94 protein-coding genes, 1 tRNA gene, 1 other RNA gene, 1 pseudogene and 1 riboswitch (1 of these 98 only partly in view) are annotated in these 98414 nt (G+C 59.3%); of the genes and pseudogenes, 48 read left to right on the forward strand and 49 right to left on the reverse strand.

Going from position 1 to position 98414, the window contains the following annotated elements; genetic code table 11:
• Together IP76_RS10855 and IP76_RS10860 are read left to right on the forward strand one after the other, a co-directional pair.
• On the forward strand, positions 1-280 hold the 3' portion of the coding sequence (locus IP76_RS10855) for a molybdopterin-synthase adenylyltransferase MoeB (protein ID WP_054158236.1). 482 nt of this gene lie to the left of the window's left edge; the window shows 280 of its 762 coding nt (coding positions 483-762); its start codon lies beyond the left edge, outside the window; it ends in the stop codon at positions 278-280.
• Positions 277-756 (forward strand): GNAT family N-acetyltransferase, encoded by a 480-nt coding sequence (locus IP76_RS10860; protein WP_054158237.1) that lies wholly within the window; start codon positions 277-279, stop codon positions 754-756. The genes IP76_RS10855 and IP76_RS10860 overlap by 4 nt, the downstream gene beginning before the upstream one ends.
• 12 nt (positions 757-768) lie before the next feature.
• Here the strand turns inward: IP76_RS10860 and IP76_RS10865 are convergent, their stop codons facing one another.
• The gene (locus tag IP76_RS10865; RefSeq protein ID WP_054158238.1) at positions 769-1773 is read right to left on the reverse strand and encodes a D-glycerate dehydrogenase; all 1005 of its coding nucleotides are present in this window, start codon (positions 1771-1773) and stop codon (positions 769-771) included.
• A 248-nt stretch (positions 1774-2021) separates the two neighbouring features.
• Between IP76_RS10865 and IP76_RS10870 the strand changes: the two genes are divergently transcribed.
• The gene (locus tag IP76_RS10870) at positions 2022-2510 is read left to right on the forward strand and encodes an SH3 domain-containing protein (RefSeq protein WP_054158325.1); all 489 of its coding nucleotides are present in this window, start codon (positions 2022-2024) and stop codon (positions 2508-2510) included.
• Here IP76_RS10870 and IP76_RS10875 read toward each other — a convergent pair.
• Entirely contained in the window at positions 2503-3495 is a 993-nt protein-coding gene (locus IP76_RS10875) for an adenosine kinase (protein WP_054158239.1), read from the reverse strand. The two genes, IP76_RS10870 and IP76_RS10875, sit on opposite strands and share 8 nt — an antisense overlap.
• A 329-nt stretch (positions 3496-3824) precedes the next feature.
• Between IP76_RS10875 and IP76_RS10880 the strand changes: the two genes are divergently transcribed.
• A complete protein-coding gene (locus IP76_RS10880) occupies positions 3825-4769 on the forward strand; it encodes an AEC family transporter (RefSeq protein ID WP_054158240.1) in 945 nt (314 codons plus the stop codon).
• A gap of 67 nt (positions 4770-4836) precedes the next feature.
• On the opposite strand, the gene IP76_RS10885 is transcribed toward IP76_RS10880, so the two are convergent.
• Entirely contained in the window at positions 4837-5532 is a 696-nt protein-coding gene (locus IP76_RS10885; RefSeq protein WP_054158241.1) for a cytochrome c family protein, read from the reverse strand.
• Between the two features lie 155 nt (positions 5533-5687).
• Between IP76_RS10885 and IP76_RS10890 the strand changes: the two genes are divergently transcribed.
• Together IP76_RS10890 and IP76_RS10895 are read left to right on the forward strand one after the other, a co-directional pair.
• A complete protein-coding gene (locus IP76_RS10890) occupies positions 5688-6443 on the forward strand; it encodes a 3-deoxy-manno-octulosonate cytidylyltransferase (protein ID WP_054158242.1) in 756 nt (251 codons plus the stop codon).
• Positions 6444-6456: 13 nt separating this feature from the next.
• The gene (locus IP76_RS10895; protein WP_082352497.1) at positions 6457-7308 is read left to right on the forward strand and encodes a prephenate dehydratase; all 852 of its coding nucleotides are present in this window, start codon (positions 6457-6459) and stop codon (positions 7306-7308) included.
• Between the two features lie 21 nt (positions 7309-7329).
• On the opposite strand, the gene nudC is transcribed toward IP76_RS10895, so the two are convergent.
• Together nudC and IP76_RS10905 are read right to left on the reverse strand one after the other, a co-directional pair.
• Positions 7330-8289: an NAD(+) diphosphatase gene (nudC, locus tag IP76_RS10900; protein ID WP_054158243.1), complete on the reverse strand. Its 960-nt coding sequence runs from the start codon at positions 8287-8289 to the stop codon at positions 7330-7332.
• Positions 8286-8693: an HIT family protein gene (locus tag IP76_RS10905; RefSeq protein ID WP_054158244.1), complete on the reverse strand. Its 408-nt coding sequence runs from the start codon at positions 8691-8693 to the stop codon at positions 8286-8288. Before IP76_RS10905 ends, nudC begins: the two co-directional genes overlap by 4 nt.
• Before the next feature lie 93 nt (positions 8694-8786).
• Between IP76_RS10905 and ffs the strand changes: the two genes are divergently transcribed.
• The 3 genes from ffs to IP76_RS10915 all read left to right on the forward strand — a co-directional run bounded on the left by ffs (position 8787) and on the right by IP76_RS10915 (position 11211).
• Positions 8787-8883, forward strand: an RNA gene (ffs, locus tag IP76_RS22790) — signal recognition particle sRNA small type.
• A gap of 80 nt (positions 8884-8963) precedes the next feature.
• Positions 8964-10841 (forward strand): DNA polymerase III subunit gamma/tau, encoded by a 1878-nt coding sequence (locus IP76_RS10910; RefSeq protein ID WP_054158245.1) that lies wholly within the window; start codon positions 8964-8966, stop codon positions 10839-10841.
• Positions 10842-10887: 46 nt separating this feature from the next.
• Entirely contained in the window at positions 10888-11211 is a 324-nt protein-coding gene (locus tag IP76_RS10915) for a YbaB/EbfC family nucleoid-associated protein (protein WP_054158246.1), read from the forward strand.
• A gap of 24 nt (positions 11212-11235) precedes the next feature.
• Here IP76_RS10915 and IP76_RS10920 read toward each other — a convergent pair whose 3' ends face one another.
• Entirely contained in the window at positions 11236-12126 is an 891-nt protein-coding gene (locus IP76_RS10920) for an alpha/beta fold hydrolase (protein ID WP_054158247.1), read from the reverse strand.
• Positions 12127-12205: 79 nt separating this feature from the next.
• Positions 12206-12826, reverse strand: coding sequence for an MOSC domain-containing protein (locus IP76_RS10925; RefSeq protein WP_054158248.1), 621 nt, complete (start codon positions 12824-12826; stop codon positions 12206-12208).
• A gap of 56 nt (positions 12827-12882) precedes the next feature.
• On the opposite strand from IP76_RS10925, the gene recR reads away from it, so the two are divergent.
• Together recR and IP76_RS10935 are read left to right on the forward strand one after the other, a co-directional pair.
• Positions 12883-13488 carry a recombination mediator RecR gene (gene recR / locus IP76_RS10930; RefSeq protein ID WP_054158249.1) on the forward strand — a complete coding sequence of 202 codons (606 nt, stop codon included), beginning with the start codon at positions 12883-12885 and terminating at the stop codon, positions 13486-13488.
• A 22-nt stretch (positions 13489-13510) separates the two neighbouring features.
• Positions 13511-14770 carry a lytic murein transglycosylase gene (locus tag IP76_RS10935; protein ID WP_082352498.1) on the forward strand — a complete coding sequence of 420 codons (1260 nt, stop codon included), beginning with the start codon at positions 13511-13513 and terminating at the stop codon, positions 14768-14770.
• Between the two features lie 9 nt (positions 14771-14779).
• Here IP76_RS10935 and IP76_RS10940 read toward each other — a convergent pair whose 3' ends face one another.
• Positions 14780-16408, reverse strand: a complete 1629-nt coding sequence (locus IP76_RS10940; protein WP_054158250.1) for an MFS transporter — start codon at positions 16406-16408, stop codon at positions 14780-14782.
• A 248-nt stretch (positions 16409-16656) separates the two neighbouring features.
• Here IP76_RS10940 and rimP point away from each other — a divergent pair, with 248 nt between their 5' ends.
• The 12 genes from rimP to IP76_RS23690 all read left to right on the forward strand — a co-directional run bounded on the left by rimP (position 16657) and on the right by IP76_RS23690 (position 29673).
• On the forward strand, positions 16657-17259 hold the full coding sequence (rimP, locus tag IP76_RS10945; RefSeq protein ID WP_156318546.1) for a ribosome maturation factor RimP: 603 nt from the start codon (positions 16657-16659) through the stop codon (positions 17257-17259).
• 57 nt (positions 17260-17316) lie between these two features.
• Positions 17317-18927: a transcription termination factor NusA gene (nusA, locus tag IP76_RS10950; protein ID WP_054158251.1), complete on the forward strand. Its 1611-nt coding sequence runs from the start codon at positions 17317-17319 to the stop codon at positions 18925-18927.
• Positions 18927-19610 carry an RNA-binding protein gene (locus IP76_RS10955; protein WP_054158252.1) on the forward strand — a complete coding sequence of 228 codons (684 nt, stop codon included), beginning with the start codon at positions 18927-18929 and terminating at the stop codon, positions 19608-19610. The genes nusA and IP76_RS10955 overlap by 1 nt, the downstream gene beginning before the upstream one ends.
• A 101-nt stretch (positions 19611-19711) precedes the next feature.
• Positions 19712-22378, forward strand: coding sequence for a translation initiation factor IF-2 (gene infB / locus IP76_RS10960; RefSeq protein WP_054158253.1), 2667 nt, complete (start codon positions 19712-19714; stop codon positions 22376-22378).
• The gene (locus IP76_RS10965; protein WP_197278331.1) at positions 22342-22812 is read left to right on the forward strand and encodes a hypothetical protein; all 471 of its coding nucleotides are present in this window, start codon (positions 22342-22344) and stop codon (positions 22810-22812) included. Before infB ends, IP76_RS10965 begins: the two co-directional genes overlap by 37 nt.
• Positions 22809-23213, forward strand: a complete 405-nt coding sequence (gene rbfA / locus IP76_RS10970) for a 30S ribosome-binding factor RbfA (protein ID WP_054158255.1) — start codon at positions 22809-22811, stop codon at positions 23211-23213. Before IP76_RS10965 ends, rbfA begins: the two co-directional genes overlap by 4 nt.
• Positions 23214-23225: 12 nt before the next feature.
• Complete coding sequence (gene truB / locus IP76_RS10975) at positions 23226-24155, forward strand: tRNA pseudouridine(55) synthase TruB (protein ID WP_054158256.1); 930 nt, start codon at positions 23226-23228, stop codon at positions 24153-24155.
• 151 nt (positions 24156-24306) lie between these two features.
• A complete protein-coding gene (gene rpsO, locus IP76_RS10980; RefSeq protein WP_054158257.1) occupies positions 24307-24576 on the forward strand; it encodes a 30S ribosomal protein S15 in 270 nt (89 codons plus the stop codon).
• Positions 24577-24891: 315 nt separating this feature from the next.
• Positions 24892-27027 carry a polyribonucleotide nucleotidyltransferase gene (gene pnp, locus IP76_RS10985; RefSeq protein WP_054158258.1) on the forward strand — a complete coding sequence of 712 codons (2136 nt, stop codon included), beginning with the start codon at positions 24892-24894 and terminating at the stop codon, positions 27025-27027.
• A gap of 75 nt (positions 27028-27102) precedes the next feature.
• Entirely contained in the window at positions 27103-28119 is a 1017-nt protein-coding gene (locus IP76_RS10990; RefSeq protein WP_054158259.1) for a class I SAM-dependent methyltransferase, read from the forward strand.
• A 108-nt stretch (positions 28120-28227) separates the two neighbouring features.
• Positions 28228-29256: an AraC family transcriptional regulator gene (locus IP76_RS10995; RefSeq protein ID WP_054158260.1), complete on the forward strand. Its 1029-nt coding sequence runs from the start codon at positions 28228-28230 to the stop codon at positions 29254-29256.
• A 156-nt stretch (positions 29257-29412) separates the two neighbouring features.
• On the forward strand, positions 29413-29673 hold the full coding sequence (locus IP76_RS23690) for a LuxR C-terminal-related transcriptional regulator (protein WP_082352499.1): 261 nt from the start codon (positions 29413-29415) through the stop codon (positions 29671-29673).
• A gap of 175 nt (positions 29674-29848) precedes the next feature.
• Here the strand turns inward: IP76_RS23690 and fabB are convergent, their stop codons facing one another.
• Positions 29849-31072, reverse strand: a complete 1224-nt coding sequence (fabB, locus tag IP76_RS11000; RefSeq protein WP_054158261.1) for a beta-ketoacyl-ACP synthase I — start codon at positions 31070-31072, stop codon at positions 29849-29851.
• A gap of 43 nt (positions 31073-31115) precedes the next feature.
• Positions 31116-31631 (reverse strand): 3-hydroxyacyl-[acyl-carrier-protein] dehydratase FabA, encoded by a 516-nt coding sequence (gene fabA, locus IP76_RS11005; RefSeq protein WP_054158262.1) that lies wholly within the window; start codon positions 31629-31631, stop codon positions 31116-31118.
• 305 nt (positions 31632-31936) lie between these two features.
• Between fabA and irrA the strand changes: the two genes are divergently transcribed.
• On the forward strand, positions 31937-32353 hold the full coding sequence (gene irrA / locus IP76_RS11010) for an iron response transcriptional regulator IrrA (RefSeq protein WP_054158263.1): 417 nt from the start codon (positions 31937-31939) through the stop codon (positions 32351-32353).
• A gap of 5 nt (positions 32354-32358) precedes the next feature.
• Here the strand turns inward: irrA and IP76_RS11015 are convergent, their stop codons facing one another.
• The gene (locus IP76_RS11015) at positions 32359-32994 is read right to left on the reverse strand and encodes a trimeric intracellular cation channel family protein (protein WP_054158264.1); all 636 of its coding nucleotides are present in this window, start codon (positions 32992-32994) and stop codon (positions 32359-32361) included.
• A 139-nt stretch (positions 32995-33133) separates the two neighbouring features.
• Between IP76_RS11015 and IP76_RS11020 the strand changes: the two genes are divergently transcribed.
• The gene (locus IP76_RS11020) at positions 33134-33571 is read left to right on the forward strand and encodes a hypothetical protein (protein WP_054158265.1); all 438 of its coding nucleotides are present in this window, start codon (positions 33134-33136) and stop codon (positions 33569-33571) included.
• Positions 33572-33574: 3 nt separating this feature from the next.
• Here IP76_RS11020 and IP76_RS11025 read toward each other — a convergent pair whose 3' ends face one another.
• The gene (locus tag IP76_RS11025; RefSeq protein WP_054158266.1) at positions 33575-34366 is read right to left on the reverse strand and encodes a YdcF family protein; all 792 of its coding nucleotides are present in this window, start codon (positions 34364-34366) and stop codon (positions 33575-33577) included.
• A 126-nt stretch (positions 34367-34492) separates the two neighbouring features.
• On the opposite strand from IP76_RS11025, the gene IP76_RS11030 reads away from it, so the two are divergent.
• Positions 34493-34699 carry a hypothetical protein gene (locus IP76_RS11030; protein ID WP_054158267.1) on the forward strand — a complete coding sequence of 69 codons (207 nt, stop codon included), beginning with the start codon at positions 34493-34495 and terminating at the stop codon, positions 34697-34699.
• A 71-nt stretch (positions 34700-34770) separates the two neighbouring features.
• On the opposite strand, the gene IP76_RS11035 is transcribed toward IP76_RS11030, so the two are convergent.
• Positions 34771-34846: transfer RNA gene (locus IP76_RS11035), tRNA-Ala, on the reverse strand.
• Positions 34847-35002: 156 nt separating this feature from the next.
• A complete protein-coding gene (locus IP76_RS11040) occupies positions 35003-35389 on the reverse strand; it encodes a TIGR02300 family protein (protein ID WP_054158268.1) in 387 nt (128 codons plus the stop codon).
• Between the two features lie 301 nt (positions 35390-35690).
• Here IP76_RS11040 and cmk point away from each other — a divergent pair, with 301 nt between their 5' ends.
• Positions 35691-36317, forward strand: a complete 627-nt coding sequence (cmk, locus tag IP76_RS11045) for a (d)CMP kinase (RefSeq protein WP_054158269.1) — start codon at positions 35691-35693, stop codon at positions 36315-36317.
• 148 nt (positions 36318-36465) lie between these two features.
• The gene (gene rpsA, locus IP76_RS11050) at positions 36466-38169 is read left to right on the forward strand and encodes a 30S ribosomal protein S1 (RefSeq protein WP_054158270.1); all 1704 of its coding nucleotides are present in this window, start codon (positions 36466-36468) and stop codon (positions 38167-38169) included.
• Between the two features lie 75 nt (positions 38170-38244).
• Here the strand turns inward: rpsA and IP76_RS11055 are convergent, their stop codons facing one another.
• Positions 38245-39753, reverse strand: a complete 1509-nt coding sequence (locus tag IP76_RS11055) for a hypothetical protein (protein WP_156318544.1) — start codon at positions 39751-39753, stop codon at positions 38245-38247.
• 438 nt (positions 39754-40191) lie between these two features.
• On the opposite strand from IP76_RS11055, the gene IP76_RS11060 reads away from it, so the two are divergent.
• A complete protein-coding gene (locus IP76_RS11060) occupies positions 40192-41589 on the forward strand; it encodes a nicotinate phosphoribosyltransferase (protein WP_054158272.1) in 1398 nt (465 codons plus the stop codon).
• Positions 41590-41591: 2 nt separating this feature from the next.
• On the opposite strand, the gene IP76_RS11065 is transcribed toward IP76_RS11060, so the two are convergent.
• The 3 genes from IP76_RS11065 to IP76_RS11075 form a co-directional block, all read right to left on the reverse strand.
• Complete coding sequence (locus tag IP76_RS11065; RefSeq protein ID WP_054158273.1) at positions 41592-41849, reverse strand: hypothetical protein; 258 nt, start codon at positions 41847-41849, stop codon at positions 41592-41594.
• Between the two features lie 182 nt (positions 41850-42031).
• Complete coding sequence (locus IP76_RS11070; protein WP_054158274.1) at positions 42032-43006, reverse strand: hypothetical protein; 975 nt, start codon at positions 43004-43006, stop codon at positions 42032-42034.
• Between the two features lie 74 nt (positions 43007-43080).
• Positions 43081-43707, reverse strand: coding sequence for a ribonuclease D (locus IP76_RS11075; protein WP_054158275.1), 627 nt, complete (start codon positions 43705-43707; stop codon positions 43081-43083).
• A gap of 578 nt (positions 43708-44285) precedes the next feature.
• Here IP76_RS11075 and IP76_RS11080 point away from each other — a divergent pair.
• Positions 44286-45707 carry a phosphomannomutase gene (locus tag IP76_RS11080; protein ID WP_054158276.1) on the forward strand — a complete coding sequence of 474 codons (1422 nt, stop codon included), beginning with the start codon at positions 44286-44288 and terminating at the stop codon, positions 45705-45707.
• Positions 45708-45759: 52 nt separating this feature from the next.
• On the forward strand, positions 45760-46503 hold the full coding sequence (locus IP76_RS11085; RefSeq protein ID WP_054158277.1) for an SDR family oxidoreductase: 744 nt from the start codon (positions 45760-45762) through the stop codon (positions 46501-46503).
• A gap of 12 nt (positions 46504-46515) precedes the next feature.
• Here the strand turns inward: IP76_RS11085 and IP76_RS11090 are convergent, their stop codons facing one another.
• The 3 genes from IP76_RS11090 to IP76_RS11100 are packed head-to-tail and all read right to left on the reverse strand — an operon-like array spanning position 46516 to position 49876.
• The gene (locus IP76_RS11090) at positions 46516-47733 is read right to left on the reverse strand and encodes a cyclopropane-fatty-acyl-phospholipid synthase family protein (protein ID WP_054158278.1); all 1218 of its coding nucleotides are present in this window, start codon (positions 47731-47733) and stop codon (positions 46516-46518) included.
• Positions 47730-48521 carry a DUF1365 domain-containing protein gene (locus IP76_RS11095; RefSeq protein WP_054158279.1) on the reverse strand — a complete coding sequence of 264 codons (792 nt, stop codon included), beginning with the start codon at positions 48519-48521 and terminating at the stop codon, positions 47730-47732. The genes IP76_RS11090 and IP76_RS11095 overlap by 4 nt, the downstream gene beginning before the upstream one ends.
• Positions 48518-49876, reverse strand: a complete 1359-nt coding sequence (locus tag IP76_RS11100; RefSeq protein ID WP_054158280.1) for an NAD(P)/FAD-dependent oxidoreductase — start codon at positions 49874-49876, stop codon at positions 48518-48520. The genes IP76_RS11095 and IP76_RS11100 overlap by 4 nt, the downstream gene beginning before the upstream one ends.
• Before the next feature lie 238 nt (positions 49877-50114).
• Between IP76_RS11100 and IP76_RS11105 the strand changes: the two genes are divergently transcribed.
• The 5 genes from IP76_RS11105 to IP76_RS11125 are packed head-to-tail and all read left to right on the forward strand — an operon-like array spanning position 50115 to position 54477.
• Positions 50115-50687, forward strand: coding sequence for a sigma-70 family RNA polymerase sigma factor (locus IP76_RS11105; protein ID WP_245281440.1), 573 nt, complete (start codon positions 50115-50117; stop codon positions 50685-50687).
• A 2-nt stretch (positions 50688-50689) separates the two neighbouring features.
• A complete protein-coding gene (locus IP76_RS11110) occupies positions 50690-51364 on the forward strand; it encodes a ChrR family anti-sigma-E factor (RefSeq protein ID WP_054158330.1) in 675 nt (224 codons plus the stop codon).
• A gap of 37 nt (positions 51365-51401) precedes the next feature.
• The gene (locus IP76_RS11115) at positions 51402-51803 is read left to right on the forward strand and encodes a DUF2177 family protein (protein WP_054158281.1); all 402 of its coding nucleotides are present in this window, start codon (positions 51402-51404) and stop codon (positions 51801-51803) included.
• 39 nt (positions 51804-51842) lie between these two features.
• Positions 51843-52856 (forward strand): ligase-associated DNA damage response exonuclease, encoded by a 1014-nt coding sequence (locus IP76_RS11120; RefSeq protein WP_156318545.1) that lies wholly within the window; start codon positions 51843-51845, stop codon positions 52854-52856.
• Between the two features lies 1 nt (position 52857).
• Complete coding sequence (locus tag IP76_RS11125; RefSeq protein WP_054158282.1) at positions 52858-54477, forward strand: cisplatin damage response ATP-dependent DNA ligase; 1620 nt, start codon at positions 52858-52860, stop codon at positions 54475-54477.
• A gap of 2 nt (positions 54478-54479) precedes the next feature.
• On the opposite strand, the gene glpK is transcribed toward IP76_RS11125, so the two are convergent.
• From glpK to IP76_RS11210, 17 genes are all read right to left on the reverse strand, one after another.
• Positions 54480-55973: a glycerol kinase GlpK gene (gene glpK / locus IP76_RS11130; RefSeq protein WP_054158283.1), complete on the reverse strand. Its 1494-nt coding sequence runs from the start codon at positions 55971-55973 to the stop codon at positions 54480-54482.
• A gap of 79 nt (positions 55974-56052) precedes the next feature.
• The gene (locus tag IP76_RS11135) at positions 56053-57774 is read right to left on the reverse strand and encodes an ABC transporter substrate-binding protein (RefSeq protein ID WP_054158284.1); all 1722 of its coding nucleotides are present in this window, start codon (positions 57772-57774) and stop codon (positions 56053-56055) included.
• 82 nt (positions 57775-57856) lie between these two features.
• A complete protein-coding gene (locus tag IP76_RS11140) occupies positions 57857-58138 on the reverse strand; it encodes a DUF2160 domain-containing protein (RefSeq protein ID WP_054158285.1) in 282 nt (93 codons plus the stop codon).
• Between the two features lie 10 nt (positions 58139-58148).
• On the reverse strand, positions 58149-58967 hold the full coding sequence (locus tag IP76_RS11145; RefSeq protein ID WP_054158286.1) for a carbohydrate ABC transporter permease: 819 nt from the start codon (positions 58965-58967) through the stop codon (positions 58149-58151).
• 13 nt (positions 58968-58980) lie between these two features.
• Complete coding sequence (locus tag IP76_RS11150) at positions 58981-59850, reverse strand: carbohydrate ABC transporter permease (protein WP_054158287.1); 870 nt, start codon at positions 59848-59850, stop codon at positions 58981-58983.
• A gap of 2 nt (positions 59851-59852) precedes the next feature.
• The gene (locus IP76_RS11155) at positions 59853-60923 is read right to left on the reverse strand and encodes an ABC transporter ATP-binding protein (protein WP_054158288.1); all 1071 of its coding nucleotides are present in this window, start codon (positions 60921-60923) and stop codon (positions 59853-59855) included.
• A gap of 12 nt (positions 60924-60935) precedes the next feature.
• On the reverse strand, positions 60936-62015 hold the full coding sequence (locus IP76_RS11160) for an ABC transporter ATP-binding protein (protein ID WP_054158289.1): 1080 nt from the start codon (positions 62013-62015) through the stop codon (positions 60936-60938).
• Between the two features lie 44 nt (positions 62016-62059).
• Positions 62060-63571, reverse strand: a complete 1512-nt coding sequence (gene glpD, locus IP76_RS11165) for a glycerol-3-phosphate dehydrogenase (protein ID WP_054158290.1) — start codon at positions 63569-63571, stop codon at positions 62060-62062.
• Positions 63572-63662: 91 nt separating this feature from the next.
• A complete protein-coding gene (locus IP76_RS11170; RefSeq protein ID WP_054158291.1) occupies positions 63663-64451 on the reverse strand; it encodes a DeoR/GlpR family DNA-binding transcription regulator in 789 nt (262 codons plus the stop codon).
• Between the two features lie 71 nt (positions 64452-64522).
• Positions 64523-65533: an iron ABC transporter permease gene (locus tag IP76_RS11175; protein WP_054158292.1), complete on the reverse strand. Its 1011-nt coding sequence runs from the start codon at positions 65531-65533 to the stop codon at positions 64523-64525.
• A gap of 54 nt (positions 65534-65587) precedes the next feature.
• Positions 65588-66547 (reverse strand): ABC transporter substrate-binding protein, encoded by a 960-nt coding sequence (locus IP76_RS11180; protein WP_054158293.1) that lies wholly within the window; start codon positions 66545-66547, stop codon positions 65588-65590.
• Between the two features lie 17 nt (positions 66548-66564).
• On the reverse strand, positions 66565-67359 hold the full coding sequence (locus IP76_RS11185) for an ABC transporter ATP-binding protein (RefSeq protein ID WP_054158294.1): 795 nt from the start codon (positions 67357-67359) through the stop codon (positions 66565-66567).
• A 234-nt stretch (positions 67360-67593) separates the two neighbouring features.
• Positions 67594-67827, reverse strand: a riboswitch (cobalamin riboswitch).
• A 287-nt stretch (positions 67828-68114) separates the two neighbouring features.
• Complete coding sequence (locus IP76_RS11190; protein ID WP_054158295.1) at positions 68115-68906, reverse strand: ABC transporter permease; 792 nt, start codon at positions 68904-68906, stop codon at positions 68115-68117.
• Between the two features lie 7 nt (positions 68907-68913).
• The gene (locus tag IP76_RS11195; protein WP_054158296.1) at positions 68914-69798 is read right to left on the reverse strand and encodes an ABC transporter permease; all 885 of its coding nucleotides are present in this window, start codon (positions 69796-69798) and stop codon (positions 68914-68916) included.
• Positions 69795-70889 carry an ABC transporter ATP-binding protein gene (locus tag IP76_RS11200; RefSeq protein WP_054158297.1) on the reverse strand — a complete coding sequence of 365 codons (1095 nt, stop codon included), beginning with the start codon at positions 70887-70889 and terminating at the stop codon, positions 69795-69797. The genes IP76_RS11195 and IP76_RS11200 overlap by 4 nt, the downstream gene beginning before the upstream one ends.
• Before the next feature lie 90 nt (positions 70890-70979).
• Positions 70980-72113 carry an extracellular solute-binding protein gene (locus IP76_RS11205; RefSeq protein ID WP_054158298.1) on the reverse strand — a complete coding sequence of 378 codons (1134 nt, stop codon included), beginning with the start codon at positions 72111-72113 and terminating at the stop codon, positions 70980-70982.
• Between the two features lie 76 nt (positions 72114-72189).
• Complete coding sequence (locus IP76_RS11210) at positions 72190-73164, reverse strand: agmatinase (protein ID WP_054158299.1); 975 nt, start codon at positions 73162-73164, stop codon at positions 72190-72192.
• A gap of 421 nt (positions 73165-73585) precedes the next feature.
• Here IP76_RS11210 and IP76_RS11215 point away from each other — a divergent pair, with 421 nt between their 5' ends.
• Positions 73586-74326: a sulfite exporter TauE/SafE family protein gene (locus IP76_RS11215; protein WP_054158300.1), complete on the forward strand. Its 741-nt coding sequence runs from the start codon at positions 73586-73588 to the stop codon at positions 74324-74326.
• Between the two features lie 29 nt (positions 74327-74355).
• Positions 74356-75108, forward strand: a complete 753-nt coding sequence (locus IP76_RS11220; protein WP_054158301.1) for an SDR family NAD(P)-dependent oxidoreductase — start codon at positions 74356-74358, stop codon at positions 75106-75108.
• A 54-nt stretch (positions 75109-75162) separates the two neighbouring features.
• Here the strand turns inward: IP76_RS11220 and IP76_RS11225 are convergent, their stop codons facing one another.
• From IP76_RS11225 to IP76_RS23605, 3 genes and pseudogenes are all read right to left on the reverse strand, one after another.
• Positions 75163-76545 carry an aspartate aminotransferase family protein gene (locus IP76_RS11225; RefSeq protein ID WP_054158302.1) on the reverse strand — a complete coding sequence of 461 codons (1383 nt, stop codon included), beginning with the start codon at positions 76543-76545 and terminating at the stop codon, positions 75163-75165.
• A gap of 172 nt (positions 76546-76717) precedes the next feature.
• Positions 76718-77695: a PLP-dependent aminotransferase family protein gene (locus tag IP76_RS11230; protein WP_245281444.1), complete on the reverse strand. Its 978-nt coding sequence runs from the start codon at positions 77693-77695 to the stop codon at positions 76718-76720.
• Positions 77696-77947: 252 nt separating this feature from the next.
• Positions 77948-78208 (reverse strand): annotated as a pseudogene (locus tag IP76_RS23605) (GntR family transcriptional regulator); the annotation flags it as partial.
• Positions 78209-78520: 312 nt separating this feature from the next.
• On the opposite strand from IP76_RS23605, the gene IP76_RS11235 reads away from it, so the two are divergent.
• Positions 78521-79717, forward strand: a complete 1197-nt coding sequence (locus IP76_RS11235; RefSeq protein WP_054158304.1) for an ROK family transcriptional regulator — start codon at positions 78521-78523, stop codon at positions 79715-79717.
• A 77-nt stretch (positions 79718-79794) separates the two neighbouring features.
• Here IP76_RS11235 and IP76_RS11240 read toward each other — a convergent pair whose 3' ends face one another.
• From IP76_RS11240 to IP76_RS11250, 3 genes are read right to left on the reverse strand one after another with little or no spacing between them, the layout of a single operon-like run.
• Complete coding sequence (locus tag IP76_RS11240; RefSeq protein ID WP_054158305.1) at positions 79795-80613, reverse strand: carbohydrate ABC transporter permease; 819 nt, start codon at positions 80611-80613, stop codon at positions 79795-79797.
• Positions 80610-81560 (reverse strand): carbohydrate ABC transporter permease, encoded by a 951-nt coding sequence (locus tag IP76_RS11245; protein WP_245281441.1) that lies wholly within the window; start codon positions 81558-81560, stop codon positions 80610-80612. Before IP76_RS11245 ends, IP76_RS11240 begins: the two co-directional genes overlap by 4 nt.
• The gene (locus tag IP76_RS11250; protein WP_054158306.1) at positions 81557-82798 is read right to left on the reverse strand and encodes an ABC transporter substrate-binding protein; all 1242 of its coding nucleotides are present in this window, start codon (positions 82796-82798) and stop codon (positions 81557-81559) included. Before IP76_RS11250 ends, IP76_RS11245 begins: the two co-directional genes overlap by 4 nt.
• Positions 82799-83118: 320 nt before the next feature.
• Between IP76_RS11250 and IP76_RS11255 the strand changes: the two genes are divergently transcribed.
• Together IP76_RS11255 and nagB are read left to right on the forward strand one after the other, a co-directional pair.
• Positions 83119-84258 (forward strand): ABC transporter ATP-binding protein, encoded by a 1140-nt coding sequence (locus IP76_RS11255; protein WP_054158307.1) that lies wholly within the window; start codon positions 83119-83121, stop codon positions 84256-84258.
• 14 nt (positions 84259-84272) lie between these two features.
• Positions 84273-85019 (forward strand): glucosamine-6-phosphate deaminase, encoded by a 747-nt coding sequence (gene nagB, locus IP76_RS11260; RefSeq protein ID WP_054158308.1) that lies wholly within the window; start codon positions 84273-84275, stop codon positions 85017-85019.
• A gap of 69 nt (positions 85020-85088) precedes the next feature.
• Here the strand turns inward: nagB and IP76_RS11265 are convergent, their stop codons facing one another.
• The 3 genes from IP76_RS11265 to IP76_RS11275 form a co-directional block, all read right to left on the reverse strand.
• Complete coding sequence (locus IP76_RS11265) at positions 85089-86840, reverse strand: amylo-alpha-1,6-glucosidase (protein ID WP_054158309.1); 1752 nt, start codon at positions 86838-86840, stop codon at positions 85089-85091.
• A gap of 66 nt (positions 86841-86906) precedes the next feature.
• On the reverse strand, positions 86907-87833 hold the full coding sequence (locus IP76_RS11270) for an ROK family protein (protein WP_054158310.1): 927 nt from the start codon (positions 87831-87833) through the stop codon (positions 86907-86909).
• Between the two features lie 134 nt (positions 87834-87967).
• Positions 87968-88939 carry a DMT family transporter gene (locus IP76_RS11275; RefSeq protein ID WP_054158311.1) on the reverse strand — a complete coding sequence of 324 codons (972 nt, stop codon included), beginning with the start codon at positions 88937-88939 and terminating at the stop codon, positions 87968-87970.
• 352 nt (positions 88940-89291) lie between these two features.
• Between IP76_RS11275 and IP76_RS11280 the strand changes: the two genes are divergently transcribed.
• The gene (locus tag IP76_RS11280; RefSeq protein ID WP_054158312.1) at positions 89292-90092 is read left to right on the forward strand and encodes a creatininase family protein; all 801 of its coding nucleotides are present in this window, start codon (positions 89292-89294) and stop codon (positions 90090-90092) included.
• A gap of 12 nt (positions 90093-90104) precedes the next feature.
• Here the strand turns inward: IP76_RS11280 and IP76_RS11285 are convergent, their stop codons facing one another.
• Positions 90105-91058, reverse strand: a complete 954-nt coding sequence (locus IP76_RS11285) for a LysR family transcriptional regulator (RefSeq protein WP_054158333.1) — start codon at positions 91056-91058, stop codon at positions 90105-90107.
• 179 nt (positions 91059-91237) lie between these two features.
• Between IP76_RS11285 and IP76_RS11290 the strand changes: the two genes are divergently transcribed.
• From IP76_RS11290 to IP76_RS11315, 6 genes are all read left to right on the forward strand, one after another.
• On the forward strand, positions 91238-92254 hold the full coding sequence (locus tag IP76_RS11290) for an ABC transporter substrate-binding protein (RefSeq protein WP_054158313.1): 1017 nt from the start codon (positions 91238-91240) through the stop codon (positions 92252-92254).
• A gap of 174 nt (positions 92255-92428) precedes the next feature.
• A complete protein-coding gene (locus IP76_RS11295; RefSeq protein WP_054158314.1) occupies positions 92429-93247 on the forward strand; it encodes an ABC transporter ATP-binding protein in 819 nt (272 codons plus the stop codon).
• The gene (locus IP76_RS11300) at positions 93247-94041 is read left to right on the forward strand and encodes an ABC transporter permease (protein ID WP_054158315.1); all 795 of its coding nucleotides are present in this window, start codon (positions 93247-93249) and stop codon (positions 94039-94041) included. Before IP76_RS11295 ends, IP76_RS11300 begins: the two co-directional genes overlap by 1 nt.
• Positions 94041-95354 (forward strand): cytosine deaminase, encoded by a 1314-nt coding sequence (locus IP76_RS11305; protein ID WP_054158316.1) that lies wholly within the window; start codon positions 94041-94043, stop codon positions 95352-95354. Before IP76_RS11300 ends, IP76_RS11305 begins: the two co-directional genes overlap by 1 nt.
• A 2-nt stretch (positions 95355-95356) precedes the next feature.
• Complete coding sequence (locus IP76_RS11310) at positions 95357-96766, forward strand: FAD-binding oxidoreductase (RefSeq protein WP_054158317.1); 1410 nt, start codon at positions 95357-95359, stop codon at positions 96764-96766.
• Positions 96767-97002: 236 nt separating this feature from the next.
• Positions 97003-97584, forward strand: a complete 582-nt coding sequence (locus IP76_RS11315) for an NAD(P)H-dependent oxidoreductase (RefSeq protein WP_054158318.1) — start codon at positions 97003-97005, stop codon at positions 97582-97584.
• A 15-nt stretch (positions 97585-97599) separates the two neighbouring features.
• On the opposite strand, the gene IP76_RS11320 is transcribed toward IP76_RS11315, so the two are convergent.
• Positions 97600-97989 (reverse strand): RidA family protein, encoded by a 390-nt coding sequence (locus IP76_RS11320; protein ID WP_054158319.1) that lies wholly within the window; start codon positions 97987-97989, stop codon positions 97600-97602.
• Positions 97990-98414: the final 425 nt, after the last annotated feature.

Genomic DNA, 98414 nt, shown 5'->3' on the forward strand with positions numbered 1-98414 from the left:
CACCGTGCTCAAGCCGTATGAAGCCGGACCTGACGGTGCGTTGCTGCCCCGCTACCGCGACCTCTTTCCTGAACCGCCTCCAGAAGGGCTGGTACCCGCTTGCGCAGAGGCCGGCGTTGTTGGTGCGCTGACGGGTGTCATCGGCACACTGATGGCGATGGAGGCGATCAAACTTATTACCGCAATCGGCGAGCCCCTGGTGGGGCGGCTTCTGATGTATGACGGGCTCGCCGCCCGTTTCGAAACCATTCGCTACAAGAGACGGGGGACGGCACGATGACACTTTCCATCCTGCGCATCGGCGGGGATACATTCACGGACTACGAGGGGCTTCTGACGCTGATCCTTCGGTCCTTTGCCTACATGGACCCTTTGATCGATCCTCCCTCCTCCGCCCACCGCCTGACGGTGGCAGGCCTGAAAGAGAAGGCACGCGATGAAATCGGCCTGGTGGCCCACGACGACGGCCAGTTGCTTGGCTGTGCATTTCTGCGGCCAGAGCCCGATTTTCTCTATGTCGGCAAGCTTGCGGTCGATCCGGACTTACAGGGTCGGGGCATTGGCACCCTTCTCCTTCGCGAAGCGGAACGCATTGCACAGGACCTGGGGCGCCCGAGCCTACGGCTTGAAACCCGGATCGAGCTTGTCGGCAATCATGCGCGGTTCGGCGCATGGGGTTTCGTTAAAACGGCGGAAAATCGTCATGCTGGCTATGACCGGACGACGTCGATCGAGATGCAAAAGCGACTCGCTTAACGCGACGATGCGTCAGTTTCGACCTGGCAGCACGCGGTTCGGTGGCCGATGGCCATCGAAATAGGTGCGGATGTTGATGATCACCTTGTCGCCCATGTCGATACGGCCTTCCATGGTCGCCGATCCAGTATGCGGCAGCAGAACCACCTTGCCCTCGTTGGCCAGTTTCACCAGCTTCGGATTGACCGCAGGCTCCTTCTCGAACACGTCGAGACCGGCACCCGCGATCTTGCCATTGCGCAAGGCTTCAACCAGGGCATCCTCGTCGATAATATCGCCGCGTGCCGTATTAACGATGTAGCTCGTCGGCTGCAGCAAGGCGAGGCGGCGCGCCGAGAGGAGATGGAAGGTAGCCGGAGTCGACGGGCAGTTGACTGAGACGATGTCCACCCGGGCAAGCATCTGGTCGAGGCTATCCCAATAGGTCGCTTCCAACTCTTCCTCGGTTCCCGGATGAACGCGTTTGCGGTTGTGATAGTGGATCGACAAGCCAAAGGCCTTGGCCCGGCGGGCAACGGCGGTGCCGATGCGCCCCATGCCGATGATGCCGATCCGCTTGCCCCAGATCCGCCGTCCGAGCATCCAGGTCGGGGACCAGCCCTCCCATTCGCCCGGCCGGTCCATCAGAACCCGCGCGCCCTCGACGAGCCGACGCGGTACGGCGAGGATAAGGGCCATCGTCATGTCGGCCGTGTCTTCGGTCAAAACATTCGGCGTGTTGGTGACTGTAATGCCCTTGCGGGCTGCCGCATCGACATCGATGTGGTCGGTCCCGTTCGAAAAACTCGCAATCAGCTTCAGGCGTGGGCCGGCTTCTGCAATCAGCGATTCGTCGATCCGGTCGGTGACTGTCGGCACCAGCACGTCGCAGGCCTTCACCGCAGCAATCAACTCTTCGCGCGTTCGGAGTTTATCGTCTATATTCAGCTCTGCATCGAAGAGCTCGCGCATGCGCGTTTCCACGGCATCCGGCAGTTTCCGCGTGATGTAAACCGTGGGTCTTTTCCGCTGCGTCATGGGTCGGATCGATGCCTCGTAAAGAACTCGTTAACCGAGACGGAGGATACTCCATCATCACTGGGCAATTTCTATCAAACCCGTCGGCGAAGACAAACAAAACTCGTCAGTCCGCTGCAATGAAGTGCCCGAGCTCCAAGAATTCCCGGTCTCCGGGAACCGCTCCGTTTCAACCCGGCTGCCCTGGATCAACCATGCTTCAGACAATGAGCCGTATTGGCCTCGCTTCCTATGTTCTGCTCCTGTCCATGATGGCAGGCCTTGAGCCGAGTGCGGCTCAGTCTTCCACCAAGGGGCCGAGCGGCCTGCCCTTGCCGCGTTTCGTCAGCCTGAAGGCCGAGCGGGTCAATCTACGCATCGGTCCCAGCACCGACTACGCGGTTTCATGGCGCTACATGAAATCGGGGCTGCCGGTGGAAATCATCCGGGAATACGAGAACTGGCGACAGATCCGCGACGCCGATGGCACCGAGGGTTGGGTCAATCAAACCCTGCTCACCGGCGAACGCACCGCCGTGGCCGCTCCATGGATGAAAGGGAACGGCGAAAACATCTACGTGATGATGCGACGCGATTCGACCCCTTCCGCCGCTGTCGTCGCCAAACTTGAGCCCGGCGTCGTACTCGGCCTCAAGGAGTGCAATGGCAACTGGTGCCTGAGTGAAATTCAGGGCGTCAATGGCTGGGTCTCGCAGAACGAGATCTGGGGTGCCTATCCGGGTGAAGCCTTCAAATAAGCCCGAGACTGGCAGCCCCCTTCGAGAGCGACGACATCGGTCGGGGGCCGATCTGCTGGATTACCACGCCCGCAGCGTAACATCCAAGATGGGCACATTCCTCAAGTGTACGGCCGGCGGTATATCCATAGAGAAACCCTGCCGCGAAGAGATCACCGGCACCGGTGGTATCGAGAAGGTTTGTAACGTTCGAGGCTGGAACCTTGATGCGCTGATCGTCCTTGACGACGATCGCCCCTTGGTCGCCGAGCGTCACGGCCGCAAGCTTGCAATCCCTGGATAGATTGTCGAGGGCAGTCGCGAAATCGTCGGTCTCATACAATGCCAGCGCTTCCTGCTGATTGGCAAAGACGATGTCGACCTTGCCTGAGCGCATCAGGTCTAGAAACTCATCCCGATAGCGCATGACGCAAAAGCTGTCCGAGAGCGTCATCGAGACTTCACGACCGTGCTCGTGGGCGATTGCGGCGCAGTCGAGGATGGCCTGCTTGGCACGCGGCGGATCCCAAAGATAGCCTTCGAAATAGGTCACCTTCGACTGAGCGACGACTTCCGCCTCGACATCGTCAGGGCCAAACTCGACGCAGGCGCCAAGATAGGTATTCATCGAGCGTTCGCTGTCCTCGGTGACGAAGATCATGCTGCGTGCCGTCGGCGGGCGGGTATCACCCGGCTTGGTCTGGAAATGAACGCCCTGTGCGCGAATATCATGGGTAAAGATTTCGCCGAGCTGGTCGGAAGCGACCTTGCCGAAATAGGCTGCCCGGCCACCGAAATTTGCGACGCCTGCTGCGGTATTGCCGGCACTCCCGCCGGACGCTTCGACCGCCGGCCCCATCATTGCGTAAAGCCGTTCGGCGCGCTCGGCATCGATCAGGTTCATGGCACCCTTGGTGATCGCGTTTTCAATCAGAAAGCGATCGTCACAGCGGGAGATGATGTCGACGATGGCATTGCCGACGGTCAGAACGTCATATTGGCTCATCAGGTCTGGGCTCCTTTGGTCTCCTGCCCTCATAGTGCTTTTTCCGAGCATTGGAAGGAAAAAGAGAGCGGGACACGGGCTGTCATCATTGTGTTACGGGCCGCTGGCATTTCCATACTCAGGGTCGGAGACATCTGGCCTGTGGCCATGATGGCCTCACTGTCGGGGCTGATCGACCACGGATGTACTGGCGATCGGATCCCCGCAGTCTGGCCATAAAAGCACGCTCTACATACTTTCTGTTTCCAAGCACCACCCTATGCTTGGTCTGCAAGACTTGTCGGCCTAAGAAGGATCATCCTTCCTCCCAAGAGTCGTGCTCCTCCCCCATGTCATCTGTTGCTCAAGACGTTCTCCCCATATTCATCCTGATCTTTTTCGGCTGGTCGCTGGTGCGATTCGGCGTCCTCAAGGAGGGCATCGGCGAAGGTCTCGGCGATTTTGTCTTCCGGGTCGCCGTACCGATGCTGCTCTTCCGAACCATCGCACATGCCGATTTCCACGGCTCGTCTCCGTTCCGCCTGTGGATCGCCTATTTTGCCGGCGTCGCCATTGCCTGGACTATCGGGCATCTGATTGCCACGCGCGTGTTCGGTCATGACAGCCGCATCGGCGTTCTGGCAGGCGTCTCCGCAGGCTTTGCCAATAATGTCTTCATCGGATTGCCGCTCGTGGAACGAACGGTTGGGCCTGAAGGCATTGTGGCAATGTCGATCCTGCTCGCTGTTCATCTGCCGCTGATGATGATCGCCGGCACGCTGCTCATGGAGCGCGCCGAACAGAAAACCAGCGGCCGCCCCTCGCAGGGCCTTATGGCCGTCAGCCGGCAGGTGGCACTCAACCTGGTGCGCAATCCGCTCATTATCGGTCTCATCGCCGGCATTATCGTGCAAACTCTCGGTTTGCCGATCCCTGCCGTTCTTGACAATGTCGTCGGACAGGTTGCCGGCATGGCCGCACCGGCGGCCCTGATTTCACTGGGCATGACCCTTAATCAATATGGCATGGCAGGCAATGTTCGAATTGCCGGCGTCGTCTCCACGATTAAGCTGGTGCTGATGCCAGCCTGTGTGTGGGCTGTCGCGACACTTCTCGGCCTCTCGCCGCAATGGACAGCCGCACTGGTTCTAACCTCTTCTGTGCCGACGGGCATCAATGCGTGGTTGATCGCAAACCGCTTCGGCGTCGGCCAGGGGCTGGCCGCAAGTGTCATCACGCTGTCAACGGCAGTCGGCGTCCTAACCGTCTCTCTTTGGGCTCTTCTTCTTTTATAAAGAATGCACAAACGAAAACGCCCGGCCGAAGCCGGGCGTTTCCGATAGACATTAAACCTGAGATCAATCAGTTCGCCGGTGCGGCTGCCGGCGCTTCGGCGGGAGCAGCAGGCGTCTCAGCAGGAGCGGCCGGAGCAGCAGCAGCCGGGGCTTCTGCCGGCGCTGCGGGAGCAGCAGCTGCATCAGCAGCCGGGGCTTCGGTCGCAGCAGCAGCATCCGGGGTCGGCAGCGCAACCGGGCTGTCAGCCATGGTGTGCAGATACATGATCAGGTTGGCGCGCTCGTCATCCTTCTTGATACCGGCGAAGCCCATGGCGGTGCCAGGAATGTGCTTCTTCGGAGCCGTGAGGAATTCGTTCAGGTGATCCCAGGTCCAGAGCTCGCTGCCACCCTTGGAGAATTCCGTGATGGCTGCGGAGTAGCTGAAACCTTCATGCGAAGCGATCGGGCGGTCGACAAGGCCGTAGAGGTTCGGGCCAACCTTGTTGGCGCCGCCCTTGTCGACGGTGTGACAGCTCGCACACTTCTTGAATACGCCTTCGCCGGCAGCGGCATCAGCGCTGGCCAGAAGAACGGCGATCGGGGTGGCTGCAGCAGCCTCCGGTGCGGCACCAGCCTCGGCCGTTTCTTCGGCTACGATGGCAAAGCCTTGCTGCTCCGGCTCTTCCGCATGGAAAATACCTTCCGATGCGATGGAGACGGACATCAGGACGAATACGGTGCCGAGAAACGCACCGACGCCCATGTTGGTATAAGAGTTCATCTGCAAAGCTCCCCATGCAGTCGGCTGATCAGCAACCGGACGACCTTGAAATCGGGCGGAACCTATGTCTTTTGCATAACACTTGCAACACGATTATGGTCCCGCAACTGGGACTTTTTGACACTTCTCTGCGGTGATTTGAAGGGGTTAGGACCATGAATAGCGGCAAAAGCGACGAAACGCTGGTCCTCATCCCTGCACGCATGGCGTCCACCCGTTTGCCGGGCAAGCCGCTGGCCGATATTGCCGGTCTTCCAATGATCGTGCAGGTGGCCAAACGGGCGCAGGAAGCGGATGTCGGACGAATCATCGTGGCCGTCGATGACCAGCGAACCTATGATGCCGTAGAGGCGGCGGGTTTCGAAGTCGTGATGACGCGGGTCGATCACCAATCGGGCTCGGACAGGATATTCGAGGCGCTGAGCAAGGTCGACCCGGAAGGTCGCGCCAAGATCGTGATCAATGTCCAGGGCGACCTGCCGACGATTGATCCGCAAACCATCCGTGCGGCACTCCGGCCGCTTGAGGATCCCGCCGTGGATATCGCGACGCTCACCGTCGAGATAATCGATGAGCACGAAAAGACAAATCCGAACGTCGTGAAGGTAGTGGGCTCGCCGCTCTCTGACAGTCGTTTGCGGGCGCTCTACTTCACCCGAGCAACCGCCCCGCATGGCGGCGGCCCGCTGTACCATCACATCGGTCTCTATGCATATAGACGGACAGCGCTGGAACGCTTCGTCACCCTTTCGCCGTCGACGCTGGAAAAGCGAGAATCGCTCGAACAGTTGCGTGCGCTGGAAGCCGGCATGCGCATCGATGTCGAAGTGGTAAACACCGTACCGCTTGGTGTCGACACGCCTGCCGATCTCGAAAAGGCGCGGCTGAGCCTCTCGGCCTCCTCAAACTAAGGACCTCATCCCCTTGGCCCCTACCAACAAGATTTCATTCCAAGGCGACTTCGGCGCCAATTCCGACATGGCCTGCCGCGACATGTTCCCGACCATGGAGCCCCTGCCCTGCGCCACCTTCGAGGACGCCTTCGTAGCGCTGGAGACCGGCGAGGTGGATCTGGCGATGATCCCGATCGAAAACACGCTGGCCGGACGCGTCGCCGACATCCACTACCTCCTGCCGCTGTCGCGCCTGCATATCGTCGGCGAATACTTCATGCCGATCCGGTTTCAGCTGATGGTGCTGCCGGGCGTGAAACTCGACGAGATCCGGACCGTTCACAGTCATATCCATGCGCTTGGCCAGTGCCGGAAAATTATCCGCAGCCATGGGTGGAAGGCTGTGGTCGCAGGCGATACGGCTGGGGCTGCCAAGCAGGTTTCTGAAAAAGGCGACCGCAGCATGGCGGCGCTTGCCCCCCGACTCGCTGCCTCGCTGTACGGGCTCGATATCATTGCTGAGAATGTCGAGGATTCGGAAAACAACGTGACACGGTTCGTCGTGCTCGCACGCGATGAGGATGACCCGAAGCGGACGACCTCGGACGAACAGTTCATCACCACCTTCGTGTTCAATGTGCGCAATCTTCCCGCTGCCCTCTACAAGGCAATGGGAGGCTTTGCGACAAACGGGGTGAACATGACCAAGCTGGAAAGCTACCAGATCGGCGGGAAGTTCACGGCGACGCAGTTTTATGCCGATATCGAAGGACATCCGGACGATGCGCCGGTCCGGCGGGCGCTGGAAGAGCTGCGCTTCTTCTCGGAGAAGGTGCGCATTCTAGGCGTGTACAAGGCGCATGCAATGCGCGGGAAGCTCTAGGATTAGTGATCGAATAGCGGCTCAATGCCGCCATTCGTACCAGTCTTCCACCAAACGTCGCGCAATCGTTCCAGCAATCGGCAGAGTCCGCCCGTCAGCCACTCCTTCAGTGAGCATCTGGCCGATCTCGTTGCGAGTGAACCATCGACAATCCTCAAGTTCGACACTGTCAAAATCGATGTCGACGCTGATCGCCTCACCGTAGCAGCCGAGCATCAGCTGGTGCGGCATCGGCCAGGGTTGCGAGGCGTGATAGCGGACGCGGCCGACGGTGATGCCGGATTCCTCGCGCGTCTCGCGACGGACGGCGTTTTCAATCGTCTCGCCCGGTTCGATGAAACCGGCAAGCGAGGAATACATGCCTTGCGGGAAACGATGGCTGCGCCCGAGCAGGCAGCGGTCGTGTTTCTCATCGACCACCAGCATGATCACAACGGGATCGGTGCGGGGAAAGATTTCGTGGGCGCAGCCTGTGCAGATGCGCTTGTAGCCGCCGATGCGGCCTTCCATGACCGCGCCGCAGCGACCGCAGAACTTGTTGTCGGCATTCCAGCGCAGGAGGCTGAGCGCTTGAGCGACTTCGCCGAGCAGATCCTCGCCGATGAGGGCGTCGCGGAACAGCGCGCGGGGATCGGCGGGCTTGAACTCAGCCGACAAGTCTTCCGGCTTCAGCGCGACAGGGACCGCCAGGCGCGGCTCGCCGGTCGGCTGGTGGCCGAGGAGAATTGCACTGTCGAAATCAGGCTGTAACGCTGCCAGTTCGTAAGGCGCAAAGAGCGGATCGAGCACCTGCCCATCATGCTTCAGCACCAGCTGTGTGCCGGAAAAGGCGAGGATGTGGGTGCCCTCCACTTTGAGGGCGTTTTCGAGCGAAGTCTCGTCGCGATGTTCGCTATCGCGGTCCAGACGATTCCCGGAGAAGGCGGTGAGTTCGCTCGGTTCAAGATGCGGAGCGTGGTTCAGGAATATGGAATTTTTCATTGGCAGGCTTCTAGAATCCTGTTCTTCATCAACTCAAAGGCTGGGCGCTCATATGGCACGGACTGACCAAAACCCCAGATCGGTCCCGGCCAGTTCGGATCGCCTTCGCTGCGCGCGACAATATGAACGTGAAGCTGGCACACGATGTTTCCGATGGCTGCGATATTGATCTTCGTTGCCCCGGTGACCGTTTTAAGCGCTGCGGCAACCGTAACCTGTTCGAAGGTCAGAACGGCCTGATCCAGAGGAGCAAGGTCGAAGATTTCGCTGACGTTTCGGCGTTGGGGCACAAGGATGAGCCATGGCCAGCGACTGTCATGCGACAGTCTCAAGTCGCAGAGGCCTAGCTGCATGATGGACTCGCTGTCACGGGCGAGGCGTTCGTCAAGAACGAAGGGTTCCAAGGCGTTTCTCTCCGCTGCGGTTTTTTTCAAGCGTAGCAGTTTTTTTTGCGCTTGGCTTGCATTCGGCGATGGAATTGCCGATATGTCTCCTCGGGAGGTTGGTGGTGGACGAGCCACTCGCCAACCGGGTCAGGTCCGGAAGGAAGCAGCCCTAACGAGCGCGGCACGGGTCATCGTGCCAGCCTCCCACCTCAACTTCATTTCCGGCCTCTGTTTCCAAACCGGGCCGCGCCATGCCCGGCAGCGGGCGACGGGGAAGCTGGCAACGCGATGAGCGATTTAGAGCCCACTGCAGAGGCCAAACCCGCACCCGGCGGATACCGCGTCCTCGCCCGAAAGTATCGCCCCAAGGATTTCACAGACCTGATGGTCGGCCAGGAGCCGATGGTTCGGACGCTGACCAACGCGTTTGAGACCGGCCGGATCGCCCAGGCTTACATGCTGACCGGTGTGCGTGGGGTCGGCAAGACGACCACGGCTCGCATCCTGGCACGTGCGCTTAACTACCGGACGCCCGAGATCGACAGACCGACGATCGACCTTCGTATCCCCGGCGAGCACTGCCAGGCGATCATGGAAGGCCGGCATGTCGACGTGATCGAGATGGACGCCGCCTCCCATACCGGCATTGATGACATCAGAGAGATCATCGAGCAGGTGCGCTACCGGCCCGTTTCGGCGCGCTATAAAGTCTATATCATCGACGAAGTGCACATGCTCTCGACGGCGGCCTTCAACGGATTGTTGAAGACGCTCGAAGAACCACCGGAACATGTGAAATTCATCTTCGCCACGACCGAAATCCGCAAGGTTCCGATCACTGTGCTCTCCCGCTGCCAGCGCTTCGACCTGCGCCGGATCAGTGCTGGCGATCTCGTCGGGCTTTTTTCGACCATCGCGTCGAAGGAAGGCATTGAGGCCGATGAGGATGCGCTTGCGATGATCGCTCGCGCGGCAGAAGGCTCGGCACGTGACGGCCTTTCGCTGCTCGATCAGGCAATTGCGCATGGCAGCGGCGTGGTGCATGCCGACGCCGTCCGCTCCATGCTGGGCCTTGCCGACCGGGCACGCATCGTCGACCTCTTCGAGCATGTGGTGCGCGGCGATGTCGCTGCGGCCCTGGCCGAATTCGGTGGCCAGTATGAGGCCGGCGCCAACCCGACCGTTGTGCTGACAGACCTCGCAGACTTCACCCATCTCGTAACACGCCTCAAATATATTCCCTCGGCAGCCCAGGACCCCTCCCTCTCGGAAGTGGAGCGCCTGCGCGGTGCGGACCTGGCCGAAAATGTCTCGGTGACGACCCTGTCGCGGATGTGGCAGATGCTGCTCAAGGGCATACCCGAAGCGGAGGCATCGTCGCGGCCGGCGGGAGCAGCCGAAATGGTTCTGATCCGGCTTGCGCATGCAGCCCATCTCCCATCGCCGGAAGATGCCGCACGGCGATTGCTGGAGTTGAACGATGGCCAGGGTGGCGCCGATCGCGGTGCTGCACCCCCCCGCCCGAATGGCGGTGGCGGCGCTTCGATGGCGATGCGGGTACAAGCCGTTGCACAGGCATCGCCGGACGCCGCCCCCCGGATCGCCAACGGACAGCCGGTGGCACATCTGACTAGCGTGCCGGCGGGCCAGTCCCTGCCGCAAGGCATGGAGCGCATCCAACCGAAAACGCAGGAAGCGCCGATCCCGACGGTTGCGATCAATTCGCTGGATGACATCGCCGATCTCTGCACGAAAAACCGGAGCCCCGTACTTCGGGCCCAACTTCGGCAGTTCGTCCATCTAGTAAAGATGGAACCGGGTCGACTGGAAATCCGGTTGGAATCGCAATGCCCTCCCACCATCGTCAATGAATTGAAGCTCCGGCTCACCGAATGGACCGGCATAACCTGGTGGGTCACGCTTTCGAACGAAAAGGGTGCGCCGACGCTTGTTGAAGTCGACACCTCCAATCGCGAGGCACGGCTTCTGGATGCGCGTCAGGATCCTGACGTGGCGGCCATCCTTTCGCGCTTTCCCGGCGCAAAGATCACCGATGTTCGCATCAAGACGCCAGCCATCGAAGAAGACGATGCGCTACCGGCCGCACCGGCCGTGGCCGAATCCGCCGAAGGCGACATCCTTCCCGGCGACGACATAGAGTTCTAGGACGCGACGCTGTCCGGACGATAGACAACATCCAAAGGAGACGACGATGCGCGACATCATGGGCATGATGGGCAAGGTCAAGGAAATGCAGTCCAAGATGGAAAAGATGCAGGAGGAAATCGCTGCACTTGAAATCGAAGGCAAGTCCGGCGGTGGCCTCGTGACCGTCGTACTGACTGGCAAGGGCGAGATGCGCAGTATCAAGATCGACCCGTCGCTCTTCAAAGAAGATGATGTCGAGATCCTGGAAGACCTGATCGTTGCAGCCCACAAGGATGCCAAGGATAAGGGCGAGGCCCAGGCGCAGGAAAAGATGGCGGCGCTGACAGCCGGCATTCCGCTTCCGCCGGGCATGAAGTTCCCGTTCTAAGACATCCGCGGCGATCGGGTCTGATCAGATATAGACCCGATCGGCCCAAGGATTTCGCCCCTCGCGCAGGAAGTCGAGGCTCTGCCGCCAGAAGCCCTCTTCATGCCGAGCGTGGAAGAGGTCGAAGTGACCAACCCGCGCGAGACCCAGGTCCTTTGGTGACAGCAGGATCTTGGTGACGGGTGCCCGGGAATAGTAACGCATGGCACGGCGGATCGCCTTAGGCGTTGCGAATTCATCATCCGTCATCGTGACGCTGAGGATTGGGGTCGCGACACCTGCAAAGCGCTCGCGCATGACCTCGGCTGCCTGACCGGACAAGCCCTGCTCCGCCCGGTCCTGCTGCAGCCCCCAGCCATAGGCGACCCCTTTTGGCAGATCTTCAAGCCATCCGAGACGCTTGCCAGGAAAGTAACCGAGCGCGAGCGTCATGGCAGGCATTGCGACATGCCATTTGAGAAACAGGGGAAGGCGGCGAGTTCGCGCGTAGTCACGCCAATAGCCGAATTGCCCACCGACAGAGAGCATGGCCGCGATCTGGTTTGAGGCTGGGGAATAGCCCGGCAGGAATCCGCCGATGCTGTGGCCAACGACAAGAACCCTGCCTGTGCAGTCGAGATCGAGCGCATGGCGCAGCGCCGCGTCAAAATCCTGCTCGCCCCACTGGCGCCAGGTGAAGGTCGATCCTTTAAGGGTCTCGGGACGAGACAGCCCGATTCCGCGATAATCATAGGTGAGGACGGCGAAGCCACGTGCGGCGATGTAGGCTGCGTAGCGATGATAATAGCGAGCGTGCACGCCGGTCGCGGGATTGATGATGACGGTCCCTGCCGCAGAGGGCTTAGCAGCCGGCCACCAATGCCCTGTGAGCCGCACACCGTCGGCACCGGTTAGTTCTGTTATCCTCGGTTCCATCACTGCTCCACTCGGGCGCCATGATGGCGAGGAGGATGGGGCGGGTAAAGCCCGGCATGACTTAGACCTTCGCCCAACGTCACATCTTGCCGGTACGGATCGCGTCCTTGACCTTGTAGTGAACGGGGGCCGCAAGATAGCGGGCGCGATCGGGATCGCTCAGCCTTCCGCCGAAGGTCGCCATCATCTCCCGGACTGTCACGCGCTCGCCCGACCAGGGCGTAAACTGGACGGCTTGCCCGGATTCGATCATTCCACCCTGCAGTACTCTTGCATAGGCACCCGGACGAGCCGCATGGGTATAACGCTTGACGAAGGTCGGTTCGCCCATCTTTGCGGCGAATGTCGCGCAGGGAATCCGCGCGGAGGTGATTTCGAGGATCACTTCACCGATCTTCAGCCGATCACCAGCGGCCAGCATGGCGCTTTCCAGACCGTCAATCACAAGGTTTTCGCCGAAGGTTCCGTAAGGCAGATCACGGCCGAGCTCGGCCTGCCACCAGTCGAGATCGATCGAACCTTCGAGGTAAACGGCCTGATCGACACCGCCGTGGTGCTTGCGATTGAGGATCGCATCACCGACCAGCCCCTCGGAATCAACCATGATCGCCCCGTTAAGCGGCTGTTTGTTGATGCCCGTCTTGTATTTCTTGCCGGCCAGGATTTCCGGTCGGCCGAGGCAGACGGCGAGGATTTTCATTGTTCGTCTCGTGTTCTGCGATTCCGTTTGGCAACTATATGGGCTAGAAACCCGCCATGGCAAAGCGAGTCACCGGCCCCGAAATCGAGAAACTCATCCAGCTTCTGGCGAAAGTGCCGGGGCTAGGGCCCCGCTCTGCGCGGCGAGCGGCCCTGCACCTGATCAAGAAGAAGGACCAGCTCCTGGGCCCCCTTGGCCACGCAATGGGCGAGGCCTATGACAAGGTGAAGATCTGTTCCTGCTGCGGCAATGTCGACACGATGGATCCCTGCACCGTCTGCACCGACGTGCAGCGCGACCAGTCGGTCATCATCGTCGTCGAAGACGTCTCGGATCTCTGGGCTTTGGAACGGGCAGGCGCGATGAATGCGGCCTACCACGTTCTCGGCGGCACACTGTCGCCGCTCGATGGCATCGGGCCTGATGATCTTAATATCAAGGGGCTGATAGACCGCGTATCGAAGGGCGGCGTCAACGAGATCATCATCGCAGTCAATGCCACCGTTGAAGGCCAGACGACCGCCCACTACATCACCGATCATCTGACGGGACTCGAGGTCAAGGTCACCCGGCTTGCGCATGGCGTGCCTGTTGGTGGCGAACTCGACTATCTCGATGAAGGCACCCTGTCGGCGGCGCTTCGCGCCCGTACGGCGATCTGACGTTCCAGACGGGAGATCCCCAATGGCTTTCAAGCCCCGGTCGCTTTTGCGGCTCGCTCTTGCCGTTTCAACTGCGTTCGGTTTCGCGACAGCGGCCGAAGCCGCCCCGTCACGCGCGCAGGTGGAGACACAATTCCGGCAGTGGATCGAAACAGATCTCTGGCGGGCGGCGAAAGACGGCGGTGTCGGACGCGACGTTTTCGACAAGACGCTCCGCAACGTTCAACTGAACTGGGAATTGCCCGATCTTGTGCCACCCGGCACCGCCCCCCCTAAGGAGCAGACCCAGAGCCAGGCGGAGTTTTCATCTCCGGCGCCCTATTTCGACGAGAAACGGTTGCAGGGGCTGGCAGGGACTGGCAAGTCGCTTGCCTCGCAGCATACCTCCACCCTGCGCCGTATCGAAGCCACCTATGGTGTGCCCGGTTCTATCGTCGTTTCGATCTGGGGCCGTGAATCCGGTTATGGTCGGGCGAAACTGCCCTATTCCGCGATCGAAGTGCTGGCGACCAAGGGCTTCATGTCGACCCGCAAGCCACTGTTCCAGCAGGAGCTGATTTCCGCCCTGCACATGGTGGAAAGCGGCGACGTTTCAGCGGACAAAATGATGGGCTCCTGGGCGGGCGCGCTTGGTCAGCCGCAATTCATGCCAAGCAGCTATCTAAAATATGCCGTAGACTTCGACGGAGACGGCAATCGCGACATCTGGAACTCGGTGCCGGATGCGCTCGCCTCGATCGCCAACTATCTGGTGAAGAGCGGCTGGCAGAAGGGGCGCGACTGGGGTTACGAGATCACGATCCCGGCTGGCGTTTCATGCGCGCAGGAAGGACCTGATCGGGCAAAGGCGGTATCCGCCTGGGCCGCAGACGGGCTCAGCCGGATCACGGGAAAAGCCTTTCCGCGCGGCGAAAATTCGCTGCCCGCGATGATGCTTGTGCCGGCTGGCACGCATGGTCCCGAATTCCTGGTCACGCCGAACTTCTACGTGCTGAAAGAATACAATAACTCCGATCTCTATGCGCTGTTCATCGGCAATCTCTCAGACCGTATTGCCAATGGCGGCGGCGCCTTCCGGGCACCGTGGGATAATATTGGCAAGATGCTGCGCTCCGACGTGCTTGCCATGCAGCAGGCGCTGGTGGCGCAGGGCTATGATGTCGGCAAGGTTGACGGTCTGCCGGGTTTCAAGACACGGCGTTCACTGGGCGAATGGCAGGTCAAGAACGGATTGCAGCCGACGTGCTATCCCAGTGCGGACCTGAAGACAAAGCTTCGCTGATCCAGGGCTTTAATGATGATCGATATGCGGCTGATGAAAGACGTCGTCTGACGGCGGGATCGCCTGGCGCTCGATCATCCGGTGAACCCGCGGAGGCTCCTTGCCGCGATGCAGGTCCCGCAGACGATCTGTGATTTCCGCATCTGCCTTGGTGCGCCGTTGATTGTGGCGCACGTAATCTACCCAGGTGGCGACGTGGTAGGTCTCCGTCCATAGATCCGGATTTTCCAGATCGCGCATCAGGGCCCAGTTCCGGGCTCCATCGCGGATCCTGATCCTGCGGCGCTCTGTCATCACGTGCAGGAACTCCGAGACGTCGGCGTCATCAATCTCGAAATCGACCTGCACGACGATCGGACCGCTGCGGGGCCTGATGTCGAGCCGCAGTGCCGGCTCGGCAAAGCGATTGAGGGGATCGAGATCGAGTGTCTTGAAGGCGGGCATGGGCAGGAAATAGCCGATCAGCAGGCCTGCGATCATCAGGAAACTCGACGCAACCAGAGCCTGACCGGATCCATGACTTTCCGCAATGCTGCCCCAGAGCCAGCTTCCGAGCGCCATGCCGCCGAAGGTCGCAGTCTGATAGAGCGAGAGGGAACGACCGACCACCCAGCGCGGCGTTGACAGCTGAACGACTGTGTTGAAGAGCGAGAGCGCGAGAACCCAACAGGCCCCGGCGAGTACGAGTGCCGCTGCCGTCAACCAGACGGAACTGCTGACACCGGTCATTGCGGCGGCTACCGCAAAGCCCGCAAACGAAACTCGCACGATGTCTTCGCTGGACAGGAGATCACGGAGGCGCTGGTTGTTAAGCGCCCCAATGATGGCGCCAAAGCCGAAGGCACCGAGCAAACCGCCGAAGACCAGAGGACCGCCATTCAGTTGATCCCGGGCGACAATCGGCAGGAGGGACATGATGGCAGTTGCGGTCAGGCCAAAGACGAAGCCGCGAAAGAGAACCTTGCCAAGATTGGGCGACATGGAGACATAGCGGATGCCGGCAAAGATTGCCTGGCCGAGCTGCTCGCGTGGCAGCGGGTTCTTGGGGAACTCCGGCTTCCAGCGGTAAAGCGCATAGGTCAAGGCAAAATATGAGACCGTATTGACGGTGAAGGCTGCTGCGGCACCCGCCACCGCAACGATCAGACCGCCGATGGCAGGGCCAACACTCCGCGTGATGTTGAAGCCCATGCTGTTGAGAGAAACAGCAGCCGGCACGTCCGTACGCGGAACGATATCACCGATCGATGCCTGCCATGACGGGTTGTTAAGCGCCGTGCCACACCCGATCAGGAAGGTGAAGCCAAGCAATCCCCAGGGGCTGAGCAAATCGAGAAAGGCAAAGAGCGCAAGGAGCGCCGAGACCATGATCATGAACAGTTGTGCCCCGATCATCACTCTTCGACGGTCGAAGCTGTCCGCAATGGCGCCGGCGATCAGGGAGAGCAGCATGATCGGCGCCGTGTTCGACGCCTGGACCAAGGCGACCATGTTTTCAGAGGTCGAAATGGACGCCATCATCCAGGCGGCCCCCACACCTTGAATCAAGCCGCCCAGATTGGAAGAGATGCTGGCGAACCAGATCCGCCGGTAAGCTTCGTTCCGGAGCGGCAGCAGGGGGGATCTGGGATGGGACACGACGGATGCTCGGTTGTTTTCCGGGAGATGCCGAGGACTTAAGCCTGCGGCTGTTTGCGAACTTGCACCCTTCAACGCACCACAGGCAAGTTTGTTTTCACCGCGTGGCGAAAAGCTTGCATTCCGGAGGCCATTGGCGTATACGAGCTCCAAATTCTTGATCGACAGATGAAGAGTGGGGCCGCAAGGACCCGCTCTTTTTTATTGGCGATCACAGCCAATCGGGAGTATGACGATTGTCCGAAGACATGCCGATGCCGGAAGCCGGCGAAGCACGGATCATCACCGAGACGGGCCTTGACCGTCGTATCGCAGACATTATCGAGCCCGTGCTCGTAGCGATGGATTTCAAGCTGGTTCGTGTCCGCATGATGAACCAGAACGGTTTGACGCTGCAGGTTATGGCCGAGCGCAACGACGGCACGATGACCGTTGAAGATTGCGAAGCCGTGTCGACGGCGATCTCGCCGGCGCTCGACGTCGATGATCCGGTCGACAAGGCCTATCACCTTGAAGTCTCGTCCCCGGGCATCGATCGGCCGATGGTGCGCAAGTCGGACTTTACCCGCTGGAAGGGCCATCTGGTAAAGTGCGAAACGTCGATCCTCGTCGACAACCGCAAGCGCTTCCGCGGTACGATTGCTGATGTGACGCATGAGGCCTTTACGCTTGAGCGCGACCAGGTCGCCTATGGCGAGGAGCCGCGGGTGACGATCCCATTTAATGCGCTTGCCGAAGCCAAGCTCATCCTGACGGACGATCTGATCCGTGACGCGCTCCGAGCCGACAAGCTCGCCAAGGCGCAGGCCGCGAACCAGAACGACGAAAACGAAGACGACAGCGAAGCATAACGTTTGACCCATAGCCCCGAGGCGATAAGCCCGGGCGTGAAGACGGAGACCTAGACAATGGCAGTCAGTGCTAACCGGCTCGAGCTCTTGCAGATTGCAGATGCCGTTGCCCGTGAAAAGGTGATCGACCGCGAAATCGTGCTCGCCGCCATGGCCGACGCGATCCAGAAGGCCGCCCGCTCGCGCTACGGCAGCGAAACCAACATCCGCGCCGACATCAACTCGAAGACTGGCGAAATCCGCCTGCAGCGTCTTCTTGAGGTGGTCGAAAAGGTCGAAGACTACTCGACACAGATCGCGCTTGAACTGGCCCGCGACCGCAATGTCGACGCCAAGCTCGGCGACTTCATTGCCGATCCGCTGCCGCCGATGGATTTTGGCCGTATCGCTGCCCAGTCGGCCAAGCAGGTCATCGTGCAGAAGGTGCGTGAAGCCGAGCGCGACCGTCAGTATGACGAATTCAAGGACCGTATGGGCGAAATCGTCAACGGCACTGTCAAGCGCGTCGAATACGGCAACGTCATCGTTGATCTCGGCCGCGGTGAAGGCATTATCCGTCGCGACGAGATGATCCCGCGCGAAGCCTTCCGCTACGGCGACCGCGTGCGTGCCTATGTCTACGACGTGCGTCGTGAACAGCGTGGACCGCAGATTTTCCTGTCGCGTACCCATCCGCAGTTCATGGTGAAGCTGTTCACCATGGAAGTGCCGGAAATCTACGACGGCATCATCCAGATCAAGTCGGTTGCCCGTGACCCGGGTTCGCGCGCCAAGATCGCCGTTATCTCGAACGACTCGTCGATCGATCCGGTCGGTGCCTGCGTCGGTATGCGTGGTTCGCGCGTTCAGGCCGTCGTCGGCGAACTGCAGGGTGAAAAGATCGACATCATTCCGTGGAGCCAGGATCCGGCTTCCTTCATCGTCAACGCCCTTCAGCCGGCTGAAGTCGCCAAGGTCGTTCTTGATGAAGATGCAGAACGCATCGAAGTCGTCGTGCCGGACGAACAGCTGTCGCTGGCCATCGGCCGCCGCGGCCAGAACGTTCGCCTGGCATCGCAGCTGACCGGCTGGGATATCGACATCATGACGGAAGCGGAAGAATCCGAGCGCCGTCAGAAGGAATTCAACGTGCGTACGAACCTGTTCATGGACGCTCTCGACGTTGATGAAATGGTCGGCCAGGTTCTGGCGTCGGAAGGCTTCGCCCAGGTTGAAGAAGTGGCTTACGTCAACATTGACGAAATCGCCTCGATCGACGGCTTTGATGAAGATACCGCACAGGAAATCCAGACCCGTGCACGCGAGTATCTCGACAAGATCGAAGCCGAAATGGATGCCAAGCGCCGCGAACTCGGTGTGACGGACGAGCTGCGCCAGATCGAGGGCATGACGTCCGCGATGATGGTCGCCCTCGGCGAGGACGGCATCAAGACGATTGAAGACTTTGCAGGCTGCGCCGCTGACGACCTCGTCGGCTGGAGCGAGCGGAAGAATGGCGAGACGAAGAAGTTCGAGGGTCTGTTCTCGAAGTTTGAAATCTCGCGTGCCGAAGCCGAAGCCATGGTTGTTCAGGCGCGCCTTTCTGCCGGCTGGATCACTGAAGAAGATCTCGCGGCCGAAGCTGAAGTCGAAGTGGAAGGCGAGGCAGAAGCCGAGCAGGAAGCGTGATGACCATCCAGTCGCCGGACGTGGAGAAGGACGAAGACGACTTCGACCTTTCCGACGTGAACGGGCGGATGTGCATCGTGACCCGCGAGAGCGGCGCGCCGGAAACGCTTCTGCGGTTCGTGGCTGCTCCCGATGGGACAATCGTTCCCGACCTGAAGCGGACGCTTCCCGGTCGGGGTTGCTGGGTTAGCCCGCGACGCGAGGCTGTCGACAAGGCCGTGGCGAAAAAGCTTTTCGCCCGGGCCCTGAAGCGGGAAGTCAAGGTTGATCCGGCGCTCGGATCAACCGTTGAACGTCTTCTGATCTCGCAGCTCTGCGGGATGATGAACCTGGCCCGAAAGGCCGGACAGTTCATCAGCGGATCGGCCAAGGTCGAGGCTGCAGTCAGAAGTGGCGAGGCGCTCGCAGTATTCCACTCGCTGGATGCTGCAGCGGATGGTGTGAGAAAGATCGACCAGGCCCGAAAGGCCTGGCACCTTGGAACAGGAGCAGATGCGGAAGTTCCCGCATTTCACCTGCTTTCCGGGGCGGAATTGGACGAACTGATGGGCCAGAATGCGTTTATCCATGCTTGCGCGCTTGCAGGGCAGGCGGGTGAAGGTGTAGTGAAACGCGCAACTCTGCTCGAAACCTATCGTGGCCAAGCGCCGCAGGTTTCGCGCGCTGGCCTGAAATCACAATGACGCGGTCACCGACGAAGGTCGGCCTCCGTGGTTTAGGACAGTATGTGAACGGCGAGGTCTGATGCACGGCATCCGGCCCCGCTCGAAGGAACGGGAACGGAATGACGGACAACAAAGACGACAAGACAATCGGCGTGAAGAAGACTCTCACCCTGAAACCCTCGGGGATGAGCCAGGGTACCGTGCGCCAGGACATGGGGCGCGGACGTACGAAGTCCGTCGTCGTAGAGACTGTAAAGCGACGCGTGACACGCCCACAGGACGAAAAGCCGATCACGCCGATCCGCGCTGAACCTGCGGCACCTGCCCCGGTCACGCCGACGCCGGCGCCCGCCCCGGTCGCCCCGCGCCCTGTTCAACAGCAGACCCGCGTGCACCAGCCGGCCCCCGCGCAGCAGCGCCCGCCGCAGCAGCAGCGTCAGCCGGAACGTCCGCGCGGCGCCGTCCTGCACGACCTGTCAGCCAGCGAAATGGACGCTCGTCGCCGCGCGCTGGTTGAAGCGCAGGCCCGCGAAGTCGAAGAAGCCAAGCAGCGCGCCATCGAAGAAGAGCGCCGCAGGGTGGAAGCCATCGAAGCTGCACGCATTGCAGCCGAAGAAGCCGCTCGCCGCGCCGCAGAGCCCGTTGTCGAGCCTGAACCTGAGCCAGCACCTGCACCTGTTGCTGCAGCGCCCGTCGCTGCACGCCCTGCGGCATCTGCACCGGCGCCGGCTGCAGCGCCCGCTGCTCCTGGTGCACCCGGCTTCGTGCGTGGCCGCAAGGCCAATGACGACGATGATGATCGCGGACCGCCGCGCGGCTTGCCTGGTCGCGGCAAGGTCGTTGCACCAGCACCGGCGAAGGTCCCTGCCCGTCCGAAGGCAGAGGAAGATCGTCGCCGCGGCAAGCTTACGGTTACCAGTGCTGGCGTGGATGACGAAGGTGGCGCACGCGGTCGTTCGCTGGCCTCCATGCGCCGCCGCCAGGAAAAGTTCCGCCGCTCGCAGATGCAGGAAACCCGCGAAAAGGTTATGCGCGAGGTTATCCTTCCGGAAACCATCACCATTCAGGAACTGTCGCAGCGTATGTCTGAACGCGCCGTCGACGTCATCAAGTACCTGATGAAGGAAGGCCAGATGATGAAGCCGGGCGACGTCATTGACGCCGACCTCGCCGAACTCATCGCGACCGAATTCGGCCATACCGTAAAGCGCGTCTCTGAATCCGACGTTGAAGAAGGCATCTTCAACAAGGCCGATGACGCCGTTGAAATGGTTTCGCGTCCGCCTGTCGTCACCATCATGGGTCACGTCGACCACGGCAAGACCTCGCTGCTCGATGCCATCCGTCAGGCAAACGTCGTTTCTGGCGAAGCCGGTGGCATCACCCAGCATATCGGTGCCTATCAGGTCGAGCAGAACGGTCAGAAGATCACCTTCATCGACACCCCCGGCCACGCCGCCTTTACGGCCATGCGTGCCCGCGGTGCGCAGGCGACGGACATTGCGATCCTCGTGGTTGCGGCCGACGACAGCGTGATGCCGCAGACGATCGAATCCATCAACCACGCCAAGGCGGCCAACGTGCCGATCATCGTGGCGATCAACAAGATCGACAAGCACGAAGCCAAGCCGGACAAGGTCCGCCAGCAGCTTCTGCAGCACGAAGTCTTCGTTGAATCGCTCGGCGGTGAAGTGCTCGACGTCGAAGTATCGGCGAAGAACAAGACGAACCTCGACAAGCTGCTCGAAGCCGTCCTGCTCCAGGCCGAAATTCTCGACCTCAAGGCCGACCCGACCCGTACTGCTGAAGGTGTTGTCATCGAAGCACAGCTCGATCGTGGCCGCGGCGCGGTTGCGACCGTTCTGGTCCAGAAGGGCACGCTGAAGCCGGGCCAAATCATCGTTGCCGGCGATCAGTGGGGCCGCGTTCGCGCGCTCGTCACCGACAAGGGCGACCATGTCAAGGAAGCCGGTCCGGCCATGCCGGTCGAAATCCTCGGCCTTTCGGGTACGCCTGCTGCCGGCGACCGTTTCGCGGTCGTTGAAAACGAGGCTCGCGCTCGCGAAATCTCCGAGTATCGCCAGCGCCTGGCACGCGACAAGGCGGCTGCCCGCCAGTCCGGCCAGCGCGGTTCGCTCGAGCAGATGATGAGCAAGCTGCAGAACACCGGCTTCAAGGAATTCCCGCTGGTCATCAAGGGTGACGTGCAGGGTTCGGTCGAAGCGATTATCGCTTCGCTCGACAAGCTCGGCACCGACGAAGTACGGGCCCGTATCGTCCACTCGGGCGCCGGCGCCATCACGGAATCGGATATCGCGCTTGCTGAATCCTCAGATGCCGCGATCATCGGCTTCAACGTCCGCGCGAATGCACAGGCACGAACCGCTGCAGACCGCGGTGGCATCGAGATCCGCTACTACAACATCATCTACGATCTGGTGGATGACGTGAAGGCAGCGATGTCGGGTCTTCTGTCGCCGGAACGTCGCGAGACTTTCCTCGGCAATGCCGAAATCCTCGAAGTCTTCAACATCACGAAGACGGGCAAGGTTGCCGGTTGCCGTGTTATCGAAGGCAAGGTCGAACGTGGGGCTGGCGTGCGCCTGGTGCGCGACAACGTCGTCATCCACGAAGGCAAGCTCAAGACGCTCAAGCGCTTCAAGGACGAAGTGTCCGAAGTGCCGATGGGTCAGGAATGCGGCATGGCCTTCGAGAACTACGAAGACATCCGCGCCGGCGATACGATCGAGTGCTTCCGCGTGGAACACATCACGCGTACGCTCTAAAGGTCATGACTGCCTCTGGCGGCCAGCGAAACAAGCAGACGGTGGCGATAGTCATCGTCTGTTTTCTTTATGCGACGAACGGCTTCGCGGAGGTCTGCGACAAGGGTGGCTGGGGTCCAGCGAGTGGCCCTATCACAATCACCAGCGAGATCGCCGGCAGTGCGGTATGGTCTCTGATCATCACAATCCTATTGTCCGTCGGCATTCTCAAGCGCTGGCGCTGGTTGGCTTGGCCGATCACATTGCTATCGATGGGCATGGTGCTGCTGGGCCTTTCGGACGATCCCGAGGACCCGGCCATTCTGTCGATGATCGCCGGAGGTTGCAGAACGGGCTCGTCTGGGCTCATCATGTCGATCTCTTTCGTTATGCCACTGCTGATAGGCACAGTTGTCGCGGCGCTTAAATCTAGATTGAAGTCAGGAACAAAATGACAAAACCAACCTCTTCGGCACCTTCGCAGCGCATGCTGCGCGTCGGCGAGCAGGTGCGCGCCGCAATCACCCAGGTGCTTCAGCGCGGGGAAGTGAACGATGATCTCATCGAAAAGACGGTGATCTCGGTCTCGGAAGTCCGGATGTCGCCGGACCTCAAGATGGCGACTGCTTACGTGGCGCCGCTCGGTGTGAAGGATCATGACGCGGTCATTGCCGCTTTGAACAAACATGCGAAGTTCATACGCGGTCGCTTGGGCAACCAGCTTCGGCAGCTGAAGTACATGCCGGAAGTACGCTTCCGCGACGACACCAGCTTTGACAACTACCAGAAGATTGATGCGCTCTTGCGCTCGCCGGAGGTCCAGCGTGACCTCGGGACCGATCAAGATCAAGACTAAGAAAAGACTTAGATGTCCAAACCCAGAAAGCCCAAGGGCCGCCCGATCTCGGGCTGGCTCATTCTCGACAAGCCGGTGGATTTCGGCTCGACCGAAGCGGTCGGCAAGATCAAGTGGTTGTTCAATGCCCAGAAGGCCGGTCATGCCGGCACGCTCGACCCGCTGGCGTCGGGCATGCTGCCGATTGCGCTTGGCGATGCGACCAAGACCGTGCCTTACGTCATGGACGGCCGTAAGATCTACGAATTTACCGTGACCTGGGGTGAAGAGCGCGCCACCGACGATCTCGAGGGCGAGGCCACACAGACCTCCGACAAGCGCCCGACGGAGGACGAAATCCGCGCATTGCTGCCAAACTATACTGGCACGATCAACCAGATCCCGCCGCAGTTTTCGGCAATCAAGATTGCCGGCGAACGGGCCTATGACCTTGCACGCGATGGCGAAACGGTCGAGATCCCCTCGCGCGAGGTCGAAGTGCATCGCCTGACGCTTCTGAAATGCGAGGACGACAAGGCGCATTTCGAGGTGGAATGCGGCAAGGGCACCTATGTGCGATCGCTTGCCCGCGACTTCGGTCGTGACCTAGGCTGCTACGGCCACATCTCGACCCTGCGGCGCAGCTATGTCGCACCCTTTGCCGAGGACATGATGGTGCCGCTTGCAGAGCTCGTTGCCCTGGAAAGCATCGAAGACCGGGACGAGCGTCTGGCGGCACTCGACGCCTTCCTGCTCGACACGGCAGAGGCTCTCTCCAGCTTGCCACAACTGCGGATCACCGATGACCAGGCCCACCGCCTGCGCATGGGCAATCCGATCATCGTGCGTGGACGTGACGCGCCTGTGGCCGAGCCTGAGGCTGTTGCGCTTTCCGGCGGGAAGCTGATCGCCATTGGCGAGATCGCAGGCGGAGAGTTCCATCCCCGCCGGGTCTTCACCTGAGGCCTTCCTTTAGGCGGCTCTTTCCTTTCCGCAGGGAATGGAGTATAGGCCGCACCAGCTGGCACCTCTGGTGCCTGCATTCATGGCCAATGCTGGACGACATCCCGGCCTTTGGCGTCCTTATCCTCAAGTTATCCAGAAAGGATTTCCGATGTCGATCACTGCAGAGCGCAAGGCTGAGCTCATCAAGGAATACGCGATCAACGAAGGCGACACTGGTTCGCCGGAAGTCCAGGTTGCGATCCTGACCGAGCGTATCAACAACCTGACCGATCACTTCAAGGGCCACAAGAAGGACAACCACTCGCGTCGTGGCCTTCTGACCATGGTTTCGAGCCGCCGTTCGCTTCTCGACTACGTTAAGAAGAAGGACGAGGCCCGCTACACGACCCTGATCACGCGCCTCGGCATCCGCCGCTAATCGAATTCCCGGCGGACCTTCTTCGCGAAGGTCCGCCGGTCGCCTTTCCGGGTAGGGCTGAAACAACCCGCGACCGGTTCCGCGCAACAATGCCCGGAACGACTGACAGCCCGGATGGGCCGGTGCTGTCGATGCCAACCGATGACCTGTCATGGGGCAGGATTGTTGGATGCTTCCCCGCCGAACCGGCGAGACATCGGCCAGCGCCGAAACCGAAGCCTCCCACTGTCTTGCCCGTGATGCGTCAGCACAATGCGAAATGCCCTCCCCCGCGCTTACGTAGGTGACCGAGCTTTCGCATATGAAGGACAAGATATGTTTGACACCCATACCGTCGAAATCGAATGGGCAGGCCGTCCGCTGAAGCTGGAAACGGGCAAGATCGCCCGTCAGGCTGATGGCGCCGTTCTCGCGACCTACGGCGAAACCGTCGTTCTCGCGACCGTTGTTTCGGCCAAGTCGCCGAAGCCGGGCCAGGACTTCTTCCCGCTCACCGTCAACTACCAGGAAAAGACCTATGCCGCCGGCAAGATCCCGGGTGGCTATTTCAAGCGTGAAGGTCGTCCGTCGGAAAAGGAAACGCTGGTTTCCCGCCTGATCGACCGTCCGATCCGCCCGCTCTTCCCGGAAGGCTACAAGAACGATACGCAGGTCGTCGTCACCGTCGTGCAGCACGACCTTGAGAACGACCCAGACGTCCTGTCGATGGTCGCGGCTTCTGCAGCGCTGACGCTCTCCGGCGTTCCCTTCATGGGCCCGGTTGGCGGCGCACGCGTCGGCTACATCAACGGCGAATATGTTCTGAACCCGCATCTCGACGAGATGGACGAGTCGGTTCTCGACCTCGTCGTCGCCGGCACACAGGACGCCGTCCTGATGGTCGAGTCGGAAGCCAAGGAACTCAACGAAGACATCATGCTCGGCGCCGTGATGTTTGGCCACAAGGGCTTCCAGCCGGTCATCGACGCGATCATCAAGCTCGCTGAAGTTGCCGCCAAGGAGCCGCGCGAGTTCGAACCGGAAGATCATTCCGCTCTCGAAGCCGAAATGCTCTCGATCGCCGAAACCGAACTGCGCGCTGCCTACAAGATCACCCAGAAGGCTGATCGCTACGCCGCCGTCGACGCCGTCAAGGCCAAGGTGAAGGCACACTTCTTCCCGGAAGGCGAAGAGCCGAAGTACACCAATGAAGTCATCGGCGCCGTCTTCAAGCACCTGCAGGCAAAGATCGTTCGCTGGAACATCCTCGACACCAAGAGCCGCATCGACGGCCGCGACCTGTCGACCGTTCGTGCGATCGTTTCTGAAGTCGGTATCCTGCCGCGCACGCACGGTTCGGCCCTCTTCACCCGCGGCGAGACCCAGGCGATCGTTGTCGCCACGCTCGGCACCGGCGAAGACGAACAGTATGTCGACTCGCTGACCGGCATGTACAAGGAACGCTTCCTGCTGCACTACAATTTCCCGCCCTACTCGGTCGGTGAAACCGGTCGCATGGGTTCGCCGGGCCGTCGCGAAATCGGTCACGGCAAGCTCGCCTGGCGCGCTATCCGCCCGATGCTGCCGTCGGCGGAGCAATTCCCTTACACGCTGCGCGTCGTCTCCGAGATCACCGAGTCGAACGGCTCGTCCTCGATGGCAACCGTTTGCGGCACGTCGCTCGCTCTGATGGACGCCGGCGTTCCGCTGGCCAAGCCGGTTGCCGGTATCGCCATGGGTCTGATCCTGGAAGGCGAGCGCTTTGCAGTTCTCTCCGACATCCTGGGTGACGAAGACCACCTCGGCGATATGGACTTCAAGGTTGCAGGTACTGCCGACGGCATCACCTCGCTGCAGATGGACATCAAGATCGCCGGCATCACCGAAGAGATCATGAAGGTGGCTCTGGCGCAGGCACAGGACGGCCGCAAGCACATTCTCGGTGAAATGGCGAACGCCATCACGGAAGGTCGCTCGCAGCTTGGCGAATTCGCACCGCGCATCGAAGTGATGAACATCCCGGTCGACAAGATCCGTGAAGTCATCGGTTCGGGCGGCAAGGTCATCCGCGAAATCGTTGAAAAGACCGGCGCCAAGATCAACATCGAAGACGATGGCACGATCAAGATCGCTTCTTCTTCTGGCAAGGAAATCGAAGCGGCCCGCAAGTGGATCCACTCGATCGTTGCAGAGCCAGAAGTTGGCGTGATCTACGAAGGCACCGTTGTGAAGACCGCCGATTTCGGCGCCTTCGTCAACTTCTTCGGCTCGCGTGATGGCCTCGTGCACATCTCGCAGCTCGCTTCTGAGCGCGTTGCCAAGACCTCTGACGTCGTCAAGGAAGGCGACAAGGTTTGGGTCAAGTTGATGGGCTTTGATGAGCGTGGCAAGGTTCGCCTGTCGATGAAGGTTGTTGACCAGGCCACCGGCCAGGAAATCAAGCGGGCCGAAGGCGACGCAGCCGCCGAATAAGGGCGCCTTGGCACCCTCTTCCAGGCGCGGGAAACCTTCCCGCGCCTTTTTTGTAATTCGAAGAAAGACCGTCCCATGAGCCGCGAAACACTGAAGACGCTGTTCCATCCCTTTGTTACGGAAGCCGTGGCATTGCCCCTGGCCGGCAGCCGCGTCCTGTTTCTCGGTGCCGAGGCCGGCTTTGCCAAGCCGGAAGGCTTCGAGGCTGAACTGTCGCTGGTTCAGGAGTTCCGCCCGGAATTCCTCCGGCTCGCCGCCGCGCATCTCAATCCGACCCCCGCCATCGAAGGTGATGATTTCGATGTGGCGCTGGTGCTTGCGAGCAAGCACAAGGGACTGAGCGAAGATCGTGTGGCCGAAGCCCTGCAGCGGGTGAAGACGGGTGGCACGATCGTTATCGCCGGCGCTAAGGAAGATGGCATCCTGCCTCTCCGCAAGCAGCTCGATCGCCTTGGCCTGGCGCCCGAATCCATGCCGAAATATCATGGCGTGGCGATCTGGATCTCTGTTCCGGCCGATGTGTCAGCGGCCGTCGCGACGCTGGCTGCGAAAACCGTCTCTGTCGAGGGGCGCTTCGAAACACGCGCCGGGCTGTTCTCGCATGCCCATGTGGACGAAGGCTCCGAACTGCTGGCCAGCCGCCTGCCGACGGATTTCGACGGGAACGCAGCCGACTTCGGCGCCGGATGGGGTTATCTTTCGGTCATGCTGGCACAAACGTCGCCTCGCACCAACCGCATCGATCTCTTCGAGGCGAGCCATACGGCGCTTGAGCACGCGCGCCGCAATCTTGCGCGCAACTGCCCTAACCTTACGACACGCTTCTTCTGGCAGGATCTTGGCACGGAGCCGCCCAAGGAGAAGTATGATCTCATCATCATGAATCCGCCGTTCCACGAAGGCCATGCTGCCGAACCCTCCATTGGCGCGGCCATGATCAAGGCCGCAGCAGACTCGGTCAGAAGCGGCGGCAGCCTGCTGATGGTGGCCAATCGCGGCCTGCCTTATGAAAACGCGCTTGCGAGCCTGTTCAAGCACTCCGGGGAAACCTGCCGGAATTCCCGTTTCAAGGTCTTGTGGGCGAAGCGCTAAGCATTCTCACCTCAGCGTGAAGTCGATGGCGCGCGATCGCCCTCGACTCCCGGTCGGCGTTGACTTAGCTTCGGGCGTCAAGCTTTTACCCTGAGGCGCCGCCGGCCAATGACTGTCCGGACTGTTACAGATGAATTGACCACCGTCGCCGGGCTTGCCTCGGCGGTCGTTGTTCATGCGGCGAGCTATGGAATCGACATAGGGCCGATTTGCAAGGTGCTGGACATCGATCCCGCGAGTTTTCAGGACCTGACTGCGCGCATCAGTCTCGATCGCCTGTGTCGCCTTCTGGAGGCCTGTGCGCTTCTCGCAGATGACGAAGCCTTTGGGGTGACCAGTGTTCGCGCTTTTGAAGCGGGCGCTACGGGACCTTTTGGATACGGGCTGATGTCGGCTCCGACCGGCCTCGACTTCGTCCGCTTCATCGACACACATATCCAGTACATCACCCATACCAGCTATTCCCGTCTGACGATCGATGACGCTGGTGCGCGCCTCGATTGGACGTTTGCCCCTGTCATCGTGAAACGTGACCAGTATGTCGACATGTCCGTGGCGCTTGTCATGGCCCGGGCACGTGATGTCGCCCCGGATGCAGCCGGGTTGATCGAGATCGAACTGGAACGGCCGCGACCGCGCAATACCCAACCCTATCGGCAATATTTATCCCGGAGGCTGGCGTTCGGTGCCGGCATGAACTCGGTGCGGTTCCCGCAAGGCTTTCTCGGCACGGTAAACCCGGTCGGAGATCGGCGTCTGTTCGAGTTGATGGACCTTCAGTGCCGCAACCTCCGGCCCACCATCGATGCAGCCACCAGTGACTTCGTCGAACAGGTCCGCCGTTATCTGCTTCTGCATGTGGCGGACGAGGACAGTCCCCTCGCCGAAATCGCCGGCTACTTCGGCCTGTCGGAACGGACATTTCAGCGGCGTCTTTCAGAACATGGGACGAGCCTCAACGACATCAAAGACGAAGTTCGGCGAGACGTGAGCTTCAACCTTCTCACGCAGAGCGATCTGCCCTTCTCGGAGATCTGCTACAGGCTCGGATACTCTGCGCCGAGCGCTTTCACGCGGTCCGTCACCCGTTGGTTCGGCGGCACTCCGACAGAAGTTCGAGAAGGCCGCTCTGCTTAACAGGCGCGCTTTTTTCATGCCGTCGCTGAATTAGTGTGGGCTGATAAAAAATTGGCGGCCAAAGGCAATCAGACGGATCTAAATCGATTTATAAGCCGCACAGGTCGCGTGGCATACGGATGCCAGCACCCCTCCTCCCGTCGGTTTGAACTTGTTATGAATACACTAAGAACTACGCCGTGTTCTGCTCGGACATCGTCCGGCCTCACGGAAACAGAAGTATCTTGCCTGCGGCTCATTGCCGAGGGACTGCAGCCGCAAGAGGCCGCACGAATTCTCGACCTTCCGCAAGGACGGTTCGAACTCGCCCTGAGTTCCGCACAGGCGAAACTTGGCGCGCGCAATGTCATGCAGGCAATCAGTTCAGCGTTGCTGACGGGGACTATCGCAAAAGACGAAATCTCTGCATCGGAGTAAGCCGTACTCCCACGGCTTGCGGACCACTCCGGTTTATTCGCCTGGCGCGTCAAACGCGCCAGGCATTTTCATATCTGCCATCCGCAAAATACCGGCAGATCAATCTTCAGGCAAACTGGCCTTTACACGCGAAACCTCGAGGCTGCAGCCAGCCTCGATCAAACGAGCTAGACGCTCAACCGTTGTAGCGCTGGAAAACCAGCGTGGCATTAGTGCCACCGAAGCCGAATGAATTCGACAGGATCGTATCGATCTTTGCGTCGTCGATGCGTTTGCGCACGACGGGCACACCGTCGAACTCTGGATCGAGTTCGGTGATGTGGGCGCTTTCTCCGATGAACTTTTCCTGCATCATCAGGAGGCCATAGATGGACTCCTGGACGCCGGCCGCACCGAGCGAGTGCCCCGTCAGCGACTTGGTCGACTGAATATGCGGGATCTTGTCACCGAACACGTCACGGATCGCGCCAATTTCCTTCGAATCGCCAACAGGCGTCGAGGTACCATGCGTGTTGATGTAGTCGACGTCGCCGGTCACGGTCGACAGCGCCTGGCGCATGCAGCGCTTCGCACCTTCACCTGACGGAGCGACCATGTCGTAACCATCCGAGGTCGCGCCATAGCCGACGATTTCAGCGTAGATCTTCGCGCCACGCGCCTTGGCGTGTTCGAGTTCTTCCAGGATCAGGACGCCCGCACCACCGGCAATGACGAAACCATCACGCGAGATGTCATAAGCACGCGACGCCGTCGACGGCGTATCGTTGTATTTCGAGGACATTGCACCCATGGCATCGAAGAGAGACGACATGGTCCAGTCGAGATCTTCGTGACCGCCGGCGAAGACCATGTCCTGCTTGCCCCACTGGATCATCTCATAGGCATTTCCAATGCAATGGGCCGAGGTCGAGCAAGCAGACGAGATCGAGTAGTTGACGCCGTGCAGCTTGAACCAGGTGGCAAGCGTCGCAGACGCTGTCGAAGACATGGCCTTGGGGACAGCAAACGGCCCAATGCGCTTCGGGCTGTTGTTCTGGCGCACGATGTCCGCGGCTTCGACAATCTGTTTCGTCGACGGGCCACCGGACCCCATGATGATGCCGACGCGCTCATTCTGGGCGTAGTCGCCTTCTTCAAGACCCGAATCGGCAATTGCCTGTTTCATCGCAACATGGTTCCACGCCCCGCCCTGCGACAGGAAGCGCATGGCGCGGCGATCGACCATCTCTGTCGGATCGAGACTGGGCTTTCCCCAAACCTGGCACCGGAAACCGTGCTCGGCAAAATCGGGAGAAAAACTGATGCCCGACTTCGCATCGCGCAGCGACGCGGTCACTTCGGCTGCGTCGGCGCCGATGGAGGACACCACGCCAAGACCTGTTACTACAACCCGTCTCATTTCTCTGACCTTCTTACTGAATTTCGGATTCGGACAGGCCGGATCAGGCCGTCTTGTCCTTCGACAGACCGACACGCAGATCGGTTGCCTGATAGATAGTTTCGCCATCGGCCTTCAACCAGCCGTCCGCAGTGCCGAGCACCAGACGACCGCGCATGACGCGCTTGAAATCGATGCCATATTCAAGAAGCTTGGTTTCCGGACGCACCATGCCCTTGAACTTAACCTCACCGGTCGACAGCGCCATACCGCGTCCCGGCTCACCGAGCCAACCAAGGTAGAAGCCGGTCAACTGCCACATGCCATCAAGACCCAGGCAGCCCGGCATGATCGGGTTGCCCTGGAAGTGGCAGGGGAAATACCAGTCATCGGGCCGAACGTCATACTCTGCACGGAGGAAGCCCTTGTCGAAGGCGCCGCCGGTTTCGGAAATCTCCGTGATCCGGTGAACCATCAACATAGGCGGCAGCGGAAGCTGCGCATTGCCGGGACCAAAAAGCTCGCCACGGCCGCAGGAGAGGATTTCTTCGTAATTGTAGCTGGACTGTCTCGTAACCATTTTGCTTCTTCTTCCCCCCACTCGCTTCATTCGGATGACGGGACCCAATAGAGCAAGACAGAGGCAATTTGAAGCCCTGGCCGATCGGGGTTCCGTTTCACTGGCCGTGCGCTGCTCGGCATGTTGATTTCATGATGTCGAATACATTAACGACCGTTCCATCACCAGACCCGAGGCTGTAAAAAGACCATGCTTGAAGCGCGCCGTTGCCCAATGCTCCGGATCTATTGAAAGAGCCTGATTTTGCAGCTATATCCAGAGTGTTCGAATTGAAACGTCGATTACACCGGAGTTCGTCTTTGACGATGGCCACCTGTCAAACAGGCATCGAGCTGAAATTGCGCCGTTCGGGTTTGCGCCCGACACGGCAGCGCATTGCATTGGCCGACCTTTTGTTCGCGAAGGGTGATCGACACCTGACGGTGGAAGAACTTCACGAGGAAGCCATCGCGGCCGACGTCCCGGTTTCGCTTGCTACCGTCTACAATACGTTGCACCAGTTCACCGAGGCCGGCCTGATCCGAGTGCTGGCGGTGGAAAGCGCCAAGACGTATTTCGACACGAATGTCTCCGACCACCACCACTTCTTCGTCGAAGGCGAGAACCGGGTACTGGACATTCCAGTCAACAATCTCAGCATTGAAAATCTCCCGCCGGCGCCCGAGGGCATGGAAGTCTCCCATGTCGATGTGGTGATCCGGCTGCGCCCGAAGCAGGGCTGATCTCCTTACATCACTTCGTCAGGATGGCGTCCGGGCTTGTGCCTGTATGTCGGAAACGTCCAGCCGAAATAGAGTGCGCCGCCGCGGATGGCAAATGCCGCTGCAGCACCGATGACGGACGCCGCATAAAGAGGTGCGCCCAGCGCCTCGGCCGCCGTGAAGACCGCCGCTCCAATCAAGGCTGCGGTGATGTAGATTTCCGGACGCAGCAGGACCGATGGTTCATTGGCCAGCAGGTCACGCAAGACACCGCCAAAGCTTGCGGTCAAAGTGCCGGTCACGATGGCGATCGTCGGCGAGCCCGTTGCCGCCAGGCCCTTTGCGGCCCCCATGACGCAATAGGCAGACAGGCCGATCGCATCGAGCCAAATCAGCAATTTGTATCGTGATTCGACGAGGTGCGCCGTGAAGAAGACGATGACACCGATCGCACAGCAAATCAGGATATAGTCAGGGTTCAACACCCAGAAGACCGGCACGCGCCCCAGGACGACGTCACGCACGGTACCGCCACCAAGCCCGGTCACAACAGCGAAGAACAGAAAACCGATCACGTCCAGTTGCTTGCGCGACGCTGCAAGCGCGCCTGTCGCGGCAAACAGCGCAATGCCGGCATAATCGAGATAGGATAGCAGGGACACGGTCTCTCCTTCTTCTTTTCAGGGATTACAATCACGCCGTTAAGGGTGACGCAAGCAGGAGCGGATAGTCTCAGCAAACACTCTCGTTTCGGAGCCCGACACCGTGTCCTTGTCCTTACGCGTTTTTCTCTCCAGCATCATGCTTCTGGCAGCAGCACCGTCCCAGGCGCAGCAGGAACTGCTGCAGGATCCCGAGAGTTACGAGAAGGCCTATTACGGCAAGCGCTGCGAAGAGGTGCGCTATGGAAGCGGCTTCATTGACCGGATCGACGTCAACAATGACGGCATTGTCGATGCGGTGACAAATAGCAGTGAAGTCATGTGCGATGGCGTTCGCGGTCCAGACTGCACGGCGGAAGGCTGCCCCTATAACTTCTACCTGCAGGTCAAGGAGGGTGGCTATCTGATGATTGCCACCGCTCAAATCTACGCCTACGACTTCATCAAGCGCTTCGGCAACATGGTTTTCGTCCTCAAGATGCACCCGAAGTTTTGCGAGCGTAAAGAAGGCGAAGCGCCCTGCCAGATGACGGTCAGGGTTCGCGGGACCAAGTTTCTGACGATTTCGAAGAAATGAGGCTCATGGCTGGGGATAGAGCACGTCGATCCGTCCCATCAGCCTGTAACTTGCAAGACCTATCCATTCTCTCACAGCCGTTGCGGTCTGTTGGGCATTCAGTGTGGGTTGCGTGAAGTCGAGAGTAAACCGCACCTTTCCGCTCGTCCGGAAATCTGTGGGCCATGGCGTCACATCCAGCATCTGCTTGCGAAAGAGCCCCATCGCCCGCGGCATATGGAACGCGGACGTGATCAGCAGACAGTTCGAGAGCCCGGCTTGCTGAAGCAGGACGCGGCTGTTTCCAACATTCTCGTCCGTGTTGCGCGAAGTCTGCTCCTCGATCAGACGTGAGCGCTCGATGCCGAAGGCCTGGAAATACCGCACCGACGCTGCCGCATCCCCTTCGTATTGGCCACTGAGCGACCCATCACCACCAGAGACCAGAATGCGCGCTTGCGGATTGGCGACGGCGAGCCGGAGCGCTTCAACGAATCGATCTGCGGCCTGATTGAGTTCGATCCCGCCACGCGACGTCGTCACTTCCGTTTCGAAGGCGCCACCCAACACAATCATGCAGGCAACGCTGTGCGGATCAGCATCTGGTCGCGGAAAACGTGCTTCAAGCTGCTGGAGCAGAACCGTCCCGAGCGTGGTGTAAAGCGTCAAGAAGAGTATGGAGAGTGACAGAGACAGGACAACGAATCCCGCCTTGCGCCAGCGAATCGCGAAGAGGGCAAGCGCCGCCAGCCCACCGAAGAATACCAGAGAAAGCGGCTGCACCAGCATCCAGAACAGCTTCGATATGACGAACATGCGCTCTCTTTCTCCAACAACCTGATGGAATGGGACGAAAAATGTCCAGCTTCACTCAAGCAGGCCGTACTAGAAGCCCACTCTATTGTCATTGGTTTCAGCATCACTTTTCAGCCAGGAGCCCAGATGCGCTTCGCCATCGATACCGTAGACGACACAGGCGCCGACCGCCTTTATATTGGCACTCCAATCGCCATCCGTGACCACCGTCTGACGCTGCGCCTGCGCGAAGGCGAGATCAGCATCGACACCCGGAAGATCATCGACTGGTTCCAGGTCGATCTAGGCGCGCAACGCGAACGCGGCAATCTGTTCGATTGTGTGGCGGGGTGAGATTGAGACAAACAACAGCCGGATGCACCCAGCGCCCGGCTTCAATCTAAAGTTTCCGTTCGGGGAAAATTTGGTGGAGCTAAGCGGGATCGAACCGCTGACCTCTTGCATGCCATGCAAGCGCTCTCCCAGCTGAGCTATAGCCCCATCAGGGTACCGGGTTAATCTCCGGCTCCGGGAACCCCGTGGAAAGCAGCGCTCTCGGTGGGGTGGCGGCTTGATACTTCCGGTAGTCGGAGATGGCAAGCCGAAAAATGAAAGCCCGGGCATTTTTTTGGGCCCGGGCTCGAAATCCTTGAAAAATCAGACTTCGTCGTCGTCGCCGGTGACGCCGATGAGACCAGTCATGTCATCATCATCGTCATCTTCATCGGCTTCGAGGAAGGTGTCATCGTCGTCGCCGTCGATCTCGACTTCGTCGTCACCGAGATCCGGCAGGTCGTCGCCGCCAGCGGCGTCATCACCGTCTTCGAGCGAGACCAGTTCGACATCCGTGTTCTCGGTATCGACTTCCGCGACCTCTTCTTCCTCAGCCTTCTCCATAATGGCGGCAACCGAGGTTTCCTCGAAGTAGGAGAGCGGCCAGGACTTCTTCGTGTACGGTGACACGATCGGATCCTTGTTCAGGTCGTAGAATTTCTTGCCGGTGTCGGGGCAAGTCCGTTTCGTTCCAAGTTCTGCCTTCGCCACTGTCAAAGCCTCATGAAGTCGTGAAGAATAGGGGGCATGCGCCATCAGCCCGGCGCGAAGCCGGCCAAACCGTAGTCGGCTCCCTTAATCGCTGCCATCCCTTCTGTCAAAGGCAAACTCAGGGTTTTTGTACAGCTGTGCGTGCACCCCTCATCCTGAGCGGCACCGCGACCTTCATCCAAGGCAAGCCCATGCGCCTGCGTCATCGCTTGGCAAGAGCTCGACGGGCCTGTATCTGACCTGAAAGTTGCACTGCACAGACGTTCCAGAGACCAGTCACCAAAGGGGATAGGCAACAGGCATGATCATCGCCATCGACGGGCCGGCCGCAGCTGGCAAAGGAACATTGTCGCGACGGATCGCCGAAACCTATGGCTTCCACCACCTCGATACCGGCTTGACCTATCGTGCGACAGCCAAGGCCCTGCTCGATCAGGGGTTGGCACTGGACGACGAGGCCGTGGCCGAGAGGATGGCGCTCGACATCGAACTGGCCGGGCTCGACCGCGATGTGCTGTCTGCCCATGAAATCGGCGAGGCCGCATCCAAGATCGCCGTGATGCCCGCCGTGCGGCGGGCTCTGGTCGAGGCGCAACGCGCCTTTTCAGTGCGCCAACCTGGAACTGTCCTCGACGGCCGCGACATCGGCACCGTTGTCTGCCCCGATGCGGATGTGAAACTCTATGTGACGGCTTCGCCAGATGTGCGTGCGCGACGTCGCTATGACGAAATCCTGGCGAAGGGTGGAGCGGCCGATTTTGCCTCGATTTTTGCCGATGTGCAGAAGCGCGACGAACGCGACATGGGTCGCGCCGACAGCCCGTTGAAACCTGCGGAAGACGCGCACTTGCTAGATACTTCCGAAATGAGTATAGAGGCCGCATTCTTGACGGCGAAGTCACTGATCGACGCTGCCTTGACGAAATGAACTCAGCGAGGGGAACGGTCCTCTCGCTTCAGCCGATTTCTCATCCTCGCGCCGGATTGCTCTCACAGTAGAGCGGATGCGGGATCGGCCATGACCAACACCAACCCCCGGCGCATGCGCATCCCAAAAGATGCGATTAGGAGTTTCCATGTCTGTATCTACCCCGTCGCGTGAGGACTTTGCTGCCCTCCTCGAGGAATCCTTTGCCAAGACCGATCTGGCCGAAGGCTATGTCGCCAAGGGCATTGTCACGGCCATCGAGAAGGACGTCGCGATCGTTGACGTCGGCCTCAAGGTCGAAGGCCGCATCGCTCTCAAGGAATTCGGCGCCCGCTCCAAGGACGGTTCGCTGAAGGTTGGCGACGAAGTCGAAGTTTATGTCGAGCGCATCGAAAACGCTCTCGGCGAAGCTGTTCTGTCGCGCGAAAAGGCTCGCCGCGAAGAAAGCTGGATCAAGCTCGAAGCCAAATTCGAAGCTGGCGAGCGCGTTGAAGGCGTTATCTTCAACCAGGTCAAGGGCGGCTTCACGGTTGACCTCGACGGCGCCGTTGCCTTCCTTCCGCGCTCGCAGGTCGACATCCGTCCGATCCGCGACGTTACCCCGCTGATGCACAACCCGCAGCCCTTCGAAATCCTCAAGATGGACAAGCGTCGCGGCAACATCGTTGTTTCGCGTCGTACGGTTCTCGAAGAAAGCCGCGCCGAGCAGCGTTCTGAAATCGTTCAGAACCTCGAAGAAGGCCAGGTTGTTGACGGCGTCGTTAAGAACATCACCGATTACGGTGCGTTCGTTGACCTCGGCGGCATCGACGGCCTGCTGCACGTCACCGACATGGCGTGGCGCCGCGTCAACCATCCTTCGGAAATCCTGTCCATCGGCCAGTCGGTCAAGGTTCAGATCATCCGCATCAACCAGGAAACCCACCGCATCTCGCTCGGCATGAAGCAGCTCGAGTCGGATCCGTGGGATGGCATCGCTGCCAAGTACCCGGTTGGCAAGAAGATCTCCGGTACCGTCACGAACATCACCGACTACGGTGCATTCGTCGAGCTGGAGCCGGGCATCGAAGGCCTGATCCACATCTCGGAAATGTCCTGGACGAAGAAGAACGTTCATCCCGGCAAGATCCTTTCGACCACGCAGGACGTCGACGTTGTCGTCCTCGAAGTCGATCCGTCCAAGCGCCGTATCTCGCTCGGTCTCAAGCAGACTCTCGAGAACCCGTGGCAGGCATTTGCCTTCAGCCATCCGGCCGGCACTGAAGTCGAAGGCGAAGTCAAGAACAAGACCGAATTCGGCCTGTTCATCGGCCTCGAAGGCGACGTTGACGGCATGGTTCACCTGTCGGATCTCGACTGGAACCGTCCGGGCGAGCAGGTCATCGAAGAGTTCAACAAGGGTGACGTGGTCAAGGCCGTCGTTCTCGATGTTGACGTCGAGAAGGAACGCATCTCGCTCGGCATCAAGCAGCTTGGCAAGGACTCGGTTGGCGATGCCGCCGCTTCCGGCGACCTGCGCAAGAACGCCGTTGTGTCTTGCGAAGTTATCGCGATCAACGATGGTGGCGTTGAAGTGAAGCTCGTTGCTCACGAAGACATCACCTCGTTCATCCGTCGTGCTGACCTTGCTCGCGACCGTGACGACCAGCGTCCTGAGCGCTTCTCCGTTGGCCAGGTTTTTGACGCTCGCGTCACGAACTTCTCCAAGAAGGACCGCAAGGTTATGCTGTCGATCAAGGCTCTCGAGATCGCAGAAGAGAAGGAAGCCGTCGCACAGTTCGGTTCGTCCGACTCGGGCGCTTCGCTCGGCGATATCCTGGGCGCAGCCCTGAAGAACCGCAGCAACGACTAATTCTCGTTACTTGCATTATAAAGAACCCGCCAGGAGCGATCCTGGCGGGTTTTTTTCATGCCTCGAGCGTCTTGTTCAGATGCCGTCTGACAGGCGCAGGTAGAGACCCTGCGCTCTGTCTATGCCGTATGGAGCCGGTAGGGTGGCGGTCCGCGGAGCCTGTCGATCGTCTGCAACCTCCGTTGTATTGATCAGAACCAAGTGACCCTGCTCGGTGTCGAGGGCTGAGTCTTCAGCCATTTGATCTGCATCGTCGAGCGACATCTCGGTCTCAGAGCCATCTTCATTGTCGCTCTCGCTCCCTGCCTCTTCCTCACGATTTTCTCGCTGCTCCGCGTCATCCTCTTCCTCATCGCTACGCGCCGGTCCTTGGGTCTCTGCTGGGTCGTCGAAGAGATAGTGGACGATCGCGTAAGGGAGGCCTTCGCGCTGAATCTGGGTTTGCGCGTTGAAGTCAGCGGCTTCAAAGGCAAGCGGTGGGGGAGCGAGTTTCGATTTCTCTTTCGCCTCGAAAAAGGTCGGCTGCTCTGACGTCGTGGTGCCATCCTTTTCCAACTGCCCTCGCGCAGCCGCGGATTGGCTACCCTGCTCAGCTGGGCCGCTTTCTGGCGGATGGCGAGATGAGACGGTTTGATCGGCAATCTCCATCTCGTCCTGCGTCCACCCCAAACGCAGTAGTGCACGCAAGAGTTCGGCCTCATCCGCAATGTCTGGCGTGAGCGACAACGGGACCTGGATGGACACTGGACCAGTGGGGCCAAAGAAGACCGGCAAGTCGGGTATGCGACCTTCCTTCCTTGCCTGCACCGCCGGCGCACCATCCGCTATGTTCGATAAGGGTTGCGGAGCATCTGGCGGAGCGCCCGATTTGCCCTGTGCGGAGTTTGGCAGCTTGGGGCTTGGCGTCGCCGTCGGATTGCTTGCGGTCACCCTTGCGTCCGGCCCCAACTTATCCATCGTTCGAGTTGCACCAGGGATAGTGGCTGTTTCGTTTCGAGTGAGCGGCGGCTGGGCCACTGGTCGGGCGTCGCCCTCCTGTGCATTCGCTCTGCTTATTTTTACGGTCGTTGCATTGAGGTCGACGGCAGGTGCGGCGGTGCGCGACAATTGCTCGCCGTTGGAGTTCAGAGTTTCGACCCGTCTGCCCGCAGGCGGTAACAGCGCCTCTGCTGCAGCTGTCTGGCCGCGCCCGACTGGGCCCGTTGTGGGTCCAGCAGGCTCCCATCTCGTCTGTTTTTCCAATGGGAAGGCTACAGACTGTCCGTTGCTCTGTGCCACAGCCGTGTTCGACGGTGGCACCTTCGTTGATAAGACGGGCTGCTCGAGTTCGTTCATTTGGTAAGAACGGACGACTGCCGACTGACCATTCTTCGCCAACGACGCTTCCAGATCGAGGGTGAAGGCGACCAATTCGCGGCCGGAAGTGTTCCGGGTTGCCGCCAGTAAGGTTCCGAGCTGAAGAGACGAGAGCGCTTTCGACACCAATGCCTGTAGGCGCGTCCGATCCGATGGAGACAAGGCAGCGAGGCTGTTGCCCAACCGGCCGAGATAGTCACTTGTCGTTTCGTCGGGGCGGCGCTCCATGCCGAGTGCCTCCCCGATGCGATCGGCAATGACCGTGGCTGGATCAGCGTTCGGCCGTGACAGCATCGCGACATTCAGATGCCCAGTCACCGCCTCTGCCATGCCCGACAGCTGCATAACAGGCACAGTGGCGACGGATCGCGCGATTGGCGCAGCGTCTGAAGGCTTCGAGCTGATCTGTGGGGCGGGGGCGGCAGACACCCCCGCTACGGGCGTAAACATCTGTTCCTCATCAAGAGGTTTGGACGGAAACTGGAAAAATCGCGGCGCTCATCATCCAATTGGCAGGCGGTCTTTGGTCGGCAGGCCTTGAAGACGTCGCATGGACAAGCGGGAATCATGCGCCATCATGGTTAACAAATGCTAAAGGGGTCAGCCTCGCGCATTGCACAGCACCCAATATGGGTCGATGCGCATTCCACCGAGAGTATCGACTGCATGAGACAGAATCTGATCCTGAACACCGACAGCTACAAGCTCGGCCAGTATCTGCAATATCCGGCAGGTACGCGGGCGATCAGCACAGTCGCGACCACGCGCGGTCAGTCGTTTCGTCCAGAGCTCATGTTCTTCGGCTTGCAGATGTTCCTCAAGGAGTATCTCTCGCAGCCCATTGTGATGGCGGACATCAAGGAGGCTGCCGATATTGCGGGCATCCATGGGCAACCCTTCGACAGCGAGGGATGGCAGCGCATTGTCGACGTTCATGGCGGCTACCTGCCCCTGAGAATCGAAGCTATTCCCGAAGGCGCGGCTCTCAGGCGTGGCGTGCCCATGATGCAGGTCGTCAATACGGATCCGAACCTGCCCTGGTTGACCTCGCATATGGAGACCGCTTTGCTTCGCGCGATCTGGTATCCGTCGACCGTGGCCACGACTGCATGGCGCATTCGCCTTGCACTTCAGCCTTTCCTCGATCGGACGACGGATGATCCTGCCGCGCTCCAGCCAAGCAGGATCAGCGACTATGGCTGCAGGAGCACCACCAGTCTCGAACAGGCGGCCATCGGCGGCGCCGCACATCTCGTCCACTTCAACAGCTCGGATTCACTGCCGGCGATCCTGCATGCGCGGCGGCATTACGGCATCGACATGCCCGGCTATTCAATCCCGTCTGCGGAACATGCGAGCATCACCGCGTGGGGCCAAGCCGGTGAGACTGACGCTTATTCAAACATGATCGAACGCTTTTCCGGCTTCAGCGCCTATTCCGTCGTATCAGACAGCTACGACCTCCATACCGCGGTCACAGAAATCTGGGGCAAGTCTCTTCAGGCGAAGGTGCGAGAGGCGGGTGGCGTTCTTGTCGTGCGTCCGGACAGTGGCGATCCTATCGACACACCGGTACAGGTCGTCGCGCAGCTCGCCTATGCCTTTGGCACGCGGCTCAACGGCAAGGGTTTCAAGGTCATAGATGGCAATGTCCGGGTGCTCCAGTCGGACGGCGTATCGCTTCAGGACATTCAGATGATTCTGGGACGGCTCGAAAGCATGGGCTTCTCGGCAGAGAATATCTCCTTCGGCATGGGCTCAGGACTGCTGCACAAGATCAACCGCGGGACGGTCTCCTTCACCATGCGGGCAACGGCCATGCAGGACGCCGGAGGTCAGTGGAAGGGCATAGGACGTCGCGCGCCGCATTCTCAGGAAAAGCTCACGATCCAAGGGCGTGTCGCGGCCATCGCCGATGGCATCGACATTGTTTCGATCCCACTGACGGAGCTCGGAGGCCGCCAGAACATGCTTCAGCCAGTCTGGGAGAATGGCCAGTTGCTGGTCGATTGGACGATGGATGAAATCCGCGCTCGGGCTACCGAGGCCAGCCGTGCCGCCTGAGATCAATCTGCTATGCGCAGGAAACCCGGATAGAGACCTGCTTCGTCACAGGGTGCCGGAGCTCGTGGTGGCAGGGTCTGCCCTGCCCTGCACCGATCATCGACACTCACGGCATCCAACCATGTGGCCGGTGCGTGGTCCCGGAGAACTTCGTTCGCGGTGATTTCACCAACCGGCGGATCAAAATCGTCTATTCCAAGATCGAGAAGGCTTGTTGCCCCGATCATTGCCGTCAGAAGCGCATTGGTCGCTACCGTCATGGTGGCCTGTCTCAACAATACCTGTTTCCAGTGCGCCTATGACGCACCGCTCACTGCTCTAGTCCGGCCTGCATGATCGTCAGCTAAAGTTAACGAAGTCTTTGCCCGGATCAAACAGTCCACCTTATTAATCATCGGAGAATTCTGACAGCGTGGCAGGCTGGCAGGGTGGCGCCTGCATTTCATACGACCAGTGTTCTAAGTCGCTCATAGAGACCATCTTCGATATAGATCGAGACAACTTCATCCAGAGTGTCGGTGGACGCCGCAGAGAGCACTTCAGCCTCGCCGCCGATGGCCAGAATGAACTGTGTCTGGTCCGCAGGCGGACGCGCCGCAACACCACTTGTCTCGCTGGATTGGGTGCCAGACTGCTGATCCGCCATGTAAGCAAGCATGGAGAGTAGTTTCTCTGCCGAGGCCGGAGCATGCATCGCGCCTCCGGCCGTCGCGCTATCCGACAACACCTTTTGAATCTCGCCGACCTGCTCGAGGCGTTCGGAAGCCAAGGCCGCCTGCAGGGATGCAAGTCGCTCCTGACGGCCTTTCTCGTCATCCACGCGCGCAGGGTCGGCTATCTCTTCCTGAACGGCGACTTCACTTGCCGACTTCGGGTCAGCCGCATCCTTCAGTCGCGTGAACACACGGTTGACGGCATCTGTGACACCACCGCGCCCTGCCGATTTTTCCAAAGCCGCATTCAAGCGCTCCGTGCCATCGCCAGTGGGGTCACTGAGGGCGGAAACGAAAGTCGTCAGCGAGATTCCCAGTTTGTCGAGACCAACAGCCCGCTCCAGTTCACTGCGAGCCATGGCATCCATTTTGGAGACAATGTCTTCGATGAGTTTTCCCAAAGTGAAGTAGGAGCGGGATCGATCAACATCGAGACCAAGTTTCTCGGCCAGCTTGTCGGCGACCTTCATCTTCAATTCGTTGACACTGACATTCTCATGATTGAACATGGAGGAGACGATTTTTGCCCGGGAACGTCGGGCTTCCTCGCTTACCGTCATACGCGCTTCGACCAGCGGATCGGCCTTTTGCGCGATGCCCGCTTTTTCGTTCTCTTCCTTGTGACGCGCATCCCACTGCTCTGCGATCGACCGGAGTATGTCCGTCGCCACAAGGCCTTGGGCTTTCTCAGTCGGAAAAAGCATGAGGCACACCTTAGATTACACGGAAAGGGTTTTCTCCATCTTTCCGATGCAACCTGAAGAAAAACTTAAACCCGTCAACTATGTGCAAAAATATCTGTCTCGTTCCAGCCGAGCAGATCAAGTTTCGCTCTTGTCGGCAGGAATTGAAAGCAGGCCTCAGCATGTTCAAGGCGACCATCTCGGATCAGCCGGGCATGAAGTTTGTCCCGCAGCGCATGGAGATAGAGCACATCAGAGGCTGCGTATTCCATCTGTGCTTGCGAAAGCACTTCGGCTGCCCAATCCGAAGATTGCTGGGCCTTGGAAATGTCTACCTCGAGCATTTCCTTGAGATTATCTTTCAACCCATGGCGATCTGTATAGGTCCGCGACAGACGGGATGCGATCTTGGTGCAAAAGACTGGAGCCGATGTCACACCAAAGGTGTGAAAGAGCACCGCAATGTCAAACCGACCATAGTGAAAGATCTTCTGACGCATGGGATCAGCCAACATGGCGACGAGGTTTGGCGCTTGCGTCTGACCGGCTGCAATCCGGATGACATCGGCGCTCCCGTCGCCTGGAGACAGCTGGACAACGCATAGACGATCTCGACGCGGGACCAGGCCGAGCGTCTCTGTGTCGATTGCAATCGCATCCGTGTATCGCGCCGCATCTTCGGCAGAAATGTCACATTCGTGATAGCGGATCGTCGCAGGCATGTCCGTCTCCAGTCCTTCGTCATTGCTGGAAGCCTATAGCTCAAAGAGCCCGTCCCCGCCATCGATACAAGACACAAGTCAATCGGACCCAAGGAGAAGACGACCATTGGTTGAGCATTGCTCAAAATGCATGATGGCGGGAACTCTAAACCGTCGGCAGTGTCGAAATGATCAGACGTAGCTTTCGATTTCGCGCGAAAATGAGGGAACCAAAGGCGATGATGCTCGTATCATCGCATAATTGAACATAAGTGATGTTTGCCCTAATCACAGCTATGCACTACGCGCACTGGTGCGTTGCAACAAAGATAGTTGGCATACCATACGACTCGCCTTAAGAATAAAGCATCGAAGCGACGCACTCCTCCTCCCAGCGTCGCTCGAGAGGATCGGCAATACTCCTCCTCCTCCCAATTGCCGATCGAGTTTAAGAGCCTGGCGCATCCTCCTCCCGCGCCAGGCTCTTTTCGTTTCAGCCTCCACGAAACTATTCTGGTGTTATGCCGTTGCGCTCCTTGCTTGAGAAAGCAAGACTGCCAATGTACACGCGGTTGAAATCAGCAAAGGGAGGGGTTCGGATGGCTGTCAAATTCGGAACAAGTGGGCTTAGAGGCCTGTCTGTCGATCTGGTTGGCTCGGTATCGGCTCTCCACGCAACCGCCTTCTGCCGCCATCTTGTTGATCTTGGTCTTTCTTCCGGATCCCCGATCGTAATCGGTCAGGATTTCCGCCCTTCAAGCCCAGAGATTGCCTCCACCGTAATGGCAGCCGTGGCACGGATGGGATTCAAGCCGGTGGATTGCGGCACCATCCCGACACCCGCGCTCGCGCTTTATGGCACGTCTATTGGCGCAGCAGGCCTGATGATCACGGGCTCGCATATTCCAGCTGATCGAAACGGGATCAAATTCTATCGCCCTGACGGCGAAATCGACAAGCAAGACGAAGACGCCATTACCAGGCTAGCACGCGAGCTCGCCACTGATGCTAGCGCCAATCTCGTCGAAACCGGCAGCGGTGAGCAGGCAGAGACAGAAGCAACCGGACTTTTCCTGAAGCGGAATTTAGGCGTCCTTGCTCCGGAGGCTTTAGCCGGCAAGCGCATTGGCGTTTACCAACACAGCTCTGTTGCACGAGACATGCTGGTCAGCATGCTAGAGGCTTATGGCGCGACCGTCTTTCCTCTCGGTCGTTCCGACCGATTCATTCCGGTCGATACCGAAGCGGTCTCGGATGATACGATCCGGCTTCTAGCAGGATGGTCGGATGAACTCGGCCTCGACTCGATCCTCTCAACAGACGGAGATGGCGATCGTCCATTGGTGACTGACGAGCATGGCCTTCCCCTGCGCGGAGATTTCCTTGGCTTGCTTTCTGCGGGCTTCCTCGATGCGCGAGTGGTGGCGACACCTGTGACCTCAAACTCCGGACTGGAACGTGACAAGCGTTTCGAGATCAGCAGGACACGGGTAGGTTCGCCCTATGTCATTGCCGCGATGAATGAAGCGATTGCCGCCGGACGCGATCGGGTGCTCGGTTTCGAGGCCAATGGGGGCCTTATGCTGGGAACAGACTTTTCCCTTGGCACAAAAAACCTGAAGGCGCTGCCGACACGCGACAGTTTCCTGCCGGCGCTGGCAGCACTCGGAACGGCTGCGAACCGAGGCTTGCCACTCTCGCGACTCGTTGATGACTTCAAGCTGCCGGTCGCCCTTAGTGACCGGCTGGAGAATTACCCAACCGAACGTAGTCAGGCGCTGATGCAGGCCCTCACGACGTCGCGGGCGGCGCTTGATGACTTTCTATCGCCTTTGGGGAATGTGCGCTCCATCAACGAAGTTGATGGTCTGCGACTTACACTGACGGACGATCGCGTGATCCACTTGCGGCCTTCGGGCAATGCCCCGGAGATGCGCTGCTATGTAGAAGCTGCGGACCAGAATTCTGCGAGAGACCTTTTGGAACGCGGCCTCGCCCTGATCGCATCGTGGAAGGGTTGAACCACCCGAGCGAAAAACACGTATCTGTCATGAAACAACAGATGAGGATTTCATGACGAAGATCGCCTGGATAACCGGCGCAAGTTCCGGGATTGGCAAGGCCCTTGCCGAACGACTCGCCCGCGGCGGCTACAAGGTCGCCATTAGTGCAAGAAGTGCGGAAGCCCTTGATGAGATCGCCGGGTCTTTTCCCGGTAAGATCCATGCCTTTCCGCTCGATGTCACCGATCCGCCGTCTGTCGATCGTGTTCGCTTAGAGATTGAGGCCCAGCTCGGACAGATTGATCTCGCGGTTTTCGCGGCAGGCTCATACACGCGAGATTACGCATCCGACTTCAGTGCCGCGCGGACAAAGCAGATGTTCGACCTGAACGTGATTGGCACGGCATCCTGCCTTGAGACCATCATGCCATCAATGATTGCCCGCAAAGCCGGCCACATCGCCGTCATTGCGTCGGTCTCCGGCTATGTTGGGCTGCCAGGTGCTGCGAGTTACGGTGCCACGAAGGCTGCACTCAACGCATTGTGCGAATCGCTCTATCCGGAACTTGACCAGCACGGCGTGAAGATCACGATCATCAACCCTGGCTTTATCGATACTCCGCTGACGAAGAAGAACGATTTCCCGATGCCTTTCCTGATTTCGGCCGAGGAAGCGGCAGAAATCATCGTTGCAGGTCTCGGCAGCGGTCGGTTCGAGATCATCTTTCCGTGGAAGATGGCTTTGGCTGTCCGCTTTCTCCACGCGTTGCCGCACGCGTTACGATTCGCGCTCACGCGTCGGATGCTCAGGTGAAGGCGTACCAGTTCAAGCCGGATTTTCGAGCTTGAACTGGACCACGTCGATGCGGCCGTGGCGGAAGCCGACGGCGCAATATTGCAGATACAGGCGCCACATGCGGTAGAAGCGGCGATCAAAGCCCTGTGGCTCGATCTTCTGCCAGTTCGCCATGAAGGCGCCGTCCCATTCAACCAGCGTCCGATCATAGTCCGCGCCAAAACGGAAAGCGTCCGTCACGGCAAGACCTGAGCTGACCGCTTGCTTTCCGAAGACCTCGACAGACGGCAGCATGCCGCCAGGGAAAATGTAGGTCTGGATGAAGTCGGCACTCCGGCGGTAGTGCTCAAACCTTTGTTCGTCGATGGTGATCGTTTGAACAAGCGCCGCACCACCTGTGACCAAACGTGACCGCAGGGTGTCGAAATAGGTCGGCCAATTCTCTTCGCCGACCGCCTCAAACATTTCGATCGACACGATCTTGTCAAACTGGCCATGACAATCACGGTAGTCCTCGAGCCGGATGTCTGCACGATCGGCGAGACCAGCGCGCGCCAGGCGTTCCCGGGCGAATTGCGCCTGTTCGGTCGAGAGCGTCAGACCTGTCACCCGGCAACCGGTCGTCCTAATTGCATATTCCGCAAAGCCACCCCAGCCGCAGCCCACTTCCAGCACATGGTGGCCGGGACCGATCGACAGTTCGCGCAGGATGCGTGCGTATTTGGCCTCCTGTGCTTCGGCAAGCGACATTCCCGGTGAGGTATACAGAGCCGATGAATAGGTCATCGTCCTGTCGAGCCAGAGACGGTAGAATTCATTGCCCAGGTCATAGTGGAAGGCAATATTCCGGCGGCTGCCTTTCTTCGAGTTTCGGCGTAACAGATGCCGGAGCCGTGCCAGGCGCCCGAAGATCGCCGAGGACTTCAGGACACTGCCCAGATGCGCTTCATTCATCACCGCCAGTTCCAGGAGATCGCCAAGATTGGGCGTCTCTAGCTCTTCATCAATGTAAGCCTGCGCAAATCCAAGTGTCCCGCCGGTCAGAATGCGAAACATGGCCTTTGCACTGCGCACCTGCAGGATGGCATGAGGCCCCGGCCGTTTGCCCGTGGCGTCGTGATCAGCATGCCCTTCGAACCGCAGCGTCAGGCGCCCTATGGCGATCCGATCCGCCCAGGCGCACAGCACGCGCTGCCAGAGGGGGCGCCCGATCTGGGCAGCGGCAATTTCACGTTCTGCATGACTCATGGCTTGCTCATTCCGTTCTGCATGACAATCGTGGACGCAATTGGCTCACTGGCAGGCTTGTGACGATGCAGCGGCACGCCTTTGCCCCAGAGCTTGAAGGCTTCCCAGTGAATTCCAGCAGTTACCTTGAGGGTCATCAGTGGGTAGGTCACAAGCATCCAGAACAGGCTCCGGTCGGACAATGCGATGCGGTTGCCGGAAAAGCGGGCAAAGAGAAGCGGGCCCGCCTCGTCGGATTCCCCGATATGGATATCGATTGCTTCAGCCGGCGGCTTGATCCGGAAATCATAGCGGCAGTTCATCGGTATGAACGGCGACACATACATTTCCTTCGCGCATTGATGGCGCAGCACAGGCTCGTCGCTATCGACCGGAATGACGTAGGTGTGGCGCTCGTGGAAAGTATTGCTGACTTCGTAGAGCATCGCTTTCATTTCCCCCTCGGAAGTCTGGCAGAAGTAGACCGTCAGAGGATTGAAAACATATCCGAAAATCCTTGGATAGCAGAGCATGCGAATGGTCATGCCCGCGGGATTTATGCCCGCCTCCTGCAGGCGCGCGCCAATCCAGGCGCGCAGCTCACCGGGAACGCCATCGCCATGATCAGCATCATGCACCGAATAGACAGCCCGGCGATTATGTCCGAACAGGCGAAGCGAGCGATCGAGTTGATCCAGTTCATCCAAGTCGATCAACAGCGAGAAGACGCTGTAGCTGAGCTTATGCTGCTTGGGTCGTTTTCTGACATGCAGAACCTGACCAGCATAGATTGCTGACGATATGCTCATTCGGCCGCCTCGAGCTGGCGCTCAACGACAATGCGGCCTGATTCATTTTCAACGTTCCAGGGACGTCGCACACCTCCGAGGGCCTCCGCGACGGCCAGTCCCGATTGAAGGCCATCCTCATGGAAGCCACTTCCGAAGTAGGCACCGCAGAACCAGGTATTACGCTGGCCCTGAAGGCTCCAGAGTTTCTTCTGGGCCATGATCGCCCCTGTGTCGAAAAGGGGATGTTCATACTGGAAGGTTCCGAACACCTTCGCTGGATCGACTGGCCTGCAAGGATTGAGCGTGACGAAAACGGGGCGGTCCGTCTCAAGCGATTGCAGCAGGTTCATCCAGTAGGTCACGCAGAGTGTTTCTGTTCCCTGGTCCGTTTCGTCGGCCACATAATTCCAACTTGACCAGACCGCCTTCCGCTTTGGCATCAGGTTTTCATCGCTATGCAGCACTGCGACATTTGGTGTGTACTGAAATGTACCCAGCAGCGTCCGTTCGCGCTCATCGGCATCTTCAAGCATGTCAAGGCTTTGGGTCGCATGAGTGGCAAGAACCACATGATCGAAGCGATCGACCCCACCATGGACGTCGAGAATTTCGACACCCGCACCACTCCGACGAATCCGTGAAACTGCCGTCGAGAGACGGACCTCGCCCGAAAAATCGGCCAGTATGCGCGCCACATATTCCCGGCTACCACCCTTGACCGTTCGCCATTGCGGCCTGTCCTTCAGAGACAAGAGCCCATGATTGGCGAAGAAACGGATAAAGGCGTGCAAAGGATAGAGGCGCATTTCCCTGGCCGTTGTGGACCAGATCGCGGCTCCCATTGGGAGAAGATGATCCTCAATGAAGGATGGCGCATACCTAGCTCTATCCAAATAATCACCGAGGGAGACAGCCTCCAGATCGACGCGATCAAGAAGCGTCGGAGCCTCCTTATAAAAGCGGAGAATGTCGCGGATCATTTTCCAGAAGCGCGGACGCAAAAGATTGGATCTTTGCCCGAGCAAACCAGACAAGCCTGATCCCGAATACTCGAAGCGTCCACGTTCCAAAGAAGCAGCAAATGACATGCTGGACGGAAGCGTTGGGACATTAAGGTGTTCGAAAAGCTTGACCAGGTTTGGATAATTCCGGTCATTGTAGACGATGAAGCCGGTATCGACTGGCAGACCCTTCGGGCCAGCATCGACACGAACCGTGTTCGAATGCCCCCCTGGACGGCCTTCGGTTTCGTAAAGCACGACCTGCGCACTCTTGGAGAGCAGCCAAGCCGAGGACAAACCAGAAATGCCTGATCCTACAACCGCAATTCTCGGACTTGAACCAGATGCTGTCTTTGATACGCCGGCGTCCATCTCAAGTCCTTCATAAAGCAATGTTTCAGACAATCTCATAGCTCTCTACGAAGTCCCATCGCGAGTGGATCGGAATCCCAGGAATTTTTCGCTGACGGTGATCTGGCTTAAGTGAGCCGACGTAGAGCTTTGCATGTTTGATGCAATTTCCATCTCGGCAGAGGCGTGCCACAATGATGTCCGGCCCAGGGCTCCGACAGATGTGACCGCGAGTCGCCAAAGAAGGAAGAAAAGCGTCTTGAAGACAATAAGGATCGACGAATCCGAGCAGGTGAATTTTTCGAAGCTCCTCGCATCTGTCGGTCAGGAACGGGACGTTCAGGCGTTCGAGACCATTTTCAAGCACTATAGCCCGAAGGTCCGCGCCTACATGGCGAAGCTTGCTCGGGATGGGCAGGCTGCCGAAGAGTTGATGCAGGAAACGATGTTGGCGGTGTGGAACAAGGCTGAGCAGTTCGATCCAGCGCGAGGAAACGTCTCAAGTTGGATCTTTACAATTGCCAGAAATCTCAGGATTGACGCGTTCCGGCGGGAAAAGAGGCCGACTTTTGATCCAACTGACCCGGCTTTCGTGCCAGACGACGTGATGCCCGCCGATGTCGAATATGAAGAACGCCAAGAGGCTGACCGGCTGCGGCGTGCGATGGAAACCCTCCCACCGGAGCAATATGAACTGTTGAAGATGTCATTCTACAAGGAAGTCTCGCACAGTGCGATCGCGGATGAACTTGGCCTGCCCATGGGAACTGTGAAATCCCGCATTCGCCTGGCCTTCGCCAAACTCCGCGCAGCCCTGGAGGAGCGGGCATGATGATCCAAGTAAACCACCATATCAGCGACGAACTGTTGCTCGACTATGCGTCGGGCAACCTGTCTGAAGGATGGAGCATTGCTGTTGCCACGCATCTCGCCCTGAGTCCAGCATCGCGCGGCAGGCTCAAGCTGATGGAGCATATGGGCGGCGGCTTCCTGGAGGCATGCGAGGCGGAGCCTGCGTCTAAAGAAGTGTCTACCGACGAGAGTTGGGCCCAGATGAAGGCTCGTCTGTCAAACCCGGCATCGGTGCCTTCTCAGACAGTTGTGGCGTCCCCTGCGGCGGCCTCACCCGTGTTGCCTGAACCCCTTCGTTCTTATCTAGGCGGTGATGTCGACAAGCTGAAATGGCGCGCACTGGGACGGGGCGCATATCATATTCCGGTCGAAACGGCTGATAAGGATAGCCAGGTCAGGCTGCTGAAGATTCCCGCTGGGAAACCCGTGCCTGAGCACTCACATGGTGGACGTGAGTTGACTGTAGTCCTCAAGGGTGCCTTCAGCGATGGTGCAACGGTATTCCGTCGTGGAGACATCGAGGAAGCCGACGAAACGCTGACACATCAGCCGGTGGCGACACCGGACGAGGACTGCATCTGCCTCGCCGTGACGGATGCCCCGCTGAAGTTCAAAAGCCTACTGGTGCGCCTGGTGCAGCCAGTGCTTGGCATATAATGCCGCATCGCAGCGGTAAATATAACGGAGAGACGGCATGACTTATGTGATCGCCTATGCCTCTACGGCTGCCGTTTTCTTTGCACTCGACTATATCTGGCTCACGCGCCTCGCCATTGGATTCTACCGACAGAACATCGGTGATTTGCTATTGGCGACGCCCAACTTCGCAGCTGCCGGCATTTTCTACCTGTTCTACGTTGTAGGGCTTGTCTACTTTGCTGTCCTGCCCGCCGTAACAGCTCAGAGCATTGTCACTGCTGTGGTCAATGGTGCGCTGCTTGGCCTCCTCGCCTATGGCACATATGACATGACAAATCTGGCGACCCTCAAGGGTTGGTCGCTCTCGGTCAGCATTGTTGACATGGCCTGGGGTGCCTTTCTCTCCGCCACGGCATCTGCGGCTGGGTATTGGGTTGTCTCGCGCTTTGCCTCTTAAGCGCTGGCAGGCTGGCTTTGGCTGCCCTATCTCTTTCATATGATAAAGCCGGACCACCTTCTCCATCCGACACCCAGCGGGCTTTATTGCCCGCTGGGTGATTTTTATGTCGATCCGGTCCGTCCCGTTGAACGGGCACTCATCACCCATGGGCACTCCGACCACGCCCGCGCCGGCCACGCACATGTGCTCGCCACCCAACAAACGCTCGACATTATGGCGATCCGCTATGGAGCGGATTTCTGTGGCACCTCACAGCGTGCCGCTTTCGGGGAGACCATCTCCGTCAACGGCGTGGCGGTGCGCTTTCATCCAGCGGGCCATGTTCTGGGTTCGGCACAAATCGAGATCGAGGCGCAGGGAACCCGGATTGTGAATTCCGGCGACTACAAACGCGGGGCTGATCCGACCTGCGCGAGCTTTGAACCGGTGCCCTGCGATGTCTTCATCACCGAGGCGACCTTCGGTCTTCCCGTTTTTCACCATCCGGAGCCGAAACTGGAGATCCAGAAGCTGCTGACCTCGCTGCAACAGTTTCCAGAGCGCAGTCATCTGATCGGGGCCTATGCGCTGGGAAAGGCGCAGCGGGTGATCTCGCTGATCCGCCGCGGCGGCTACGAAAAGCCGATCTATATCCACGGCTCGATGGCAAAGCTTTGCGACTACTACACCGAGCAGGGTGTAGAGCTTGGAGAGCTGAGGCCTGCGACGACGGAAGACAAGAAGTCGGGTCATCTCAAGGGCGCCGTGGTGATCGGTCCGCCTTCGGCCTTCAACGACCGCTGGGCGCGGCGTTTCGACGATCCGCTCGCAATCTTCGCCTCCGGCTGGATGATGGTGCGGCAGAGAGCCAAGCAGCGCGGTGTCGAGCTGCCACTGGTGATTTCCGATCACTGCGACTGGCCGGAACTGTTGGACACGATCCGCGAAGTCGGTCCGCAGGAGGTTTGGGTCACCCATGGGCGGGAGGAAGCGCTGGTGCGCTGGTGCGAACTTGAGGGCATCAAGGCACGGCCGCTACATCTCGTCGGTTACGAAGACGAGGCAGACTGAGATGAAGGCCTTTGCCCGCCTCCTCGACCGCCTCGTGCTGACACCAAGCCGCAACGGCAAGCTGACGCTGCTGGTGGACTATTTCCGTGAGACCCGTGATCCTGATCGTGGCTATGCACTGGCCGCGCTCAGCGACGGTCTCGACATTAAGGGCGTGAAGCCGGCGCTACTGAAGGAATTGGTGCTGGAGCGGATGGACCCAATCCTGTTCCAGTATTCCTATGATTATGTCGGTGACCTTGCCGAGACCATCTCGCTCGTCTGGGAGCCGCAGGCGCTGGAGGCCGCAGGCGAGGAAGATCTCGAAAATCTATCAAAGATCGTCGAGCGCCTGCAGCGTCTGGGGCGCAACGAGACGCGCTCAGTCATGCGCGACCTCTTTGACAGGCTCGATACGTCAGAACGGTTCGCGCTAATCAAGCTCGTGACTGGAGGCCTTCGGATTGGCGTCTCGGCGCGCCTCACCAAACAGGCGCTGGCGCTCTATGGCGACAAGGATGTCGTTGACATCGAGAGCCTGTGGCATGGGCTGAAGCCGCCTTATACCGAGCTCTTCGCCTGGCTGGAAAATCGCGTCGAGAAACCTGTCTTGTCGACGCCGGCGATCTTCCATTCGGTGATGCTCTCGACACCGATCGAAGATAAAGATCTTCCCAATCTCGATCCGAAGGATTTCGCTGCTGAATGGAAATGGGATGGCATCCGGGTGCAGCTATCCTGTTCTGGCGGTCGCAACCGGCTCTATTCGCGCTCCGGCGACGATATCTCTGCTGCCTTTCCGGATATTGTCGAGGCAGCACGGTTTGAGGGCGTGATCGATGGGGAACTTCTCGTCGGCGGCACATCCCGCACCAATGCACCGACGCGAACCTTTTCGGACCTGCAGCAGCGGCTCAATCGCAAGACGGTGACGACTAAGATGCTGGAGGACTATCCGGTCTTCATCCGCGCTTATGACATCCTGTTCGACGGTGACGCAGACGTTCGACCGGAGATCTTCCTCACGCGCCGCGATCGGCTTAGCGCACTGGTCGAGCGGCAGGAGCCGCGTCGCTTTGACCTGTCGCCGCTCGTTTCCTTCTCGACCTGGGAGGAACTGGAACAGTTGCGCGCAGCCCCACCAGATCCCGTTATCGAAGGTGTGATGCTGAAGCGGCTGGACAGCAATTATCAGGCGGGACGTGCGAAGGGTCCGTGGTTCAAGTGGAAGCGGGATCCGATGAATGCCGATGCCGTGCTGATGTATGCGCAGCGCGGTCACGGCAAGCGCTCCAGCTACTATTCGGATTTCACCTTCGGGGTCTGGACGGCAATTCCCGGCGAAGGGGATGTTCTGGTCCCCGTTGGCAAGGCCTACTTCGGCTTCACCGACGAGGAACTGGAAGTGCTCGACCGCTTCGTTCGCAACAACACCACTGACCGATTTGGTCCAGTTCGAGCGCTCCGGGCGGAGCCGGAGTATGGCTTTGTTGTAGAAGTGGCCTTTGAAGGACTGGCACGTTCGACCCGGCATAAGTCAGGGGTGGCGATGCGCTTTCCTCGCATCGCCCGACTTCGTCAGGACAAAGTGCCGAAGGACGCAGACCGGCTTGAGACGCTGGTCTCGCTGATCGACAAGTAACGTCAGCGGTTGGTCAGGCAGCGTGAGACGCTGTCCTGCCAGCCAGCGATCGCGGCCTCCCGTTCGCTGACGTCCATGCCCGGCTCGAAGCGGCGATCGCGCTTCCAGGTCGCGGCAAAGCCCTTCTGGTCGGGCCAAAGGCCGGCGCGGGAGCCCGCGAGCCAGGCGGCACCGAGGACTGTGGTTTCCAGCACGACAGGACGATCGACGGGGGCAGCCAGGATGTCGGCGAGGCGCTGCATCGTCCAGTCGGAGGCGACCATGCCGCCATCGACGCGCAGCACCGTCTTTGACGCACTGCCATTCCAATCCTTCTTCATTGCCTCCAGGAGATCATGGGTTTGGTAGGCGACGCTTTCGAGCACAGCACGAGCGAATTCGGCCGGACCCGTGCCACGCGTCAGTCCGAAGATCGCGCCCCGAGCATCGGCATCCCAATGGGGCGCGCCAAGCCCGGTGAAAGCCGGGACCAGATAGACGCGCTGAAGCGGATCAGCCTTACTGGCCAGCGCGTCCGTCTCCGAGGCGACCTTGACGAAGCCCATTTGGTCGCGCAGCCATTGGACCGCGGCGCCGGCAATGAAGATCGAGCCTTCGAGGGCATAGGTCGTCTCGCCATTCAGGCGATAAGCGATGGTGGTGAGCAACCGGTTCGATGAGGTAACACGGTCCGTGCCGGTATTGAGCAAGGCGAAGCAGCCGGTGCCATAGGTGGATTTCATCATGCCCGGTTCGAAGCAGGCATTGCCGATAACGGCGGCCTGCTGGTCACCGGCGACGCCGAGGATCGGGATTGCAGCTCCAAGAACTGCGGCATCGGTGATGCCGAAGTCGTCGGCGCAGTTCTTGACCTCCGGCAACATGGCGCGCGGAATGTCGAGAATAGATAGAAGCTCGTCGTCGAAGCGGTTTTCGCCGATGTCATAGATCAAAGTGCGCGAGGCATTGGTCGCGTCGGTGGCATGGACCTTGCCGCCGGTCAATTTGAAAATTAGCCAGCTATCTATTGTTCCGAAGCAGATCTCACCCTGCTCGGCTCGCGACTTCAGGCCATCAATATTCTTTAGCAGCCAGGACAGCTTGGTCCCGGAAAAATACGGATCGAGCAGCAGCCCTGTCTTCTGCGTGAAGAGCGGCTCTAGCCCTTTGTGCTTAAGCTCATCGCAGAAGCGTGCGGTGCGGCGATCCTGCCAGACAATGGCGCGATGAACCGGAGTTCCTGTGGCTCTATCCCAGACCGCGACAGTTTCACGCTGATTGGTAATGCCAATGGCAGTGATGTCTGTGATGGCAATCCTGGCAGCGGCGAGCGCTTTTTCGATGGTCGAGAGAACACTTTGCCAGATCTCATCAGCATCATGCTCGACCCAGCCGGAATCGGGGAAATGCTGGGTGAACTCCTGCTGTGCGACGCCCACGATATGCATCTCGTGATCGAAGATCATCGTCCGGGTGGAGGTGGTGCCCTGGTCGATGGCCAGAATGTAGCCGCTCATTCGTCTGAAACTCCCTTATAGAAGAAGCCGGGGCGTAGATCCCGCCCCGGCAGTTGTCAATTCAACAGAGCGGGCTCGCTTACTTCTGCCAGCTCTTGACCAGTTCGTCGTAGTTGACGGTGATCGGCTTTTCTTTTTCCTCGGCGATCTTCAGCTGCGGTGCCAGGTTGCCCTTGGCGACAGCGTCGGCATTCCACTCTTCGAGGGTCTTTTCCTCGGCAAGTGCCGGACCGATGTCACCCTGAACGCCTGCACGCTCAAGACGCTGCAGGACCTTTTCCTGCTCGGCGCAAAGCGAGTCCATGGCTTCCTGCGCGGTCTTTGCACCCGAGGATGCATCGCCGATCGCCTGCCACCACAGCTGTGCCAGCTTCGGATAGTCCGGGATGTTCGTGCCGGTCGGCGACCACTGGACGCGGGCCGGCGAACGGTAGAACTCGATCAGACCACCGAGCTTCGGCGCACGGTCGGTGAACGACTTGTGCTGGATCGTCGATTCGCGGATGAGCGTCAGGCCAACCTGGCTCTTCTTCACGTCCACGGTCTTTGAGGTGACGAACTGCGCATAGAGCCATGCGGCCTTGGCGCGGTCATCGGGGGTCGACTTCATCAGTGTCCAGGAGCCGACGTCCTGATAACCGAGCTTCATGCCGTCTTTCCAGTAGACGCCATGCGGGCTCGGCGCGAAGCGCCACTTCGGCGTGCCGTCGGCGTTGACGACGGCGAGGCCTTCCTTGACGAAGTCGGCCGTGAAGGCAGTGTAGGTGAACATCTGCTGGGCGACGTTGCCCTGGGCCGGCACCGGACCAGCTTCACCAAAGGTCATGCCCTGGGCTTCCGGCGGTGCATAGGCCTTCAACCAGTCGAGATACTTCTGAATGGCGTAGACCGAGGCCGGGCCATTGGTGTCTCCACCACGGGCGACGCAAGAGCCGACCGGCTGGGACTTTTCGTTGACCTTGATGCCCCATTCGTCGACGGGCAGACCGTTCGGCAGGCCCTTGTCGCCGTTGCCGGCCATGGAGAGCCAGGCATCGGTGAAGCGCCAGCCAAGCGACGGGTCCTTCTTGCCGTAGTCCATATGGCCGAAGACCTTCTTGCCGTCGATTTCGCGACCGGTGAAGAACTCGGCGATGTCTTCGTAAGCAGACCAGTTGACGGGAACGCCGAGGTCGTAGCCGTACTTCGCCTTAAAGTCGGTCTTGTTCTTCTCGTCGTTGAACCAGTCGTAGCGGAACCAGTAGAGGTTGGCGAACTGCTGGTCGGGGAGCTGGTAGAGGTCGCCATCCGGAGCGGTGGTGAACTTGGTGCCGATGAAGTCGTCGAGGTCGAGACCGGGATTGGTGACGTCCTTGCCTTCATTGGCCATCCACTTGGTCAGCGAGCGGGCCTGCTGATAGCGCCAGTGGGTGCCGATCAGGTCCGAGTCGTTGACATAGGCGTCATAGATGTTCTCGCCCGACTGCATCTGGGTTTGCAGCTTTTCGACGACGTCGCCTTCGCCGATCAGGTCATGCGTGATCTTGATGCCAGTGATGGCCGTGAAGGCAGGTGCCAGGACCTTGGATTCATATTCGTGGGTGGCGATGGTCTCAGAGACCACCTTGATTTCCATGCCGGCAAAGGGCTTTGCCGCATCGACGAACCACTGCAGTTCGGCTTCCTGAGCCGCACGGTCGAGCGTCGATAGATCGCCGATCTCCGTGTCCAGGAATTTCTTCGCCGCTTCCATGTCGGCGAATGCAACGCCGGTCATGGCGAGAAGCATCGTCGCCGTCGTCGTTAAAAGGTGCTTTCGCATAGTATCCTCCCTAAGGTTGCGATTGCAGATTCACCAGTCGTCTGGATGGCAGCCTCCCGCCGCCATCCGCCGTTGTCTTGCTCTATACGTAGCGAAATACGCCGATGGCGTAGACCACGGAGAGAGCGAGAGCCCACCACAGGTTCGGCCCAACAAGGCCGAGCCAAGCGAGATGAATGAAGGCTGATCCGAGCAGCGAGACGAAGAGCCGGTCGCCGCGCGTGGTTTCGAAGCGCAGCACCCCGACCCGCGGATTGCCGCCGGGCGAGACGTATTCCCAGATCGCCATCGACACGATGAGCGTCAGGATCGCGATGAAGAAGAGCGCCGTCGGAAGCGTCCAGGCCATCCATGTGAAGTTCATCGACGCCTCCTCAGACGCGGCCCAGGGCAAAGCCCTTGGCGATGTAGTTGCGGACGAAATAAATCACGAGCGCCCCCGGGATGATGGTGAGCACGCCGGCGGCTGCCAGCACACCCCAGTCCATGCCCGAGGCCGAGACCGTGCGGGTCATGATGGCGGCAATCGGCTTGGCATCGGTGGTGGTGAGGGTCCGGGCAATCAGGAGCTCGACCCAGGAGAACATGAAGCAGAAGAAGGCGGCGACACCGATACCCGAGGCGATCAAGGGTATGTAGATCTTCACGAAGAAGCGCGGGAAAGAATAACCGTCGATATAGGCGGTTTCGTCGATTTCCTTCGGCACGCCGGACATGAAGCCTTCGAGGATCCAGACCGCGAGCGGCACATTGAACAGGCAGTGTGCAAGCGCCACCGCGATATGCGTGTCGATGAGGCCGAAGGCGGAATAGAGCTGGAAGAAGGGCAGCGCAAAGACGGCGGGCGGCGCCATGCGGTTGGTCAAAAGCCAGAAGAACAGGTGCTTGTCGCCGAGGAAGCGGTAGCGGGAGAAGGCATAAGCCGCAGGCAGCGCTGCCGCCACCGAGATCACCGTGTTCAGGCAGACATAGATGATCGAGTTGATATAGCCCTTGTACCAGGACGGATCGGTGAAAATCACGGCATAGTTGGCGAGCGTCGGATTGACGGGCCAGAGCGACAAGGCGCCCGTGATTTCCGAATTGGTCTTGAAGCTCATGTTGACCAGCCAATAGATCGGCAGGATCAGGAAGACGATGTAAATCGTCGGGATCAGGAAGCCGAAGCGCGAACGATCGTCGGAGCTGCTCATCGAGTGCGCCTCCTTACTGGCTCTTTGCGTCGCTGACGGTCATCACGGTGTAGAAGACCCATGACATCAGCAGGATGATCAAGAAATAGATGATGGACATGGCGGCTGCCGGACCGAGGTCGAACTGGCCGACGGCCATCTTGACGAGGTCGATCGACAGGAAGGTGGTGGAATTGCCGGGGCCACCGCCGGTGACGACGAAGGGTTCGGTGTAGATCATGAAGCTGTCCATAAAGCGGAGCAGCACGGCGATCAGGAGTACGCGCTTCATCTTCGGCAGCTGGATATAGCGGAAGACCGAGAAGCGCGAAGCGCCGTCGATTTTGGCGGCCTGATAATAGGCATCCGGGATGGATACGAGGCCTGCATAGCAGAGCAGCACGACGAGGCTGGTCCAGTGCCAGACATCCATGGCGATCACCGTGATCCAGGCGTCGACCGGATCCTGGGTCAGATTGTAATCAATGCCCATGGCATTCAGCGTGTAGCCGAGAAGGCCGATGTCAACGCGCCCGAAGACCTGCCAGATGGTGCCGACGACGTTCCACGGGATGAGCAGCGGCAAGGCCATCAGGACGAGGCAGACCGGCACGCCCAGCCCCTTCTTCGGCATGTTGAGCGCGATCAGGATGCCGAGCGGCACTTCGATCGCGAGGATGATCATCGAGAAAATCAGGTTGCGGGCGAGCGCGTTCCAGAATCGGTCGGAGGAAAGGATCTCGGTGAACCAGTCAGTGCCGGCCCAGAAGAACTCGTTGTTGCCGAAGGTGTCCTGGACGGAATAGTTCACCACGGTCATCAGCGGGATGACGGCCGAGAAGGCCACCAGCAGCAGGACCGGAATGACCATGAACCAGGCCCTGTTGTTCCAGGTCTTTTCCATCGTCAGCCCTCCAGACCTACGCGCCAGGAATCGGCGAAGATGCCGATACCTGCGGGGTCGAACGTGATTTTCGGATCGGTAGGAACCTCGGCATTTTCAGAGACGACGATCGACAGCGGCTGGTCGCAGAAGCGGGCGCGCACGATCTTCTGGCGACCGATATCCTCGACCTTGGAGATCGTGACCGGCATGCCTTCGCGACCAAGCCGGATGAATTCGGGGCGGATGCCGAGTTCGATCTTCGCCTGGTTGCCGAGCTTCGGCGCACCGGGAAGCGCGATTGCCTGGTCGCCGACAGTTGCCGTTGCGCCGCTGACCTTGGCCGGCATCACATTCATGCCGGGGGAACCGATGAAGTAACCGACAAAGGTGTGGCTGGGGCGCTCGAAGAGTTGGGCCGGCGTGCCGATCTGGACGATCTGGCCGTCATACATGACGACGACCTTGTCGGCGAAGGTGAGCGCTTCGGTCTGGTCGTGGGTGACATAGACCATGGTGAAGCCGGACTGGCGGTGCAGACGCTTGAGTTGCGAGCGCAGGACCCATTTCATATGCGGGTCGATGACGGTCAGCGGTTCGTCGAAGAGGATGGCGTTCACGTCGGAGCGGACAAGGCCGCGGCCGAGCGAGATCTTCTGCTTCTGGTCGGCGGTCAACCCTTGTGCCCGCTTGCGGGCCATGGGCTGGAGATCGATCATGTCGAGGATCTCATTCACTCGACGACTGACCTGATCTTCTGGCACATGGCGATTGCGCAAGGGGAAGGCCAGATTGTCGAAGACGCTCATGGTGTCGTAGACGACCGGGAACTGGAAGACCTGGGCAATGTTGCGTGCCTGGGTCGGCAGATTGGTGACGTCGACGCCGTCGAACTCAATGCGGCCATCCGAGGGATGCAACAGGCCTGAGATGATGTTCAAAAGGGTCGTCTTGCCACAACCGGAGGGGCCGAGAAGCGCATAGGCGCCGCCGTCATCCCACTCGTGATGAACTTCCTTCAGGGCATAGTCGCCGGCAGCCCGGGCAGCCGGGGTGTAGGCGTGGCGGATATGGTCGAGATTGATGCGCGCCATGTCAGTCCTCCCTCACGCTGCCAGTTCGGGCGAGACGCCGAGAGCGCGACCCTCGGCACCGAAGGCCATCAAGTGTCGGATGTCGACATAGACGTCGATTTCCCGGTCGGGCTCGATGTCGTGGATGCCATGCTCCAGGCTAACCCAGCGAGCATTGCCATATTCGACATGGATGAAACTTTCCGAGCCGGCGATTTCCGAGACGAGGGTTCGTGCTCTCAGAGCAACCGATCCTGACGGAGCCGACAAGGAGAGATGGTGCGGGTGGAAGGCAACGGTGACGGGGCCGTCCGAGATGGCGGCCAGATGGGCGGGGACCGCAAGCACGGTCTGTCCGTCACGCTGAAACTGGGTGCCGCTCTTCACGACCTCAAGCGTGTTGAGCGGCGGATCGGCGAAGATGCGGGCGGAAGCGAGATCCGCCGGCTTGCGGTAGACCGAGATGGTGCTGCCGAACTGCGTGATGCGGCCTTCGCTCAAGGTTGCGGTATTGCCGCCAAGAAGCAGGGCTTCGGAGGGTTCGGTCGTTGCGTAGACGAAGATCGCGCCGGATTCGGCGAAGATCTTCGGTAGTTCTTCGCGCAATTCCTCGCGCAGCTTGTAGTCGAGATTGGCGAGCGGCTCGTCGAGCAGGACGAGATTGGCCTTCTTGACGATGGCGCGGGCGAGCGCCGTGCGTTGCTGCTGTCCTCCAGAGAGGCTGAGCGGCGTACGGTCGAGATAAGGTGTCAGGCGCAGCAGGTCGGCTGCCTTGCGGACTTCGCGGTCAATAGTGGCCGCGTCCTTGCCGGCAACGCGCATCGGCGAGGCGATGTTTTCGTAAACCGTCAGCGCCGGATAATTGATGAACTGCTGATAGACCATCGCGACGTTGCGCTTCTGGACGGGAACAGCCGTAACGTCCGCGCCATCCACAACAATGCTGCCGGACGTCGGCTTGTCGAGCCCCGCCATAAGCCGCATCAATGACGTCTTTCCCGACAAGGTCGGGCCGAGCAGGACGTTGAGCGTTCCCCGCTTCAACGTCAGATCGGTCGGATGGATGTGATATCCCCCCGCGACCATTTTCGAGATATTTCGCAGTTCAAGCATTTTTCCTCGGGCCTCCTCCAAACCGTCGGTCATTCACGTCTGCACTATGCGGCGGCACCCATCCTCAGATAGATGTCCAGTCCCTTCGCCTCCTCCGGCGTCAGGAATAATCCTTGCTTTGTCCGGCGCCACAGCACGTCTTCCGCGCTGACCGCCCACTCCCGCTCAACCAGCCAGCGAACCTCAGCCTCGTAGAGCGTACCACCAAAATAACGGCCAAGATCCTCGATCCTTTGGGCCGCACCAAGAATCTGCTTTGCGTCTGTCCCATAGCAGCGGACAAGCCGCTCGGCATGGTGACGCTGAATGAAAGGGTAGGCCTTGATGAGATCTACAACCACAGATGCGGCAGCTGTCGCATCGAAATCACCCCCGGGCAAACGGCTTCCCGCCGTCCAGGATTTTCCCTTTTCTCCGATTGCGTCAGCGATCTTCTCGACAGCATGCTCGGCCAAACGCCGGTAGGTCGTGAGCTTGCCGCCGAACACGTTCAGGAGTGGCGGCTCGCCGTCTTGCCCCTCGACCTTCAAGACGTAATCACGCGTCGCTTCCTGGGCCTTGGATGCGCCATCATCATAAAGCGGGCGCACGCCCGAATAGCTCCAGACAATGTCTTCGCTTCGAACCGGCTCCTGAAAATATTCGCTCGCGGCATTGCAGAGGTAATCGACTTCCTGCGCGCTGATACGAACATCCTTGGGATCGCCAGTATAATCCTGATCGGTCGTGCCGATCAGGGTAAAATCGCCCTCATAGGGGATGGCAAAGATGATGCGGTTATCCGGATTCTGGAAGAAATAGGCCCGCGGATCTGAAAACTTCTTCCGGACGACGATATGGCTGCCCTGCACGAGGCGAACATTGTGCACGTTGTTGCGGCCGAAGGCGCCAGCAAGAACCTGATCGACCCAGGGTCCAGCCGCGTTGACCAACATCCGAGCCCGATGCGTCTCTACGGATCCATCGCGCTGGGATTTTGTCGTGATCAGCCAATGACCATCTTCGCGGCGAGCCGACGTCACCCGTGCTCGGCTCAAAATCCTGGCGCCCCGGATTTCGGCGTCCCGGGCATTCAAGACGACCATACGCGCATCATCGACCCAACCATCGGAGTATTCGAAGGCCTTGGAGAAAATCGGCTTGAGCGGCCGCCCGGCAACGTCGCGCCGAAGATCCAGGGTCTTCGTCGCCGGCAAGAGTTTGCGGCCACCCAGATGGTCGTAAAGGAAAAGCCCGAGGCGGATCAGCCAGGCCGGTCGGATGCCACCCTTCTGGAACGGCAAGACGAAACGCAGCGGCCAGATGACGTGCGGGGCCATCTGCCAGAGAACCTCGCGCTCCATCAGCGCCTCGCGAACGAGACGAAACTCGTAATGCTCAAGGTAGCGAAGACCGCCGTGAATAAGCTTGGTGGCGCCCGATGACGTACCGGAGGCGAAATCATTCATTTCCGCGAGCGCGACGCTATACCCCCGCCCCGCAGCATCCCGGGCAATGCCACACCCATTGATCCCGCCGCCGATGACGAAAAGATCGTAGATGGGATGCTCAGACATGGGACCTCCAATTATTTCGCAATGCAGCATATATTGCAATTGCGAAAGCTCATATATCTAATTTGAAAATCAAACGAGTGTCAAACGAAACTTAATTTTCGGTTCGATTCACCGGCAGCGCGTCCGTTTCGACGAGGCTTACTTCCTGTTCTGCGCAGATCGCCCGCAAAGCGGCGGAAGGGCAGTGATCGGTGATAAAGGTCTGAACCTGCGAGATATGGCCGATCCGCACCGGTGCGGTTCTTTCGAATTTCGACGCATCGGAGACTAGAATTACGTGTCGGGCATTGGCGATGATCGCCTGGGCCACCTTCACTTCACGGAAGTCGAAATCGAGAAGTGCGCCGTCCTCATCGATCGCCGAAACCCCGATCACGGCGTAGTCCACCTTGAATTGCCGGATGAAATCGACCGCCGCTTCGCCGACGATGCCGCCATCAGCTCCGCGCACAACCCCACCGGCGATGACGACCTCAATCGAGGGGTAAACTCTCAAGCGATTGGCAACATTGATGTTATTTGTAATCACCATTAATTCACGGTGGTCAACAAGAGCTTCACCGACTGCTTCCGTTGTGGTGCCGATGTTGATGAAGAGCGAGGCATTGTCCGGGATCATTGCGGCGGCCGCCCGGCCGATCGCCTGCTTTTCCTGGGCCGCCATCGAGCGGCGGGCCTCGTATTTCACATTCTCGTTGCTGCTGGGGAAGACCGCACCGCCATGAATACGGTTCAAGGCCCGGGCATCGCAGAGATCGTTGAGGTCCTTGCGGATGGTTTGCGGCGTCACAGCAAAGCGTGCCGCGAGTTCCTCGACAAGCACTCGACCATGTTCCTTAGCCAAGGCAATGATCTCGGCCTGGCGTGCAGACAACAACATGTTTCGCCTCCCCTACTTCGTTTGATTTCAGTTTATGGGAAAACGAAACTTGGGCAATAGGGCTGGGCGCGCTATCGCCGGCGCAAAAGGAGGATGAAGGTTACCCCACCGACAAGTCCCGTCACGACGCCAATCGGCATGTCCTCTGGCGCCATAATGGTTCGTGCGACAATATCGGCCAACACCAGGATGACCGCGCCGAAGACGGCAGAGATCGGGATGACCCGGACATTGTCGCTGCCAAAAACGAGGCGCACGAAGTGTGGCACCAACAGGCCGACAAATCCGATCGCTCCGGAAAAAGCGACCATGACCCCGGTCAACAAGGCAGTCACCACGAAGAGGGTGGCGCGGAAGCGCACCACCGAAATGCCGAAGGTCGCAGCCGTCTCATCACCCATCGCAAGCGCATTGATCTCACGGGACCGGACGATCAGGAAGGCAAGCGAACCGAAAAGAGCGATCGCCGGATAGAGCAAATGCGACCATTGGGCGAGGCCAAGCCCACCGAGCATCCAGAATATGACCGTATGAGCGGCACGCGGATCCGCAAGGAAGATCGCCAGATTGCCGAGTGCCGTCGCGACAAAGGCGATCGCCACGCCGGACAGGACTAGCCGGTCTGCTGCGGCACCGGCATAGCGGGACACCCCCATAACGGCGAACGTTGCAAGCAAGGCACCGGCAAAAGCGAAAAGCGGCACTGTGACCAGCCCGAAGATCAGGCCGGAATGGAGCAATGCGATAATTGCGCCAAGCGCGCCGCCGGAAGACACGCCCAGCAGGTGCGGATCGGCCAGCGGATTGCGGGTGACCGCTTGAAGAACCGCCCCCACAACGGCAAGTCCGGCGCCGACCAGAGCGGCAAGAACAACTCGGGGAAAACGAACATCCCACACAATGCTCTCGCGCCCCGGCGACCAGGTCGGCTCAAACCAGTCAGGCACGAACTGATTGCCGACGATCTGCCACACGGTTTTCGCTGGGATGGGCGACGAGCCAAAGGAAACGCCTGCCGTGATGCAGAGAATGATGACCAGGCAGGCAATCCCTGTCCAGCCGATAATCTTGGTATGGGGCATGGAAATTCCGTTCGCACGCAGAGAGGGCCGCGACAGCGGCCCCGGCAGAGCGGTTTACATGTTGCGCGGATGGAAGGCATCGGCAAGTCGGCCGATGGCGTCAATGTTGCGCGGACCGGGCGTGGCTTCAACATATTCGAGTATGACAAAGCGGTCTTGCTTCACGGCGTCCATGGACTTGAAGGCAGGGTTCTCCTTCATGAAAGCAATCTTCTGCTCGGCGGTCACATCGCCGTAATTGACGATCACCACGACTTCCGGATTGCGCTCGATGACCGGTTCCCAGGAGACTTCCGTCCAGCTTTTTTCGACATCATCCATGATGTTCACCCCGCCGGCGGCTTCGATCATGGCTGTCGGGATACCGAAACGACCTGACGTGAAGGGCTTCTCCGTGCCGGAATCATAGACGAAGACGCGCGTCGGCTTTTCGATCGCACCGATGCGGGTGGTGATCTGATCAAGGCCCGCGCGATAACCGGCAACCAGCGCCTCTGCTCTATCTTCGACCGCGAAAATCCGGCCAAGATTGATGATGTCGGTGAACATGTCCTCCATCGTCGGCTTGTTCTTTGCCATGATGTGGATGCAGGATTCGGTCAATTCGTAGACCTTGATGCCGAACAGTTCGAGCGTTTCGGGGGTGACCTCGCCGCCAACCTTCATGCCGTAGTTCCATCCAGCAAAGTAAAGGTCAGCGTCCACGTCGAGCAGCACTTCCTTGGTCGGGTACTTCGGCGAAAGCTCCGGAAGTTCCTTCACGCCTTCACGCAAGGTCTCATCCAGCGTCTTCCATCCCGAGACACCCGTATAGCCGACCATGTGATCCTGTAGCTTCAAGGCGAGCATCATCTCGGTCAGATTGACGTCGTTTGAAACGGCACGCTTTGGCGGCGCGTCGAAGGTGACTTCTCGATTGCAGCTCTTCACCGTCACCGGAGCCGCCAGTGCGCTGGTTGCGAGGAACGTGGCGACAGCACCGAAGACCAATCGGGAGAACAAGGCGGCAGGCATGAGAGACCCTTTCAAAATCAGGAAGCGGCAAGGGAAAATGTGAAGCCGGACAATCGGCCGTGATCATCGGCTCTGTGATTGGCCGTCACACCGAAGGTACGAGATAGAAGTTTTTCGGTCAGAACCGATTTAGGATCGCCGAAAGCCGTCAGGGACCCGGCATTCATCAAGCCCACATGGGTGGCAAAATCGGTTGCCAGATTGATGTCGTGCAAGGTGGTGATGATGGTCAGCTTCAGCCGTCCCAGGAGGTCGAGAATCTCGAGCTGGTGTCGGATGTCGAGATGATTTGTCGGCTCATCGAGGATTATGATCTGCGGCTGCTGCGCCAGCGCGCGGGCGACGAGCACCCGCTGCTTCTCACCACCCGACAATGTCGAGAACTGCCGCTTGCCCATATCCGCCAGCCTCAAGTGTTCGAGCGCGTGATCAACCTGGTCGCGATCCTCGGCCGTCCAGCCGGATAGCCCGGTGCGCCACGGAATTCGGCCCATCATCACGACATCGCGGACGTTGAATGGAAAGTCGGCCGGCATTTCCTGCAGAACAACGCCAACTTTCTGGGCAACGCGCCGGGCCTGCATCTGCCAGATGTCTTCGCCTTCAATATGAACCTGACCTTCTCGGGGCATAAGGTTACGGTAGAGGCAGCGAAGCAGGGTGGTCTTGCCTGCTCCATTCGGACCGATAATAGCCAATCGATCGCCGGCTTTCAGAGCGAAGCTGACGTCACGGATGAGAAAGCGTGCGGCATCCGGCCCCCAGCCGAGATCTGAGACCTGGATACCAACTCCTTGCGTGTCACAGCTCATTAGAGACGCCCCTGCTTGGCGTCAGGGGGCAGCGGGGTCCAAGGCATCCGCGCGCGAACCATGTCAGCCATGCCGATGCCACAGCATCCCGGGCAATGGATTAGCTGGTGATATGTGAGACTGGCCACGACTTTCCCCCCAAGGACTGACCGGGAGGCGAAATGGCAAATTTTTCATGCGCTGGCGACCAGCGCAATTTTCCATTCAGATCCATCGGAACACCCCGTCCGCTGCAGTTACATTTCTCTTGACGGCAGGTCTCCTGGCTCACGGATATGTGCAGATCATCAACCTTCCCGCGAAACTTCGCAGTGGCTTGGCGCTCTCACGCCACCAGGATGAACGGCAATCCGCTTACAGTTGCGGGGGCAGCCACGGTCTTGGTCCCTGTATGGGTCGTCCTCACCGTGTTCCCTATTAATCCCCTCGAAGTCATCCGATGAGGGAACCGTCCCCTTCTGAATAGGGTGCCAAAGCTCTGCTGGTCAAGCCCCTCGCCTGCGCATCAATCAATTTCTGCGTTCTGTAATATCATTACACTACGAATGCAAGGAAATTTCCATGCATAGGCGCATGCCGTCTCAGACGATGAAAGCCTGGAGAAAAACCGGGCAAACGCGGGTAGTGCAGTCCGATCCCCCCATTAAGGGACAGTCGCCAATCCGCCGCCTGCGGAAGTGGCATCTCCGGGCCAGCTCAGCAAGCCAGCCGGAGATCAGGCGCCGTTCTTACCTGTGCCGGAGGTCGATTGGAGATCAAACCTGAGGGCGGCCCACGCTGCGACGGCGGATCTCGATAATCAGGACGCCGAGCAGGGTCGCGGCGATCAGGATGACGCAGAGCGCGTTGATCGTTGGCGTAATGCCGCTTCGGACCTTCGAGAAAACGTAGACGGTCAAGGTATCGTAAGGGCCGCGTGTGAAGAGCGTTACGTTGAAGTTCTCGATCGACTGGAAGAAAGCGATAACGGCGCCAGCACCCAGTGCCGGGTAGAGATGCGGCAGAAGAATGCGGCGCAGAACCATCATATGGCTTGCACCGAGATCAAGGGCTGCTTCCTCCAGCGAGCGGTCGAAACTCTGAAGGCGCGCAAGGACCAACAACATCACGAAGGCCGAGATATAGGAGGCCTGGCCGAGGACCGCGAGATGCAGGCCGGGGGCCACGCCGAGCGAATTCCAGAACAGCAGCGTCGATATGCCGATGACGGCGCCGGGCGTGAGCACGGGCGCGACCATCATTCCATAGAGCGTGGATCGGAGCGTGCCGCCGAGATTGTTGACGAGGATGGCGGCGGCGGTGCCGATCGGGACAGAGATCGCGACGACAGCGAGCGCAACCAGCAAGGTGTTCTTGAAGGCGTTCAGCAGGCGAGCATCGTTCCACAATTCGACAAACCACTGCAGGGTAAATCCCTGCCAGGGAAACACGGAGGGAAACCGCGTGTCGTTAAAGGCGGCGCCGCCCATGACCACCAGTGGCAGCAAGAGATAGGCAAGGAAGATTACGAGATAGACGCGAAACAGCCAGTCGGATTTCTGGGTCATGCCGGCCTCACTTCGCAATGTCGGACAGTTTGACGCGGAAGATCCGCATCACGGCGGTGACGAAGAGCGTGCACAGGATCAGAAGCAGGAATGCGTAGGCCGCGCCCGTATTCCAGTCCAGCGATTCGAACATCCATTGCTGGATGATTTCCGTGAACCAGCGCGAATTGGTCGAAGCAAGCAGCGTCGGCACGAGGATAGACCCGGCCGAGAGCATGAAGACCATCACGGATCCAGAAGCGATGCCCGGTTTGGCATGGGGCAGGATCACACGCCAGTGGATGCGCCACCAGGATGCACCCAGATCGTCCGCCGCCTCGATCTGGCTCGTATCGAGCGACTGGATCGCATTGTAGACCGGGAACAGCATGAACAGGACATAGGTGTAGACGAGGCCGATCATCACGCTGCGGAAACCTGTCATCCAACGGATCGGGCGTTCGATGAGACCGATATCGAGCAGAATGTAGTTGAGCGGTCCCTTCAGCGACAGGAGGATGAACCATGCGAAGGAGCGCATGATTTCGCTGACCCAGAGCGGAATGGTGAGCAGCAGGAAGATGGTCGGCAGGCTCTTGGGCGATGCCTTTTTCGACAGGTAGTAGGCGAGCGGATAGGCAATAGCGAAACAGATCGCGGTCACGATCGAGGAATAGAGGACCGTCCAGATAAAGACCGAGATGTGGATCGGGCTCTGAAAGAAGGTCAGGTAGTTCTTGAGTGTATAGACATCCTTCGGGCCGCCCATCTCCTGCACCGGCAGATAGGGTCTGAAGGAATTTTCGAACAGATAGAGGTTTGGCACGATGACGAGCAGCAGGAGCCAGAAGGCGACCAGCAGGCACATGATGAGCGTCAGGCCAGCACCGTAGCGTTCGACAAGATCCTTCATGCCGGTTCCGCCGCGCTCGTGGTGGTCTCATCGGCGAGAATGAAGGCGTGGTCCATCTCGAAATTGGCAAACAGCCGGGCGCCGGGATCCGGTATGGCGGCTGATCCGTCATTGCGGATTTCGGAGACGATTGTCCGGCCAGAGGCATCCTCGGTCTTGATCGAGATGAAATTGCCTTCAAAGGCAATATCCGTGACCTCTACCGCAATCGTGTTGCCATCCGTGGCGCTTGCATCCAGGCGCATATGCTCCGGTCGGACATAGAGCTTGGCGCCGTTATCGATGTCGACACCCAGCTTGCCGCGGAAAACACCGTTCTCGGTCTGGAAATCGCCGACGGCACCGGAGCGGGCAGAGAGCGTACCGGTAAAACAGTTGGTTTCGCCGACGAAGGTCGCGACGAAGCCATTTGCAGGATTGTTGTAGATTTCGCGGGGAGCTGCGACCTGCTGCAGCTTGCCATGCGACATGACCGCGACCCGGTCGGACATGGCAAGCGCCTCGCCCTGGTCATGGGTGATGTAGATGAAGGTGACATTGGTGCGCTTCTGGATCGCACGCAATTCAGCCCGCATATGCTGGCGCAGCTTCAGATCGAGCGCCGACAGCGGCTCGTCGAGCAGCATGACGGATGGTTCGACGGCAAGCGCGCGGGCTATCGCCACGCGCTGCTTCTGGCCGCCGGAAAGTTGGCTCACAGACTTGTCGGCTGCATTCGGCAGATCGACCAGTGCCAGAAGTTCCTCGGCCTTCTGCCGCCGCGCCTTCTTGTCGACGCCTCTCGCTTCCAAGCCAAAGGCGATGTTTTCCCAGATCGGCATCAGCGGGAAGAGAGCGAGGTTCTGGAAGATCAGCGCCGTCGGGCGCTGGTTGGGGCGCTGCCCCTGCATGTCCTTGCCGGCGATGCGGATCGTGCCTGAAGTCGGCGAGATGAAACCCGAGACCATGCGTAGAATGGTTGTCTTGCCGCATCCGGACGGACCGAGAAAGGAGAAGAATTCACCGGCCCTGATCGACAGCGACACGTTGTCGACGGCGCGGAACGGGCCGAAATCGGCACATACATCTTGAAGTTCGACACTGGCACTCATTGCGTCTGGTTCATTCCCCTTGGCCCGGCGCGGGCCTCATCTGGCTCCTATGCCGGCCGCCAAGGCGGCCGGCATGATCTTTCAAAACGCTCAAGCAGCCTTGTACTTGTCGGCATACTCGCCGCGCTTGGCGAGGAACCAGGCGGCCTGGCTCGGCCACCAGTAAAGCTTGCTCACGGCGTCGCCGGGGAAGCTGGCCTTGTAGAATTCGGAAACGGCCGGATCCATGAGGTCGATACCGCCCTTGCCGACGGGATTGGCGGAGAAGGCGGTGGCCCAAAGGGCGGAGCCTTCAGCGGTCGACGCCCATTTGGCGAATTCATGCGCCTGCTCGACGTTCTTTGCGTTCTTCAAAAGCACAAGGCCCTGGTTCCAGGCAAACGCGCCTTCCTTTGGAGCAACGTAGCTGTAGCCGCCTTCCTTCTTGAGATTGAAGCCAGTAGAATCCCAGCAGAGGCCGAGTACGGCACCATTGGTGCGGAAGGCCGCCTGGGCATCATTCTCACCACCCCAGAACTGGACGATGTTGCCCTTGGCCTTGATCGCTTCAGCCAGGACAATGTCCCAGAGCTCGACCATGGTGGCTTCGTCCTTGTAGCCATCGATCCACGGCTTGGGCAGCTTGCCTTCAGCATCGAGCCAGCGGCCCATGGCGGCCAGCGCCGAATGGCCGCGGACCGTGATCTGGTTGTCCGGGTTGAACAGGTCGGCGAGGCTTGCCTTGCCATATTCAGTCGGGAAGTCGGTGGTGTTGTAGACGAGTGCTTCCGTACCCCAGACGGAGGGCACGATCAGCTTCTGGCCATCGATTGTTGCAAGCTCATCAGCAGAGCCGTCGGCCAGACCCGGAGCGTAGTTGTCGAGTGCGAGCTTGCTGGTATCCCAGCCCTGCAGCAGGCCATTGGCGTTCCAGGCGGAGACACGGTCGAGCGTCGGCTCGACAACGTCAGACGTGCCCGTCTCAAGCGAGATCTTGGCTTGGGCGAACATCGTGTCCTGGTCAGGTTGTTCGGTGAAGCTGACCTTGATGCCGGTCGCCTTCTCGAAGGCGGGGAAGACTTTTTCCGCCATGCCGGGATAACCGGCCCAGCCGGTGAAGTTCAGCTCGCCGGAGGAGGCGAGCGCACTGGAGGAAATGAGCGCAGGCGCGGCCAGAAGACCGGCACCGGCTGCGGAGGTTTTCAGGAGGGTACGGCGTGTCAGTGGCGCAGAAAACAAAGTCATTGGTATGCTCCCAGTTTTGTCAGGTTCCCATGGCGATCGATCAGCCGGTTATCCGGTCCTTGTTCTTTTGAATGTCTCAGGCTGCTTGCTTGCGTGCCTTGCATTCGGCAAGCACGCACAAAAGTTCAAACATGATGGTGACGCCGAGGAAGGCCGTCGCACCACTCGTATCGAACGGGGGCGAGACCTCGACCAGATCGGCGCCGATGATGTTGAGACCTTTCAGACCCCGCACGACTTCCAGCGCCTGGAAACTGTTCGGGCCGCCGATCTCCGGCGTACCGGTGCCAGGCGCAAAGGCCGGGTCGATGAAGTCGATGTCGTAGCTGACATAGGTTTCGCCAGAGCCTGCGATCTCGCGGGCCTCGGCCATGACGTCCTCGACGCCGCGGGCGTGAAACTCTTCGATCGGGATAACCCGGATGCCAACGGCATCGGCGAAATCGCGGTCCTCGAAATCATAGGCAGGGCCTCGGATGCCGACCATGCAGACACGCTTGGGATCGAGCAGGCCTTCCTCCACCGCACGGCGGAAGGGGGTGCCATGAGTATATTTGAAGCCACCGAAATAGGAGTGGAAGAGGTCCGTATGGCTGTCGAAATGCACCATGCCGAGAGGGCGATCCTTCGCCAGTGCCCGCAGGATCGGCAGCGTGCACAAATGGTCGCCGCCAGCGCTCAAGGGGAGGATGCCGGCATCGACCACCTTGGAATAAAAGGCGGTGATGCGATCCATCGAATCCTGGACATCGGCGGGATTTGGACCGACATCGCCGAGATCGGCGCAGCGCGCCAGCTCGAAAGGCTTGGATCTCGTTACCCCGTTTCGACTGCGGATCATGGTGGAGTAGTCACGAAGCTGGCGGGGTGCATGACGCGGTCCGGGCCTGTTCGTCGTCCCTCCATCCCAGGGAACGCCAATCAATCCGATCTCAACTTCGGAAATGCGGGGGTCTTCGAACGTGACATATGGCAGACGCATGAAGGTGGCGATGCCCGCAAAACGGGGTAGGTCGAAACCGGAAACAGGTTGGAAATCGCCAGAATTCATGCAGTCCTCGTGCAGCTTTGCCTGCTGTTATTGAGGGGCTAAGCTAGCACGAAGAGATCGCCTGACAACAATGCATCAACAGCAACACGAAACATGTCGACGTATATTATCACATGTTTCGATTTTTTGTGTTTACTTGTTCAAATATAAGCCTGAGATGCGTACAAAATTACCGCAAATTGTCTATTTTTTGGGCGGATTTTTTACAGGCTGTCGACCTACGTCAGCACTAAAATCATACAGAAGTGCCAGGAAAGTTGAATTTAAGCTCCTTATAAGCAAATCATAATCTACAAAATTTCATGAGAAATGCCTGGCTCCATGCTTGCACACAGCTGGATCTGCCGGGTCGCAGGACCTGCCCGTATGACTGCTTAACATAGCCCGACACTCGGCTGTTCGGCGGCATTAGGAGATTCGTATGGACGCTCTGATCATCGGCGCAGTTACAATCGGCGCAGGTGTTTTCCGGGGTGTCACCGGCTTCGGCTATGCACTGGTGGCAGCCCTTGGCCTGGCAGGGATGTTTTCACCGACCGGTATGGTGCCGTTTATCCTCATCAACGATCTTATGTTGACTGCATTTACCGTGGTCGACCGGGGACGCAGTCCAATCGACTGGCGTGTGACGCGCATGTTGATGACGAGCGGCTTGATCGGGGCATTGTGTGGAAGCCTTCTCGTTCCCTACCTGGAAGGAGAGATTGCACGCATTCTGGTGTCCGCAACGATTGTCGTTGCTGCGTGTGTCGCATTGATTGCCCATCCGCCTTCCTGGCTGGCGCACAAGGCGCTTGGCATCGGCATCGGATTTGTTACGGGCCTTCTTCTCTCGGCATTTGCGGTCGGTGGCCCGCTCATCGCCGCCTGGCTTCTGGCGGGTGGCGTCAAGCGGGATTGCGTACGCGGAACGCTCGCGATCTTCTTCGGCGTGGTCGATATGTTCACGCTGGCGGCCCGCGCCTCCATGGGTGATATCGATGCCGAACTTCTTGGATTGCTGGCAATCTATTGTCCGTTGACCGTGGCAGGTTTTGCTGCGGGCTATGTTCTCTCGCACCGGCTACCGCAGCATGTTTGGGACCGCGTGGCTGGAATCGGCCTTGTCCTCATCGCTGTAGCCGGTCTGCTCCAAACAATTTATGCCATCGCAACCGCCTGACCATGACATCCAGTAAGGAGACGCCAACCATGTCCAAAACCGTTCTTGTGACAGGGGCCACATCCGGCTTCGGGAAAGCCATCGCTCAACGGTTTGCACGTGAGGGCAACCGTGTGGTGGTGACAGGTCGACGTCAGGATCGATTGGACGCCTTGGTTGAAGAACTCGGCGGTGAACAGTACGTCACCTCCCTCTGCTTCGATATTCGGGACGAGAAAGCGACAGCGGCGGCCATGGCCACTCTTGCAGACCCCTTTTCCAAGATCGGCGTTCTCGTGAACAATGCCGGACTGGCGCTAGGGACCGGCCCCTCCCAGGAGTGCGATCTCGACCAGTGGAAAACAATGATCGACACAAATGTGACGGGGCTCGTGACCATCACGCGCCTGCTTCTCAACCAACTGATCGAACGGCGCGGGCTGATCGTCAATCTGGCCTCCATCGCATCCAGCTGGCCCTATCCGGGGGGCAATGTATACGCAGGCACCAAGGCCTTTGTCAGACAGTTTTCGCTGGGGCTTCGCAGCGATCTGTCCGCCAAGGGGGTGCGCGTGACCTCTATCGAACCCGGTCTGTCGGAGAGCGAATTCACATTGGTGCGCACTGGCGGTGACCGCGAGGCCTATGATCGCCTCTATGCCGGCGCCAATCCGCTGCAGCCCGAAGACATTGCCGAGACGGTCGCTTGGGTCGCGTCGCTGCCCTCCCACGTCAACATCAACAGCCTGGAAGTGATGCCGGTCAGCCAGTCCTGGGCGCCGTTCCAGATCCATCGAGGATGAGAAGGAGAGACTTATGCAGTCTCTCCCAAAATCCCCTCTGACTAGCAGTGACCGTCAGCCGAAGACGGTCGTCAGGGCGGTATCGATGGCGTCGGTGATCTGATCGATATCCTGTTCGGTTGCGATGAGGGCGGGCGCAAGGCACAGCGTGTTGTTGAGGCCGGGCAGCGAGCGGTTGGTCGCGCCGATCAGCACGCCCTGAGCGGCGCAGTTTGCGATGACCGCCTGAACCTGCCTCTCCGGTGCCGGCTCCTTGGTCTGCCGATCCGCCACCAGCTCTGCGCCGCAGAAGAGGCCAGCACCGCGAACATGGCCGATGACAGCGTGACGCTCCGACAGCGCTTCAAGATTGGCAATCAGCCTTGATCCCATCTTCAGCGTGTTGTCGAGAAGACCCTCGTCCTCGATGATCCGCATGTTCTCAAGCGCGGCAGCGGGCCCTGCCACGCAGCCGCCGAACGTTGAGATATCGCGGAAATGCGCCATCGGATCTTCAGGGTCGTCCTTGAACATGTCGAATATCTTTTCGGTGGTGACCGTGCAGGAAATCGCCGCGTAACCCGATGCCACGCCCTTGGCCATGGTGACGAAATCCGGCTCAATGCCGAAATTCTGGTAGCCGAACCACAGGCCGGTTCGCCCGACGCCGCAGACCACTTCGTCAATATGGAGCAGGATGTCGTATTTCCGGCAGATCTCACCGACCTTCTGCCAGTAGCCTGCGGGAGGGACGATCACGCCACCACCGGCGGTGACCGGTTCCAGGCACAGAAGGCCGATCGTATCCGGTCCCTCGCGCAGAATGACCTCCTCGATCGCTTCGGCAGCCCGCTCACCGTAGTTTTCGATTGCGCCGTACTGGCTGCGATATTCCAGGCAATGCGGCACTTCGACGAAGCCCGGGGGCATCGGACCATACTGCTCGCGCCGCTGCGGCTGGCCGGCAGCGGCCAGCGTTCCGATCGTGGTGCCGTGGTAATCGCGTTCGCGGTAGAGAATCTTGTACTTGCGTCCACCATGGTGGCGATGGGCGATCTGGCGCACCATCTTGAACACCTTCTCATTCGCTTCCGAGCCAGAGTTCGAATAATAGACGCGGGTCAGTCCGGGCATTTTGGAAATCAGCTTCTGGGCGAACTCTGCCCCGGCAATTGAGCCGGCCGAATTTGCGAAGTAGTTAAGCTTGACCAGTTGGTCCCGCACGGCATTTGCGATGCTGACCCGGCCAAAGCCGACATTAACGGTCCACACGCCGCCTGATAGGCCATCGAGGAATTCACGTCCGTTCGCGTCCCAAAGCCGCATGCCGCGGCCTTCAACGAAGATGCGCGGATCATTGGTCTCCAGAGGCTTGTGCTGGAGGAGGTGGTGCCAGACATGAGCACGGTCTGCCTCGATGATGTCGCGGATGTCGTTGGGCTGCTGGATCATGTTCATGGCTGGAACGTCTCCCTGGGATAACGGGGCTTGCTCGCAAACACCGATAGGTCTTTGCGAAGCGTTTGGGTCTGCAAGCTCTAGCATGCGAACCGCTGCCCTTGCCCTCGTCCGGCTCCCTGGCACCCCCAAAACTCCTGTCTGGCTCCTGCCCCAAGCCATGAGCCAGCGCTCATCTACATTGCTCCTCCACGATCGCGCCGAGCTTCGCGAGCCCACCAGCGATGCGGTTTGAGGCGATCGAACTGAACCCGATCCGAAAGTGGTTTTTGCCATCCGCGGCATCGGAATAGAAGATATCTCCGGCCTCGATCAGAATGCCTTGCGCCTTCGCAACAGTCGCCACAAACCGCACATCAAGCTGTGGAGGTCCTTCTATCCAGAAACTCGTGGCACCTTCGCCGCGCAGGAATTTACAGGAAGGCATAACCTCAGGCAGCTGTTTGGCGATCAGACGCGCCCGCTCGGCGATCACGGAACCTGCTTGAGCAAGATGCTGTCGGTAGTGACCGAGTGCAATGAATGTGGCCAGTGACCGCTGGTTGTTGGTGGGTGGATGACGCAGCATCAGACGTCGCAACACCCGCAATTCGTCGATCACCGGTTTCGGCGCGACCACATATCCAATGCGCAATCCGGGAGCCAGAACCTTGGAGAAACTGCCGACATAGAGGACACGTCCCGCCGTATCCATGCTCTTCAACGAAGGTATGTCCCGGTCAGTCTCCACCGACAGATCAGCATCGTAATCGTCCTCTACCAGCAGAAGATCGCTACGACTTGCCGCCTTGACTAAGAGCTTGCGCCGCTCCGCCGACATCACGGTCGTGGTTGGGCATTGATGGCCAGCCGTCACGAAGACAATACGGCAGCCGGAGAAAATCTGGTCTGGGACCACGCCATCTTCGTCACTGGACAGGAAGCGGGTGTTCTGTGTGGAAAGACTTACCATGTTTCGCAGATCCGGATAACCGGGGTTTTCCAGACCGACTGGGGTCTCGCGATCGATGAATAGCTGCACGATCATCGCAAGCGCCTGTTGCGAGCCCAACGTGATGATGATCTCGTCAGGCTGGACAAAGATCCCGCGTCGCGGCAGCACCTGCACCCGCAATTGCTCGATCAAATCGGGATCATCGTCATCAATCATGTCGGCTGCCCAGCCCTGTATTTCCTGGACACTTGAGGTCGCACGGACGGCTTCCCGCCAGTTATTGGTCGGAAATAGGCCCGGGTCATACTGGCCCGACAGAAAGGGATAGGGATAGGAACGCCAGTCCCTTGGCTTGGTGATATGGTTCAGGCGTGATGGTCTAACAACGAATTTCGCCGACCAGTCCGCTGTTCGCTTCGGGCTCGTTCTGATCTGCGCCGGCCTGATGCCGGGAGACACGAAAATACCGCTACGATGACGTGAGATCAGGAAGCCCTCATCGATCAGCTGCTGATAGGCAGCCGTCACCGTGTTGCGCCCCACGCCCAACATGGATGCAAGTTGGCGTGAAGAGGGCAGACGGGTTTCGGCCGCCAGCATCCCCGTTTCTGTCGCCCTGACGATCATGCGGCGGATCTGGATGTTCAATGGCGCGCCGCCGCGATCGACAGCGTCGAAAACACGAGGCCATACGGTATCTATGGGAAGAAGAAGCTGTGAGATTTTCATGAAACTTCAAAAGCAAGAACTAGGCCATTTGGTTCTATGTAGGCGTGACCGAACCATGCGATATGATAGGCTGAAGCTTGTTGATGGAATCTGGCCTTTGCAAGCCATCCCACCTTGATTAAGCGATCTGCTGTGCATTGCTGCTGCCACTGACCACGAGGCGCTAGACAACTTCGAATTTTCGAACTTCAGTCAGACAACCAAACATGAAATAATTCGTCACTAGAACGAACTATTTGCATTCGATCATGGTGCATGCGATGATTTTCGCCCGCAGCTTGACGCGGGCAGAATTGAGGGAGGCGCAAGCGGATGAACATCTGGACCAGTACACCACCGATGCTACGCCAAATCTCCGTGCGTGCCGCAATGGAAATCCTGCTGCACGAAGGTCCAACCTCACGCGCCGATCTTGCCAAGAAAACCGGTCTTTCGAAACAGACCATGTCCGAGGTGATCCGTACCCTGGAGGAATCCGGCTGGGTCCGAGTTAAAGGTGTTGTGTCGGGCAAAGTCGGGCGCAGTGCTGTTTCCTATGAAGTTGCGCCGGACGCCGGATGCGTGATCGGCATAGACCTCGGGGCCACGACCATCCGCGCGGCCATCGTCGACATTGCAGGCGGCATATCAGAGGAGATCGAGGCGCCAGTAGAAGGGCACACAGGGAAGAAACTGCTCGACCACGTCAACAACCTGATCGAACAGAGCCTGACGAAGGCAAAGATTCCGCGCAGCAAAGTGTTGCTGGCCGCCGTCGCAACGCCAGGCGTGGTGGATCCGGAAACCGGGATGCTGTCGCTCGCCCCCAATATGTCCGACGTCGCCAGCATGGATATGCGGCGCACGCTGCAGGATGTGCTCGGCTGCGACGTGATCATTGAGAATGACGTCAATGCGGCCGTTATCGGCGAAAGCTGGAAGGGTAACGGCATCGGCCTCGACTGCGTTGCGTTTATTTCTCTTGGGACGGGCATTGGTCTCGGCACCCTGGTGAACGGAAAGCTCATGCGGGGCGCAAAGGGCGCGGCAGGTGAAATTTCCTATCTTCCTTTCGGTTCTGACCCTTACGCAGCCGAAAGCCTGGAGCGGGGAGCGCTTGAATGCGCGATTGGCGCCCGGGGGATCGTCAATCGCTACGGATCGGGCGACGGTGGATTGACGGCGCGCGATGTGCTCGAGAAAGCCGAAGGTGGCGAAGCCGGTGCGCTTGCCACAATTAAGGAGACAGCCCGACTGGCTGCACTCCTTGTCGTTTCGGTCGACGCCATGCTTGATCCGCAAAAGATCATCCTAGGGGGCAATGTGGGCCGTCATCCCCTAGTGGAGCGGCTTATCCAGCAGGCTCTGCCAGCCTGCACGAAGAGGACGATCTCTGTGGAAGCCAGCACTCTCGGATCCCGTGCCACATTGATGGGCGCCGTTGCGATTGCTCTCAATCAGCTGCACAATGCGCTGTTTTCGCCTCAGGATTTGCCCACCGAAATGCGCCTGCCGACGGCGACCGCTTAATCCTGGTCTTCCCACAAACAGAAACACCCGCCGATCGAGATGACCGGCGGGTGTTTCCTCTGGGTCTTGGGAGGACCTTATTCCTTCGTTGCTCCGGCCATGATGCCACCCATCATCAGCCGCTGAAGCGCGGTGAAGACGACCAGCACCGGCAGCACGGACAGTACGGACATCGAGAGCAATTTCGGCCAGTCGATGCCGAATCGACCGATCGAATTCGCGATGGCGAGCTGCACAGTCCACTGGTCCTGGTCGGTGATGATCAGGAAGGGCCAGAGATAGTCGTTCCACCGCCATACGAGATTGAACGCGAGAAGCGTACCGATGGCCGGGACAGAAAGAGGCACAATGATCCGCCACAGGATCCGCCATTCCGGCGTCTTGTCGAGACGCGCTGCCTCGAGCAGGCTGTCGGGAATGTTCACAATGTACTGACGCATCAGGAAAACGCCTGTTGGCGTTGCCGCAGGCGCGATGATGACACCCGCCAGGGTCTCAAGCAGGCCAAGATCGCGCAGAACGAGGAAGACGGGAATCATGATGATCTGTAGTGGCACCATCAGCGACGACATGATCAGCAAGAAGAAGACCGTGTCGCCCTTGAAGCGGAACTTTGCCAAAGCATAACCGGCCATCACGCTGATCGTCACCGACAGAAGAGCCGACAGGATCGAGACGATAGCCGAGTTCTTGAAGAACAACAGGAAACGGGCTCGCGACAGCGTGTTAACGAAGTTCTCCAGCGTCGGGTTCGCCGGCCAGAGCGTTGGCGGCCACTGGAATATCTCCGCCTGCGGTTTCAAGGCGGAAAGAAACAGCCATACCGGCGGCAACAGGAACACTGCGAGCACAAGAGCGACGAGCGCGAGACGCGCGGGTGAATGGGCAGTTGTCATGCTCTGCTCCTTGAAAGCCGCAATTGCACGATTGCGAGAACCATCAGGACGACAAAGAGAACGGCGGATTGGGCCGCCGCCATGCCTGCCTGCATTGGCAGCTGAAACGCCGTGTCATAAATGGTCTGGATCAGGTAGACAGTGGCCTTGCCCGGGCCGCCGCCAGTCAGCGAGACCACAAGTTCGTAAACCTTGAAGGCTTCGATCGACGACAGCACAACGACCACAGCCATGGTCGGGCGCAAAAGCGGTAGCGTTATATGGGTAAACTGCCGCCACTTGCTCGTGCCGTCGATCGACGCTGCTTCGTAATAGTCGGTCGAGATAGCGGTCAGTCCCGAAAGAAAGATCATCATGTTGACGCCCGACTGCCACCAGACCCAGGCGACGACAACGGCTATCTGGGCCATCGTGTCCTGTTCCAGCCATGGAACCGGCGCTATATGCGCCAATGACAGGGCGTAGTTTACCAGACCGTTGTTAAGCCCGAAGAGCCAGCGCCAGGTGATGCCGATGATCAACAGGCTGATCATCGAGGGAAAAAACACCACGGTGCGCACAAAGGCGAACAGTTTCGTCTGCGGCTGAAGCAGCAAAGCCAGCGCCAATGACACGATGACGTTGAGCGGTACGGCAATCACGACAAATATGATTGTTTTCAGCAGGGAAGTGCGAAAATCAGCGTTGTCGATCAGGCCGATGAAATTGTCCAACCCGACAAATTGCGGAAGCGTCTGCGGCACTTGGGGCAGGACGACAACGCCGCGCTTGAAGAGCGACATGTAGAGCCCCTGGACGAGCGGATAGAGCGTGAATGCAACAATCAGCGCCATTGTGGGCAGCATCAGGAAATACGGCCAGAGCTGTCGCTTCGCTTCGGCCAGCGGCTTGGTAGACGACGGCCTTTCGGCCGTCGTCTCTGTGCTGATGGTGCTGGTCGTGCTCACTGCGCCGCCTCAACGGCTGCATCGGCCGCCTTCTTTATCTCGGCCACAGCTTCTGCCGAGGTGATCTGACCGGCAACGGCCTGAGTAACGGCGGTTTTGATTGGGCCCCAGACAGCCTGCATTTCAGGCCAGGCCTGGTCAGTTGCCGCATAGACAGGGCTACCATCCAGCTCCGCCTGCATAATTTTGACGGCATCGGAGGCCATCGCATTGCCGTAGTCGACCGTTTCGGCCTTCATATTGGCCGGGATGACCCCAAGAAGCTTCGCATACTCTGCCTGGACTTTCGGGCTCGTCATCCACTTGATGAATTCCACCGATTCCTTGAGGTTCGGGCTCGTATTGAAGGCGACGAGATAGTCACCGCCATAAATGGACGAGCGGGTCGTTCCGTAAGGTGTCGGTCCAGCTTGCCAGGCGAAGGCACCGTTGTTGGCGAGCGTCGGGATCTGCCAGCTGCCAGACATGTAGGCGACGGCCTGGCCGCCCATGAACAATTCTTTCGGATTGTCGGAACTTGCCCCACTCCACAGGCCAGGCGGCATCGCGTCCTTGGTGATCGCGATGAAATCGTCCAGCGACTTCTGCCACTTGGCTTCGTCCATGACGACCTTGATCGGAGCCTGCTCGGAGAAGATATGATTGCCGTATTGGAACTGGTGAACGATCCAACGGCTTGCCGAAACGTCCCAGACCAGCGGATAGCGAGTGCCGGATTTTTCAGCGACTTCCTTGAGTTTTGGAACAAACTCTTCCCAAGTCCAGCTCTTGTCCTGGGCGGGCAGCTCGATGCCGGCCTTCTTGAAGGCATCAACATTGTAGAAGATGCCTGTAGAGGTCACATTGAGCGGTGCTGCAATAACCTTGCCTTCGTAGCGAGCGCCATCGGCCCAGCCCTTGACGAAGTCATTGATCCATTCGGGGCCGATTTCGGTATTGAGATCGGCGAGAAACGGCCTGATGACCGGTTCCATCGAAGAGGTCAGGGAAACGTCGGGCATAATCCCAGACGCAGCGAATTGCTGGAATTTCTGAATCATGCCGCTGTAGGGCGTGATCTGCAGGTCGAACGTCGTCTCTGGATGCTCCGCCGTGTATTTATCCAACACGCTGCGAATGATCGCTTCCTGTGCATCATCTTCCACGTACCAAAGCAGTTTCAGCTCGGCGGCAGACAGAGGCTGCGTCAACATGGTCGTAGCCAGTGCTACACCGCTTATCCATTTCAAGAGTTTCATCGCGTTCCCCTTTTTCCCGATGCTTTCGCCCGGCTTGATAACGTTCCACTCACACGTCACGGGCACCGAGCCCGGTGGATTCGTTGGCAGTCCGAATTTGTTCGTGACCAAGACGAATTAAATACGGGAGTTTCATCGTGTCAAGCGCTTCTTGCCACACTCAGCTGCCCGGGAGCCAACCTGCGTCTTCTGCGCAATAGCAAACGGCAAATTATGTTCGGCACCTTGACGAACTATGAAAATCTACGCAAGGTAACCGGAGATTGGGGCGTTGGCGCAGCGCTTGCGTCCCTTATAGAATAAAACAAAGGGAACGACAGATGGCAGGATTGGCACTCCAGGGCGTAGTCAAGCAATTCGGGGCGCAGACCATCCTCCACGGGATCGACCTTGCCGTTGAAGATGGCGAATTCGTTGTCTTGGTTGGCCCATCCGGTTGCGGGAAATCGACACTGCTGCGGATTATCGCCGGTCTCGAAGCAACGAGCGGAGGGCAGATCCTCATTGGCGAAGAAGACGTAACACGTCTTCAGCCGGGCGATCGGGGGATTGCAATGGTCTTCCAGTCATACGCACTCTATCCTCATATGACGGTACGCAAAAACCTGTCGTTCGGGCTGGAAAATCTCTCGCTGGACAAACAGGTGATTGACGCCAAAGTGGCCGAGGCCGCACGGATGCTGGCGATCGAACCGCTGTTGGACCGGCACCCAAAGCAACTCTCAGGCGGACAACGCCAACGCGTTGCTATCGGCCGTGCGATTGTCCGGGATCCGAAGATTTTCCTGTTCGATGAGCCACTGTCCAATCTTGATGCGGCACTCCGGGTCCAGACCCGCGGCGAAATCAGCCGTCTGCACAAGCGCCTCGGCGCAACGATGATCTATGTCACCCATGACCAGATCGAGGCAATGACCATGGCGGACCGCATCGCCGTCCTCAATGGTGGACGCCTGGAACAGTTTGGCGCCCCGCTTGAACTGTTCGAGTTTCCAGCAAACAAGTTCGTCGCCGGCTTTATCGGCTCTCCACAAATGAACTTCTACGAGGGCAGCGTCAGAGCCGTTGAAGCGGAGAAGGTCAGTGTTCACGTCGAGGGTTTCGGGCTCGTATCGGTACCCGTCGACGGCAGCACCGGCAACCTTGGTGACAAGGTGACACTCGGAATCAGGCCGAACCATTTCCACCTGCGACCGCAGGGATATGATGGCCACAGCGTCGTACGTTTCCGTGCAAATTACGCGGAGAGTGTCGGTACCGAGACCTATGTTTACGGCACGATCGATGGGAACGACACGGCGACGGTTGTCCATCTGCCCGACCATGTGCCCGTAGCCGAGAACGACGTCATCGAATTCGGTATCGAGCCGGCATGTCTCCATCTTTTCCACGGCGAAAGCGGGCAGTCATTCGCCAGGCGGCGGTCGGATGGTAGCGTCATCGCTCCGCGTAAAAAGTGATGACGTCTCGAGCCATGCTTGTTTCCTCTTCTCAGAGACTGATTTTTTCGACACCAGAGGCTGTCGCGAACGCTGTTGCAGATCTGATCATCAAGGTGGTGCAGGAAAAACCGTCCGCCACGCTCGGACTTGCAACCGGCGGCACGATGGAACCGGTTTATGCGCGGTTAGTCACCGCGTTCAAACACGGGGAAATCAGCTTTTCCGCCGTCACCAGCTTTAACCTCGACGAATATGCCGAACTGCCGCCCGAACATCCCGGCTCCTATCGCAGCACCATGAACGCGCTGCTGTTCGACCATGTTGATATCGACAAAAGTCGGACCTTCCTGCCGGAAGCGAATGGCAGCGAGCCCGACAAATCCGGCGCGCGCTATGAGGACATGATAGCGGCGGCAGGCGGAATTGACCTTCAGTTGCTTGGCATTGGTCGCAATGGTCATATCGGCTTCAACGAACCGGGCTCGGCCAGAGACAGCCGTACGCGGCTTGTCAATCTCCACACCGACACTCTTGAGGCTAACGCTCGCTTCTTTGCCGATCGTCCAGTGCCGCGATCCGCCATGACCATGGGTATCGGGACCATTCTGTCTGCCCGCAAGATCGCACTTGTAGCCACGGGAGCATCAAAAACAGACGCCATTCATCGCGCCACCCAAGGCGGCTTTCAGGCGGATTGCCCGGCTTCGGCGCTCCAGGATCACGGCCAGGTCACCTGGTTTCTCGATACAGCGGCAGCCGGCCTTCAAAGAGCGGCCTGACAGGCTGCCACCGGAAAGCCACTCCTCTGAAAAGAAAAATGGCCGGCTTGAAGCCGGCCATTCTTTGTTTCATCGCACGTCACCGGCAGCTATCGCTGCCTCAATCTTCGGCCTGTACTGAAGGATTGCGGCAGCGGACATGCCCGTCCAGCCCTGGAGCAGTGAGCCGCGTCCAAAGGGCGGTGCAAAGTATTCGACGGAGCCCATCCACCCATTGTCGAGACTCGTCTGCCACCAGCGCAGCATGGGATAGTCCCAGCCCTCCAGTCCATATTTCAGCCGTTGTTCCGCATAAAGGCCAGACAAATAGGGCCAATCGGAACCATTGTGATATCGATAGGCAAAGGCGGATTTTGCACGGGTATCAGCAGGTCGCTTGAATGGCGGCCAGGCGCACATGACGCCCCAGTCGCCGTAGGGCTGCTTATCGTTGTTCCGTGTTTCCAGCAGGTCTGCGACATGACCGAGCACGATTTTTGCCCGTTCCGGTGAGACGGCCTCGAAGCGGAGCAGAGTGAGGCTGTCCAGGGTCAGGTGATCTTCGACGAAGTCTTCACGGGTTCCGTAATCTGCATACCATCCACCTGGCGTCAGCAGTACACCGTCAAGCGATGCTCTCGCCTTGATCGACGTCATCTGCGCTTCATCGGCGACGTGTGCGTCGATCGCTTTGCCGAACTTCGCTATGACATCGAGTGCCCCTACCCAGAGACCGAGATCATAGGCGACATAGCCATGACGAAAAACATTGTCCGCCCAATCACGGTCATGGCGCGGCTTCTGCGGCAGTCCGTTTCCGGCCTTGTCGAACGAGAGATAACGCCGGTAGATCGCTTCAACCGTCTTCCAGTGCCGAACGAGCACAGTTTCGTCGCCCGTCACTCGCACATAGTCCCCGATCGTGAGGATAAAGAACAGCGGGCTATCGAAGTGGTCGCTCCACCAGTCTGTCGGTCGCAAATGCTCCGTCCGGTAGTCCGGCGAGGTGGTGCGAAACTTCTCCCATTCTAGCCCCTGCTGGGGACCCGTCAGAATGACGCCGCTTGGCGCCTCACCATCGGGCTGAATGCCGGTGGCGAGAAGATCGATCTGGTCGCGCACTGCATCAAGGTCCAGATGCAGCAGTGCTTGGAGGGTCCAATAGCCATCACGGTAGTAGGTTCGTGTCGGAGCGCTGTAGGCCTGGCCTGCAGCGAGTCCCAGAAAGGATCCATCCTCAGCACGCCTGATGCTCGACAGCGAGGCATGGGCGCTCTGAATTGCCATGCTTCGCAGTAGCGGTGGCGCCTTTGGCAAGAGATCACAACGCAGCGCATGCGCCTGCGCTTCTTCAATGATCGCTTCAGTCGACAGGGCCAACCCGCGTTCGACTTCAGCTTGGCTGGCGCCCGCTGAAATCACGATCACTCCGTCCCCACGGTCTTCAATGATGGTCAGACCCCAGGCGGTGCTTGCAATGCGACGCGTGCCACTGCGCTTCACCGGCTCCGGCTGGGTCAAAGTTCCCCACCAGGCGCAGCGTGTCGCCGGACGCACCGACTTCAATACGGTGCCGGTCAGTGCGAGAACGGGAGCGGATTGCGCGACATAGAGCCCATGGGCTTCTGTCGTCAGACGGTTGGGTCCATAGACGAAGGGACCAGACCAAGGTTCGAAGAAGACATTCGCCATGTTGCCACAGCCCCAAAGCGCCAGTTCTAGGCGGCCTTCGGGATAGAGATCTCCCTGGAGGCGGGGCGCCATGAAGGCGAGTTGAAGAGGGCTTTCACTTTCGACCTGCCCGTCAGGACGCGCCTTGGCGAGGGACTTCATTTGTACCATTTCACGCTCCTGTCATCGCCTTTCGGCTCGTCCGGATGTTGGGTCAAGGAATATGATTGGGACAGGTCAGCCAACGTTCGCTTGTCGTGGCGACGCGCCCCGTGCGTGCCTTGCGGCCAGCATGACTGCCCCGACCACGCCCGCATTTGTGTCGAAGAGGCTCGGTTCGAGCCGGCAATCGAAAGGCAGTAGAGGTACCAGATGCGTCTTCAACAGCTTCATGAATTCGACTTGACTGCCTATCCCTCCACCGATCACCGTAAGTGCAGGGTCGAATACTGCATGAATGGCCGCAACACCGATCGAGGCGGATCTGGCAATCTCATCAAGGGCCATCGCGGCCTCGACATTTCCCGAGCGCGCAGCGGCGAACAGATCGCTGACCGATCCGTGTGCGGGCGCAAAGCGTTTGCGGATGCCGCGTGTCCCCACTTCGTCCTCATAGAGGCCGTTTTCCGAGCTTGGTGCGCGCGCATGCGGTTCAGCTCCGATCGGCAGGTAGCCGATTTCACCGGCTCTACCGAAGGCACCGCGCCACAATTCACCGTTTACGACCAGTCCCATACCAACGCCTGTGCCATAGGACAGGAAAGCCAGAGACCGTTCGCCCATGCCGGCTCCCGCCATGGCTTCGGCATAGGCCGCCAAATTCACGTCGTTTTCGACCGTGACGGGGCAATGGAGCATTTCTCTCATCAATTCGGCCAGAGGGATATCCGACGGGAGCGCCAAATTCGGTGAAAGCGAGGCAAGGCCGGTCGACGGATCGACTGCACTGGGTATCCCGATCACCACATTGTTCAGATCGTGTAGTTGAGCATCTGCCAACGCTAGGAGCTGCGTAACCAGAGAAACCATTTGCTTAAGCACGGGCGCATCTGCGCCGTGACTTGTCGGCTCTTCAACCGTGAATCGAGCGTTTCCATCTTTGTCGGCGAGGCCAGCCAGGATTTTTGTCCCACCGAGGTCAATGCCGACCACGAGCTCAGCCATCGAACGGTCGTCCTGATCGCCGCGACGAACTGAAGATGGTGCGTTGACCAAGAGAGCTCCAGAAGCTGCCACGGCGCATTCCTTTTATTTGTTCGGTGTGTTGACGAATTTATTATTGACTGGTCTTGGGAGTGTCAAGCGGAGCCTGCATTCGTTGCGGCTTCGCGGGCACGTTCGGCGCGTGCAATGGTTCGTTCGCGATACCAGATGAACAGCCCCGATCCGATCAAGACCAGACTTCCGACGAGGGTCCAGATCGTCGGGATGTCACCGAAGACGGCGAAGCCAAGGATGAGCACGGCTAGGAACTGGAAATACTGCAGTGGCGCAAGGAAAGACGATTGCGCGTGGCGATGCGCCTCAATGTAAAAGTAGTGGCTGATGGCTCCGAATACGCCCGTGCCAATCAGTGGCAACCATTCTGCAAAGCTCTTTGGCCAAACCCAGACAAAGGGCATCAGCGGCGTCAGAATGACCGCTGGAAAGGCGGCCATAATCAGCAACATGCTGCCGGATGACTCTGTTGCCGAGAGGCGCCGCGTCAGAATGCTATAGCCTGCACCAATGAGGACCGAGAGGATGATCAGGCCAAAAGCAGGTTCCAGCGTACCGACACCCGGTCGGGTTATGATAAGCACGCCAACGAAGCTGATGAAGATCGCCGTCCAACGGTAGCGACCGACAACCTCGCCGAGAAAGATGACCGATAGGATTGTTACGAAGATCGGCCCCATAAACTGGATGGACAGTGTCTGGGCAATCTGTAGGTAACTGAGTGCGAGAAAATTCAGTCCCGTGCAGACGATCTGGATCGCAGCCCGGGCTGCTTGAAGCCTAGGAGCAGACGTCCGCCAGGCATCAGGCCTCCGCCAAGGGTTCATGACGATCGCCACGAGAATGAAGTGCACGGTGAAGCGGAACCAGACGGTCTGAATTGATGGTACCGCTTGGCTGCCAAGTTTTGCGGTACTATCGAGGCAGGCAAACAGCGAGACCGCAATCAGCATCAGGATTGCGCCTTTGGCCTTGTCGTCCATGCGCGTGGTCGCAGGCGGCTGAATCCGGGTCTGCTTCTCCTCATGTGTAACCGAAGAGGATGTTTTCATGCCGTCACCTTGAGTCTCTTGTCCGTGGCGTCATCATAGCAACCTAATTCTTATTCGTCACCATGACGAACTAATTTTCCTCTAACATCGGGTTGAGCATCTACCAAAGGCATTGGCGACCTGCTTCTCATATCGAGCGCACAGTCAGTATGGATGCGCGTAACATTCGATTGCCCCTCACCTCTTTCAGCTCCCGCCAAATGTCGAGGTCATTTTCCAGCATGTCCGACACGCAAGTGCCAAAGCCTTTGGCGAGCGCAAATTAGCATCGCCGCGAGCGAAATATGGTGCTTTTCGCGGCCAGCATTTTTGCCTTATCGAACGAGAAAGAAAACGAAAGCGGGGCAAGGCCATGGCCAGACCATTCTTCTGGAACGAACTGACGACCTATGATTTCGCCTCGCTTTCGCCCGAGACAACGGTCGCCATCCTGCCGATCGCCTCGACGGAGCAGCACGGACCTCATCTGCCGATTGCAACCGACGTGGCTATCGCTAACGGGATGCTGGCAGAACTCAAGGTCCAGCGCCCTGACGATCTCGATTTCCTCGTCCTGCCGACCCAGGAAATCGGCAAGGCCAACGAGCATGTCTATGGCCCAGGCAGCCTGTCCCTCGGCCCAGAAATCCTCATCCCCGCCTGGACCGCAATCGGCACAAAAGTCGCTGAAGCCGGCCTTCGCAAACTCGTCATCGTCAACTCCCATGGCGGCAATGTCGATGTCATGAGCATCGTTGCCCGCGAACTGCGCGTCCGCCACCAGATGGCGGTCGTTTCTACCCAATGGGGTCGCTTCGGAAATCCAGATGGCATGATCTCCGAGCACGAAAGCCGCTATGGCATTCATGGCGGCGAGGTCGAGACTTCGCTGATGCTGCATTTCCGCCCCGAGCTTGTCCGGATGGAGAAGGCGCAGAACTTCGTCTCCAAGGCCGAAGAAATCCGCGCCAACTCGCGGTTCCTGACTCCGCTGCCGCCCCATTCACTGGCCTGGATTGCCCATGACCTCAATCCGCATGGCGTGGTCGGCGATGCCTCGAAGGGTACGGCGGAAAAGGGCGCGGCGATCTGCAAGCATCAGGTCGCCGGTTTCATCGAACTTTTGCGGGACGTCGCCGCTTATCCCCTATCCAACCTCTACGTACCCGACTGAGGCCGCGGACCCTTACATCGTTCCACGAATGCTCTCAGGAATGTGGCCCCGGTCCTTGAGATCCTGAACCAGGCCGAGCAGTTCCTGCATAAGGTATTCGATGAACAGGCTGGTCGCCGAATCGAGCGGCGCCCGGGCCCGGGCAAACAACTTCATCGGCTGATGCCGGACATGCGCATCGGTGAGCGGTCGGAATATGAGCTCCCCACGCCGGCATTCGGCAAGCGCATCGAGCGGATTGAGGAGCGTCAGTCCCGTGCCCGCTTTCACCAACTGCTTCATCAGCTCGGAAGAATTCGTCTCGACCACCGGATCGACCGGCAGCGGCAAGGGCGCAAGCGCGAGATCGATGATGTTGCGTAGACTGGTCCCGGATTGCGCCAGGATCAATGGCTCTTGCACCACCTCCACCAAATCGACTGGCCCATCCTCCAGCGCCAGCCGATGACCGGGCGGCAGCACGACGCCGACGGGCACGTCGAAGTTAGCGAGTGTCCGAATACCGGGCGTTGCAGGGATGTTGAAGCCGAGACCGACATCCACCTCCCCGGTCAGCACCGGATTGATCGTTGTCACCCCGCCATCGCTGCGTAGCTTGATCTGCACCCGCGGATGTTTGGCAATGAAGCCTGACAGGATCGCCGGCAGCGGTCCTGAGGCGAGCCCGACCGTCGTTACCAGCGACACCTTGCCGATCTGCGGTGTCTTCAGTCCACGCAACCGCCCTTCCAGCCGCTCGTAGTTCTTCAAAACGTCACGGATATGCTCAACACAGAGCTCGCCGGCAGCGGTCAAACGCAATCCCTTCGGCAGCCGCTCGAAGATTGGCGCCCCGAGTTCCTCCTCCAGCGCCAGGATCTGGCGATTGACCGCAGATGAGGCGACATTCAGCCGCGCGGCGGCCTTACGGATCGAGCCGCATCGAACGATTTCATTGATATAGACGAGCTTTCGAGAGTGAAGCACGAGACCTCCGCTGCGCAAATTTTAATCATGGCGCATCACTGTGCAGCATTTCCGCGACCAGTGCAAAAAAAGCATCGATGCGGACGAATTTTGATGCTTTTCAAGACGCATGTCAGCCGATCAAATGCCGGAAAAGGGAGCCCGAAAACGGGCCCTGGAACGGAACAGGGGAACGATCAATGCGCGACACGCTCACCAGGACAAGCCTTCTCGCCCTTTTCGGCCTCAGCGCCGCGCTGGCCTCGACCACGACGGCCTTCGCACTGGATGAGGTCACTTACGGCACCAACTGGCTCGCCCAGGCTGAACATGGTGGTTTCTACCAAGCTGTGGCCGACGGCACCTATGAAAAGTATGGCCTCAAGGTCACCGTCGTGCAGGGTGGCCCGCAGGCCGCCAACCGCGCGCTCCTGATCGCCGGCAAGGTCGACTTCTACATGGGCAGCCCGCTTGGCGAAATGGACGCCGTCAAGGAAGGCATCCCGCTGATCGATGTGGCCGCGATCTTCCAGAAGGATCCGCAGGTTCTGCTCGCCCATCCAGACCAGGGTATCGAGAAGTTTGCCGACCTCGCCAAGCTTGACAGCATCTTCATGGGCAAGGACGGCTACGTCACCTATTACGAGTGGATGAAGAAGAATTTCGAGGGCTTCACCGACGAGAAGTACAAGCCTTACACCTTCAACCCAGCCCCCTTCATCGCCGATCCGAAGTCCGCCCAGCAGGGCTACCTGACATCAGAACCCTATGAAATCGAGAAGCAGGCCGGCTGGGCACCAAAGGTCTTCCTGCTCGCCGACAACGGCTACAACCCCTATTCCACGATGATCACCACGACGGCGACCATGGTCGAGAGCAAGCCGGATGTCGTCCAGCGCTTCGTCGATGCCTCGGCCGAGGGCTGGTACAACTACCTCTACGGCGACAACAAGGCCGCCAACGACCTCATCAAGAAAGACAATCCGGAAATGACGGATGGCCAGATCGAATACTCGATCAAGAAGATGAAGGAATACGGCATCGTTGAGTCAGGCGAAGCGCTGGAAAAGGGCATCGGCTGCATGACCGACGAGAAGTACAAGGCCTTCTTCGACGCCATGGTTCAGATCGGCGTCCAACCTGCTGACCTCGACTACAAGAAGGCCTACACCACCCAGTTCGTTTGCAAGGGCGTCGGGATGGCACTGAAGAAGTAATATCCCTTCTCCCCATAAGGGGAGGGCTTAACCCTGCGCCGCCGCTTTTCCTTGAGGGGAAGCGAGCGGTGCCGCGGACCATCTCCCCGCTTGTGGGAGAGATGGCCGGGAGGCCAGAGGGGACTTTATGCCCGCTGGCATTTCCGAATAGCATTCCTTCAAACCGAGTAGCGCATGGCTGAGATAGACCCCATCACCCCGCCTCCTCCCGAACAGCGCCGGGCGCTCGTGGTGATGAAGGACGTGTCCAAGGTCTTTTCCAGCGGCACTGTGGCGCTGACCGGCATGTCGCTGACCGTCAATGGCGGTGAATTCGTGTCACTTCTGGGACCTTCCGGCTGCGGCAAGTCGACGGCACTCCGGATCATCGCCGGCCTCGGCGACACGACATCTGGCACCATCGATTGGCCAAGCTCCCGCATTAACTCCAAGGGCCTGCCAGACGGCGACATCTCCTTCGTCTTCCAGGAGCCGACACTGATGCCCTGGGCAACCGTGTTCGGCAATGTCTACCTGCCCTTGAAGCTGCGCGGCATCTCGAAGTCGCAGGCAAAGACCGATATCCTCGCCGCTCTGGACCGCGTCGGCCTCAAGGATTTCAGCGACGCCTATCCGCGCGAACTCTCCGGCGGCATGAAGATGCGCGTCTCGATCGCCCGCGCGCTCGTCACCAAGCCGAAGCTTCTCCTGATGGACGAACCCTTCGCTGCCCTCGACGAAATCACCCGGCAGAAGCTGAACGACGACGTGCTGGCCCTGTGGAAGGAGACCGGAATCACGGTTATCTTCGTCACGCACTCGGTCTTCGAAAGCGCCTATCTCTCAAGCCGCATCGTGGTGATGAAGGCGCGCCCCGGCCGCGTGCATGCCGATTTCCCGCTGCAGACCAGCCTCGACCGTGACGCCTTCTACCGGACCTCCGAAGAATATCGTCAGGCCTGTGAAACCGTGTCCAAGACACTGATCGAAGCCATGGGCGGGGAGCATCACTAATGACCGGACCGGCTGAAACCCTGCTCAAGATCTTCATCCCCATCCTCGTCGTCTGTCTGCTGATCGTGCTCTGGCAGGTCGGCGTCTGGGTCTCTGGTGTTCCCCAATATATCCTGCCCGGCCCGATCGCGGTCGCCGGCGCCCTGTTCAAGGACTGGGGCACGCTGTCGCCTGCCCTCTGGGTCACCACCAAGATCACCCTGATGTCGCTGGGCCTCGCCCTTCTCGGCGGGGTCGGCATCGCCGTTGCGCTCGTCCAGTCGAAATGGATCGAGATCGCCTTCTACCCGATCACCGTCATCCTGCAGGTGACCCCAATCGTGGCGATCGCACCGCTGATCCTGATCTATTCGCCCTCGACACAAGTGGCGCTCTTGATCTGCGCTTTCCTCGTCGCCTTCTTCCCGATCCTGTCGAACATGGTCCAGGGCCTGAAAAGCGTCGACCATAATCTCCTGAACCTCTTCGACCTCTACGGCGCCTCACGCTGGCAGACGCTGCTCTACCTGAAGCTCCCGGCCTCGCTCCCCTACTTCATGACAGGCCTCAGGATCGGTGGCGGCCTCGCTCTCATCGCCGCCGTCGTCGCCGAATTTGCCGCTGGTTCCGCCGGCGCCGGCTCAGGCCTTGCCTTCCGCCTGCTCGAGGCCCAGTTCCGTCTCAACATTCCCCGCCTCTTCGCCGCCCTCTTCCTGCTCTCCTGCCTCGGCGTCGTAATTTTTGCCATTACCTCCTTCATTTCCTGGCTGGCGCTGCATCGCTGGCATGAGAGCAGCCTGAAACGAGAAAACTGATGTCGAGCCCTGTTACCGCCCTCCCCGCCGCCAAGCGCTTTGTCCTTGCCAACGCGACGCTGCCACAGATCTGTGTGGACGGCGTCGAGGCTCCCGCCTGCGAGGGCCTGATCAGCGCAGACATCATCGTCGCGGATGGCAAAGTCGAGGCGATGCTGAAGCCCGGCACCGCCCCATCGGGTCTCCCCTCGACGGATCTCCGCAACGGCATGGTCTGGCCGACCTTCGTCGACATGCATACCCATCTCGACAAGGGCCATATCTGGGACCGCCGGCCGAACCCCTCAGGCGACTTCACGGGTGCGCTGGAAGCGGTCAAGACTGACCGCGAAGCCCGCTGGACGGCTGCCGACGTCAAGGCCCGCATGGAGTTCTCGCTGCGCACGGCTTACGCCCACGGCACCAGCCTGATCCGCACCCATCTCGACAGCCTGGCGCCCCAGCACCGCATCTCCTTCGAGGTCTTCGCCGAAGTCCGCGACGCCTGGGCCGGCAAGGTCGACCTGCAGGCCGCCGCCCTCTTCCCCTTCGACCAGATCACCGATGAGGCCTTCTTCAAGGATCTGGTCGAGGTGATCGTCGCCAACAAGGGCCTGCTCGGCGGCGTCACCTATCTGATGCCGGGTCTCGACGACAAGCTCGACATCCTCTTCCGCACAGCCTCCGAAAACGGCCTCGACATCGACCTGCATGTCGATGAAACGCAGGACAAGGAAACCCTGACCCTGAAGACCATCGCGGAGGCGAAGATCCGCAATCGCTTCGAGGGTGCGGTCACCGTCGGCCATTGCTGCTCGCTCGCCCGCCAGGACGAAGACATGGCCAAGCGCACCATCGACCTGGTGGCAGAGGCCGGCCTCTCGGTCGTCTCGCTGCCGATGTGCAACATGTATCTGCAGGACCGCGTGGCCGGCCGCACGCCCCGCCAGCGCGGCGTCACCCTGTTCCACGAACTATCAGCCGCCGGTGTCGCCACCGCCGTCTCCTCCGACAACACCCGCGACCCCTTCTATGCCTATGGCGATCTCGACCCCGTCGAAGTCTTCCGCGAAGCGGTGCACATCATCCATCTCGACCATCCGCTCGATACTGCAGCCCGCGTCGTCACCCGCACCCCCGCCGATATCCTCAAGCGCCCCGACCACGGGCGCATCGCGGTTGGTGGCAAAGCGGATCTCGTCCTCTTCAGCGCCCGTCGCTGGAGCGAATTCCTTTCCCGTCCGCAGGCCGACCGCATCGTAATGCGGAATGGCATGGGCATCGACCGCAGCCTGCCGGATTACCGCGAACTTGACCCACTTCTTGGAGCTTAGACATGGCTGATTACGCCAAAATCATCGAGGAGCTGGAAGGCATCGCCGTCGAGGACAATCCGGCGCTCGTCAAACAGAAAAGCCGCGATTTCTACTGGTATTCGCCGATCCTGAAGGCCGAACTCGACAACGTGGTGGGTGACTTGATCGTCTCGCCGACCACGGAAGAAGAGGTGATCCGGGTTCTAAAGGTGGCCTATGCCCATGGCGTTCCCGTCACCCCGCGCGGCGGCGGCACCGGCAATTACGGCCAGGCCATGCCGCTCTCGGGTGGCATCGTGCTCAACCTCATCAACATGAACAAGGTGAAAGAGATCCTGCCCGGCCGCGTCATCTGCGAGCCCGGCATCATCATTTCCGAGCTTGACCGCCAGACGAAGGAACATTCCGGCCAGGAACTGCGCTTCCACCCGTCGACCAAGCAGACGGCCAGCGTCGCCGGCTTCATCGCCGGCGGCTCCGGCGGCGTCGGCTCGATCACCTGGGGCGGCCTGCGCGATCTCGGCAACATCCTGAGGCTTCGCGTCGTCACCATGGAAGCCGAGCCGCGCGTGCTCGAACTCTCCGCCTGGGACCTGCAGAAGGTCTCCCATGCCTATGGCACCAACGGCATCATCACCGAAGTCGAGATGCCGCTGGCGCCTGCTTACGACTGGGTCGATGTCATCGTCGGTTATGACGACTTCATGGACGCGGTGAAATTCGCCGATGCGCTCGCCCACAAAAACGGCATCCTCCTGAAGGAGGTCGCCCCGATTGCAGCTCCCATTCCCTTCGACTATTTCACCCGTCACAAGCCCTGGCTGAAGGAAGGCCAGTCGGTCGTCGTGCTGATGGTGGCGCCGCATTCCATGGAGCCTTTCCTGGCGCTCGCCGAGCGGATGAAGGGCGATGTGCGCTTCCGCTCCGACACAGTCGAAAGCATGAAGGGCATCCCGCATGCCTATGAGCTTGCATGGAACCACACGACGCTGCGGGCGCTCAAGCTTGATACCAACATCACCTATCTCCAGGTCCAGTATCCCGGCCCCGACCATGTCGAGAAGGTCCGCGTGATGACCGAACTCTTCCCCGACGAGGTCATCGGCCATCTCGAATTCATCAAGTTCGATGGCCAGATCCAGTGCGCCGGCCTGCCGCTGGTGCGCTACACCACGAAAGAACGACTGGAAGAGATCATCCGCATTCACGAGGAAAACGGCTGCCCGATCTTCAACCCGCACCGCTACACGCTCGAAGAAGGCGGCATGAAGCAGACCGACCAGGTGCAGCTCGCCTTCAAGAAGGAAACCGATCCGAAGGGCTTGCTGAACCCCGGCAAGATGATCGCCTGGGAGAATCCGGATTTCGATTTCTCCGCCGGCAAGAATTACCTGTTTCCAGGCCTGGAGGTGTTTTCCGAAGCCTCGTAAGGCACATCAGATGCGTTGCGGCTCCCCGTTCCGGAGCCGCAACGGATAACCGCCCGAACGAACTCATTCCGAAGGTACTCCCGGCCGGACCTCTCCGGCCCATGCTCTTCACGACATGGCATCCCCCATCCCTCGGCATCAGGCGGCGAGAGATCAGGATGCTGGGACAAACGGCGCGGAAGTTTTGAATTGAACCCCGACTGCAAAGCGGCGGGCAACGACTTGGAGCTTTTGACATGCGCGTACTCGTCCTTCACTCCCACCCCCTCGATGAAAGCTTCGGCCGGGCTCTGTATAAGCTCACCTGCGAAAGCCTGGAAAAGGCCGGCCACCAGGTGGATGGCTGCAATCTCTACGAGGAGGGCTTCGACCCGGTCCTCTCGGCCCATGACCGCCGCGTCTATCACGACATCCCCGAAAACCTCTCGCTCGTGCAGCCCTATGTCGACCGCCTAAAGAACGCCGAAGCGCTCGTCATCGTCACCCCCGTCTGGAACTTCGGCTTCCCGGCCATGCTGAAGGGCTATTTCGACCGCGTCTGGCTGCCCGGCGTTTCCTTTGATCTCGTCGATGGCAAACTCACCCCGACACTCCGCCACATCAGGAAACTCGCGGCGGTCATGACCTATGGCGCGACCCGGATGCGCGCTTTCCTCGCCGGCAATCCACCGAAGAAGATCGTCAAGCGTGTCATCCGCGCCCAGATCAAGATCGGCGCACCGGTCAAGTATCTCGCGCATTACGACATGAACAATTGCACGGAACAAACCCGCGCAACCTTCTTGGCCAAGGTCCGCCGCGAGATGGAAAACTTCTAAGAGAACGGCCGGCGGTCAGATGACCTTGGCCGCCGTTACCTCAACCTCGACGAGGAATTCCGGTCGCGTGAATCCCCCGACCACCAGCAGCGTGGAGACAGGTTTCGGATCGAGCGTGTAGCGGTCACGCACCGCCATGTAGGCGGGAAAATCTTCGCGCTGCGTCACGAATCCCGAGATCCGAATGACATCCGCGAAGGTCATCTCAGCCTCTTCGAGAATGGCCTTGATCGCCTCGAAGCAAAGTTCGGCCTGGCCGGTGACATCCGGTGGGATCGTGTCATCCGGGCGAATGCCGAGCTGGCCGGAGGTGACCAGAAGGTTCGCGCCCGGCGGCACAAGCAGGCCGTGATTGTAGTGCCCAAAGGGACGGCGGACGGAGGGGGGATTGAAGACCTTTTTCATAGGTCTGAGCCTAGCGCGGCAAGCACATCTGTGGAAGCATAAAGCTTGCATTCCACGCTGCTTTCAGGTCATGGACGCGACCTGTTGACCATCGAAAGCGCAGCGATGTGCTGCAGCTTCAATGGCCCTCTGACCCTCACGCAGGTCACCTGCAAACGCTTTATTCCTACGGTCGTTCGATGCTCTGCCCCCTGCCTTAAAAGCTGCATATGTGAGTGGAGCTAGTATGTGTGTTAACGGGGATGATGTCAGGTTATTTGTGGCTCTGGTTGTTTGGGTTTCTTGATAGCGGGGAGCGCGAGCCAGTGGCGGTATAGATTCCCCGTTTTGCAGTTCACTTTGCTTGTTTTGTGTTTGCCGACCTGTCGCAAACGCAAAAACCGCCCCCATTGGATGGAGGCGGTTTTGCGTATTTATGTTTGGAT

Source organism: Rhizobium sp. AAP43 (assembly GCF_001296045.1).
In the GTDB taxonomy this organism is placed as follows: Bacteria; Pseudomonadota; Alphaproteobacteria; order Rhizobiales; family Rhizobiaceae; genus Allorhizobium.

Bases quoted from the DNA above. Each gene is read 5' to 3' on its own strand.
- IP76_RS10860 (WP_054158237.1), top strand. From the start codon at position 277: ATGACACTTTCCATCCTGCGCATCGGCGGGGATACATTCACGGACTAC.
- IP76_RS10865 (WP_054158238.1), bottom strand. From the start codon at position 1,773: ATGACGCAGCGGAAAAGACCCACGGTTTACATCACGCGGAAACTGCCG.
- IP76_RS10870 (WP_054158325.1), top strand. From the start codon at position 2,022: ATGATGGCAGGCCTTGAGCCGAGTGCGGCTCAGTCTTCCACCAAGGGG.
- IP76_RS10875 (WP_054158239.1), bottom strand. From the start codon at position 3,495: ATGAGCCAATATGACGTTCTGACCGTCGGCAATGCCATCGTCGACATC.
- IP76_RS10880 (WP_054158240.1), top strand. From the start codon at position 3,825: ATGTCATCTGTTGCTCAAGACGTTCTCCCCATATTCATCCTGATCTTT.
- IP76_RS10885 (WP_054158241.1), bottom strand. From the start codon at position 5,532: ATGAACTCTTATACCAACATGGGCGTCGGTGCGTTTCTCGGCACCGTA.
- IP76_RS10890 (WP_054158242.1), top strand. From the start codon at position 5,688: ATGAATAGCGGCAAAAGCGACGAAACGCTGGTCCTCATCCCTGCACGC.
- nudC (WP_054158243.1), bottom strand. From the start codon at position 8,289: ATGAAAAATTCCATATTCCTGAACCACGCTCCGCATCTTGAACCGAGC.
- IP76_RS10910 (WP_054158245.1), top strand. From the start codon at position 8,964: ATGAGCGATTTAGAGCCCACTGCAGAGGCCAAACCCGCACCCGGCGGA.
- IP76_RS10915 (WP_054158246.1), top strand. From the start codon at position 10,888: ATGCGCGACATCATGGGCATGATGGGCAAGGTCAAGGAAATGCAGTCC.
- IP76_RS10920 (WP_054158247.1), bottom strand. From the start codon at position 12,126: ATGGAACCGAGGATAACAGAACTAACCGGTGCCGACGGTGTGCGGCTC.
- IP76_RS10925 (WP_054158248.1), bottom strand. From the start codon at position 12,826: ATGAAAATCCTCGCCGTCTGCCTCGGCCGACCGGAAATCCTGGCCGGC.
- recR (WP_054158249.1), top strand. From the start codon at position 12,883: ATGGCAAAGCGAGTCACCGGCCCCGAAATCGAGAAACTCATCCAGCTT.
- IP76_RS10935 (WP_082352498.1), top strand. From the start codon at position 13,511: ATGGCTTTCAAGCCCCGGTCGCTTTTGCGGCTCGCTCTTGCCGTTTCA.
- rimP (WP_156318546.1), top strand. From the start codon at position 16,657: ATGCCGATGCCGGAAGCCGGCGAAGCACGGATCATCACCGAGACGGGC.
- nusA (WP_054158251.1), top strand. From the start codon at position 17,317: ATGGCAGTCAGTGCTAACCGGCTCGAGCTCTTGCAGATTGCAGATGCC.
- IP76_RS10955 (WP_054158252.1), top strand. From the start codon at position 18,927: ATGACCATCCAGTCGCCGGACGTGGAGAAGGACGAAGACGACTTCGAC.
- infB (WP_054158253.1), top strand. From the start codon at position 19,712: ATGACGGACAACAAAGACGACAAGACAATCGGCGTGAAGAAGACTCTC.
- rbfA (WP_054158255.1), top strand. From the start codon at position 22,809: ATGACAAAACCAACCTCTTCGGCACCTTCGCAGCGCATGCTGCGCGTC.
- truB (WP_054158256.1), top strand. From the start codon at position 23,226: ATGTCCAAACCCAGAAAGCCCAAGGGCCGCCCGATCTCGGGCTGGCTC.
- rpsO (WP_054158257.1), top strand. From the start codon at position 24,307: ATGTCGATCACTGCAGAGCGCAAGGCTGAGCTCATCAAGGAATACGCG.
- pnp (WP_054158258.1), top strand. From the start codon at position 24,892: ATGTTTGACACCCATACCGTCGAAATCGAATGGGCAGGCCGTCCGCTG.
- IP76_RS10990 (WP_054158259.1), top strand. From the start codon at position 27,103: ATGAGCCGCGAAACACTGAAGACGCTGTTCCATCCCTTTGTTACGGAA.
- IP76_RS10995 (WP_054158260.1), top strand. From the start codon at position 28,228: ATGACTGTCCGGACTGTTACAGATGAATTGACCACCGTCGCCGGGCTT.
- IP76_RS23690 (WP_082352499.1), top strand. From the start codon at position 29,413: ATGAATACACTAAGAACTACGCCGTGTTCTGCTCGGACATCGTCCGGC.
- fabB (WP_054158261.1), bottom strand. From the start codon at position 31,072: ATGAGACGGGTTGTAGTAACAGGTCTTGGCGTGGTGTCCTCCATCGGC.
- fabA (WP_054158262.1), bottom strand. From the start codon at position 31,631: ATGGTTACGAGACAGTCCAGCTACAATTACGAAGAAATCCTCTCCTGC.
- irrA (WP_054158263.1), top strand. From the start codon at position 31,937: ATGGCCACCTGTCAAACAGGCATCGAGCTGAAATTGCGCCGTTCGGGT.
- IP76_RS11020 (WP_054158265.1), top strand. From the start codon at position 33,134: ATGCTTCTGGCAGCAGCACCGTCCCAGGCGCAGCAGGAACTGCTGCAG.
- IP76_RS11025 (WP_054158266.1), bottom strand. From the start codon at position 34,366: ATGTTCGTCATATCGAAGCTGTTCTGGATGCTGGTGCAGCCGCTTTCT.
- IP76_RS11030 (WP_054158267.1), top strand. From the start codon at position 34,493: ATGCGCTTCGCCATCGATACCGTAGACGACACAGGCGCCGACCGCCTT.
- cmk (WP_054158269.1), top strand. From the start codon at position 35,691: ATGATCATCGCCATCGACGGGCCGGCCGCAGCTGGCAAAGGAACATTG.
- rpsA (WP_054158270.1), top strand. From the start codon at position 36,466: ATGTCTGTATCTACCCCGTCGCGTGAGGACTTTGCTGCCCTCCTCGAG.
- IP76_RS11055 (WP_156318544.1), bottom strand. From the start codon at position 39,753: ATGGAGCGCCGCCCCGACGAAACGACAAGTGACTATCTCGGCCGGTTG.
- IP76_RS11060 (WP_054158272.1), top strand. From the start codon at position 40,192: ATGAGACAGAATCTGATCCTGAACACCGACAGCTACAAGCTCGGCCAG.
- IP76_RS11065 (WP_054158273.1), bottom strand. From the start codon at position 41,849: ATGACGGTAGCGACCAATGCGCTTCTGACGGCAATGATCGGGGCAACA.
- IP76_RS11070 (WP_054158274.1), bottom strand. From the start codon at position 43,006: ATGCTTTTTCCGACTGAGAAAGCCCAAGGCCTTGTGGCGACGGACATA.
- IP76_RS11075 (WP_054158275.1), bottom strand. From the start codon at position 43,707: ATGCCTGCGACGATCCGCTATCACGAATGTGACATTTCTGCCGAAGAT.
- IP76_RS11080 (WP_054158276.1), top strand. From the start codon at position 44,286: ATGGCTGTCAAATTCGGAACAAGTGGGCTTAGAGGCCTGTCTGTCGAT.
- IP76_RS11085 (WP_054158277.1), top strand. From the start codon at position 45,760: ATGACGAAGATCGCCTGGATAACCGGCGCAAGTTCCGGGATTGGCAAG.
- IP76_RS11090 (WP_054158278.1), bottom strand. From the start codon at position 47,733: ATGAGTCATGCAGAACGTGAAATTGCCGCTGCCCAGATCGGGCGCCCC.
- IP76_RS11095 (WP_054158279.1), bottom strand. From the start codon at position 48,521: ATGAGCATATCGTCAGCAATCTATGCTGGTCAGGTTCTGCATGTCAGA.
- IP76_RS11100 (WP_054158280.1), bottom strand. From the start codon at position 49,876: ATGGACGCCGGCGTATCAAAGACAGCATCTGGTTCAAGTCCGAGAATT.
- IP76_RS11115 (WP_054158281.1), top strand. From the start codon at position 51,402: ATGACTTATGTGATCGCCTATGCCTCTACGGCTGCCGTTTTCTTTGCA.
- IP76_RS11120 (WP_156318545.1), top strand. From the start codon at position 51,843: ATGATAAAGCCGGACCACCTTCTCCATCCGACACCCAGCGGGCTTTAT.
- IP76_RS11125 (WP_054158282.1), top strand. From the start codon at position 52,858: ATGAAGGCCTTTGCCCGCCTCCTCGACCGCCTCGTGCTGACACCAAGC.
- glpK (WP_054158283.1), bottom strand. From the start codon at position 55,973: ATGAGCGGCTACATTCTGGCCATCGACCAGGGCACCACCTCCACCCGG.
- IP76_RS11135 (WP_054158284.1), bottom strand. From the start codon at position 57,774: ATGCGAAAGCACCTTTTAACGACGACGGCGACGATGCTTCTCGCCATG.
- IP76_RS11140 (WP_054158285.1), bottom strand. From the start codon at position 58,138: ATGAACTTCACATGGATGGCCTGGACGCTTCCGACGGCGCTCTTCTTC.
- IP76_RS11145 (WP_054158286.1), bottom strand. From the start codon at position 58,967: ATGAGCAGCTCCGACGATCGTTCGCGCTTCGGCTTCCTGATCCCGACG.
- IP76_RS11150 (WP_054158287.1), bottom strand. From the start codon at position 59,850: ATGGAAAAGACCTGGAACAACAGGGCCTGGTTCATGGTCATTCCGGTC.
- IP76_RS11155 (WP_054158288.1), bottom strand. From the start codon at position 60,923: ATGGCGCGCATCAATCTCGACCATATCCGCCACGCCTACACCCCGGCT.
- IP76_RS11160 (WP_054158289.1), bottom strand. From the start codon at position 62,015: ATGCTTGAACTGCGAAATATCTCGAAAATGGTCGCGGGGGGATATCAC.
- glpD (WP_054158290.1), bottom strand. From the start codon at position 63,571: ATGTCTGAGCATCCCATCTACGATCTTTTCGTCATCGGCGGCGGGATC.
- IP76_RS11170 (WP_054158291.1), bottom strand. From the start codon at position 64,451: ATGTTGTTGTCTGCACGCCAGGCCGAGATCATTGCCTTGGCTAAGGAA.
- IP76_RS11175 (WP_054158292.1), bottom strand. From the start codon at position 65,533: ATGCCCCATACCAAGATTATCGGCTGGACAGGGATTGCCTGCCTGGTC.
- IP76_RS11180 (WP_054158293.1), bottom strand. From the start codon at position 66,547: ATGCCTGCCGCCTTGTTCTCCCGATTGGTCTTCGGTGCTGTCGCCACG.
- IP76_RS11185 (WP_054158294.1), bottom strand. From the start codon at position 67,359: ATGAGCTGTGACACGCAAGGAGTTGGTATCCAGGTCTCAGATCTCGGC.
- IP76_RS11190 (WP_054158295.1), bottom strand. From the start codon at position 68,906: ATGACCCAGAAATCCGACTGGCTGTTTCGCGTCTATCTCGTAATCTTC.
- IP76_RS11195 (WP_054158296.1), bottom strand. From the start codon at position 69,798: ATGAAGGATCTTGTCGAACGCTACGGTGCTGGCCTGACGCTCATCATG.
- IP76_RS11200 (WP_054158297.1), bottom strand. From the start codon at position 70,889: ATGAGTGCCAGTGTCGAACTTCAAGATGTATGTGCCGATTTCGGCCCG.
- IP76_RS11205 (WP_054158298.1), bottom strand. From the start codon at position 72,113: ATGACTTTGTTTTCTGCGCCACTGACACGCCGTACCCTCCTGAAAACC.
- IP76_RS11210 (WP_054158299.1), bottom strand. From the start codon at position 73,164: ATGAATTCTGGCGATTTCCAACCTGTTTCCGGTTTCGACCTACCCCGT.
- IP76_RS11215 (WP_054158300.1), top strand. From the start codon at position 73,586: ATGGACGCTCTGATCATCGGCGCAGTTACAATCGGCGCAGGTGTTTTC.
- IP76_RS11220 (WP_054158301.1), top strand. From the start codon at position 74,356: ATGTCCAAAACCGTTCTTGTGACAGGGGCCACATCCGGCTTCGGGAAA.
- IP76_RS11225 (WP_054158302.1), bottom strand. From the start codon at position 76,545: ATGAACATGATCCAGCAGCCCAACGACATCCGCGACATCATCGAGGCA.
- IP76_RS11230 (WP_245281444.1), bottom strand. From the start codon at position 77,695: ATGATTGATGACGATGATCCCGATTTGATCGAGCAATTGCGGGTGCAG.
- IP76_RS11235 (WP_054158304.1), top strand. From the start codon at position 78,521: ATGAACATCTGGACCAGTACACCACCGATGCTACGCCAAATCTCCGTG.
- IP76_RS11240 (WP_054158305.1), bottom strand. From the start codon at position 80,613: ATGACAACTGCCCATTCACCCGCGCGTCTCGCGCTCGTCGCTCTTGTG.
- IP76_RS11250 (WP_054158306.1), bottom strand. From the start codon at position 82,798: ATGAAACTCTTGAAATGGATAAGCGGTGTAGCACTGGCTACGACCATG.
- IP76_RS11255 (WP_054158307.1), top strand. From the start codon at position 83,119: ATGGCAGGATTGGCACTCCAGGGCGTAGTCAAGCAATTCGGGGCGCAG.
- nagB (WP_054158308.1), top strand. From the start codon at position 84,273: ATGCTTGTTTCCTCTTCTCAGAGACTGATTTTTTCGACACCAGAGGCT.
- IP76_RS11265 (WP_054158309.1), bottom strand. From the start codon at position 86,840: ATGGTACAAATGAAGTCCCTCGCCAAGGCGCGTCCTGACGGGCAGGTC.
- IP76_RS11270 (WP_054158310.1), bottom strand. From the start codon at position 87,833: ATGGCTGAGCTCGTGGTCGGCATTGACCTCGGTGGGACAAAAATCCTG.
- IP76_RS11275 (WP_054158311.1), bottom strand. From the start codon at position 88,939: ATGAAAACATCCTCTTCGGTTACACATGAGGAGAAGCAGACCCGGATT.
- IP76_RS11280 (WP_054158312.1), top strand. From the start codon at position 89,292: ATGGCCAGACCATTCTTCTGGAACGAACTGACGACCTATGATTTCGCC.
- IP76_RS11290 (WP_054158313.1), top strand. From the start codon at position 91,238: ATGCGCGACACGCTCACCAGGACAAGCCTTCTCGCCCTTTTCGGCCTC.
- IP76_RS11295 (WP_054158314.1), top strand. From the start codon at position 92,429: ATGGCTGAGATAGACCCCATCACCCCGCCTCCTCCCGAACAGCGCCGG.
- IP76_RS11300 (WP_054158315.1), top strand. From the start codon at position 93,247: ATGACCGGACCGGCTGAAACCCTGCTCAAGATCTTCATCCCCATCCTC.
- IP76_RS11305 (WP_054158316.1), top strand. From the start codon at position 94,041: ATGTCGAGCCCTGTTACCGCCCTCCCCGCCGCCAAGCGCTTTGTCCTT.
- IP76_RS11310 (WP_054158317.1), top strand. From the start codon at position 95,357: ATGGCTGATTACGCCAAAATCATCGAGGAGCTGGAAGGCATCGCCGTC.
- IP76_RS11315 (WP_054158318.1), top strand. From the start codon at position 97,003: ATGCGCGTACTCGTCCTTCACTCCCACCCCCTCGATGAAAGCTTCGGC.
- IP76_RS11320 (WP_054158319.1), bottom strand. From the start codon at position 97,989: ATGAAAAAGGTCTTCAATCCCCCCTCCGTCCGCCGTCCCTTTGGGCAC.